This window comes from Sporomusa aerivorans (assembly GCF_041428895.1).
Lineage (GTDB): Bacteria > Bacillota > Negativicutes > Sporomusales > Sporomusaceae > Sporomusa > Sporomusa aerivorans.
In genome coordinates this window covers 2,526,587-2,641,929 of sequence record NZ_CP156926.1, presented here as the reverse complement: position 1 = coordinate 2,641,929, position 115,343 = coordinate 2,526,587, and the positions used below count along the sequence as shown (strand labels likewise).

Annotated in this window: 116 protein-coding genes and 2 riboswitches (2 of these 118 running past the window's edge); of the genes, 42 read left to right on the top strand and 74 right to left on the bottom strand. The window is 48.7% G+C overall.

Annotation, left to right across the window (positions count from 1 at the left end; genetic code table 11):
- Nucleotides 1–486: the 3' portion of a LysR substrate-binding domain-containing protein gene (locus SATMO3_RS12390; RefSeq protein ID WP_371381095.1), read on the top strand. Its footprint begins 444 nt before the window's first position; 486 of the gene's 930 nt are visible here — the last part of the coding sequence; its start codon lies beyond the left edge, outside the window; its stop codon occupies nt 484–486.
- Nucleotides 487–673: 187 nt separating this feature from the next.
- Here the strand turns inward: SATMO3_RS12390 and SATMO3_RS12385 are convergent, their stop codons facing one another.
- The 15 genes from SATMO3_RS12385 to SATMO3_RS12315 form a co-directional block, all read right to left on the bottom strand.
- Nucleotides 674–1,981, bottom strand: a complete 1,308-nt coding sequence (locus SATMO3_RS12385) for an MFS transporter (RefSeq protein WP_371381094.1) — start codon at nt 1,979–1,981, stop codon at nt 674–676.
- Nucleotides 1,982–2,079: 98 nt separating this feature from the next.
- A complete protein-coding gene (locus SATMO3_RS12380) occupies nt 2,080–3,543 on the bottom strand; it encodes an S-layer homology domain-containing protein (RefSeq protein ID WP_371381092.1) in 1,464 nt (487 codons plus the stop codon).
- A gap of 36 nt (nt 3,544–3,579) precedes the next feature.
- Nucleotides 3,580–4,863 (bottom strand): MFS transporter, encoded by a 1,284-nt coding sequence (locus SATMO3_RS12375; RefSeq protein ID WP_371381091.1) that lies wholly within the window; start codon nt 4,861–4,863, stop codon nt 3,580–3,582.
- 175 nt (nt 4,864–5,038) lie between these two features.
- Nucleotides 5,039–5,329, bottom strand: coding sequence for a ferredoxin family protein (locus SATMO3_RS12370; RefSeq protein WP_371381090.1), 291 nt, complete (start codon nt 5,327–5,329; stop codon nt 5,039–5,041).
- Nucleotides 5,326–6,609: an FAD-dependent oxidoreductase gene (locus SATMO3_RS12365; RefSeq protein ID WP_371381089.1), complete on the bottom strand. Its 1,284-nt coding sequence runs from the start codon at nt 6,607–6,609 to the stop codon at nt 5,326–5,328. Before SATMO3_RS12365 ends, SATMO3_RS12370 begins: the two co-directional genes overlap by 4 nt.
- 29 nt (nt 6,610–6,638) lie before the next feature.
- Nucleotides 6,639–7,571: an electron transfer flavoprotein subunit alpha/FixB family protein gene (locus SATMO3_RS12360; RefSeq protein WP_371381088.1), complete on the bottom strand. Its 933-nt coding sequence runs from the start codon at nt 7,569–7,571 to the stop codon at nt 6,639–6,641.
- A 20-nt stretch (nt 7,572–7,591) separates the two neighbouring features.
- A complete protein-coding gene (locus tag SATMO3_RS12355) occupies nt 7,592–8,368 on the bottom strand; it encodes an electron transfer flavoprotein beta subunit/FixA family protein (protein ID WP_371381087.1) in 777 nt (258 codons plus the stop codon).
- A 69-nt stretch (nt 8,369–8,437) separates the two neighbouring features.
- Complete coding sequence (locus SATMO3_RS12350) at nt 8,438–9,577, bottom strand: acyl-CoA dehydrogenase family protein (protein ID WP_371381086.1); 1,140 nt, start codon at nt 9,575–9,577, stop codon at nt 8,438–8,440.
- A 62-nt stretch (nt 9,578–9,639) separates the two neighbouring features.
- A complete protein-coding gene (locus SATMO3_RS12345) occupies nt 9,640–10,782 on the bottom strand; it encodes an acyl-CoA dehydrogenase family protein (protein ID WP_371381085.1) in 1,143 nt (380 codons plus the stop codon).
- Nucleotides 10,783–10,787: 5 nt separating this feature from the next.
- Nucleotides 10,788–12,362, bottom strand: coding sequence for an acyl CoA:acetate/3-ketoacid CoA transferase (locus SATMO3_RS12340; protein ID WP_371381084.1), 1,575 nt, complete (start codon nt 12,360–12,362; stop codon nt 10,788–10,790).
- 269 nt (nt 12,363–12,631) lie between these two features.
- Nucleotides 12,632–14,011 (bottom strand): sigma-54 interaction domain-containing protein, encoded by a 1,380-nt coding sequence (locus SATMO3_RS12335; protein WP_371381083.1) that lies wholly within the window; start codon nt 14,009–14,011, stop codon nt 12,632–12,634.
- Between the two features lie 187 nt (nt 14,012–14,198).
- Nucleotides 14,199–15,332 (bottom strand): uroporphyrinogen decarboxylase family protein, encoded by a 1,134-nt coding sequence (locus tag SATMO3_RS12330; RefSeq protein ID WP_371381082.1) that lies wholly within the window; start codon nt 15,330–15,332, stop codon nt 14,199–14,201.
- 31 nt (nt 15,333–15,363) lie between these two features.
- Nucleotides 15,364–16,176, bottom strand: coding sequence for a methyl-accepting chemotaxis protein (locus tag SATMO3_RS12325; protein ID WP_371381081.1), 813 nt, complete (start codon nt 16,174–16,176; stop codon nt 15,364–15,366).
- A gap of 388 nt (nt 16,177–16,564) precedes the next feature.
- Nucleotides 16,565–17,671, bottom strand: coding sequence for a uroporphyrinogen decarboxylase family protein (locus SATMO3_RS12320; protein ID WP_371381080.1), 1,107 nt, complete (start codon nt 17,669–17,671; stop codon nt 16,565–16,567).
- Between the two features lie 146 nt (nt 17,672–17,817).
- Nucleotides 17,818–18,066, bottom strand: coding sequence for a hypothetical protein (locus tag SATMO3_RS12315; protein ID WP_371381079.1), 249 nt, complete (start codon nt 18,064–18,066; stop codon nt 17,818–17,820).
- 273 nt (nt 18,067–18,339) lie between these two features.
- Between SATMO3_RS12315 and SATMO3_RS12310 the strand changes: the two genes are divergently transcribed.
- Nucleotides 18,340–19,296, top strand: a complete 957-nt coding sequence (locus tag SATMO3_RS12310; RefSeq protein ID WP_371381078.1) for a LysR family transcriptional regulator — start codon at nt 18,340–18,342, stop codon at nt 19,294–19,296.
- Nucleotides 19,297–19,400: 104 nt separating this feature from the next.
- Here SATMO3_RS12310 and SATMO3_RS12305 read toward each other — a convergent pair whose 3' ends face one another.
- The 8 genes from SATMO3_RS12305 to SATMO3_RS12270 all read right to left on the bottom strand — a co-directional run bounded on the left by SATMO3_RS12305 (nt 19,401) and on the right by SATMO3_RS12270 (nt 26,587).
- A complete protein-coding gene (locus SATMO3_RS12305; protein ID WP_371381077.1) occupies nt 19,401–20,111 on the bottom strand; it encodes a DUF1638 domain-containing protein in 711 nt (236 codons plus the stop codon).
- Nucleotides 20,112–20,127: 16 nt separating this feature from the next.
- Nucleotides 20,128–20,784, bottom strand: coding sequence for a B12-binding domain-containing protein (locus SATMO3_RS12300; RefSeq protein WP_371381076.1), 657 nt, complete (start codon nt 20,782–20,784; stop codon nt 20,128–20,130).
- Between the two features lie 4 nt (nt 20,785–20,788).
- Entirely contained in the window at nt 20,789–21,517 is a 729-nt protein-coding gene (locus SATMO3_RS12295; protein ID WP_371381075.1) for a GntR family transcriptional regulator, read from the bottom strand.
- Nucleotides 21,518–21,759: 242 nt separating this feature from the next.
- The gene (locus SATMO3_RS12290) at nt 21,760–22,455 is read right to left on the bottom strand and encodes a response regulator transcription factor (protein WP_371381074.1); all 696 of its coding nucleotides are present in this window, start codon (nt 22,453–22,455) and stop codon (nt 21,760–21,762) included.
- On the bottom strand, nt 22,442–24,325 hold the full coding sequence (locus SATMO3_RS12285; RefSeq protein ID WP_371381073.1) for a sensor histidine kinase: 1,884 nt from the start codon (nt 24,323–24,325) through the stop codon (nt 22,442–22,444). The genes SATMO3_RS12290 and SATMO3_RS12285 overlap by 14 nt, the downstream gene beginning before the upstream one ends.
- A 148-nt stretch (nt 24,326–24,473) precedes the next feature.
- Complete coding sequence (locus SATMO3_RS12280; protein WP_371381072.1) at nt 24,474–25,184, bottom strand: DUF1638 domain-containing protein; 711 nt, start codon at nt 25,182–25,184, stop codon at nt 24,474–24,476.
- A 13-nt stretch (nt 25,185–25,197) separates the two neighbouring features.
- Complete coding sequence (locus SATMO3_RS12275; protein WP_371381071.1) at nt 25,198–25,854, bottom strand: B12-binding domain-containing protein; 657 nt, start codon at nt 25,852–25,854, stop codon at nt 25,198–25,200.
- Between the two features lie 4 nt (nt 25,855–25,858).
- The gene (locus SATMO3_RS12270) at nt 25,859–26,587 is read right to left on the bottom strand and encodes a GntR family transcriptional regulator (protein WP_371381070.1); all 729 of its coding nucleotides are present in this window, start codon (nt 26,585–26,587) and stop codon (nt 25,859–25,861) included.
- A gap of 336 nt (nt 26,588–26,923) precedes the next feature.
- Here SATMO3_RS12270 and atpB point away from each other — a divergent pair, with 336 nt between their 5' ends.
- From atpB to SATMO3_RS12225, 9 genes are all read left to right on the top strand, one after another.
- A complete protein-coding gene (gene atpB / locus SATMO3_RS12265) occupies nt 26,924–27,601 on the top strand; it encodes a F0F1 ATP synthase subunit A (protein ID WP_371381069.1) in 678 nt (225 codons plus the stop codon).
- An 81-nt stretch (nt 27,602–27,682) separates the two neighbouring features.
- On the top strand, nt 27,683–27,934 hold the full coding sequence (gene atpE, locus SATMO3_RS12260) for a F0F1 ATP synthase subunit C (protein WP_371381709.1): 252 nt from the start codon (nt 27,683–27,685) through the stop codon (nt 27,932–27,934).
- 93 nt (nt 27,935–28,027) lie between these two features.
- Nucleotides 28,028–28,531 carry a F0F1 ATP synthase subunit B gene (gene atpF, locus SATMO3_RS12255; RefSeq protein WP_371381068.1) on the top strand — a complete coding sequence of 168 codons (504 nt, stop codon included), beginning with the start codon at nt 28,028–28,030 and terminating at the stop codon, nt 28,529–28,531.
- On the top strand, nt 28,525–29,079 hold the full coding sequence (gene atpH / locus SATMO3_RS12250) for an ATP synthase F1 subunit delta (protein ID WP_371372245.1): 555 nt from the start codon (nt 28,525–28,527) through the stop codon (nt 29,077–29,079). The genes atpF and atpH overlap by 7 nt, the downstream gene beginning before the upstream one ends.
- Nucleotides 29,080–29,282: 203 nt before the next feature.
- Nucleotides 29,283–30,806 carry a F0F1 ATP synthase subunit alpha gene (gene atpA / locus SATMO3_RS12245; protein ID WP_371372243.1) on the top strand — a complete coding sequence of 508 codons (1,524 nt, stop codon included), beginning with the start codon at nt 29,283–29,285 and terminating at the stop codon, nt 30,804–30,806.
- Between the two features lie 6 nt (nt 30,807–30,812).
- Entirely contained in the window at nt 30,813–31,664 is an 852-nt protein-coding gene (gene atpG, locus SATMO3_RS12240; RefSeq protein ID WP_371372241.1) for an ATP synthase F1 subunit gamma, read from the top strand.
- A 32-nt stretch (nt 31,665–31,696) separates the two neighbouring features.
- The gene (gene atpD / locus SATMO3_RS12235) at nt 31,697–33,106 is read left to right on the top strand and encodes a F0F1 ATP synthase subunit beta (protein ID WP_371372239.1); all 1,410 of its coding nucleotides are present in this window, start codon (nt 31,697–31,699) and stop codon (nt 33,104–33,106) included.
- Nucleotides 33,107–33,109: 3 nt separating this feature from the next.
- On the top strand, nt 33,110–33,538 hold the full coding sequence (locus tag SATMO3_RS12230; RefSeq protein WP_371381067.1) for a F0F1 ATP synthase subunit epsilon: 429 nt from the start codon (nt 33,110–33,112) through the stop codon (nt 33,536–33,538).
- 145 nt (nt 33,539–33,683) lie between these two features.
- Complete coding sequence (locus SATMO3_RS12225) at nt 33,684–33,935, top strand: hypothetical protein (protein WP_371381066.1); 252 nt, start codon at nt 33,684–33,686, stop codon at nt 33,933–33,935.
- Between the two features lie 82 nt (nt 33,936–34,017).
- Here the strand turns inward: SATMO3_RS12225 and hisIE are convergent, their stop codons facing one another.
- The 8 genes from hisIE to hisG are packed head-to-tail and all read right to left on the bottom strand — an operon-like array spanning nt 34,018 to nt 40,445.
- Nucleotides 34,018–34,671, bottom strand: coding sequence for a bifunctional phosphoribosyl-AMP cyclohydrolase/phosphoribosyl-ATP diphosphatase HisIE (gene hisIE, locus SATMO3_RS12220; RefSeq protein ID WP_371381065.1), 654 nt, complete (start codon nt 34,669–34,671; stop codon nt 34,018–34,020).
- A complete protein-coding gene (gene hisF / locus SATMO3_RS12215) occupies nt 34,668–35,426 on the bottom strand; it encodes an imidazole glycerol phosphate synthase subunit HisF (protein ID WP_371381064.1) in 759 nt (252 codons plus the stop codon). The genes hisIE and hisF overlap by 4 nt, the downstream gene beginning before the upstream one ends.
- The gene (gene hisA, locus SATMO3_RS12210; RefSeq protein WP_371381063.1) at nt 35,426–36,163 is read right to left on the bottom strand and encodes a 1-(5-phosphoribosyl)-5-[(5-phosphoribosylamino)methylideneamino]imidazole-4-carboxamide isomerase; all 738 of its coding nucleotides are present in this window, start codon (nt 36,161–36,163) and stop codon (nt 35,426–35,428) included. The genes hisF and hisA overlap by 1 nt, the downstream gene beginning before the upstream one ends.
- 5 nt (nt 36,164–36,168) lie before the next feature.
- Nucleotides 36,169–36,789, bottom strand: coding sequence for an imidazole glycerol phosphate synthase subunit HisH (hisH, locus tag SATMO3_RS12205; protein ID WP_371381708.1), 621 nt, complete (start codon nt 36,787–36,789; stop codon nt 36,169–36,171).
- Between the two features lie 24 nt (nt 36,790–36,813).
- Nucleotides 36,814–37,401 (bottom strand): imidazoleglycerol-phosphate dehydratase HisB, encoded by a 588-nt coding sequence (gene hisB / locus SATMO3_RS12200; protein ID WP_371381062.1) that lies wholly within the window; start codon nt 37,399–37,401, stop codon nt 36,814–36,816.
- Nucleotides 37,398–38,441, bottom strand: coding sequence for a histidinol-phosphate transaminase (gene hisC / locus SATMO3_RS12195; RefSeq protein WP_371381061.1), 1,044 nt, complete (start codon nt 38,439–38,441; stop codon nt 37,398–37,400). The genes hisB and hisC overlap by 4 nt, the downstream gene beginning before the upstream one ends.
- A 1-nt stretch (nt 38,442) precedes the next feature.
- Nucleotides 38,443–39,783 carry a histidinol dehydrogenase gene (gene hisD, locus SATMO3_RS12190; RefSeq protein ID WP_371381060.1) on the bottom strand — a complete coding sequence of 447 codons (1,341 nt, stop codon included), beginning with the start codon at nt 39,781–39,783 and terminating at the stop codon, nt 38,443–38,445.
- Nucleotides 39,780–40,445 carry an ATP phosphoribosyltransferase gene (gene hisG, locus SATMO3_RS12185; protein ID WP_371381059.1) on the bottom strand — a complete coding sequence of 222 codons (666 nt, stop codon included), beginning with the start codon at nt 40,443–40,445 and terminating at the stop codon, nt 39,780–39,782. Before hisG ends, hisD begins: the two co-directional genes overlap by 4 nt.
- Before the next feature lie 192 nt (nt 40,446–40,637).
- Here hisG and SATMO3_RS12180 point away from each other — a divergent pair, with 192 nt between their 5' ends.
- Nucleotides 40,638–41,594 carry a D-2-hydroxyacid dehydrogenase gene (locus SATMO3_RS12180; RefSeq protein WP_371381058.1) on the top strand — a complete coding sequence of 319 codons (957 nt, stop codon included), beginning with the start codon at nt 40,638–40,640 and terminating at the stop codon, nt 41,592–41,594.
- A gap of 50 nt (nt 41,595–41,644) precedes the next feature.
- Here the strand turns inward: SATMO3_RS12180 and SATMO3_RS12175 are convergent, their stop codons facing one another.
- Genes SATMO3_RS12175 through SATMO3_RS12165 form a run of 3 tightly spaced genes read right to left on the bottom strand, consistent with a single transcriptional unit; the run spans nt 41,645 to nt 43,666 of the window.
- The gene (locus tag SATMO3_RS12175; RefSeq protein ID WP_371381057.1) at nt 41,645–42,172 is read right to left on the bottom strand and encodes an HDIG domain-containing metalloprotein; all 528 of its coding nucleotides are present in this window, start codon (nt 42,170–42,172) and stop codon (nt 41,645–41,647) included.
- The gene (gene hisZ, locus SATMO3_RS12170) at nt 42,165–43,346 is read right to left on the bottom strand and encodes an ATP phosphoribosyltransferase regulatory subunit (RefSeq protein ID WP_371381056.1); all 1,182 of its coding nucleotides are present in this window, start codon (nt 43,344–43,346) and stop codon (nt 42,165–42,167) included. Before hisZ ends, SATMO3_RS12175 begins: the two co-directional genes overlap by 8 nt.
- On the bottom strand, nt 43,346–43,666 hold the full coding sequence (locus SATMO3_RS12165; protein ID WP_371381055.1) for a YerC/YecD family TrpR-related protein: 321 nt from the start codon (nt 43,664–43,666) through the stop codon (nt 43,346–43,348). The genes hisZ and SATMO3_RS12165 overlap by 1 nt, the downstream gene beginning before the upstream one ends.
- A gap of 209 nt (nt 43,667–43,875) precedes the next feature.
- A riboswitch (SAM riboswitch) is annotated at nt 43,876–43,981 on the top strand.
- Between the two features lie 132 nt (nt 43,982–44,113).
- Here SATMO3_RS12165 and SATMO3_RS12160 point away from each other — a divergent pair.
- A complete protein-coding gene (locus tag SATMO3_RS12160; protein ID WP_371381054.1) occupies nt 44,114–44,935 on the top strand; it encodes a MetQ/NlpA family ABC transporter substrate-binding protein in 822 nt (273 codons plus the stop codon).
- Between the two features lie 137 nt (nt 44,936–45,072).
- Here SATMO3_RS12160 and SATMO3_RS12155 read toward each other — a convergent pair whose 3' ends face one another.
- The 9 genes from SATMO3_RS12155 to SATMO3_RS12115 all read right to left on the bottom strand — a co-directional run bounded on the left by SATMO3_RS12155 (nt 45,073) and on the right by SATMO3_RS12115 (nt 55,704).
- Entirely contained in the window at nt 45,073–45,669 is a 597-nt protein-coding gene (locus SATMO3_RS12155; protein ID WP_371381053.1) for a TetR/AcrR family transcriptional regulator, read from the bottom strand.
- Between the two features lie 15 nt (nt 45,670–45,684).
- The gene (locus SATMO3_RS12150; protein WP_371381052.1) at nt 45,685–46,203 is read right to left on the bottom strand and encodes a DUF456 domain-containing protein; all 519 of its coding nucleotides are present in this window, start codon (nt 46,201–46,203) and stop codon (nt 45,685–45,687) included.
- Nucleotides 46,204–46,226: 23 nt separating this feature from the next.
- Nucleotides 46,227–47,498: a phosphoribosylamine--glycine ligase gene (gene purD / locus SATMO3_RS12145; protein ID WP_371381051.1), complete on the bottom strand. Its 1,272-nt coding sequence runs from the start codon at nt 47,496–47,498 to the stop codon at nt 46,227–46,229.
- 128 nt (nt 47,499–47,626) lie between these two features.
- Nucleotides 47,627–48,379 (bottom strand): YdcF family protein, encoded by a 753-nt coding sequence (locus tag SATMO3_RS12140; protein WP_371381050.1) that lies wholly within the window; start codon nt 48,377–48,379, stop codon nt 47,627–47,629.
- Nucleotides 48,380–48,485: 106 nt separating this feature from the next.
- A complete protein-coding gene (locus SATMO3_RS12135) occupies nt 48,486–50,207 on the bottom strand; it encodes a glutamine--tRNA ligase/YqeY domain fusion protein (RefSeq protein WP_371381049.1) in 1,722 nt (573 codons plus the stop codon).
- A 317-nt stretch (nt 50,208–50,524) separates the two neighbouring features.
- On the bottom strand, nt 50,525–52,492 hold the full coding sequence (locus SATMO3_RS12130; protein ID WP_371381048.1) for a methyl-accepting chemotaxis protein: 1,968 nt from the start codon (nt 52,490–52,492) through the stop codon (nt 50,525–50,527).
- A gap of 565 nt (nt 52,493–53,057) precedes the next feature.
- Entirely contained in the window at nt 53,058–54,539 is a 1,482-nt protein-coding gene (locus SATMO3_RS12125; protein ID WP_371381047.1) for a flotillin family protein, read from the bottom strand.
- Nucleotides 54,536–55,081, bottom strand: coding sequence for an NfeD family protein (locus tag SATMO3_RS12120; RefSeq protein WP_371381046.1), 546 nt, complete (start codon nt 55,079–55,081; stop codon nt 54,536–54,538). Before SATMO3_RS12120 ends, SATMO3_RS12125 begins: the two co-directional genes overlap by 4 nt.
- 260 nt (nt 55,082–55,341) lie before the next feature.
- A complete protein-coding gene (locus SATMO3_RS12115; protein ID WP_371381045.1) occupies nt 55,342–55,704 on the bottom strand; it encodes a winged helix-turn-helix transcriptional regulator in 363 nt (120 codons plus the stop codon).
- A 122-nt stretch (nt 55,705–55,826) separates the two neighbouring features.
- Between SATMO3_RS12115 and SATMO3_RS12110 the strand changes: the two genes are divergently transcribed.
- From SATMO3_RS12110 to SATMO3_RS12050, 13 genes are all read left to right on the top strand, one after another.
- The gene (locus SATMO3_RS12110; RefSeq protein WP_371381044.1) at nt 55,827–56,222 is read left to right on the top strand and encodes a pyridoxamine 5'-phosphate oxidase family protein; all 396 of its coding nucleotides are present in this window, start codon (nt 55,827–55,829) and stop codon (nt 56,220–56,222) included.
- A 186-nt stretch (nt 56,223–56,408) separates the two neighbouring features.
- Nucleotides 56,409–56,894, top strand: coding sequence for a YbaK/EbsC family protein (locus SATMO3_RS12105; protein ID WP_371381043.1), 486 nt, complete (start codon nt 56,409–56,411; stop codon nt 56,892–56,894).
- Between the two features lie 224 nt (nt 56,895–57,118).
- Complete coding sequence (locus SATMO3_RS12100) at nt 57,119–57,676, top strand: TetR/AcrR family transcriptional regulator (RefSeq protein WP_371381042.1); 558 nt, start codon at nt 57,119–57,121, stop codon at nt 57,674–57,676.
- 315 nt (nt 57,677–57,991) lie between these two features.
- Entirely contained in the window at nt 57,992–59,014 is a 1,023-nt protein-coding gene (locus SATMO3_RS12095) for an HlyD family secretion protein (protein ID WP_371381041.1), read from the top strand.
- Nucleotide 59,015: 1 nt separating this feature from the next.
- Nucleotides 59,016–60,179, top strand: coding sequence for an ABC transporter permease (locus SATMO3_RS12090; RefSeq protein ID WP_371381040.1), 1,164 nt, complete (start codon nt 59,016–59,018; stop codon nt 60,177–60,179).
- Nucleotides 60,176–61,294 carry an ABC transporter permease gene (locus SATMO3_RS12085; protein WP_371381039.1) on the top strand — a complete coding sequence of 373 codons (1,119 nt, stop codon included), beginning with the start codon at nt 60,176–60,178 and terminating at the stop codon, nt 61,292–61,294. The genes SATMO3_RS12090 and SATMO3_RS12085 overlap by 4 nt, the downstream gene beginning before the upstream one ends.
- Nucleotides 61,295–61,593: 299 nt before the next feature.
- Entirely contained in the window at nt 61,594–62,247 is a 654-nt protein-coding gene (locus tag SATMO3_RS12080) for a hypothetical protein (RefSeq protein ID WP_371381038.1), read from the top strand.
- Nucleotides 62,248–62,254: 7 nt separating this feature from the next.
- The gene (locus tag SATMO3_RS12075) at nt 62,255–62,455 is read left to right on the top strand and encodes a 4Fe-4S binding protein (RefSeq protein WP_371381037.1); all 201 of its coding nucleotides are present in this window, start codon (nt 62,255–62,257) and stop codon (nt 62,453–62,455) included.
- A 235-nt stretch (nt 62,456–62,690) separates the two neighbouring features.
- Entirely contained in the window at nt 62,691–63,872 is a 1,182-nt protein-coding gene (locus tag SATMO3_RS12070) for a sensor histidine kinase (RefSeq protein ID WP_371381036.1), read from the top strand.
- Nucleotides 63,850–64,539, top strand: coding sequence for a response regulator transcription factor (locus tag SATMO3_RS12065; protein WP_371381035.1), 690 nt, complete (start codon nt 63,850–63,852; stop codon nt 64,537–64,539). The genes SATMO3_RS12070 and SATMO3_RS12065 overlap by 23 nt, the downstream gene beginning before the upstream one ends.
- A 150-nt stretch (nt 64,540–64,689) precedes the next feature.
- Complete coding sequence (locus SATMO3_RS12060; protein ID WP_371381034.1) at nt 64,690–65,313, top strand: TetR/AcrR family transcriptional regulator; 624 nt, start codon at nt 64,690–64,692, stop codon at nt 65,311–65,313.
- 44 nt (nt 65,314–65,357) lie between these two features.
- Nucleotides 65,358–66,413, top strand: coding sequence for an HlyD family secretion protein (locus tag SATMO3_RS12055; RefSeq protein ID WP_371381033.1), 1,056 nt, complete (start codon nt 65,358–65,360; stop codon nt 66,411–66,413).
- Nucleotides 66,410–67,975, top strand: coding sequence for a DHA2 family efflux MFS transporter permease subunit (locus tag SATMO3_RS12050; RefSeq protein ID WP_371381032.1), 1,566 nt, complete (start codon nt 66,410–66,412; stop codon nt 67,973–67,975). Before SATMO3_RS12055 ends, SATMO3_RS12050 begins: the two co-directional genes overlap by 4 nt.
- A gap of 15 nt (nt 67,976–67,990) precedes the next feature.
- Here the strand turns inward: SATMO3_RS12050 and SATMO3_RS12045 are convergent, their stop codons facing one another.
- From SATMO3_RS12045 to SATMO3_RS12035, 3 genes are all read right to left on the bottom strand, one after another.
- The gene (locus tag SATMO3_RS12045; RefSeq protein ID WP_371381031.1) at nt 67,991–68,842 is read right to left on the bottom strand and encodes a DMT family transporter; all 852 of its coding nucleotides are present in this window, start codon (nt 68,840–68,842) and stop codon (nt 67,991–67,993) included.
- Nucleotides 68,843–69,044: 202 nt separating this feature from the next.
- A complete protein-coding gene (locus SATMO3_RS12040) occupies nt 69,045–70,283 on the bottom strand; it encodes an HAD-IIA family hydrolase (protein ID WP_371381030.1) in 1,239 nt (412 codons plus the stop codon).
- A gap of 289 nt (nt 70,284–70,572) precedes the next feature.
- Nucleotides 70,573–71,973 (bottom strand): PLP-dependent aminotransferase family protein, encoded by a 1,401-nt coding sequence (locus SATMO3_RS12035; protein ID WP_371381029.1) that lies wholly within the window; start codon nt 71,971–71,973, stop codon nt 70,573–70,575.
- Between the two features lie 194 nt (nt 71,974–72,167).
- On the opposite strand from SATMO3_RS12035, the gene SATMO3_RS12030 reads away from it, so the two are divergent.
- Nucleotides 72,168–72,548: an FMN-binding protein gene (locus SATMO3_RS12030; protein WP_371381028.1), complete on the top strand. Its 381-nt coding sequence runs from the start codon at nt 72,168–72,170 to the stop codon at nt 72,546–72,548.
- Nucleotides 72,549–72,622: 74 nt separating this feature from the next.
- Here SATMO3_RS12030 and SATMO3_RS12025 read toward each other — a convergent pair whose 3' ends face one another.
- The 4 genes from SATMO3_RS12025 to SATMO3_RS12010 all read right to left on the bottom strand — a co-directional run bounded on the left by SATMO3_RS12025 (nt 72,623) and on the right by SATMO3_RS12010 (nt 75,163).
- Nucleotides 72,623–72,910, bottom strand: a complete 288-nt coding sequence (locus SATMO3_RS12025) for a Dabb family protein (RefSeq protein ID WP_371381027.1) — start codon at nt 72,908–72,910, stop codon at nt 72,623–72,625.
- 31 nt (nt 72,911–72,941) lie between these two features.
- Nucleotides 72,942–73,286, bottom strand: coding sequence for a nuclear transport factor 2 family protein (locus SATMO3_RS12020; RefSeq protein ID WP_371381026.1), 345 nt, complete (start codon nt 73,284–73,286; stop codon nt 72,942–72,944).
- 66 nt (nt 73,287–73,352) lie between these two features.
- Nucleotides 73,353–74,183, bottom strand: coding sequence for a nitroreductase family protein (locus tag SATMO3_RS12015; protein WP_371381025.1), 831 nt, complete (start codon nt 74,181–74,183; stop codon nt 73,353–73,355).
- A 68-nt stretch (nt 74,184–74,251) separates the two neighbouring features.
- Nucleotides 74,252–75,163 carry a helix-turn-helix transcriptional regulator gene (locus SATMO3_RS12010; protein ID WP_371381024.1) on the bottom strand — a complete coding sequence of 304 codons (912 nt, stop codon included), beginning with the start codon at nt 75,161–75,163 and terminating at the stop codon, nt 74,252–74,254.
- Between the two features lie 178 nt (nt 75,164–75,341).
- Here SATMO3_RS12010 and SATMO3_RS12005 point away from each other — a divergent pair, with 178 nt between their 5' ends.
- Together SATMO3_RS12005 and SATMO3_RS12000 are read left to right on the top strand one after the other, a co-directional pair.
- On the top strand, nt 75,342–76,070 hold the full coding sequence (locus SATMO3_RS12005) for an AraC family transcriptional regulator (protein ID WP_371381023.1): 729 nt from the start codon (nt 75,342–75,344) through the stop codon (nt 76,068–76,070).
- A 98-nt stretch (nt 76,071–76,168) separates the two neighbouring features.
- Entirely contained in the window at nt 76,169–77,344 is a 1,176-nt protein-coding gene (locus tag SATMO3_RS12000; protein ID WP_371381022.1) for an MFS transporter, read from the top strand.
- Nucleotides 77,345–77,433: 89 nt separating this feature from the next.
- Here the strand turns inward: SATMO3_RS12000 and SATMO3_RS11995 are convergent, their stop codons facing one another.
- The 5 genes from SATMO3_RS11995 to SATMO3_RS11975 form a co-directional block, all read right to left on the bottom strand.
- Complete coding sequence (locus SATMO3_RS11995) at nt 77,434–77,868, bottom strand: TonB family protein (RefSeq protein ID WP_371381021.1); 435 nt, start codon at nt 77,866–77,868, stop codon at nt 77,434–77,436.
- 63 nt (nt 77,869–77,931) lie between these two features.
- Nucleotides 77,932–78,612, bottom strand: a complete 681-nt coding sequence (locus SATMO3_RS11990; RefSeq protein ID WP_371381020.1) for a TonB family protein — start codon at nt 78,610–78,612, stop codon at nt 77,932–77,934.
- 5 nt (nt 78,613–78,617) lie between these two features.
- Nucleotides 78,618–79,028: an ExbD/TolR family protein gene (locus SATMO3_RS11985; protein WP_371381019.1), complete on the bottom strand. Its 411-nt coding sequence runs from the start codon at nt 79,026–79,028 to the stop codon at nt 78,618–78,620.
- On the bottom strand, nt 79,015–79,659 hold the full coding sequence (locus SATMO3_RS11980; RefSeq protein WP_371381018.1) for a MotA/TolQ/ExbB proton channel family protein: 645 nt from the start codon (nt 79,657–79,659) through the stop codon (nt 79,015–79,017). The genes SATMO3_RS11985 and SATMO3_RS11980 overlap by 14 nt, the downstream gene beginning before the upstream one ends.
- 440 nt (nt 79,660–80,099) lie before the next feature.
- On the bottom strand, nt 80,100–81,023 hold the full coding sequence (locus tag SATMO3_RS11975) for an AraC family transcriptional regulator N-terminal domain-containing protein (RefSeq protein WP_371381017.1): 924 nt from the start codon (nt 81,021–81,023) through the stop codon (nt 80,100–80,102).
- Between the two features lie 173 nt (nt 81,024–81,196).
- Here SATMO3_RS11975 and SATMO3_RS11970 point away from each other — a divergent pair, with 173 nt between their 5' ends.
- Nucleotides 81,197–82,372, top strand: a complete 1,176-nt coding sequence (locus SATMO3_RS11970; RefSeq protein ID WP_371381707.1) for an aldo/keto reductase — start codon at nt 81,197–81,199, stop codon at nt 82,370–82,372.
- Nucleotides 82,373–82,465: 93 nt separating this feature from the next.
- Here SATMO3_RS11970 and SATMO3_RS11965 read toward each other — a convergent pair whose 3' ends face one another.
- Nucleotides 82,466–83,482 (bottom strand): epoxyqueuosine reductase, encoded by a 1,017-nt coding sequence (locus SATMO3_RS11965; RefSeq protein WP_371381016.1) that lies wholly within the window; start codon nt 83,480–83,482, stop codon nt 82,466–82,468.
- 505 nt (nt 83,483–83,987) lie between these two features.
- On the opposite strand from SATMO3_RS11965, the gene SATMO3_RS11960 reads away from it, so the two are divergent.
- Nucleotides 83,988–85,334 (top strand): lipase family protein, encoded by a 1,347-nt coding sequence (locus SATMO3_RS11960; protein WP_371381015.1) that lies wholly within the window; start codon nt 83,988–83,990, stop codon nt 85,332–85,334.
- A gap of 148 nt (nt 85,335–85,482) precedes the next feature.
- Here the strand turns inward: SATMO3_RS11960 and SATMO3_RS11955 are convergent, their stop codons facing one another.
- Nucleotides 85,483–86,358, bottom strand: a complete 876-nt coding sequence (locus SATMO3_RS11955) for a LysR family transcriptional regulator (RefSeq protein ID WP_371381014.1) — start codon at nt 86,356–86,358, stop codon at nt 85,483–85,485.
- 160 nt (nt 86,359–86,518) lie between these two features.
- Here SATMO3_RS11955 and SATMO3_RS11950 point away from each other — a divergent pair, with 160 nt between their 5' ends.
- Nucleotides 86,519–87,403, top strand: coding sequence for a DMT family transporter (locus tag SATMO3_RS11950; protein ID WP_371381013.1), 885 nt, complete (start codon nt 86,519–86,521; stop codon nt 87,401–87,403).
- 148 nt (nt 87,404–87,551) lie between these two features.
- Here SATMO3_RS11950 and SATMO3_RS11945 read toward each other — a convergent pair whose 3' ends face one another.
- Together SATMO3_RS11945 and SATMO3_RS11940 are read right to left on the bottom strand one after the other, a co-directional pair.
- A complete protein-coding gene (locus tag SATMO3_RS11945) occupies nt 87,552–88,193 on the bottom strand; it encodes a lactate utilization protein (RefSeq protein ID WP_371381012.1) in 642 nt (213 codons plus the stop codon).
- Nucleotides 88,183–89,097, bottom strand: a complete 915-nt coding sequence (locus tag SATMO3_RS11940) for a LysR family transcriptional regulator (protein ID WP_371381011.1) — start codon at nt 89,095–89,097, stop codon at nt 88,183–88,185. The genes SATMO3_RS11945 and SATMO3_RS11940 overlap by 11 nt, the downstream gene beginning before the upstream one ends.
- Nucleotides 89,098–89,219: 122 nt before the next feature.
- Between SATMO3_RS11940 and SATMO3_RS11935 the strand changes: the two genes are divergently transcribed.
- The gene (locus SATMO3_RS11935; RefSeq protein WP_371381010.1) at nt 89,220–89,672 is read left to right on the top strand and encodes a DMT family transporter; all 453 of its coding nucleotides are present in this window, start codon (nt 89,220–89,222) and stop codon (nt 89,670–89,672) included.
- 611 nt (nt 89,673–90,283) lie between these two features.
- Here the strand turns inward: SATMO3_RS11935 and SATMO3_RS11930 are convergent.
- A complete protein-coding gene (locus SATMO3_RS11930) occupies nt 90,284–91,009 on the bottom strand; it encodes a cyclopropane-fatty-acyl-phospholipid synthase family protein (RefSeq protein ID WP_371381009.1) in 726 nt (241 codons plus the stop codon).
- Nucleotides 91,010–91,548: 539 nt separating this feature from the next.
- Between SATMO3_RS11930 and SATMO3_RS11925 the strand changes: the two genes are divergently transcribed.
- Nucleotides 91,549–92,979 carry a nitrilase-related carbon-nitrogen hydrolase gene (locus tag SATMO3_RS11925; protein WP_371381008.1) on the top strand — a complete coding sequence of 477 codons (1,431 nt, stop codon included), beginning with the start codon at nt 91,549–91,551 and terminating at the stop codon, nt 92,977–92,979.
- Between the two features lie 85 nt (nt 92,980–93,064).
- Here the strand turns inward: SATMO3_RS11925 and SATMO3_RS11920 are convergent, their stop codons facing one another.
- The 3 genes from SATMO3_RS11920 to SATMO3_RS11910 all read right to left on the bottom strand — a co-directional run bounded on the left by SATMO3_RS11920 (nt 93,065) and on the right by SATMO3_RS11910 (nt 95,307).
- Complete coding sequence (locus tag SATMO3_RS11920) at nt 93,065–93,382, bottom strand: hypothetical protein (protein WP_371381007.1); 318 nt, start codon at nt 93,380–93,382, stop codon at nt 93,065–93,067.
- Nucleotides 93,383–94,044: 662 nt separating this feature from the next.
- On the bottom strand, nt 94,045–94,092 hold the full coding sequence (locus SATMO3_RS11915) for a hypothetical protein (protein WP_246589005.1): 48 nt from the start codon (nt 94,090–94,092) through the stop codon (nt 94,045–94,047).
- A 345-nt stretch (nt 94,093–94,437) separates the two neighbouring features.
- Nucleotides 94,438–95,307, bottom strand: coding sequence for a LysR family transcriptional regulator (locus SATMO3_RS11910; protein WP_371381006.1), 870 nt, complete (start codon nt 95,305–95,307; stop codon nt 94,438–94,440).
- 127 nt (nt 95,308–95,434) lie between these two features.
- Between SATMO3_RS11910 and proB the strand changes: the two genes are divergently transcribed.
- On the top strand, nt 95,435–96,259 hold the full coding sequence (gene proB, locus SATMO3_RS11905; protein ID WP_371381005.1) for a glutamate 5-kinase: 825 nt from the start codon (nt 95,435–95,437) through the stop codon (nt 96,257–96,259).
- Nucleotides 96,256–96,945 carry a B3/4 domain-containing protein gene (locus tag SATMO3_RS11900; protein ID WP_371381004.1) on the top strand — a complete coding sequence of 230 codons (690 nt, stop codon included), beginning with the start codon at nt 96,256–96,258 and terminating at the stop codon, nt 96,943–96,945. The genes proB and SATMO3_RS11900 overlap by 4 nt, the downstream gene beginning before the upstream one ends.
- A 172-nt stretch (nt 96,946–97,117) precedes the next feature.
- Here SATMO3_RS11900 and SATMO3_RS11895 read toward each other — a convergent pair whose 3' ends face one another.
- The 4 genes from SATMO3_RS11895 to SATMO3_RS11880 all read right to left on the bottom strand — a co-directional run bounded on the left by SATMO3_RS11895 (nt 97,118) and on the right by SATMO3_RS11880 (nt 99,434).
- Nucleotides 97,118–97,591 (bottom strand): HAD family hydrolase, encoded by a 474-nt coding sequence (locus SATMO3_RS11895; protein ID WP_371381003.1) that lies wholly within the window; start codon nt 97,589–97,591, stop codon nt 97,118–97,120.
- 36 nt (nt 97,592–97,627) lie between these two features.
- Nucleotides 97,628–98,002, bottom strand: a complete 375-nt coding sequence (gene crcB, locus SATMO3_RS11890; RefSeq protein WP_371381002.1) for a fluoride efflux transporter CrcB — start codon at nt 98,000–98,002, stop codon at nt 97,628–97,630.
- Between the two features lie 37 nt (nt 98,003–98,039).
- Entirely contained in the window at nt 98,040–98,387 is a 348-nt protein-coding gene (locus tag SATMO3_RS11885) for a DUF190 domain-containing protein (RefSeq protein WP_371381001.1), read from the bottom strand.
- Nucleotides 98,388–98,546: 159 nt separating this feature from the next.
- Nucleotides 98,547–98,610: riboswitch (Fluoride riboswitch) on the bottom strand.
- Nucleotides 98,611–98,705: 95 nt separating this feature from the next.
- On the bottom strand, nt 98,706–99,434 hold the full coding sequence (locus tag SATMO3_RS11880) for a carboxymuconolactone decarboxylase family protein (RefSeq protein WP_371381000.1): 729 nt from the start codon (nt 99,432–99,434) through the stop codon (nt 98,706–98,708).
- Nucleotides 99,435–99,690: 256 nt separating this feature from the next.
- On the opposite strand from SATMO3_RS11880, the gene SATMO3_RS11875 reads away from it, so the two are divergent.
- On the top strand, nt 99,691–100,821 hold the full coding sequence (locus tag SATMO3_RS11875; protein ID WP_371380999.1) for an aldo/keto reductase: 1,131 nt from the start codon (nt 99,691–99,693) through the stop codon (nt 100,819–100,821).
- Between the two features lie 24 nt (nt 100,822–100,845).
- Here the strand turns inward: SATMO3_RS11875 and SATMO3_RS11870 are convergent, their stop codons facing one another.
- From SATMO3_RS11870 to SATMO3_RS11860, 3 genes are all read right to left on the bottom strand, one after another.
- Nucleotides 100,846–101,493 carry a DUF4405 domain-containing protein gene (locus SATMO3_RS11870; protein WP_371380998.1) on the bottom strand — a complete coding sequence of 216 codons (648 nt, stop codon included), beginning with the start codon at nt 101,491–101,493 and terminating at the stop codon, nt 100,846–100,848.
- Nucleotides 101,494–101,674: 181 nt separating this feature from the next.
- Nucleotides 101,675–102,091 carry a cupin domain-containing protein gene (locus SATMO3_RS11865; protein WP_371380997.1) on the bottom strand — a complete coding sequence of 139 codons (417 nt, stop codon included), beginning with the start codon at nt 102,089–102,091 and terminating at the stop codon, nt 101,675–101,677.
- A 57-nt stretch (nt 102,092–102,148) separates the two neighbouring features.
- Nucleotides 102,149–102,625: a flavodoxin gene (locus SATMO3_RS11860; protein WP_371380996.1), complete on the bottom strand. Its 477-nt coding sequence runs from the start codon at nt 102,623–102,625 to the stop codon at nt 102,149–102,151.
- A 399-nt stretch (nt 102,626–103,024) separates the two neighbouring features.
- Here SATMO3_RS11860 and SATMO3_RS11855 point away from each other — a divergent pair, with 399 nt between their 5' ends.
- Both SATMO3_RS11855 and SATMO3_RS11850 read left to right on the top strand, forming a co-directional pair.
- Nucleotides 103,025–104,212 carry an aldo/keto reductase gene (locus SATMO3_RS11855; protein WP_371380995.1) on the top strand — a complete coding sequence of 396 codons (1,188 nt, stop codon included), beginning with the start codon at nt 103,025–103,027 and terminating at the stop codon, nt 104,210–104,212.
- 24 nt (nt 104,213–104,236) lie between these two features.
- Nucleotides 104,237–104,863: a flavodoxin gene (locus SATMO3_RS11850; RefSeq protein ID WP_371380994.1), complete on the top strand. Its 627-nt coding sequence runs from the start codon at nt 104,237–104,239 to the stop codon at nt 104,861–104,863.
- A gap of 277 nt (nt 104,864–105,140) precedes the next feature.
- Here SATMO3_RS11850 and nifJ read toward each other — a convergent pair whose 3' ends face one another.
- Nucleotides 105,141–108,683 (bottom strand): pyruvate:ferredoxin (flavodoxin) oxidoreductase, encoded by a 3,543-nt coding sequence (gene nifJ, locus SATMO3_RS11845; protein ID WP_371380993.1) that lies wholly within the window; start codon nt 108,681–108,683, stop codon nt 105,141–105,143.
- Nucleotides 108,684–109,204: 521 nt separating this feature from the next.
- Here nifJ and SATMO3_RS11840 point away from each other — a divergent pair.
- Nucleotides 109,205–109,954, top strand: a complete 750-nt coding sequence (locus SATMO3_RS11840) for an SDR family NAD(P)-dependent oxidoreductase (RefSeq protein WP_371380992.1) — start codon at nt 109,205–109,207, stop codon at nt 109,952–109,954.
- A gap of 230 nt (nt 109,955–110,184) precedes the next feature.
- Here SATMO3_RS11840 and mutY read toward each other — a convergent pair whose 3' ends face one another.
- Nucleotides 110,185–111,237, bottom strand: coding sequence for an A/G-specific adenine glycosylase (gene mutY / locus SATMO3_RS11835; RefSeq protein ID WP_371380991.1), 1,053 nt, complete (start codon nt 111,235–111,237; stop codon nt 110,185–110,187).
- Nucleotides 111,238–111,323: 86 nt separating this feature from the next.
- On the opposite strand from mutY, the gene SATMO3_RS11830 reads away from it, so the two are divergent.
- Complete coding sequence (locus SATMO3_RS11830; protein WP_371380990.1) at nt 111,324–112,220, top strand: RluA family pseudouridine synthase; 897 nt, start codon at nt 111,324–111,326, stop codon at nt 112,218–112,220.
- A 196-nt stretch (nt 112,221–112,416) separates the two neighbouring features.
- A complete protein-coding gene (locus SATMO3_RS11825) occupies nt 112,417–113,055 on the top strand; it encodes a YigZ family protein (RefSeq protein ID WP_371380989.1) in 639 nt (212 codons plus the stop codon).
- Nucleotides 113,056–113,101: 46 nt separating this feature from the next.
- Here the strand turns inward: SATMO3_RS11825 and uraA are convergent, their stop codons facing one another.
- Both uraA and bioA read right to left on the bottom strand, forming a co-directional pair.
- Nucleotides 113,102–114,412 (bottom strand): uracil permease, encoded by a 1,311-nt coding sequence (gene uraA, locus SATMO3_RS11820; protein ID WP_371380988.1) that lies wholly within the window; start codon nt 114,410–114,412, stop codon nt 113,102–113,104.
- Nucleotides 114,413–114,589: 177 nt separating this feature from the next.
- Nucleotides 114,590–115,343, bottom strand: partial view of an adenosylmethionine--8-amino-7-oxononanoate transaminase gene (gene bioA / locus SATMO3_RS11815; RefSeq protein WP_371380987.1) — the 3' portion only. Its footprint extends 629 nt past the window's final position; 754 of the gene's 1,383 nt are visible here — the last part of the coding sequence; its start codon lies beyond the right edge, outside the window; the stop codon is at nt 114,590–114,592.

Genomic DNA, 115,343 nt, shown 5'->3' with positions numbered 1-115,343 from the left:
TTAGGCAATGAGCTGACATCAGAATTTGAAGTACGTGAGGTGCGCCGGGCGCGCTTATGTTTTTTGTTGCCCCGCAAACATCCCTATGCCAATAGATACTCGCTTGATCTTGCCGAGCTTAAGCAGGAAGATTTTATTCTGGTATCGCCCACGACTTTTCCCATTGGCCGGGAGTGGTTTATACACCAATGCAGCCTCAGAGGCTTCACGCCCAACATTGTCAGCCAGCCCGCCCGCATCGAAACTCTCTTTTGGCAAGTCACCGCCGGCCTGGGTATTTCTTTCTGGAGTTTTGACCCGGTATTCTGTCAAATGCTGCGGCACAGCATTTCCCTGGTTGCCATGAATGGCCCCAATGCCTACGGCAATATCGGCATTGTCTGGAAAAGCAGCAATCCCAACCCGGTTATCCCCCTGTTTGTAAAAGAGTTTAACGGCGTAAAAACCAACATGAAAACTCAATTGAAAAAATTACAGACAGTCTGAAACCGGAGTTGCCTTATCCAGGCGAAACTTATACTTGCTGGCAGGATAAAACAAAAAAGAACTATCAGGTTAGTGATAGTTCTTCTTGCGATCGATACATTTCTTTTATGACCTGACCGGGCAGCAGCGTGGCTTGCCCAATACTAAAAGCCTCATGCTCTTTCCAGGTTCCGGGTACTGAAGGGTATCAGATTTTACGGAACCAAAGCATTATCATAGCGCCTGCCCCAATCAGGCAAAAGGCTACCAGGCACATGAGGCCGCCATGGTAACTGCCGGTAATGTTGATAAAGTAACCGACAACGACCGGCGTAACCGCCCCGCCGGCACTGCCTAAGCCGCTTTCCAGACCGCTGCCGGTTGCCAGCGCCTTCTCCGGCACAACTTTCTGGATCATGGCCCAATGGCCGGGCAGCCCTACTACCAGGGCAGCAACGGCTACTATAAGCCAGAGGGCAGCCTCGACTTGTCCGCTGGCCTGAGCGGAAAAATAAATGCCTGCCGCTCCCCCAAGCATGTGGATAATGCCAAATGTTGCTTTTCGTTCCACTTTATCTGTCAGATAGCCAAACACGATGAGGGCTATGACGGATACGGCATAAGGGGCATTGGCCCAAAAGCCCATGCTCTTCCAGGTAAAGCCCACAGCATCTTTTAAATAGGACGGAATCCAGGTCATAAGCCCCCACCAGGCCGATGAACTGCAGATATAAAATATGACACACAGCCAATAATCAAAATTCGCCAGGAAACTTTTGCAATTTTCCCAGGTAGAGGCATTATCAGCGACTGAGTCTCTGCTTTGCGCCAGCCTCTCGGCCTTGAGACCGTTATCAATATGTTCGAGCTCCAGGCGGTTGATTCGTTTGTTTTCGCGGGGATAATCGGCGGTAAAGAACCAGATTAATACAAGCGGGATGAGGCCAATAGCCGCCAGTACGAAAAAGCTTGTCCGCCAGCCCCAGTTGCCTACAATCCAGACAAAAAAAGGCATGGCCAGAGCTGGTCCGGCGGCCAGGCCCAGCAGCCAGGTTGAATTGGCCCGGGCCCGTTCCTGCGGCGGAAACCAGTTTTTCACAAACTTCATTTGCATCGGCCAGTGCATACCTTCTCCCAGACCCAGGATACACCTGGCGACAATCATGCCGGCGAAACCGGACACCAATCCGCCGTAAATGCAGGACAGCCCCCAAAATACGATGGCCAGCGCCATGACTTTACGTGGTCCCCACCAGTCCCCCAATGGACTGAGAAAGGCGTTAGTAATGGCATAAGCAGCCAGAAACAAAGACATCAGGGAACCCATGGCCACGGCGTCGCCCTTTATACCCATTTCAGTTAAAAAAGCATCATCGGCAACCAAAACAGATACATTAACCCGGTCCAGGTATGCTACCAGTAAAGTAATTAATAAAACGATTAGCAAAATGAAACGCTGTTTGGTCGGAGCCTCACTCGCTGCTATTGCCTGCGTCACCAGTCGGTCATTATTCAAGTTGTTACCTCCTCATCCTGAATAAGTAAAAGGACGACCCCGAGCAAGTCGGGGTCCCTGACATGAACAGAATTCTGATCACCTTTACTAGTACAAGATTAATAGAAGAATTCAAACTTCATCATGTATGTTTTATCCAGTTTGTCATTGGTCAAGGAGGTTAAGCTTCTATCCTTAATTTTGTAGTCCTGATATTCAAGAGACAACACTACGTTTTTGGCGACAACATTCTGATACGCCAGGAACCAGGCTTTCACATTGTCAGTGCTGTGCGTAAACACATTGTAAGACTCGCCGGGTCTGGCTACAGATGTAGTATCAAAACCACCGGCACCGGAGGGAATGGCCCCCGCATCCACACTGCGGTAAGATACCATCCAGGCATCGGTACCCACTTTGTTTGGGTTTACTAGGCCGACTGCCTGATACATGGCCGCAGGTCCCTGGCTGTTGCTCAACTGAACGGCCCAGCCTTTGGGATTGTCAGGCAAGTTAGCCGCTCCGTCCAGTTTGCTGCCCACATAGTCACCAAGCAAGGTGTATTTACCCATTTTATAGACTACAGAACTTGTCCATCCTTGCGAACTGGAGAAGGAACCAATATTGGTGTTTAGCGTGCCTAAACCGCCTGTCGTGCTGGTTCCGGGAACATCAGCCCAGTAGTAGCCGCCATAAAGGGAAAGGTTTTTAGACAGTTTATAACCTAATTGACCGGTGGTAAACTGATAAGCTTCATTATCGGTATAAGCTCCCGCCGAACCGGCTGTCGGATTCCACTTATTGGTTTTAATATTGCCTGTCCAGCCCTTAAAGCTAAGCTTGTCCCAGCTGTCAGTAAGTAATATGCCGTCCACATTCATCGGCTTGCCGATTAAACCGGTGGTAATAAAGTCCAGAGCGCTGCGGCCGACGCGGATGGAATCAAACCCCAACGTATTCTTGGCAGTAACCGTCATTTGATCAAGAGCAATTTCCGAGCCGGAACTGTACTCGGCATTGCCGAATTTGTTGCCGCCGGTAGTGGCAAGACGCCCAAAGAAAGACATATTATCGTTGATATTGCCCCAGAATTTGATCCGCTGCCTAAATTCAAACGTATCCGACCCAGACAGCTTGTTGCCAATCTTAGGATCATTGCCCACCACCCGGAAACGGGTCTCGCCGCCAATCCAGGTGTTGGTCTTGGCTTCCACCTTTGCCACCCGCGCCCCCAGACGATTGAGTTCGGCAGCAAACTCAGCCGACAATTTATCAATCAGTTGTTTATTGGCTTCATCGGCACTGTCAAACTTATCCACGGCTTTAGCCACAAGAATGGCAAATTCATAGCGGCTCATGGTCTTATCGCCCCGGAAGGTCTTGTCGCCATAACCGTCAACAAAACCGGCTTTCGCCAACTGATCCACTGCACCATAGGCCCAGTGACCAGCCGGCACATCACTAAAGGATGCCGAGGCGGCATAAACAGGATTTTCAAACGCCGGGGTTCCCGCCATGGTTATCGACATCAGCGCGAGGGGTACAATTGTCAGCCATTTTTTCATTGCCTTCATTTTTCTCATGAAAATCTCTCCTCTTTATATCATAGCATTGCAAAATTAAACGTTAACTGACGGGCCGGCGGCGTTGCTTTTTTGCGGCATGGCGGCAAAGAACAGGGCAATTATGCCGATAATGCAGATAACTACGTTAAGATAAAAGGCCGGGGTATAGCTTTTAAACATATCAAACAGCTTGCCGCCGACCAGTCCGGCCGGTGAGCAAAAAAGCGCCGACAAGAGCAGCATCATGCCGTTGACTTTAGGGAAGGCCACAGGGCCAAAATAGTTGCCAACCATGGTATTTAGGCAGACAAACGTCCAGCCGAAACCGGCGCCATACAAAATGGCGGCTGCAAACGCCACCATTAAGGCCGTTTGCGTTACATTAATTGCCAGGAATGAACCGATAAAGTAGCAGCAGATCCCCATCATGAAGGCAAACCGGGCCGGCATTCTGTCCATAAGCCAGCCGCCGATCAAACGTCCAAAGATACCTCCCATGGTAAACAGTCCCATGGCCCAGGCTGCATCAGCCGGATTAATGCCTGCCCCGCGCAAGTGCAAAATCCAGTGAGCGGTAAAGAAGAAAAATGGAAACTGGCAGGCAAACGATCCAATAACAATCATTTTAAACGCAGTAGTGCGATAGGCTTCGCCGGGTGTCCAGCTAAACTTGGTGGCCAGTGGATTGGCGGCCCCGTTTTGCCCGGCATTCGCTTCTTCCGAGATGCCATCCGGCACCTGTCCAAGATCTTCGGGTTTTTCTTTAACAAAAATATAGGCAACAACGGCGGCCACAACCGCGATACCGGCCACGATGAGCCAGGCCTGACGCCAATCACCACCGTTAGCAGCCAGTATTTTGTTCATCAGCGGCGCTCCCAGAAAACCGGCGAACCCGGATGCTGTCAGCGACACGGCCATCGCCCGGCCCCGATAGCGTTTAAACCACCGGGTCACAGCCGTGGACAATGCCACAATGGTGCCAAAACCAATCCCCGAACCGATAATGACGCCGAAACCAACCAGATAGTGCCAGGGCTGGGAGGCAAAAAAGGCCATCCACATACTGCCGGCAAGAATAAGAGCCGAGCCAATGCCGAAGGTGGCTCTGATACCCCATTTCATTATGGTAGCGGCGACAACTATCGAGGGTACGCCCACAAAAAAGTTCAATAAGGTGAAACCCATGCCGTAAACGCTGCGTTCCATAGTGATTTCTTTCATCATATACGTGTTAATTACTGCCCCGCCATAAAGCGGGAAGCCCATATTTAACAGATACAGAAACCATAAAGCGCCTACCAATTTCCAGCCATAAAATTTTTGCTCATTTCCCACTGGTTTGACCTCCTGTCGAAAATTTATAAACCACGCCGGGTATATTGCCGTACAGGCAATTCAGTTTGTCACCCCCCTCGCCATTCAGAATAATCATACTTTTTTACCTGCGCCTGACCTGCGGTTATTCCTTAGTACGGTTCGCTCCCGGTCTGCAGGAAAGTATAATCAGAAATCAGCCGCAGCGAAAAGCAACACCGAATGTGCCCCGGGGATAGGTCCATTTGACAATGCCTTTATTCTGGCAAGCCACCCGGCAGGTGCCGCACTCCAGACAGCCGGCATAGTCAAAGTTGATCTCCCCGTCTTTTAGGGTATACAGCACGGCTGGGCAAACTATCAGACAGGGTTTATCCTGGCACTTGGCGCAGATTGTTTTGTCCAGTACGATATGCGGCTCTTCTTCGTCAACGGCAAATTTATTGAGCCCTAAGAGTTCTTCCGGTGATAATTTCTGAATCGTCATATGGCTTTAAACCCCTTCCAGCCGTCTGCCAGTAACTGTCCAAAGGTAACATGCTTTTTCAGGACTTTCAGCATGGCTTTATCCATTTTTTCCGGCAGTTTACCGTCCACGGCAAACAGAACCTTCAGCATATCATTAGCCATGGCCGGATACACGGAAACCATCCGCCGGTTGCTCATAAGCTCATGGAAATTGGCATACAACTTCATTGTTGACGTCAGTTGCAGCGCCGCCAACTCCTGAACATAGGCCGGGCCTACATTGCTTACGTTTTCATTTTTTAAGATAGCCTGCGCTGCCGCTACGGCGCTGACAATGGCCAAATCAATACCGCGGATGATGGCGCCGGTATTTACCACCAGGCCGGCCGCATCACCCACAACCACCAGCCCATCCCGGTACAGTTTGGACGGCATGCCGTGATACCCCGCTTCCGGTACAAGGTGAGCGCCGTACTCTATGGTAGTGCCGTCTTTTATGAGCGGGTAAATGGCCGGGTGCATTTTCAAATCCTGCAGAATTTGGTGAATTTGTTTGCCATTCTGGGCCAGGTCGGGCGGATTTAAGACAACCCCCAGCGAAACACTGTTTTTGTTCGTGTATAAAAAGCCACCGCCCAGAACGCCGTCCGCACAGCCAACCAAAACCCGGGCCGCACCTTCGTCGCCGGTTAGATTGAAACGGTCTTCGATCACTTTTTCCGGCAGTTCAATGACCTCTTTAGCGCCTACGCCCACACTCCGGGCTTCGATATCTTTTCTAAGACCGGCTTTTTGGGCAATAAACGAGTTCACGCCGTCAGCGGCAATGACTACCGTGGCGTAGATTTCATCGTCGCCAGCCTTAATGCCGACAATTTTCCCGTCTTCCTCGATGAGTTCATCAACGAGAATGCCTGGCGCCACCATCGCCCCCTGAGCTTCGGCCTGGGCGGCAAACCACTCGTCAAACGGCGCCCGCAAAACCGAATAGGACTGAGGTACGCCTTCGCCAAACTCATAATCGACATAGTCCATTGTTACGGCGCTATTGGCGCCTAGCATCATAATCTGCTCTCTAACTACCTTTCGTTCCAGCGGCGCTTCCCGGTACAGTCCTGGTTCAACCAGTTCCAGCGCATAGGTGTACAGGCGGCCGCCGGTAACGTTCTTACTGCCGGCGTCCCCTCCCCGTTCCACCAGTACAACACTCTTGCCATGCTTGGCTAAAACATAGGCGCAGGCGGCGCCGGCAGGACCGGCACCGATAATTACGGCATCAAATTTTTCGTCAGCTGACATGCTATCCCCCCTACTATAACAATGACCATTTACTTCTTCTGCAAGGCGGCTGTCAGTAAAGGAGCCACTTCGTACAAATCTCCTACTATCCCATAGTCGGCTGCTTCAAAAATGGGTGCTTTCTCATTGGTATCTATGGCAACAATAATTTTGGCGTCACGGATACCGACAACATGCTGCACCTGCCCGGAAATACCCATGCCTATATAGAGTTCGGGCTTGACTTTCTGACCGGAAATACCGATATAGCGGTCATTGGGCAACCAGTGATAATCTTCCGAAATTCCCCGGGTGCAGCCAATTTCAGCCCCGGCGGCGGCGGCCAGTTGTTCTGCCAGGCCTAAATCCTCCTGTTTGGCAAGACCCCGTCCTACGCAGACAACGCGGCTGGCAGCCGAGATATCGGCTCCCTGCCGGACGATGGGACAAACATTCTGGATGGTTACGCCGGCAACCTCGTTATTTACCGGCAGCGTGACTGTCTGCCCCTGACCGCCGCAGCTTTCGGCCTCGGCAAACGTACGCGGCGGAATGGTAACCATGGCCGGCAGCGCCACCATTTCGGCGCGTACCGCAAGGCCGCCATAGATTAAACGCGTTGTTTCAATAGCGCCGCTCACATAGCTGACCGTTAGCGCGTCGGTCACCAGGCCGGCTTTGAGGCCGGCTGCAACTTTAGCGGCCAAATCCTTGCCGCGCAGCGTGGCGCCGATTAAAAATACGCTGGCTTGTTCTTCTTTTAGCAGGGTTTCTATGGCCGCGCTGTAGCTCTCCGGCCACGGGTTGGTTCCTTTTAGCACAACTACTTTATCTGCACCTGCCAGTATCAAACCGGGCGCGTCGCTTTCCTCAAGGGTCAGTACGTTAACAGGCTGCTGCATGCTTTGTTTTAAAGTAAGGCCGGCGGTCAACAGTTGTCTGGCGACGGCGCTGTCTTCTGAGTAAATCCAAATTCCTGGCATGTTATTTTAACCCCTTTCCTTTAGCACAGGCCTTCTTGAGCAAGGCTGGCAACTAGTTTGGCGACATTATCGGCCTGGTTTGCCTCTTTGAAGATTACTTTTTTCCGGTCCATTACGTAGCCTTTCAGGTTTACGCAACGTACTTTGGGTGCGAGTTCTTCGGCGGCAAGCTCCAGGTCAGCAAGTTTTATTTCTTCTGACGGTTTTTTGGCCGCCGCCATAACTTGTTTGAGGCCTGGTATCCGCGGTTTGTTGATTTCGGGCAATACGCTGATTACTGCCGGTCCGGTTATGGCTACTTCTTCGGTGCAGTCACCCAGTTTGCGCGTAGCTGTTACTTTACCGTCGGCAACGCTAAGCTGCTGCACAAAGGTGATGGCAGGAATGCCAAGGAGCGCCGCCAGGCGCGGGGCTGTCTGCTGGCTATAGGCGTCGGAGCTGCCTTCGCCGCACAGTATCAAATCATATTGGCTTATCTTTCTGATGGCGGCTGCCAGGATATTGGCCGTTACAAAAGCGTCTGCCTGGTCGGCTGCGGCATCCCCAAGCCAATATACTTTTTCCAAACCTCTGGACAGGGCGTCTTTCAGGGATTGCTTGGCTGCCACTGAGCCAAAAGTAAGGGCTTCAACGCTGACGCCATGCTTTTCCGCTAACAGAACTCCTTCTTCAATTGCATTTTTGTCATAGTCGCTGATTTTATATTTAGCCCGGCTGGTGTCGAGGGACAAATCGCCCGCGATTTTGATGTCTTGTTCGTCTAATACCCACTTGTAGCAGACAAGAAGCTTTTGCATGGTTTACCCCTTTCTTCATGGAGGAGAGGAGCGGCTCCTCTCCTTTTCGTTCCTAGTTTTTTTTGTAAATTAAGCCAGTAGATTACCGGCGATGACTTTTTCCGGAAAATCGAGAGAACTGTTTTTCAGGCAGGCGCCTTTCACATCGCGGTACAGGCGCGAGGCTACCATTTCCTGGCTGTAACCGTAACCGCCCTCAATCTGAATTACGTCAATCAGCGCGCTTTGCCCGATGCGGCCGGCAAACAGTTTAATTATGGCTGCCTCATTGGCAAAGGGTTCGCCGTTGTCTAAAAGACTGGCGGCATCATATACTGCCAACCGGAGCATATGAATGTTAGCAGCCATTTCCGCCAGCATGGTCTGAATAGCGGGAAAGCTGGCAATAGGACGGCGGAACTGGATTCTCTGCTTGCCGTATTTAACGGCGTCTTCCATAGCAGCCTGGGCAATACCGACGACCATCGCCCCTTCGGCAATACTGGCGGCGGCTTGCGCCTCGGCGGCAATAGCCAGCCCTGCGCCTTCCGCTCCTAGCAGATTGGCAGCCGGCACAATTACGTTGTTAAACTCCAGTTCTGCCGACTGGCAGCCTCTGAGTCCCATTTTGCCGATAGTCCGCACGGTTGACAAACCGCTTGCGCCACTGTCAACAATAAAGGCGCTGATGCCTTGCGCCCCGGCTTCGGGGTTGGTCTGGGCAAAAACTATATACAGGCCGGCTGCGCCGCCGTTGGCAACATAACATTTCCTGCCGTTCAGAACATAGCTGCCGCCTTCTTTTTGGGCTGTCACTTTATGCATGCCTGCCCCGGGAGCTGCCCCCGGTTCGGTAAAGGCAAATGCTCCTACCTTTTCTCCCTGGCACAAAGCCGGCAGGAAAGCTTGTTTTTGAGCTGCAGAACCGTAACGGTAGATGCTGTAGGCTGCCAGCGAGGCGTGGCTGATCAGGATAGATGCAACCGCCCCGCTCACCCGTGATATTTCTTCAATAATCAGCGCGTAGCTGAGATAACCCGCTTCAGCGCCGCCAAATTCACCGGGCAAAAATATTCCGAGAAAGTCCTGTTCGACCATTTTTGCAACAATAGCTGCCGGATGTACCCCGGTATGATCGATTTCGCCCGCCGCCGGCGCAACATACTCGGCGGTAAACTCCCGGGCATTTTGCTGAATTAGTTGTTGTTCTTCCGTTAATGCATAACTCATGCGTAACCCTCCCTTTTCTGTACTGCTTACCTTAGCACCATGCTTTTAGGCGACTCATGGCACTATGAGTTAAGCAGTATTCCGGATATTACAATCCGCTGAACCTGATTGGTGCCTTCGTAGATCTGGGTGACTTTAGCGTCCCGCATGAGCTTTTCCACGATCGAGTCGTGAGAATAGCCATATTGCCCCATGAGTTCCACGGCATCGGCCGTCACCCGCATGGCGGCATCTGTGGCAAACGTTTTCGCCATAGCCGCTTCCTTGGTATAAGGCACACCGGCATCCTTTAGCCGGAGGGCGTTACGCACCAGTTGTCTTGCAGCTTCCACTTGCGTGGCCATGTCGGCCAGTTTAAAGGCTACCGCCTGATGGCTGCCGATGGGTTTGCCATTGACGTCGAGATATTCTTTGGCGAATTTTACGGCTTCATCTAAAGCGCGACGGGCAATACCTACGGCCAGTGACGCAACAATAGGCCGGGCCATATCCAGCGTTTTCATGGCCAGCTTCATGCCTTCGCCCTCTTTGCCCAGCAGATGGGTTTTCGGAATCCGTACATTCTTCAAAATCAGTTCCACGGTGTTTGAACTGCGAATGCCCATTTTGTGCTCCTCGGCGCCCACAATGACGCCTTCGCGTTCTTTCTCCACAATGAAGGCGCTTAATCCCTTAACACCTTTACTGGGGTCAGTGGAGGCGAATACCACCATAATCGTGGCATAGCCGCAGGTGGTAGCGAAGCATTTGGTGCCGTTTAGCACCCACTCTTCGCCATCAAGCTTGGCCGTGGTTGCGCAAGCGCCGGCATCTGAGCCGGCTCCCGGCTCGGTCAGGGCAAAGCCGCCCATACCGCCGCTTACGATCCGCCCGTAATACAGGCGTTTTTGCTCTTCGGTGCCGGCAACGGCCAGCGGATAGGAACTTAGGCCATTACCTCCCAGCGTCGTGGTAAAGGCGGCGCAACCGTAGCCCCATTCTTCGGCCACCAGCGACTGAGTTACCGAGTCATAACCAGGTCCGCCGTACTCTTTGGGTATGGCTAGGCAATTAAGACCGGCCTTTTTAGCTTCAGCCAGAATAAACTCATGAAACTCGCCTTTTTCGTCCCACTCGCGGTCCACGGGAATAATATGCTGAGCCGTAAAATCCCGGGCCAACTGCTGCAGTTTTTGTTGCTCCGGGGTAAGCGACATGTCAACCATATTCATCAACCTTTCATTTTGGCTTCAATTATCTCTTTAAGCTGGCCCCACTTAGGCTGGAAAATTCCACTCGGCATGGTTGTTAAATCAGGTGAGATAACAGGTTTAAAGTCCATCAATGCCAGCACGTCTTTCTCCAGATCAATACCGGGAGCAATCTCCGTCAGAGTTACTTGTCCATTTTCCAGAACAAATACCGCCCGTTCGGTCACATATACTACCGGCTGTTTGACTTTAGCCGCATATTTGCCGCTAAAGGTAATCTGCTCGACACTGTCAATGAACTTTTTATTTTTGCCTTCCTTGCCAATAACCAGCTTGCCGTCCTGGCCGGTAACCTCCAGCCCGCCGGCTGTAAAGGATCCGCAATAAACCACTTTTTTCGAGTTTTGCGTTATGTTGATGAAACCGCCGCAGCCCATTGGCCGGCCTTTAAATTTGCTGACATTGACGTTGCCGTCTTTGTCTGTTTGCGCCAGTCCCAGAAAAGCTGCGTCAATGCCGCCGCCGTCATAGTAGTCAAACTGGGAATGATGCTCGACAACAGCTTCCGCATTATAGGCCTGGCCGAAATGCGGCAGACTGGCCGGCACGCCGCCGATACCGCCGGCCTCTGTCGTCAGGGTTAAAAGGCCGGTAACGTTTTCTTCGGCGGCAATTGCGGCAACATCGCTGGGGATTCCCACTCCCAGATTGACTATGGTATTAGGAGCCAGCTCCATAGCCGCACGGCGGGCGATAATTTTGCGTTCATCCAGCGCCAGCTCAGGAATACTGGTAAGCGGCACTTTAAGATCGCCGGCAAAGGCCGGGTTAAAATAGACGCCTTCCGTTTGCCAGCAGCTTTCCTTGCTGGCGGCAATAACAATATGATCAACGAGAATGCCCGGAACCTTTACCTGTTTGGGATGCAGCGAACCGGCTTTGGCCAGATACTCGGCCTGCACAATGACAATACCGCCGGAATTTTTGGCGGCCTGCGCCAGCGGCAGCGCTTCCATCAGCACACCTTCATTCTCCATGGTCATGTTGCCATTTTCGTCGACCGTCGTCCCCCTGATCAGCGCCACATCAATGGGGAAAGTTTTGTAAAACAGCCACTCTTCACCTTCAAACTCCACTACTTTGACAATATCCGCGGTAGTGGCCGAGTTCATTTTGGCGCCATCGACCCGCGGGTCGACAAAAGTCCCCAGGCCCACTTTGGTTATAAGGCCGGGACGTTTGGCTGCGATTTCGCGATATAATTGAACAATTACACCTTGCGGCAGGCAATACGCTTCCATTTTGTTTTCTGCAAGCAGCTTGGACATCCCGGCTGATGAACCGATGTGGGCGCCAATCCAGCGCTTGACCAAGCCCTCTTTCCCCAAACGGGTCGTACCGCGCTCCTTCCAGTCACCAATGGCTGACGCGTGGGTCAGGGTAATGTTTTGGGGATGACCGGTTTCCACAAACCGCTTTTCTATGGCCTGGGCAATTTCTTCCGCCCAGGCGGCAAGACCAAAACCGGTCGCCGCCACTGAAGCGCCATCCTGGATTAAGGCAGCCGCCTGCTCGGCGGTTAACATTTTCGACATACCAAAGACTCCCTTCTAATGTCAAAATTCAGAATCGCCAATACTATGAAGCAAGTTTTGTGCCAACCGGGAAATTTCTCATAAACCCTAACAAAATCAGCTATGATTATTGTTTAAAGTACAGATATAAGTTTTGAAAAGTACCTATTATGCGACAGTTATTAAAATTCAGAAAATATATGTACCATTTCAGGTACATATAGCTATAAATATATTGGAGCCGAAATGAATAAACCCGAATGTACCGCCGAGAGTACATTCGGGTTTATTTATACCGTATCATCTTCTTCAAATGACTTTAACTTACGATAAAGCACCGTGCGGTATATTCCCAGCTTGTCTGCCGCTTCGCCAATCCTACCGCCGCAGTCATGCAGGACCTGATAAATATATTGCTTTTCCACAAACTTGACAACATCCCGCAGCTTGCCTGCCTGCCCCAGTGACCGCAGGCAATCGTACGGCTGCATAGTTCCCGTCAGACGCTGATCCATATCCAGGTAGTCGGAGGAAAAGTTTTGCAGGCTGTTAATCGCTAACCGTTCGACGGCATTTCTTAGCTCACGTACATTACCCGGCCAGTTATGCTTCTGAAAAGTCGCCAGCGTGTGAGGGCTCATTTGCATGTTCAGGTCATATTTCTTGCGGAAAAATTCAAAAAATTTCAAAGCCAAAGCGATGATATCTTCCGGACGTTCACGCAAAGGCGGGATCTGCACCGGAATGACATTAAGACGATAGAATAAATCGGTACGGAATGTACCCTCCTGGGCCATCTTCTGTAAATCCTTATGAGTCGCGGCAATCAGTCTAAAATCCAGTTTGCGGTCCACATAACTGCCCAGCCGTCTCACTTCGCAGGTTTCCAGAACCCGGAGAAGCTTGGACTGCAGCGCTAAGGGCAATTCGGCAATTTCGTCCAGAAACAGCGTACCGCCGTGGGCAGCTTCAAATAAACCAATTTTCCCTTCGGCACTGGCGCCGGTAAAAGCCCCTTTCTCATAGCCAAATAGTTCGGATTCCACCAGATGCTCCGGCAGAGTGGCGCAATTGATGGCGATGAAAGCATTGCCGGACCGTTTGCTATGGCGATGCAAATATTTAGCCAGAATTTCCTTGCCTGTACCGGACTCGCCATATAGCACCACCGTACTGTCGGTCCGGGCAATGGCGTGAGCTTCCAACAGGAGTTTCTTCATGGCTTTGCTTTCCGCCACAATGGTCTCTTTGTCCAGAACGTAATTGCGCAAGTACTCCATTTCCCGCTTGCAGCGGCTGATAAACTCCTGCTCATTCGCGCCTTTATGCGTTTTCTCAGACTCTGAGGTCCGGCCGGTAGTCAGCACCAGAATAACATTGCCGTCATCATCCATAATGGGAGTACTGGTGGATAACTGCCTGAAGCCAAGTTTGGTGACCAGTTCCCCTTTTACCACGCGTTTTTTGTCAGCCGCTTCCACGGCATAGGATTTGCTGTAATAACCTTTGTCTACAAGATCATGGACATTGGAATTTAACAGCTCATCTAAAGACATGCCAATAGTTATGGCTGTTGTTGAATTGGACAGCAGCACATGGCCGTGTCGGTCAGTAACAAAGATCGGATCCGGCAAATTATCAAATATTTGCCCGAGTTTCTGTTTTGCCAATTGATTATCTCGCCTCGTCTTCTTGGAAACACGTGGCACAGAATCACTCCTTTGTTGCTTGTACTTTGCAATATTCGACATATTACGGTAAATTCCCGCTAGTATATCTGTTATACTGCCGCATATCTTAAAACAAGGCAAAACAGTCTCACCTATAGTGAAACTGTTTGCAACGTATCTACCGTAATTAATTATAGCGACCGTATTTATCCACAGCAGCAAAGAATGCATCCACATTCGCCCGTTTGGCGTTCATCGGCAAATTGCAGCCTGACGAGTAGATTAGCCCTTCCCCATTGCGGAATGTCGTTATTAGCTTTTTGGCATATTCGTCAAGCTCGCCAGGGGAAGCTACCGTAAACAGGGCCGGACTGACATCCCCTTTGATTGCGCAATGGCCTTTTAAGATTTCATGGGCTTTAAAAATATCGGTTGCACTATCCAGTTCCAATATAAATTTGGCTTTAGGCAAATCGAGAAAATATTCTAAGTTTTTGGTCCAGTCGGCGTCAAAATGCAAAACAGGGACAATATTCTTTTCGACCAGGCGTTCCACCATGACTTTGAGCTGCGGCCAGACAAACCGCTCGAAGTTCTTCTTGTTAATAAACTGTCCGGCGCCGCGCACACCACCGACAAATACCCTGTTGATACCGGTGGCCTTGACGGCCATCTCCGAGCCGGCAATAACGGCGTCGTTGATCAGCCAGAGCAACTCTTCCACCTGATCGGCGATCTGGTACATATCTTTATAAAAACGCTCCATGGAACGCACGATCGACAGCGCGTCAAACGGAACTGTGCCCATAATAGCCCCCCAGGTCAAACTTTGGCCGCGGGCCAGGCTGCGGTTAATTTCATCCTGACGGAGCAGGGCCATTTCTTTTTGTCCGGCCAGCACATCTTCCCGGCTGACCTGATGGGCCCGTTCCAGAAAAACCATCCGGAATTCAGCCCAGCCTTTTTCCTTGAGAAGCGGATAATCTTCCCGGGTCATAGTCTCAAACTCATGGATTTGGTATTGGGCGTTGTTTTCCAGGTCTTTGCCTGGCATTTTGAATCGTCCCGGACCGCATTTTGTGGCAACCGGGCCGATACGCCCGTGCAGCATGTAGGCATTACTGTCCCATACGGGATAGTCTTCCCAAACCTTATGAATAGCCGCCTGGGCTTTATCCCAGTCCCACAGGAATTCTTTGTTGGTCAGCCCAACGTGCTGACCGGCATACTGTTCAATAATGGGCGCACAGACCACCCTGTCCACCGGTTGAAGGTTAATTGCCGCTACGAGTCTTTCTTCCGCAGTCATTACATCTGCCATTACTTCATTCCCCCTATGAATATGTTTTCTTTTATACTAAATCTGCAACTTTCTGTATATCAGCCGCAGTTGCGGCTAGCTGCTGAATGGATGCCGAAATCTCACCGGTGGCTGTTGCCTGCGTGTCACCTAAAGAGGCTGCTGCAACAAGAACATCTACAACATTGGCAGTATCTTGCTGGATGGTCTTAAGAATAACTTCAATCTCTTTGACCGATTTCCCACTGTTTACCGCCATTTTACGGATTTCTTCCGCCACAACGGCAAAGCCACGGCCATGTTCGCCTGCTCTGGCCGCCTCAATGGCGGCATTAAGCCCCAACAAATTGGAATTTGCCGCAATATCACTGACAAAATTCAGTATATTTGCCGTTTTATTAATATCCCCTAACACTTTTTCGCCATCTTGCCGAACCTGGTTGAGATTATCAGAGAGCTTAGTAGCTGAAACGGTAAGATTCTCGGCTGTTACATTCAATTGTTGAGAAGTTGCGGCAATCGTAAGCGCAGCAGTGTTCAAGACTGCGTGTGTCTGCATGCTGACAGCAACGCCGATAATGCCTACGAACTGCAGGTTCTCATCAAATACAGGTCTGACAATGGCTTTGCAGGGTATGCCGTACACCGCTTTGGGTATTGCAGCAACTACTTTTTTTTCGGTTCTAATACATTCCATTATCGCTCCGCCTTGGGCAATCTCGCCAATTTTAACATCGGCATGAAAGGTGTCTGCCGGGAAATAATGAAGAATTCGTCCCTCCTTATCACAGACCATGGCCGAACAGTCAAATACATTCAAGTCCCGAATAATATCGGCAATACGGATTAAATCCTCTGTTGTCATTTCCACCGCCCCTTGTGAATTCATAGTAACCGGGATAACAGCAAGCCTGTAGCAAAATCACGCTCCGCCGCTCACTAATCTCTTTATATCGCTGGTTGCAGATTTATAAATACATATAAAAGCACTAACTGTTTATAGATGCAAATTTTATGCCAATAGTACAACCCTTACCCAATATTAGTGAAAACATGCTGTTATTCCTGATTCCAGCAACTGTGTGATTTTAGCTATAGTCGCAAAATTGCTACTATCGCACTATCCCTGCAATGAATATGTACCATTTGGGGTACATAAAAAAACTCTGACCGGTTTTTTGACATTGAGACACAAAAAAGTCCTGAACCCCATTCTAAGGATTCAGGACTTCGTTATGTTATTTTCGCCTGTTCTATTGGCCGGTGGCGGCCGCAATCATGGCTTTGACATTTTCAATCTTGGCGTTCGGCGGTATGGAGCAGCCGGAAGAGAGAATGAAACCCGGCCCCATGTCTTTCACCAGTTTGGCCGAATAGCTGTAGACTTCATCCGGGGTGGCCAGCGCCAGCTTGGCGGCCGGAACGTCCCCCTTGATGCACATCATGTCACCGATAACTTCTTTAACTTTGTAAATATCTGTAGCGCTGTCGGTTTCAAAAATACATTTGCCTTTCGGCAGCGACCGGAAAAATTCCAGATCGCGTTCCCAATTGGAGTCAATGTGAATATCGGCAAACGCCCCTTCTTCCAGGATTACGTCCACTGTTTCCTTCAAGTATTTCCAAATAAAACGCTGCCAGAGCTTCGGCGAGAAAAACTCACTGGCTCCGCGGGCCGGTGACATAAACACAATGGAAGCTTTGGTCGCCCGGATTTGCTGCCGCAAGGTTTCCAGGCACTCTTGCTGGATAACGTCCAGTACAGCCTCGACCTTGTCGGGGATCTTATACAAATCCCGCATAAATTTCGGCATGGAACGGCCGCCTCCGAGCAGTTCCGGGACCGCGGTGGCGATAATGGGCGAATATATCATATACCCGGCATCTTCGAAGTTTTTCACAAATTGCGGTGTTTGCGCCAGTTCCTCCAGCATCTGGGCAAGCGGGTAATGCAGTCTGTTGACCAGATAATCCTGCATAAACGGCGCCCAGCCCTTATTAAGGATAGTATCATAGTCTTCCACCGTCATAACTTCCCTTTCGTCAAGCTGCCACAGGGAATTGTCGGGCAGCTCCTTGCCGGGAAGCTTGACATAGGTCATAAAGATCAGCGGAAACAGCGGCCCTGCTGCATAGGGCGCATTCATACCGTCAATATCGCCGAAAGCTTTCGCGGAATTTAGTATCGTTTGGTTCTGGATAGCAAGGCTTGAGCAAAAGTCGGACAGCTTTACCCCCATGTGATTGGCGCAGAAAGCATCGGCCATTAATATTACCGGCGTTCTGTCCGGTTTTTCCAGGGCAACGGCTTTATGAACCCGCGTCTTGCGTTCTAATAATAGTTCTTGTGGTGTTTTCATGTTCCCACTCCTTCATAACACTTATTATCTAAATAAAATTTAAATTCTTATAACTGCGTAGTACATACCTTTAGGCGAACTGCCGTCATTTGCCGTTTAGCCTGACCAGCCGTGTTGAAGCCATATTCCCTCTGCAAATTCATATTTTAGATTCCTAAATATTCAAATCCCACTGCTCTTAAATCATAATATTCTCTATGTTTATCAGCTGTATACGCAAACAACATGCTTGTATCCTTGTCTAATCTAAATTGCGTATCAGCAAGCAACCAGGTAAGAGGCAACTCACTGCCGGGCAGACGCACTCTGGAAAGCCATATAGTACTAAGGAGACGCGGATCAAAATAAGGAAACTGTACCCCATCCACACCCAAATCCAGAGCCGAGTCAATCATTGCTTTGCTGGCTGCTTTTATATGATCACAGTGTATATGTTTACATGTTAGCTCACTCTGGCCGCGGCGTCAAATTCTCAGAATTCTTAAAACCATTCCCAGAAATCATAGCAAGCAATATGTACTCCTTCCCATGCGGGGTTTTCAAACTTAGTCGGATAAGTATACCCAGTGCTCGATATTATTCAAAATAATCAGTTGCCCCGCTACCCTTTTGTCAACAATTATATTATGATTATAGATGTATAGACATATTTAGACGGAGGACTTGCCATGGATATTCGCAATCTGCACTCCTTTATAACGGTTGCCCAATGCCTGAGCTTTACTGAGGCGGCTAAACGGATCTACATTGGCCAGTCGGCGCTAAGCAAACAAATTGCCGATCTCGAATCCGAGTTGGGCGTTGAACTGTTTATCCGTCATCATCGTTCACTGGAGCTAACACCGGCCGGAAAAACCTTATTGCGCGAGGGCAATGGACTGATCGCCAGAATGGCCGATATTATTGAAAAAACCCGTCAGGCCCAGCGCGGCATCCGTGGCAGCCTGAAACTTGGCTGTTTTGGTTTTGAAAATGCCTTTCTCCCGTATTCGCTCAAACGCTTCCGCTCGCTATATCCGCAAATCAGCGTTGATATCCAGGTGTTAACCCTTAAAATGATTGAAGAGTCTATTGAATCCGGCGAAGTGGATATGGGGTTCACGATCATAATGGGCCGGGAACTGAAAGCCGGCCGGTTCGCCCAGCGTCTAATTCAAAAAACGCCTATGTACTTTTTATTGCCCAGCGACCATCTTTACGCGGGAGTTGCTTCCCTTGATATCTCGGCCCTGGCCACCGACCCCTTCATTGTTCTGTCCGATACGGAAACACCTGACGGTTTTAGCTGGTTTATGAATCTTTGTGCCAGCAGAACCTTTACACCCAATATCGCCAGCAAGACAACTCGTATGGAGAGCGTTTACTGGTATGTCGAGGCAGGGATGGGCATTTCTTTCATGCCTAAAGATCCGTCGCTGGCACGCCATGTTCCGGCCGGGATTTCCTTAGTCGGCATGCAGGGGGAGGAAGCCTGCTGTAATATCGTGGCTACCTGGAAGAAGGACCGCCAGAACCCTGCTGTATCGCTTTTTCTCAAAGTACTTGAAACGGTCAATATGCAATCCGGCCAGGATGAAAAGGTCAATCCGGGAGTATTTCCCCGGGCAGCCTGTTCCAAGCCATAGAATAAGCCACCCGCCGGGGTGGCTTATTCATTGTCTATGAAGATGTTTCTCAGCTAATTGCAGTGATCGCCGGCGCAGCATATAGTTGACGTTAGCCGCAAGAGTCAGCAACTAATCAATCTTACAGGTGTACTCTGATTCATTGCCGCCTGAATATTGTTAGCGCAGATATCCTGTAGCGTGACTTCCTTTCCCGGTTCCAGCACCAGGAATTCCTCATCCCACTGTTCTTGTAATAATTTACATAACAAGCGCAATGACCCCTTCGTCACCTCATGGCACATATGCAGCATTTCAGCAAAACGCCGGGTTTGCGGCAGTACGCTTTCTACAGCATAGGCGCCTGTATCAATCAGCATAAACCGTTTGTAATGCCCCCGGATAATCTTCATGATCTTTAGAGCCCGCTCCGGCCCATAACGCTCAACGCAGCGCTCATATTCACGCAAGAGGTTATTTTCATTATCCAGCCAGCCTTGGGTAAGAAAATAGGTTCCCTTTTCTTTCAAAATATTTCTTCTTGCTTCGCAGGAACCTAAGAGCAGCGGAATACAGTCGTCAACCTTGGGTATTACCAGCCTGGCCTTCTCTGACCTTATCCCCAGCAAGCTGTTGCCACAGTAGCCGAATGCCAGCAGTATGGTGGAAATATTATCCATGCAATTGATGTTTTCCTGAATGCTTTTATGCAATAGTTCCGGCGTGTTATGCAGACCGGATTCAATATAAATAACCGGATATTCCACACCCGTCTCTTTAATTGCCAGCCTAAGCTCGTCCCTGAGAGTTTGGCAGGCTATTATCGCCGTCCCCATCTTCTAGCCACATCCTTTATAATGACTGGGCAATACGATTGTCAGTTGCAAGAATAGAACGACATAGTTCCGCGACCTTTGTACAGTCTGTGGCCCAATAATCGGCGCCTGTGTACTTTCTGACACTTTCATTGACCAGGCCGCCAATAATTACAGTAGTCCGTTCGCGCAAGCCGGCCTCTTCCAAGAGCATAATTGTGTTTTTCATAGAATCAAAAGCTTCGGTAATCAATCCGGTCAAACAAACAATCCGGCTATTATGCAAATTGACGGCATCAACAAAGTTTTGTGCAGGTACGTTAACCCCCAAATCGCAAATGTCAAAGCCGTTATAACGCATAATACCGGTTGTAATATTTTTGCCAATGTCGTGAATGTCCTCTTCTACCGTGCCAAAAATTACGGTTGGATAAAAAGCTTTCGTCCTGACATCCCGGTCTTGATTCACCAGCGCCAATACATCTTTAAAAATCTCGGAAGCCATAATCAGATCGGACAGAAAGTATTCTCCCCGGCTGTACAACTCGCCAACCCGGTCTGTGCCCGCCCTTATTTCTTCCAGTAAGACATAGGGACTAATTCCCATACGCAGTCCTTGTTTGACCAGATTCAACACCATGGTATCGTCCAACCTGGCCATAGCTCCAACCAGCATCTTCTGCAGTTTCAACATACTATCACAACCTTCCTAGTAATGGATATGAGGTTGCCTTTAGTTCATAACGGTCTTTGTGGCAAACCATAGTTGCCACGCCCAGCAATTTATCATCTTTAGAATAGATAACCTGTTTGATTACGAGCGCGGGCAATCCTTCCCCGGCATCGAGCAGTTTTGCCTGCGCGGCAGACAGGGCCGCCACAGAAATCAGCATATCATTGCGAACCGGCACACTTTCCTGATGTTTCGCAACTACTTCCGGAAAATCGGCATATTCCAATTGGGTTTCCAATAGTGGCTTGCCTTTTTGATAGCGCAAGAACTTTTCCTCTATAGCCACCGGCAAATTCCCCTTAAGCATTAAGCGCTTTATTGCAATTACACTGGCTTCGCCGGTAAATCCCAGCTTGTTGGCGAAATCCGTATTATTACGTATTAAGTTAACATCTAAGAGCTTATAGTGTACCTGTTCCCTGGGAACTCCGACATGTTTAAGGTCAATAACCAACTGGTTTAAACGGGGCCGGGTGACAAAACTCCCTTTGCCCTTGATTGTCTCGATCAAACCAGCCTCTGCCAGGAGGGCTATACCTTGGCGCACCGTCATACGGCTTATAGAATATTGTTCACCAAGCTGCACCTCTGTCGGAATCAGGTCGCCGTCTTTTAACTCACCTGATTCTATTTGTTTTTTTATATCTTCAGCCAAACGGTAATAGACAGGAATCAGGGTCTCACGGTTTCGCATAAAAAACTCCTTTGCAGTTCAAACACAGATGCTATATATATGTATATATATATTTTATATTATGACTAATAATTGTGTCAATTGTTTAGTCGCAATTATCTAAAACATTGAAAAATTAATATCACGCTCTGCCGGCATAAGACTCAGCCTAAAACAAGTAAGAAGACCTGACGGTCATTGAGTCGTCAGGTCTTCTTACTGCTTACCTATTTAAATATAAAAGTTCCGGCATGGCGCCCTGCTTATTCAGTGGCGATCATATAGCCCACACCGGGATATGTTACAATTATTTTCCCCTCAAACTCGGCATTCTTAATTTTCTGCCGGATACGGGCTATTGCTACCCGTAAATAGTCCACATCGTCACGATATTCACTCCCCCAGATATCGCTCAGAAGCTGTTCGTGTGTCATCACCTTACCGGCATTCACCATTAACAGGGAAAACAATTTGTATTCCGTTTCGGTCAGCTTCATCTCCCTGTTTCCAAGCCAGATTCGCCGCTGCGCCAGATTAACGGTAACCTCGCCGTTTCTGATTTCGCTTGTTACGTGATTATTGGCTTCCCGGTTGGCGGACCGCCGCAAAACAGCCTGGACTCTGGCAAAAAGTTCATCCAATGCAAACGGTTTTGTAAGGTAATCATCGGCTCCCATATTGAGGCCGCGCACTTTATCGGTTGAATCGCCGCGCGCCGTCAGAATAATGACAGGCACATTGGAAAATGTTCGCAGCCTTTTTAAGACTTCCAACCCATCCAGCTCAGGCATCATAATATCCAATAAGATCAGCTCCGGGTCCAAAACATCGAAATTAGCCAGGGCATCTGTACCGTTCTGAAATATATAGGCCTCATATCCTAATGACTTAAGATTGGCTGAAATAAATCGCAATATTTTAGGCTCATCATCTATAATGAATACTTTACATTTTCTCATAGCCATCACCAGCGCTAATATATTTAGGTATTGAAACAATAAAGGTACTGCCCGCACCTTGACTGCTTCTGACTTTGATCCTGCCGCCATGAGCTTCGACAATGCCCTTACAAATTGCCAGCCCTAATCCGGTCCCGCCTGTCCGCCGGTTCCTACCGGCATCAACACAGTAAAACCGGTCAAAGACTTTAGTCAAATGCTGTTCACTTATCCCAATGCCGTTATCGGTGACACTGATATGTATATATTTTTCATCACAGCCGGCGTTAACTTTAATCTCAGGAACATTATCGTTATAGCGAATGGCATTTATAAGCAGATTGGACAAAACTTGCCCCAGACGAACCCTGTCCCCGTACATAAACGGAAAATTTTCAGCCACTGCGGACTCTATTCTTGCATTACAGGCGAAATGCTTCGGCAATTTTCTGATGGCGCTATCAATAATAGCATACGGACGTACCGGTTCTCTTTCTAGACGTATGGCTTTTGCCTCAATTCGCGAAATGTCGAGCCAGTCATTAACCAGTTCCTGAATGTGGTTAATGTCCTCGTGAATCCCGGTCAGCATCTCCTGTTTAAATTCTTCATCCCAGTCGGCCTCCCGGCGCAGCAGTGTTTCCACACTGCCCTTAATGCTGGTAATGGGGGTTTTGAATTCATGGGAGATCATAGAAATCAGATCACTCTTTAGTTTGTCAACTTCCTGCTCCCTGGTGATATCCCGCCAGACAAACCCCTTGCCGATAGTATACTGTTCATCGCCGGTGACAGGAAAGGCGGAAAGCATCATATACCGATGGTTCTCTCCATGATTAAATTTAAACTTATAGACGCCGTATTCCTGCCTGGCTTGCTGAATAGTTTTCCGGTCGGACTCGGCCAAGCTTCCTGATAAAACATCAAAAATATACGCCGCCGGCAACCCGCGCAGCCCGCCACAGGGAATGCCGAGCAGCTTGGCCATACGCCCATTGGCGTAGGCTACTTCCTGCTTGTTGTCAACTAAGGTGATTGCATCATTCATACTCTCCAGTACGGCTTTTAGCACAGCAAGATTTTGCTGCAGAGTCTGCGACAGCATTTCTTTCTGAATGATAATCCCGGCGGATTGGGACAAAGTTTGCAAAAAATTCCGGTCGGCTTCATTTAACGGCGAATTGGCTACTACCAGGTGTCCAAACGTTGTATTGCCGGAACGAATAGGCTGAATATAATATCGTTGTGCATTTTTATGATTTCCCTGCGCAGTCGCCGCTTCCTGATCAGTTACTCCGCTCACTTCTTCCTCATAAGGCCCCAGTAGAGAAAATACCGGTTTGGTTAGGTACAAATTCACCTTTACCCCTGACAGCTCCAAAAACTGCTTGAGGCATTCCCCGATTATACTTGAGCCTCCCGGGTAAGGTGTCGACGGGGTAATTAGTTGATTTAATATGGCCAGTTCCTGGTTAGTCCGTTGCAGGCTGCTTGTTCGCTCTTCTACCCGCTGTTCGAGTTCTGCATTTAGCCTAAGTAAAGCTTGTTGACTGTCCTTGGTCTGCTTAGCCAGTATAAAAAAATTTTCAGCCATGTCGGTAAATTCCCGTGGCGCAAAGCGGGGAAAACTCACCGCCGCAATCTCCTTGCCTGCGCTCATTACATTCTGGACGTACTCTACAAGCATTCTGATAGTGATATTGATTCGTTTGGCTGGAAAATACCCCAGCAGCAGGGTAAAGACCAAAGTAATAAGCAGGTTGAAGGCTATTGATTCCCAGGAGTGCCTATAGGGTTGAAGGATCTGCAAAATGCTGAGAAAAATTACCGGAATCATGGGGATAACTGCAAAAGCAATCCATAAATGGGCCTTAATCGATAGATTTTTCATGTTATTCCTCCCCTTTGGCTACAGCATTAAGGCAGCTCAGGACATCACAGAAATCTTTGGCTTACGAAAAAAGGGAATCTACTTACTGGCAATGTAATAAAAAACCAGGCCTGCCGCGCACGGCTCCTGGTTCTTATTTAAAAGTATATCAATAACCCAATGATCTATGGGGGGGAAGCTGACTTACTTCGGACGGCAAACCGCTACTGCAGATATCCTGCAAGGTAGCCTCCTGACCTGGCTCTAACACCAGGAATTCTTCATCCCACTGTCCCAGCAACAGTTTATTGAATAAACGCAGCGATCCCTTTACTACTTCATGACATAGATGCAAGGTTTCTGCAAAACGCTGCGTCTCCGGCAATACATTTTCCAACGCATAGGCGCCTGTGTCAATAAGGATAAAACGTTTATAATGCCCCAGCATAACCTTCATGATTCTTAAGGCCCTGTCACGGCCATAACGTTCAACACAACGCTCATACTCGCGTAATAAATTGCTTTCATTGTCCAGCCAGCCTTTGGTGAGAAAATAGGTTCCCATCTCTTTCGATAGGTTATTACGGGTTTTACACGAACCCAAAAGCAACGGAATACAATCATCCACTTTCGGGAGCACGAGCCTCGCTTTAGCTGACTTGATACCCAATATGCTATTGCCGCAGTAGCCGAATACCAATAAAATGGTTTCAACATTATCGATGCGGTTAATTTTTTCCTGGATTCTTTTATGTAATAATTCTGGTGTATTATGCAATCCTGATTCAACATAAATTACCGGATATTTTTTGCCTGTTTCCTTTAATGCCAATGTAAGCTCCTGCTGAATTGTCTGGCATGCTAATATTGCCGTACCCATCCAACCACTTCCTTCACGACGATTGAACAACTCTCCTATTCGCAACAAGTATCTTCCGGCATATTTCAACTACTTTGGTACAGTCTGTGGCCCAATAGTCAGCTCCGGTGTACTCCTTGACACTCTCACCGACCAAGCCGCCAATAATTACGGTAAGCCGTGAACGCAAGCCGGCATCTTCCAGCATTGCAATTGTTTTTTTCATGGATTCATAGGCCCCGGTAATAAGTCCTGTTAAACAAACGACAGGACTATTATGCTGTTTTACGGCTTCAACAAATTTGTGTCCGGGCACGTTAACCCCCAGGTCACAGACACCAAAACCATTATAGCGCAGAATGCCTGTGGTAATATTTTTACCAATGTCATGAATGTCATTTTCCACCGTTCCAAAAACAACCGTGGGATATGAAATTTTAGCGATAACTCCTTGGTGGTTTGTTACCAGCGCCAATACATCTTTAAAAATCTCAGACGCCATAATCAGATCGGATAAGAAATACTCACCTTTGCTGTACAATTCACCAACCCGGTCAATGCCTGCCCGGATTTCCTCCAATAAAACATAAGGGCTGATTCCCATCTGGAGGCCTTGCCTGACCAAATTCATGACCATAGTATCGTCGAGTTTGCTCATAGCCCCTACCAGCATTTTCTGGGTTTTCAACATACTTTCACAGCCTTCCGGATAATGGATAAGAAGTTGCCTTTAATTCAAACCTGTCCTTATGACAAATCATAGTGGCCACTCCCAACAGTTTATCATCCTCCGAATAGATAAGCTGCTTAATGCCAAGGGCAGGCTGTGACCCTTCCGCTGCTAGTAAATTAGCCTGTTCAGCTGACAATGCTGCCACGAAAATCCGCATATCGTTGCGAACCGGCACACTTTCCTGATGTTTGGCAACCACTTCGGGGAAATCGGCATACTCCAGCTGGGTTTCCAGCAATGGTTTTCCCTTCTGGTAGCGCAAAAACTTCTCTTCGATTGCCACAGGCAAATTACCTTTAAACATCAGGCGTTTTATGGTTATTACATTTGCTTCACCGGTAAAACCCAGTTTTTCAGCAAATTCCCCGTTATTTCGGATTAAATTTACCCCCAAAAGCGTGTACCGTATTTGCTCTTTGCTTGTTGCGTTATGGTTTAGATCAATAACCAGCTGATTTAGTCGGGGCCGGGTAACAAAGCTGCCTTTGCCTCTGACAGTTTCAATTAAACCGGCTTCGGCTAAAAGGGCAAGTCCCTGCCGAACTGTCATACGGCTAATGGCGTATTGCTCGCAAAGTTGCGCCTCAGTCGGAATCAGATCGCCGTCTTTTAATACACCTGATTCGATTATTTTTTTTATATCTTCCGCTAAGCGGTAGTAAACAGGGATTAGGTTCTCGCGATTTCTCATCTTGGTCATCCTTCAAAATAATAATGATTCATGATTCATGAGTGTTATAGCGTACTTCAAAAGCCGAAGTATATATATCTATAATTATTTATATGATACCGAAAACTACTAGTTTTGTCAATTTTCTTACGGTTTTCGCTGGAGAATTAAGCAAATTTCTCTATATTTACTTTTATTTCTGAATTATATAACATTTCTCTATTTTATTGACATTTTTTTACGTATTTGGTTAAAATACGATTATATATATATCTACATATATATATAACTATTCTATTTTGTCGATTTTAGCAAAATTTTTGCGAAAAAATCGACAATTTTAAAGGAGGTGAGAACATGGAACATGGTGGAGGACATGAAATTGGCAGTCACAAATTAGCGCATTTCGCCGGAATGACCTTTAATATGGACACCCTTGAGATGACCTGGCTCAGTATGGCAATTGTCATCATCCTGGCCTTCTTGGCTACCAGGAGACTGCAGCTAGTACCCACTGGCTGGCAAAACTTTCTGGAAATGCTGGTTACCGCCTTATTGGATCAGATTGACAGCACAATGGGACCTAAAGGAAGAAAACTAGCGCCACTAATTATAACTTTGTTTTTATTTTTGGTGGTATCCAACGAAATGGGACTAATCCCCGGGCTAACTTCGCCCACAAACGATATCAACACCACATTGGGCCTGGCTTTGATGGTACTTGTCCTGGTACATGTATTGGGTATGATCAATAATGGACCGGTCAGGTACTTCAAACATTTTTTTGAGCCTTACAAGGTGTTTGTGATTATCAATGTAATAGAAGAATTGGCAAAGCCAATTACTCTGTCGTTTCGTTTATTCGGCAATATTTTGGCCGGCGAAGTATTACTGCTCATTCTGGGAATGCTGGTACCTTACATTATCCCGACTGCCTGGCTGGCGTTCAGCGTATTCGTTGGCATTGTACAAGCTTTTATATTCACAATGCTTTCAATGTCGTATCTGTCCAACTCGCTTGGCAAAGACCATTAGTATCGGCTAAAGTTACACTTACTTTTATTACTTTTACATCTGCTAGAATATCTGAAATAAGGGAGAGAAAAATTTATGACTATGGAACAGGCACTTATCACCGGCGGTTCTATCCTTGGCGCCGCTTTTGCGGTCGGCCTGGCCTCTATTGGCGCAGGCATCGGCGATGGTGTGGTAACAGGCAAGTTTGTTGAAGGTATTTCCAAAAAGCCTGAATCCAAAAGCGCGATGATGATAAATATGCTCATCTCGGTCGGCTTAATTGAGTCAGTGCCTATTATTGCGGTTGTAATTGCTCTGGTATTCGTTTTCGCTAATCCTTTCATTAAATAAAGTCAGTATGATTGTAATTGAGCGTGTAAGGGCCATTTGCAGGAATCCCGTCCTGCCAGTGACCTTTACCCGCCAATAGTAGGAGGTACTCCTGTGGTTGACTTAAACGGTACCCTATTGGCCCAAATAATTAACTTTCTTATCCTAACCGGAATTTTGGCGCTATTGGCTTATAAGCCTTTATTGCGAATTCTGGAAGGCCGTCAAAAGTTCATAGCCGAGCGGCTGGAGACGTCTGAGCGTGATAAAATGCAAGCCGAACAGCTTAAGAAGGAATACGAACAGCAGCTCGCCGCTGCTCATACAGAAGCTCAGAGACTAGTTGCCGAAACTATAAATTTTGCTGAACAGGCTAAAGAGCAAATCCTGGCAGAGACCCGTGCCGCCAATGCCAAACTGTTACAAACGGCGCTTGCTGAAATTGCCGCCGAACGAGCCGGCGCAATGGCTCGACTGAAAGATGAAGTAGTCAACCTTTCTTTGCTTACGGCCACAAAAATAATTGATCGTAAACTGGACGCGGCAGTTAACGCTGAGCTTGTAAATGAAACGATTACCAAACCGGCTGAACCAAAGTCAGGTAATCTGCCATGCTAACAAGCCAGTTAGCGCTCAAGTACGCCCAGGCCATTTATGAAATTGCCACTGAAAAAGCAATGCTGGATAAAGTGGAACAAGAGCTCAAGCTAGTGGAAGACACCATAGCCGGGCATGAAGAACTGGCCACTCTGATTTATCATCCGCTAGTGCCGGCCGAGGCGAAAAAAGAAACCATCAGCCAGATATTTGCCGAAGAACTGGATGTCTTTGTTCGCAATTTTATATTGCTTTTAATTGACAAAAGACGTGAGCCGGCGTTGCCGGCTATTATCCGCGAGTACATACGTCTGGCCAATGAGGCCAGAAACATTGCCGAAGCCGAAATATTTACCGCCAAGGAGCTTAGTCAGGAACAACTGACGGCGCTGGCGGCAAAACTAAGCGAAGTTACCGGCAAAAATATCGTGCTCAAAGCAACAATTGACCAAGAACTGCTTGGCGGCGTTGTTGTCAAAATCGGCGATAAATTGATTGATGGCAGTGTGGCCCGCCAGCTAAAAGCGCTTAAGGCGGCCCTGTTAAATAACCAGGCCACTGCTGTGTAGTCTCAGTTTTATACGTAATAAGACGGCTCAGGCTCTGAGCGTCTTGCTGTAGACTTTATCCTGTAGCGAACCTGTTCTAAGACTCCCGCTCTGGAAGCGGGCATAAGAACGGCTAAGCTCCTGGATAAGGGCGACTAACCTTCAGGTGGTTAAATCCCCACCTGAAACTAAGTCTACTTTATGATTGGGGTGACATACAAGGTATGAAAATGAGGCCAGAAGAAATAACGGCCATCATCAAACAACAGATAGAGCATTATCAGGTCGACCTAAGCGTCGATGATGTTGGCACAGTAATCGAAGTAGGCGACGGCATCGCCCGGATCCACGGCCTGGAAAAGGCCATGGCCGGGGAGCTGTTGGAATTTCCACACGAAGTATACGGCATGGTCTTAAACCTGGAAGAAGACAATGTCGGCGCCGTACTCTTGGGCGGCGAAATCGAAATTAAAGAAGGCGACACCGTACGGCGGACAGGCCGCATCATGCAGGTTCCCGTCGGCGAAGCCATAGTCGGCCGTGTCGTTAACGCCATCGGCCAGCCCATCGACGGCAAAGGGCCCATAGCTACCAGCGAATTCCGGCCGGTAGAATACCGTGCTCCCGGCATAGCCGACCGCCAGTCGGTAAAAGAACCGCTGCAAACCGGCATCAAAGCCATTGACTCCATGGTCCCCATCGGCCGTGGCCAGCGCGAACTCATCATCGGCGACCGCGGCACCGGTAAAACCGCCATCGCCGTCGACACCATCATCAACCAAAAAGGCCAGGGCGTCACCTGCATCTACGTCGCTATCGGCCAAAAAGCCTCCACCGTGGCCCGGGTCGTAAAAACCCTCGAAGAAGCCGGCGCCATGGAATACACCATCGTCGTAGCCGCCACCGCCTCCGACAGCGCGCCGCTCCAGTACCTGGCTCCCTACGCCGGCGTAACCATGGGCGAATACTTCATGTATAAAGGCGGCGCCGTCCTCTGCGTCTATGACGACCTCTCCAAACACGCCGTGGCCTATCGCGCCATGTCCCTTCTATTACGCCGTCCTCCCGGCCGCGAAGCCTATCCGGGCGACGTATTCTATTTACACTCCCGCCTCTTAGAGCGGGCCGCCAAACTCTCGGCCGAACTCGGCGGCGGTTCCATTACCGCCCTGCCCGTCATCGAAACCCTGGCCGGCGACGTATCGGCTTACATCCCGACCAACGTCATCTCCATCACCGACGGCCAGATCTTCTTAGAAAGCGAACTCTTCTACTCCGGCATCCGTCCGGCCATCAACGCCGGCCTCTCGGTATCCCGCGTCGGCGGCTCGGCCCAGATCAAAGCCATGAAACAGGTAGCCGGCCGGCTGCGTCTTGATCTCGCGCAATACCGCGAACTGGCCGCATTCGCCCAATTCGGCTCCGACCTCGACAAAGCCACCAAAGCCCAGCTTGACCGTGGCCAGCGCATGATGGAAATCTTAAAACAGCCGCAATACGTCCCCATGTCTGTCGAAGAGCAAGTCATGGTTATCTACGCCGGCATCAACGGCTACTTAGACGACGTCGCCATCGAAGACGTCACCAAATTCGAGCAGGACCTCTTAAAATTCATGCGCGGCAACTACGCCGAAGTAGCCAAAACCATCCGCGAAAAGAAAACCATCGATGCCGAAACCGAGGCGGCTCTCAAAAAAGCCATCAAAGAATTTAAAGACACTTTTGTCAAAGTAGAAGCAGCGAGGTGATAACACATGGCTAGCGCCAGAGACATCCGCCGCCGCATCAAAAGTGTAAAAAACATACAGCAAATCACCAAAGCCATGAAAATGGTAGCCGCCGCCCGCTTAAGACGGGCCCAGGAACGCGCCATTGCCAGCCGTCCCTACACCGACAAAATCCGGGAAGTACTCGCCAGCGTAGCGCCTAATGCCAAAGAAGCCTCCCATCCGCTTTTAGAAGTGAGGGAAGTCAGGCAAACCGGCTACCTCGTCCTGAGCGCCGACAAAGGCCTCGCCGGCGCCTACTCCTCCAACCTGATAAAAGAAGTCCTGCCGCACGTGCGCGGCAACAACAGCGCCCGTTTAATCACCGTCGGCCGCAAGGCGCGGGACTACTTCAAACGGCGTGGCTACACAATCGACCACGAATTTTTCGGTTTCTCCGAAAAACCCTCGTACCAGGATGCCGTAGACCTCGCCAAACTCCTGGCCGAAAAATTTGCCAGCGGCGAATACGACGAAATTTATCTCACCTACACCCACTTCTATTCCCCCATCAACCAGAATCCGACCACCGTCAAACTGTTGCCGGTAGCCGGGATCGGGGATGGGGAAGAAACGCCTCAGACCGAATACATCTTCGAGCCGTCAGCCGGTGAAGTCCTCGGACTCTTGCTGCCCAGATACCTGGAGACCGTCATCTACGGAGCCCTCCTGCAATCGGCGGCCAGCGAACTCGGCGCCCGCATGACAGCCATGGGCTCCGCCACCGACAACGCGCAAGAACTCATATCCAAACTGACCTTAAACTACAACAAAGTGCGCCAGGCCTCCATCACCAGTGAAATCTCCGAAATCGTCGGCGGCGCTGAAGCACTCAAGTAAAAGGTCTCAAGAAGTTAAGGAGGGGAAACCCCGTGAATATCGGTAGAATCATACAGGTAATCGGTCCTGTTATTGACGTAGAGTTTCCCCCGGAAAAACTGCCTGCCATCTATAACGCCGTAACCGTAGACGAAACCGTCGGCGAAGTCCGTGTAAAACTGACCGCCGAAGTCATGCAGCACCTGGGAGACAACACCGTCCGCTGCGTGGCCATGTCCTCCACCGACGGCCTAACCCGTGGCATGAAAGCAGTCGATACCGGGGCACCCATTAAAATTCCAGTAGGCAAAGGCACCTTGGGGCGCGTCTTTAACGTCCTCGGCGAAGCCGTCGACAACAACCCGGACGCCGTCAGCGCTGAAGAATACTGGCCAATCCACCGGCCGGCACCGGCCTTTGAAGACCAGGCCACCACAACCCAGATCTTAGAAACCGGCATCAAAGTCGTCGACCTCATCGCCCCCTATGCCTTGGGCGGCAAAATCGGTCTCTTCGGCGGCGCCGGCGTAGGCAAAACCGTCCTCATCATGGAACTCATAAGAAACATAGCCACCGAGCATGGCGGCTATTCCGTCTTCGCCGGCGTAGGCGAGCGGACCCGTGAAGGCAACGACCTCTGGAACGAAATGATCGAGTCCGGCGTAATCGACAAAACCGCCCTCGTCTACGGCCAGATGAACGAGCCGCCCGGAGCGCGTATGCGCGTCGGCCTCACCGGCCTCACCATGGCCGAATACTTCCGTGACGTCGGCGGCCAGGACGTACTCCTCTTCGTCGACAACATCTTCCGGTTCATTCAGGCCGGTTCCGAAGTATCCGCCCTTTTAGGCCGCATGCCGTCGGCCGTAGGCTACCAGCCTACCCTGAGCACCGACGTCGGCGCCCTGCAGGAGCGCATCACCTCCACCAAAAAAGGCTCCATCACCTCGGTACAGGCCGTATACGTGCCGGCCGACGACCTCACCGACCCGGCGCCGGCGGCCACCTTTGCGCATCTTGACGCCACCACCGTACTGTCCCGGCAGATCGCCGAGCTCGGTATTTATCCGGCCGTGGACCCCTTGGACTCCACCTCGCGGATCATGGACCCCCACGTCCTGGGCGAAGACCACTACCAGGTCGCCCGCGGCGTACAGGAAGTACTGCAGCGGTATAAAGAACTGCAAGACATCATCGCCATCTTGGGTATGGAAGAGTTGTCCGATGAAGACAAGCTCACCGTATCGCGGGCGCGTAAAATCCAAAGATTCTTAAGCCAGCCGTTCTTCGTAGCCGAAGCCTTTACCGGCACCCCCGGCAAATACGTATCCTTAAAAGAAACCATCCGCGGCTTTAAAGAAATCTTAAACGGCAAGCACGACGACCTGCCGGAAACGGCATTCTACATGGTCGGCACCATCGACGAAGCAGTGGAAAAGGCTCAGAAGATGAAGGGGGAATAATATATGGCCAATACAATTCGGCTGGATATTGTTACTCCTGATCGGATGGTCTATTCCGCAGACGTCAATATGGTCATAGCCAGAGCCACCGACGGGGACCTGGGTATCCTGCCCGGTCACGCGCCGCTGATTGCCGGGCTCGATATTTGGCCCCTCAGGATCTTAAAAGACGAAGGCGAGGAAATGCTATCGCTCTGCGGCGGTTTTATCGAAGTCCGCCCGCAGAAGGTAACTATTCTGGCAAGCTGCGCCGAACTGCCGGCGGAAATTGACACCGATCGAGCCGAGGCAGCTAAGGAGCGGGCGGAAATACGCCTCAAAGACGGCGGGGATATAGATTTCCACCGGGCTGAAATTGCCCTCAAACGAGCAGTACTCCGCCTCAAAGTTGCTCAGGCTGTTAATAAAACAGCGAATATAAAAAATCCGTAGCTAGCTACGGATTTTTTCTTTGCGGCAGTAAATCTAATAATTTATTTTTTAATTTTCTGATTAATTAGACATCAAATGGCAGGATTTTAAAATTTTCTGACGAATATACTATAGCAGGAAAATATAAAAAAGAGAGGTGTATAGGATGGCTCTCGTTCTAATGCCTATTCTCTTCCTTTCGGCAACTTACAACTTCGGTTTCAGTGCCCTTAGTATTTTCCTTATCGGTACATTATTTGTAATCATAACGGCTATATCCTCTGTCGCTGTATTCGGATCTCTCGGGTATTTATGGTCCAGCTACGGAATATTTGTTACTTTGGCGGTTGTTCTCGGCTTTGGCTTCCTGCTGATGCTAAACCCTGACTATCGCAAACGTCTGGAAGAAAATTTGTAAATTCTGCTCCCGACAACTTGCCTGTGACCGGAAATAAACCAAAACGCTATCTCCCGCTTGGAGATAGCGTCTTTTCTTATATTCATTTTCGGCGTTTTTTTAACTCCTCAAACAGTTCGCTGGGCGCAATTTCATGATTGGCTAAGAGTACCAGGCAGTGATACCAAAGATCAGCCATTTCGTACAAAATCTCGGCTTTATCATTATTTTTAGAAGCGATAATGGTTTCGGCCGCTTCCTCACCGACTTTTTTCAGGATTTTATCCTGTCCTTTTTCAAACAGGTAATTGGTATAGGAACCCTCTTTAGGATTATGCTTACGGTCATTTATGACATGGTATAGTTCATACAGCACACCGGCCAGCGGCTCTTTATACACTTTTTCCGGGTCAACCAGTTTTTCAGCCTGTCCGGAAGCGCTATCCAGCCGTCGGCTAAAGCAGGAAAACGTCCCTTCATGGCAGGCGGCGCCGGTTTGATTTACTTTAATTAACAGGGTATCGGCATCACAGTCATAATACATTTCTTTGACTGTCTGGACATGACCGGATGTCTCCCCTTTCTGCCAAAGCGTCCGGCGGCTGCGGCTATAGAACCAGGTTACGCCGGCCTCCAGCGTTTTTCTGAGTGACTCGGCATTCATATAGGCCAGCATAAGCACCGTCCCTGTGGCTTCATCCTGGACGATGGCCGGCACTAAACCATTACTGTCATATTTTATAGCTTGAATATTCATTGTCTCACCTCAACACCACGGGATTTAAGATAATCTTTTACCTGACCAACGGTGAACTGCCCATAATGAAACACGGAGGCTGCCAGTACGGCATCCGCCTTACCGCGCGTTAAAACTTCATAAAAATGTTCCATTTCACCGGCGCCGCCTGAGGCAATCACCGGTACATTAACCGCTTCCGACACCGCCCGGGTAAGCGGGATATCATAGCCGTCCTTGGTGCCGTCTCTATCCATGCTTGTGAGCAGAATTTCCCCGGCGCCCATGTTAGTGGCCTTTACGACCCATTCGAACACATCGATACCTGTCGGGGTACGGCCGCCGTTGATATACACTTCCCATTTATCAGGCCCTGACTGGCGGGCATCTACCGCCAGCACAATACACTGGCTGCCAAAACGCTTGGCCCCTTCGGCCACCAGTTCCGGATTCTTTACAGCCGCCGTATTTAAGGAGACTTTGTCGGCTCCCGCCTTGAGCATGGTCCTGATATCCTCCACAGTACGGATGCCGCCGCCGACGGTAAAGGGAATAAATACTTCGGACGCCACCCGTTCCACCACATCCACCATAGTGCTGCGGTTGTCTGAGGAAGCGGTAATATCTAAGAAAACAAGTTCATCGGCCAGTTTTGTATCATAGACCTTAGCCAGTTCGACCGGATCGCCGGCGTCGCGCAGCTCGACGAAATTAGTCCCTTTAACCACCCGTCCGTCTTTAACGTCCAGGCAGGGAACAATTCTCTTGGTATACATTAAGCGGCTCCCTCCTTTGCCAGGCGGATAGCTGCAGCCAGCTCCACGGCTCCGGTATAGATGGCTTTACCAACAATAACGCCTTCAATACCGCCGGCTTCGTTGGCAGCCTTTAGCGCCGTAATGTCTTCCAGACTTTTTACGCCGCCGGATGCAATCACCGGAATACCGGCCGCTTTTGCCAGGGAAGCGGTTGCGGCGACATTCACGCCTTTAAGCGTACCATCCCGGGAAATATCGGTGTAAATAATACGGGCAACGCCAGCGTCCGCCATCTTGCGGGCCAATTCTTCGGCCCCTACTCCGCCGGCTGCTTCCCAGCCGTCTACGGCCGCCTGACCATCACGGGCATCAATGCCTACCACAATCCGGCTGTCAAACTGCCGGCAGGCTTCCCGCACCAGCTCCGGGCTGCGCACAGCGACAGAGCCCAGTATTACCCGGCTGACACCGGCTGCCAGTACTTGCGCTATGTTATCAAGTGTCCGGATACCGCCGCCTAATTGCACGGGAATATTTACAGCTTTGACGATAGCGCCGACCACTTCCAGGTTGACTGACTTACCGGCCAGCGCCCCATCCAAATCAACAACATGCAGATATTCAGCCCCGGCCGATGCCCATTTATGCGCCATTTCAACCGGATTATCGGCAAAGACTGTCTCTTTATCAAAACGGCCTTCGGTCAGACGAACACAGCGCCCGCCTCTTATGTCGATCGCCGGAAAGATAATCATAAACCTCAACTCCTTAGAAAATTAGCCAAAATTGCCAAGCCTGTCGCACTGGACTTCTCCGGATGAAACTGCACTGCCTGGACATTGCCGCTGCCGACCGCTGCGGTCACATCGCCGCCGTAATTGGTTACGGCAGTAATAATCCTGCTGTCGTCCGGTACGGCGTGATAGCTGTGCACAAAATAAACATATGGCGCCGGCACCAAGCCGGTGAACAGCGGACTGGCGGTTTTAAGTTCAAGGCTGTTCCAGCCCATTTGCGGAATTTTTAATCCCGGGGCAACAATCTTGCGCACCATCCCGCTGAGAATGCCAAGACCCGTCACTCCCGGGTCTTCCTCACTACCGTCAAACAATAGCTGCAGGCCCAGACATATTCCCATAAAAGGCGTACCCCGGCCGGCCACTTCTTTGATGATATCAATAAGTCCATAACTGTTCAGATTGGCCATGCAATCGCCAAACGCCCCCACGCCAGGCAGTACGACTTTAGCTGCACTGCCAATTACGACCGGATCACTGGTGACTATGATTTCATATTTATTGCTGTTTTCTGTATTCAGTTTGGCCAGGGCTTTGGAGACACTGTGCAGATTGCCCATCCCATAATCGATGATTGCTAAGATTTCAAGCGCCATCACTAAGCCTCCTTATAAAATTCCTTTTGTCGACATGACGCCCTGAATGCGGTCATCCTGGCGCGTAGCTTCATCAAGCGCCCGCCCCAAGGCCTTAAAGATGGCTTCAATAATATGGTGAGTATTTTTACCTGCCAACAGCCGGACATGCAGCGTCAGCCCGGCATGCACCGACAAGGCCCGTAAAAACTCCTCGGTCAGCTCGCTGTCAAACTGTCCGACCCGTTCAGCCGGCAGCACTGCATCAAACACCAGGTACGGGCGACCGCTAATATCCAAAGACACCATCGCCAACGCTTCATCCATTGGCACAAATGCGGTGCCGTAGCGCTTAATACCGGCTTTATCGCCCAGGGCTTTGGCCAGAGCCTGCCCCAGGACAATACCGGTATCCTCTACCGTGTGATGCCCGTCGACCTCCAGATCGCCGTTAGCCTCGACTGTCAGGTCAAACAGGCCGTGTTTGCCAAACAATATCAGTATATGATCGAAGAAGCCAAGACCGGTCTGTACCTGCGCCCGGCCTGCGCCGTCAATATTCAGCACAGCTTTTATGGCTGTCTCTCCGGTTAACCTTTCTACACTGGCAGTGCGGCTCATGAATTGACAGCCTCCAGTACAGCGTCGTTTTCGGCCGGAGTACCGATACCAAGCCGGATACAATTAATGAGTCCGGGCGACTTGCTGAAGTCACGTACGCCGATTCCCCTGGCGCTCAGGCGGGCAACCAGGCCAGCCGCATCATTACTCTTAACCAGCAGGAAATTGGTTTGCGAAGGATAGACGGTCATGCCGGGAAGTCCGCTGAGCGCTGCTGTCATCCGGTCCCGCTCACGGCTGTTTTCGGCGATACTGCCGGCAAACTCCCGCCGCATTCCAAATACGGTTTCCGCGGTTGCCAGGGTTAAGGCATTTACACTATAGGGTAGCAAAACTTTACCGATAGTTTGGGTGACTTCTTCATTAGCCAAAAGATATCCCACCCGGGCCGCAGCCAGGCCATAGGCTTTGGAAAATGTACGGGCAACCGCCACATGCGGGTGTTTTTGCAGCAAATGTACCGAGGTCTGGCCGTAAAATTCGTGATAGGCCTCATCAATAACGACCAGGCTGCCGGTATTGGCGACAATATACTCCACTTGTTCCGGCGGCATAATCATGCCTGTCGGATTGTTGGGATTGCAGAGCAAAATGACGCTGGCGGCTGCCTGTTTCGCTGCTGCCAGCAGTTTATCGGCATCCAGGGTGTAATCCCTATTGAGTTCCACCGGAACAGGCTGGCTGTCGGCCAGTTTGGCATAAATGCCGTACATGGAAAAGGACGGGCTCGGGTAGACAATACTGCGTCCGGCCCCGCCGAATGCGTAGCATAACGCCTCCAAAACCTCACTGGAGCCGTTGCCGATCAGTACATTAGCGGCTTTCAGGCCAAAGTCAGCCCCGATAGTTGTTTTTAAGGACTGGGCGCTAATCTCGGGGTAACGGTTAAAGGGAAGGCTAGCCAGCCGCTCTGCTACCTTGGCTTTGACAGCCGGCGGCAGATCGAGCGGTCTTTCATTGGCGTCGAGACGAACAGGCCAATTGATTTCCTCAACGGAATATGGTTTTAACGTTTCCAGCCCGGAGCGGGGCGTTAACATATTAATTCCCCCTTAGTCTGACAGCATTGGCGTGAGCATCCAGCCCTTCCGCCTCTGCCAGTTTGATGATCTCTTTACTGACCGCAGCCAGCGCAGTTTGGGTATAAGCAATGATGCTGGTTTTTTTCATAAAGGTTTCCACGTTTAGAACAGAATAGAAACGGGCTGTGCCGCCGGTAGGCAATACGTGGTTAGGCCCGGCGAAATAGTCTCCCAGCGGTTCTGGTGAGTAAGGTCCCATAAATATGGCGCCGGCATGGCGAACATAAGGCAGCAGTTTGAAAGGTTCGGCCGTCAACAGTTCTAAATGCTCCGGCGCCGAAAGATTGGCGAGTTCCACAGCCTCCAGAATAGTGGGAGTAATAATGATCAGCCCGTTATCTTCAATAGCTTGCGCGGCGATATCCTTGCGCGGCAGTTCAGCCAGTTGGGCTGACACTTCTGTGGCTACTTTACCGGCCAATTCAGCGCTGTTGGTAATCAGGATGCTGGAGGCCAGCACGTCATGTTCGGCCTGACTTAGCATATCGGCAGCCACATAGCGCGGCTCGGCCGTACTGTCGGCAACAATAAGAATCTCGCTGGGGCCGGCCAGCATATCAATATCGGCATGACCGTACACTGCCTTTTTAGCCAGGGTAACAAAGATATTCCCCGGACCGGTTATCTTGTCCACTTTGGGAATGGTTTCGGTTCCGAAAGCCAGTGCGGCTACGGCCTGGGCGCCACCCACCTTGAATATCCTTGTAACACCGGCCAATCTGGCAGCCGCCAGCACATAGGGATTAACCCGTCCTGCCCTGTCGGGCGGAACCACCATAATGATTTCTTGTACCCCAGCCACAGCAGCCGGTACTGCGTTCATAATAACCGACGAAGGATACGCAGCCGTACCGCCGGGCACGTAAATGCCCACCCGGTCCAGCGGCGTGCATTTCTGTCCTAAAATTGCGCCATGCTCGCGTTCAGTAAACCAGGATTTCGGCAGTTGTTCGGCATGAAATCGTCTGACATTTGCCGCCGCTGCCTCAAGCGCCGCCAATACCTCTTGGTCAATTCCTTCCACGGCGCTGTCAATTTCCGCCTGCGTAACTTCCATCGTATCGGCAGTAAAGTCCGCCCCGTCAATAGATTTTGTATATCCCAGCACAGCCTTGTCGCCCTCTTTACGGACATCCTCGACAATACGTTCGACCACCTGCTGGGCGGATAGTTCTTCGCCAAACAAGTCTTTTACTTTTGCGCGCGCGCCGGTGCCCAGCACAACTTTGTCAAAAGCCGGTTTTACCAGTATTTCAGCGATCTCTTCCTTCATTAAGAAATTACTGTAAATTGTCTTCATGCGTTTCCCTCACTCTCCACCAAGGTCTTTAGTCCTTCAACCATCGTATTGATGCGTTCAAACTTCATTTTAAAGCTTACCCGGTTAGCGATAAACCTGGCTGTCGCCGGGTGAATCTGGGCCACTTCCACCAGATTATTTTCTTTAAGAGTACGTCCGGTTTCCACCAGGTCAACAATAATCTCCGCCAAACCGACCATAGGAGCCAGTTCAATCGATCCATTGAGCTTAATAATTTCCATTTGTATACCAATGCTATGGAAAAAGCTTTCCGCAACCCGGGGATATTTTGTAGCCACCCGCATATGGGCATAATCGCTCAGCTTATCCTGTTTAAGCGCCTGCGGCACTGCTACCATCATCCGGCAAAAACCAAATTTTAAATCTAAAAGCTCATAGACATCTTTGTTTTCTTCCAGCAGAACGTCTTTTCCGATAATACCGATATCGGCAGCTCCATATTCAACATAAGTCGGTAAATCAGCCGTCTTGGTTATAATAAACCGGATCTTCGCCGCTTCGTTGGTAATAACCAGTTTCCGTGAGTTTTCACTAAGCCCTTCGGCAGTATAACCAAGTTTAGCCAGCATATTTGCGGAAAGATCGAACAACTTTCCCTTGGGCAGTGCTATTGTGAGATAATCCATATCATTTGAGGTCATGTCATGCCTCCATATTCTTTAGTTAATTAAAGTGTTAATATATTAGTATATTAACACTTTGCAAAAAAACCGTCAATACACTATTACCATTTTTTATTGCCTGTTAATGCAAACTTTGGACAGCAAGTAGGAAAACCCACTGTATATGTAGAAGTAATTGGCAGGATAATAACTTTAAGGAGGAGGTTTACAATGGCTGCACTCAATCTTGTTGTGCTCAACCAGCTTGCTGACCGCCAGAAAGAGGTCATTACGGCGGTTGATCCTAACGTTAATATAATTGTAACCGACGAAAAATCGGCCCTCGAACACATGCCCAGCTGCCATGTTTTAGTAACCTGGGGCTGGTCTGAAACCCGGCATTTATATCAGGCTGCACCTCACCTGGAATGGATTCATGCCTTAAGCGCCGGGGTTGAAAAACTGTTATTTCCTGAAATCCAGGCGGCAGACACTATTTTAACCAATTCCAAAGGCATTCACGGGATTCCGGTCTCAGAACACGTATTAGCCATGATGCTGGCCTTCAGCCGGGGTCTTACCATCAGCCTCCGCCAGCAGGCCTGCGGCCAGTGGAAACGTATGCCGACCGGAGAATTGCATGGCCATACCATTGCCATTGTCGGCCTGGGCTCCATTGGCCGGGAAATTGCTAAAAAAGCCAAAGCCTTAGGGATGACGGTTCTTGCCAGCAAGCAAGAAGCTACCACTGAATTGTTTGTTGACACATTGTATCCGTCCGATGACGACAGCCTGCTCGAAATGCTGTCACATGCCGACTATATTGTTATTGCCCTGCCGCTAACGGAAGAAACGGAAAACAAGATCAGCCTGGCTCATTTTACCGCCATGAAACGTTCAGCTTATTTTTTCAATATTGCCCGGGGCGCAATTGTCAACGAAATTGACCTGATTACAGCGCTGTCAACAAACCTGATTCAGGGCGCCGGTCTGGATGTATTCGCTCACGAGCCGTTGCCTGAAGACAGTCCCCTCTGGTCGATGCCCAATGTCATCATTACCCCCCATGTAGCCGCGTTATCACCGGCTTATCTGGACAGGGCCATTAAACTGTTCGCCGATAATCTTACCCGGTTTATCCAGGGACGGAATATGCTGAATATCGTTGACAAAGTAAAGGGCTATTAAGAATGTTGTGAACTATATATAAAAAGGTGAGGCTGCTAAGAACAGCCTCTTTAATTTAAGCTATCGGCAGTTCTTAAGAGCCTCAGTTCCGGCGGCTCCCCGTCTGCCGGGGCTTCATGATGTCTGGCCACAATGCCGGTTATTTCTGCGGCAACGCCGGCTGCTGAGAGCATTGCCGCTCCGCGGGCGGCATGGTGGTAATAAGTGTGAACGGCGTGCCGGAGATTGGCTATCTTGCCGCCTCGGCCGCTGCGTCCCCATTTTCGCACCCAATCCGGGGCAAATTTGTCCAATATTACTGTGATTATTTTGTCAGCCGTACTGACATCGCCTTTTACCTTGCCCACATCATGCAGCAATGCACACTTAAGTAATAAATCCTGATTGATCCCCCGTTCTTGCGCTGCAAGCTCCAGGGCAGTATAGGCCACGTTGAGAGCATGTCTTTGGTCCGGCAGGTTCATTTGCCAGAAAAGTGCTGCTTCGCCGGGAAGCAAATGCTGTCCGATAAATTGTCTGTCTGCTTCGGTTATCCGGGCCGTAAGCGCGGAAATCACCTGTTTAACCCGTTTACTCAATATAAATCAGCTCTTCATAACCTTGCTCACGGGCAGTTGTCTCAGCGGCCTGTTTCGCTGCCGCGGCTATTGCCAATTCCGCCCGCCGTCCTGCCTTCCGGTACTTGCCGGCAGCTTCAATTGCCTCAGAAAGTTTTCCTTCGGCCCAGGCAATATATAGATCCCGGCCGCGCACACTGACGCCGATCCCCTGCCGCTCCAGCGCCAACAGCACCCGCTCAATGCCCAGCGCGAACCCGGTTGCCGGGTTGGGATCCCCCAGGGAAGCAAGCATATTATCATAGCGTCCGCCGCCGCACAGCGGGAAGCCCAAACCGGGCGTATAGCCCTCAAATACCATGCCGGTGTAATAATCAAAATCGCGAATAATGCCAAGATCAAAATTAACGTAGCTGTCAACGCCGTAGCAGGCCAGCAGCCGCCGGATGTCGGCCAGATTGTCAAGTGCCGTCCGGCTAAGGTCATTGCTCACCAGTTGGTACGCCTTATTGAGCATATCTTCCCGGCCATGTAAGAGGGGAATTTGTTTTAGCAGCTCCTGCGCAGCCGGACTAAGGCCGCTTTGCGACAGAAGTTCGCCAAGGCCAACCAAATCCCGGGAAACCATGGAATATTTGATCTGCTGCTGATACTCCGGGCTTAATCCGCTTTCAGCCATAATCCCGTTGACAAAATCAACCTGCCCTAAGCTAATCTGAAAATTAGTCAGTCCTGCTTCCAGCATGGCCTCCACAGCCAGCGCCACCACTTCAGCATCCGCAACTGGTCCAGGCGCTCCTAAAAATTCAACTCCGGCCTGGTAAAATTCACACTGTCTGCCGGCCTGCGCCTGCTCATGCCTAAATACATTGGTAAGATAAAACAATCTAAGCGGCAGCGGCGTTTCCTTGAGCCTGGTAACCGCCACCCGGGCAATGGGAGTTGTTAAGTCCGGTCTAAGGGCAAGAATGCGGTTATTCTTATCAAAAAATTTAAAGACATTCTCTTGAATACTACTCCCTGTCCCTAATGTCAGAGTTTCCATATATTCAAAAGTCGGTGTAACTACCTCTTCATAACCCCATTGGGAAAAGAGTTCAGCAAGCGCCCCTTCCACGAGACGCTTCTGTTTGGCTTCCCGGGGCAATAAATCTCGTGTGCCATAAGGAATTTGCGGCACATAGTTCTTTTTCATTATTCTACTCCCTTCTTGTCTTCCTCGTCTGCGTCCAGCCGGGCCAGTACTGTCTTATAGCCGTCTGCTCCATAATAGAGGCAGCGCTTTACTCTGCTGATGGTTGCCGTACTGGCGCCGGTTGCCGCCACAATATCATCATAAATGACGCCTGCCTTTAGCAGGCGCGCCACTTCCAGCCGCTGAGCCATTGCTTTTAGTTCGCCAATGGTGCAGACATCCTCAAAAAACTGATAGCATTCTTCTTCATTTTGCAACTCCAAAATAGCCTGAAACAGCTGATCGGAAAGTTTGTCTTTTAACTTGGGATTTACCGGCATGGTACTACGCCTCCCTGTATTTCTTGCTTACTGTATATTTATTCGCTGCTTTACCAGATTTTCCTTCTTTATCTCTTTTTAACTTTATTTAATTAAAACATTTACATACTATACCCATTTTTTTGTTTTTACTACCGGGATTTACTTATAAAAATTCTATTGACAGCGTACATAACACCATGATAATATAATTTTTGTAAATTAAATACTGTTCATCAAGAGTTGGCTGAGGGAATGGCCCGATGACGCCGCGGCAACCATCGCATATGCGAACGGTGCCAATTCCAACAGGATTACTATCCTGGCAGATGAAGAACCGGGCAAATTAGCCTCTTCGCTCTGCCGAAGAGGCTTTTATTTTTTCCCTGAAAGGAGGATATTCTGACAACTTCTCCATCTGCTGCACACAATTCATTTACCTATTTATTTACCAGGAGGAATATTATTATGAAAAAAATCACCGTATTATTACTGACTGCATTACTGGCTCTGGCCACAGTGATTGCCGGTTGCGGCAGTAAAGAAACTCCGGCTCCCGCCGGTCAGGAAAAAAAGACGGTAAAAGTAGGAGCAACCGCCGTTCCTCATGCCGAAATCCTCAATGCTGTTAAACCCATTCTGGAAAAAGAAGGCGTCAATCTTGTTATTGTTGAAATGAGCGACTATGTCCGTCCTAATATTGCCGTTGCCGAAAAAGAACTTGACGCCAACTTCTTTCAGCACATTCCTTACCTGACAAAGTTCAGCGCCGAGCGCAAACTTGACCTGACCTACACTGCCGCCGTACATATTGAGCCTATGGGTATTTACTCCAAAAAAATCAAGAATCTTAACGATGTGCAAAACGGCGCTCAAATCGCCATCCCCAATGACCCGACAAATGGCGGCCGCGCTTTGGCGCTCTTAGCCAAGGCAGGCATTATTAAACTTAAAGAAGGCGTTGGCATTAACGCTACCGTAAAAGATATCGCCGATAATCCCAAAAATGTGAAAATCAGTGAACTTGAAGCTCCCCAATTACCACGCGCGCTCGATGATGTTGCCCTGGCTGTGATCAACACCAATTATGCCCTGGAAGCCAAGCTCGTACCCACCAAAGACGCTCTGTTTATCGAACAGAATGACTCCCCGTACGTTAATATCCTGACAGTTAGAAAAGGTGACGAAAATCGCCCGGAAATTCAAAAGCTGACGAAGGCTCTTACTTCACCGGAAGTGAAGAAGTTCATTACAGAAAAATACCTGGGCGCAGTAGTACCTGCATTCTAATATTAAAAACGGCTTGAACCTTAATAAGGTTCAAGCCGTTTTCCTTCCATCCGGTTAAAAAGTATATCTTTCCTCCCGGTTGAGGGCAAGATCGGCTTACGTTTGGTGAAGGCTCGGCGTAAGCCGTATTTTCTTCATTAATCCTGCCGGGCAACAACACCATAGAGAAAGATATCGGCAATACCGTTCGCCGATGTCTCTATAGATTCACCCTTCTCACCGATAAACCCTTGAAAAACCATCATAACAATCACACTAAACAAACCGTGAGCCGCTTTATGCACGTCACAAATACGGAGAACCCCCTGATCGATGCCCTCCTGCAGGATCTGTTCCAGTATGCTAGTCGTATGCTGAAACCGGGCCCGGTACTTTTCACGCTGCGCTTCAGTAAAATTTGACGGCTCCTCATGCCCCAAACCACGCATTTCGTGCATTAAAACCCGCCACAAATCTGCATTTTCCACATAAAATTCCAAAAATACTTTAATGGCTTTCTTGATTTTACCGAGCGGCGGTTCAACGAGTCCGGCTATATTAATAAGCTCAGCTTCAAAACGCGCGCTGCGTTCTTTGATCAGCGTGTAAAAGAGCTGCTCTTTATTGACAAAGTAATTATATACCGTGCCCTTGCCGGTATCAGCCAAAGCAATAATTTCATCAACCGTGGCGCGATGATAGCCTTTGCGGGAAAAAACAGTATATGCGGCATCAAGTATTTGCTGGCGTTTCATATATATCCTCCTGTTCTACCCTTGCCATGTTAGTTTGGAAATAATAAAAACTACCATGCCAATGGCGACAGCCAGTTTAAAAATCAGTCCCAGAGTCTGGCCAATGACAATGCTTTTAGCTACACGCCCCGCTTTTTCCCGGTTACCGGTAGCTACATACTCGGTCAGGTAACCGGCAGCGAATGATCCGCCAATTGCCCCGCCAATCGAGCCAAGCCCGGGCATAATGCCTGTGCCGATAATGCCGCCGGCAATACCGCCTACGAAAGCGGCCACAATGGCACTGCTGGAGGCCTTTTCTTTTTTCGCGCCCAGTGAGCCGGCTACGAATTCAGCCAGTTCGCCTATAAGCAGCGCGCCGAAAAGCCAAAGCAGCACGGCAGTGCTCATATGCGCAAAGTTTTCCAGATAGCCGTAACCGACTGCCGTAACAAGGATCAGCCAGTTGCCTGGCAGGCCGATGGCTGTCATACCGATACCTAAAACAGCAATAATAATGACCAGAAGATTAATGGCTGTTAAACCTGCATCCACATTAGGACTCCTTCTTGATAATCTTACTCCCGGTTAAAGGCCCGGCGGGCGATATCTTTGCGGTACTGCAGACCGGCAAACTCAATTTCGGGTACGGCCCGGTATACCTTGTCTACGGCGGCGCGAATATCCGCAGCTATCGCCGTAACGCCAAGCACCCGGCCGCCATTGGTAACAACCTGGCCATCCCGGGCTCCGGTACCGGCGTGAAAAACCATAGCTCCGCGGGCTTCAGCAGCATCAAGACCGGTAACAATATCGCCTTTATGATAACTGCCCGGATAACCGCCGGCAGCTAAAACGACACAAACAGCCGCTTCGTTTTTCCAATTGATACTCACGTCAGCCAACTTCTCATCAACACATGCTTCCATAATATCCACCAGGTCACCCTCGAGCAGCGGCAATACAACCTGCGTCTCCGGGTCGCCAAAACGGGCGTTAAATTCTATAACTTTCGGCCCTTGCGCCGTAATCATCAGCCCTGCATACAGACAGCCTTTATATATGATACCTTCCTGACGCAGGCCGTCAATAACCGGCTGCAGCACTTCCCGCGTTACGCGTTCCCGTACAGCCTCAGTCACAACCGGCGCCGGCGCATAAGTTCCCATGCCACCGGTATTAGGCCCCTGATCGTTGTCAAAAATCCGTTTATGATCCTGAGCCGCCACCATCGGCGCCACGGAATAACCATCGGTAAAGGCTAAGAGCGAGGCTTCCTCACCTTCAAGATATTCCTCAATAACTACTAAATTACCTGCATTGCCAAAGGCTTTATCCCGCATCATCATATCTATGGCGCCGACAGCCTCATCAACCGTCATGGCAACGACCACACCTTTGCCGGCCGCCAGTCCGTCGGCTTTAACCACAATAGGCGCTCCCTGCTCTCTGATGTAGGCTATGGCCTTGTCCGCCTCGGTAAAAGCTGCCGAAGCGGCCGTCGGGATATTATATTTATGCATAATTTTCTTGGCAAATGCCTTGGAGCCTTCCAGGGCGGCAGCTTTGCGGGCTGGCCCAAAAACTCTGAGGTTTAAGGCGGCAAAATGATCACCAAGACCATTGGTGAGCGGCAGTTCCGGTCCCACAACGGTTAAACCTATATTATGCTGTAAGGCAAACTGGCCTAAAGCTTCATTATCGTTAACATCAATATTGACACACTCAGCCAATGCGGCAATTCCCGGATTACCCGGCGCGCAATATATTTTCTCTACGCGGGGACTCTGCGCCAGTTTCCAGGCTAAAGCATGTTCACGCCCGCCGCCGCCAATAAGTAAAATTTTCAAAATATCACTGCTCCTTGTCCGGATGTATGGGCAGGGGTGCAAGTAACGCGCCAAAGCTCCACCGCTGGCGCTTAGCCTGCACTTTTACTAACATCCTGCCTGTAAAACATATTGACTGCTGTAGAATTCTAAAACCAGCGTATTGCCATAAGACCAAGATATTCTTTTACCGCCAATTGCGTATTATAAAAGGCGTCTGCTCTGGGCCACAGCATATTCCACTCAAATAAAAAACGGATGTTGGTCTGATAGTCTGTAGGATAAGGTATTACGTTAACGTGAAATTTGGCAAACTGCTGCACAGACCGTTCCATATGAAAAGCGGATGTCACCAGTATTGGCCTGAGAAACCCGCGTTCAGTCAAAATTTGCTGGGTAAATCTGGCATTATCGGCAGTATTGAGGCTTTGCCCCTCAACAATAATCTTGGCGTCATCAACGCCAAGTCCCAGCAGGATATGCCGGCCTATTTCCGCTTCTTTGCCGGAATTGGCAAATACCTGCCCGCCGGATATGATAACCGGAGCGCCGGTCAGGCGCTGCAACTGGGCTGCTGTCAGCAAACGGTTGGCGGCAAACCCCGTTAAATGTCCAAGCCCGTGAACATTGGGGGTATCAGCGGTCGCCCCGCCCCCCAGCATGACGATAACGTCGCCGTTCACCGCTGGCGGCGGTGAATAGCGGCTCTCCAGGGAGCGGATCAACGCATCACCGACAAGCGGTGTGGAGATAAGATAGAGGAGTATTGTAATAACAATCAGCATTCCAGCTCCCTGCCGCCTCCGCCGGTATAACCACACAGCCAAGAGCGCCAGAGTGGCGATAAACAACCCCGGTGGCAATAAAAAGGTAATGTACAAAAACTTTATTAAGACTAGCACTCCATATTACCCCGTTTCTGTCTGTAACGAGTCAAAGCCACCGAAACTTCAGTGCCAGAAAGACTTTTGCCGGCACGCCGGCCTGGCAAAAGTCTTTCTGCACGCCTTATTTCTTCTCAATCTTAGCCCAGGAATCCTTTAGTGACACAATACGGTTGAATACTGGCATATCTGCTCCGGAATCCCGGTCAACAACGAAATATCCGTTCCTCAGGAACTGAAAACGGCTGCCGGGCCGGGAATTTTTAATACTAGGCTCGACCATGCAGTTTTTCAGCACTTCAATGGAATTGACATTTAAAGTATCCACAAAATCCTTAACTTCCTTTTCTTCATCTTCCTGGTCCTGATTATTCAAGAGCAAATAATCATATAAGCGAACCTCAGCCGGCGCCGCATGCGCAGCCGATACCCAGTGCAGAACACCTTTTACCTTGCGGCTGACCGTACCGCTGCCGCTCTTGGTATCAGGGTCGTACGTACAGTGCACTTCCAGGATTTCACCGGTTTCCTCACTTTTCACCACATGCTCGCATTTAACCAGGTAAGCGTTTTTGAGCCGCACTTCCGCTCCCGGTGTCAGACGAAAATATTTCTTCGGCGGGTTTTCCATGAAATCATCCTGCTCAATATACAGTTCCCGGGAGAATGGAATGGTTCTTGAGCCCATATCCGGGTTTTCCGGATTGTTTTCAGTCACAAGCTCTTCCACTTGTCCTGCCGGATAGTTATCAATAATCAGTTTTAGCGGTTTGAGCACGGCCATAACCCTTGGAGCGTTAGTATTAAGGTCTTCACGAATACAATGCTCCAGCAAGGCAACATCTACCGTACTGTTGCTCTTAGCCACACCAATCCGGTCACAAAAATCCCGGATTGACTCCGGCGTATAACCACGCCGTCTTAAACCGGAAATGGTCGGCATCCGCGGGTCATCCCAACCGCTCACATAGCCTTCCTCCACCAGACGGCGCAAATAGCGTTTACTCATAATGGTATTGGTTAGGTTCAGGCGGGCAAATTCAATTTGCTGGCACTGATAAATTCCCAGGTTGGCCAGCGTCCAGTCGTAGAGCGGACGATGGTCTTCGAATTCCAGGGTGCAAATTGAGTGCGTTACGCCTTCAAGCGAGTCGGAAATCGGATGGGCATAATCGTACATAGGGTATATACACCAATTATCTCCGGTCCGATGATGGCGGGTGCGGACGATGCGGTACAGAACCGGATCGCGCATATTCAGGTTAGGCGAAGACATATCAATTTTAGCGCGCAATACCCGGGCTCCTTCGGCAAATTCACCGGCGCGCATTTTTTCAAAAAGTTCCAGATTTTCCTCGACAGACCGGTTCCGGTACGGACTCTCCTTACCTGGCTCGGTGAGCGTGCCGCGATATTGCCGGGTTTCTTCAGCCGAAAGATCACAGACAAAAGCTTTGCCTTTTTTAATAAGCTCAACTGTCAATTCATATATTTTTTCAAAATAGTCGGAGGCGTAGAATTTGCGATCCTCCCAGTCAAAGCCGAGCCATTTAACGTCTTCCTGAATGGAGTCGACATATTCGACATCTTCCTTTGTAGGGTTTGTATCGTCAAAGCGAAGATTGCATTTACCGCCATATTTAAGTGCCAGGCCAAAGTTCAGGCATATCGACTTGGCATGACCAATGTGCAGATAACCATTAGGTTCCGGCGGAAAACGGGTATGCACCCGGTTACCGTACTTTCCGGTTTTAAGGTCCTCATTAATAATGGTTTCAATAAAATTAGCAGGCATAGCAGGATTAGAGTCAGGCTCTTTATCAATATGTTCAACTTCGTTATTCATGGAAATCCCCCTTAAGTATGTCCACTCTTCTCTATATCATTACATTATACAACATTATTGGGCGGTCCAAAAGCGACTAAACTCCACAAATGATAATTTTTTACATATTTATTGATATTTTTCTGTCTAAAGACCGAACTATATATTTAATATTTAAATTATGCAGCATTTTTAGCAATAATATCCAGCATTTTTAAACCTGCGGCAAGCTTTAACAAGTCCTAAGCCTAAGATTACATTCCCATTCTAAGTGAATACCCTTTCGTAAAACAACAAAAATCCCCAACTAGTCAGTCGGGGATTCTATCATTACGTTATTATGTTCTAAATTTCAGAACGGCCTGCTGCAGCTCTGAAGCCATTTGCGCCAGGCTGGCCGAAGCGGCGGCAATCTCCTGGACACTGGCGTTTTGCTCCTGGCTGACCGCCGCTACTTGTTCGGCGCCGGCCGCATTAAGGCGGGCGGCATCGGCAATACCATGCACAGTAGTTTCCACCTGTGTGCTGCGCTGCTGCTGTTCGTCTGCCAAAGTCACAATCCGCATCACTTCGTCATGTACATTTTTTACCGCCGTATAAATTTCTTTAAATGCAGCGCCTGAGTTTTCGACAAGCTGTACACCTGCCGCCACATCCTGGCCGCCCTTATCAATGGCACTTACGGTTTCCACCGTCTCGACCTGAATGTCCTCAATAATGCCGGCAATTTCCCGGGCCGCTGTTTCGGACTGTTCGGCCAGTTTCCTGACCTCGTCGGCGACAACGGCGAAGCCGCGTCCCTGCTCACCGGCCCGCGCAGCTTCAATAGCCGCATTAAGAGCAAGCAGGTTGGTTTGACCGGCAATACCGGTAATGACATCAACGATTTGACCAATCTGACGGGATTTATCACCCAGCGCGTGAATCTTTACCGTCGCCTGACTTACATTATGCTGAATTTCGTTCATCTTGGCCACAGCCATGCCGATCTGTGCGGAGCCGGCTTCAGCAGCCTTTTCGCTTTGCTCGGAGGCAGCGGCTACTGAATGAGCCGCCTTACCGGTATTAGCGATAGCCTGCACCATAGCCTTGATTATTTGAGCGGAATCATCCGCCATGCTCACTTGCTTATTTGCGCCTTCAGCCACACTCTGAATGGTAAGAGCTACTTCTTCGGCCGCTTTTCCCACTTCGCCGGCTGATGCGGCTAATTCCTCAGAAGAAGCAGCGACCGTTTCGGCAGTTGTCGACGTCTTGGCAACAAGGCTGCGAAGCGCTGTTATCATGGAGTTGAATGCGTCCGTAAGTTTTTCAATCTCGGCTACACCATGAACTTCAATCCGGTGGGCCAAGTCGCCGCCAGCCACCTGTTCAGCAGCAAGCACCAGCTTTTCCAGAGGACGGGCAATGCTGCGGGCTACATAAAAGGCACTTATTAAGGCGATAAGAACTGATAATAAAGTGATTATCCCAGTTGCTACCGCGGAATGGACGATTGTCGCCATGACCTCTTTTATTGGCTCATGGACGATAACGCCCCATTTATTTCGCGCAATAGGAGCGTAGGCAGTAAGCGTCTTGTCTCCCCTTGTTGAGATGGCTTCCTCCGAACCGGTCTGGCCGTCAATTACTTTCGCTACGTAAGAATAGTCGGCAAATGACTCTTTCTTAAGCACACGCTCCTTATCAGGATGAGCGATAACATTTCCCTTTTGATCAACAATGTCTACATAGCCGGTTTGACCAATCTTTACCTCATCGACAATACCCCAGATAGCCTTCAGGCTAACGTCGGCGGCTATAACACCGACAATTTGCCCTAAACTGTTTTTAATCGGGACGCCGATGGTAACGCAGGGCGCATTAGTAAACGAGGAAATATATACATCTGTAAAGAAAGTATTTCCCTTAACAGCTTCTTTAAAATAAGGCCTGTCGGCACGGTTGGCCAGATTACCGGAGGTTCTGGCAATTTGCATGCCTGTGGAATCCATAACAAAAATCAGTTCAAAAATTGCGTTCTTTTGCTGGGCAGCCAATATCATTTCCCTGATAGCCGCAGGTTCCATGGTTTTGGCAGTTGGTGAAGCCGCCAGCGTCTCAGTCATCATGCGGGCATCGTCTATCATCCGGGAAATTTCATTGCCAATCTGCTCTGCCGTATTATGATTGGCTAAAATAGTCGCTTCCTTTAACGACTGCGCATTTATGTAGCCTCCGACAATCCCACTGACACAGGCTGGCAAAAACGCGAACAACACCAATAGGACGATCAGTCTAACTTTTAAGCTGTTACCGACAATCAAATCCTAAACCTCCTCAAGTTTTTAACATAAACATTATAATTATAACCTTCGTAATTATTTTCATCAATTGCCGTTTTTTGCATTCCATATAAACTTCCTGTAGGGTTCTGTAGTTTTCCGTAGTTTCTGTCAGGAGCAAAAATAAAAGCTCTACAGATACACTGTAAAAGCTTATTTTTCCTACCGTTAATATGTCTATTTCTACTGTTCCTAAAGCTCAGGAAAGGTCCCCCCGTAATCGGGCCAACTCAGCCTGACTCTCCATATAATACCAACGCACGGATTTTCCCACAATACATTGAATAGCATGAAGTTTTCCATCCATAGCCATTTTTCTCATTTTCTCCAGTGAAAATCCGTTGGCGGAATAATAATTTGCCGAACTAAAGCCTCTACGTTTTAACCAATTTCGATATTGATTCGTTTCGCCAACATCTAGCTGAACCCGCCAAATCGCCATAGTTATCACAGGCCTTTCTTTCCCTTTTGGCCTAATTGTATACCAATCGATAAAGTTCTGTGTTATCGGCATGTAAAGTTGCGGTAAAATATTCAACTCCCTATACTAATTATTTTCGTTGTTATTTTCCGAACCGGGCGCAGGTTGTTTAAGCAGGCCTCTAATAATTTGCTCAAGGTCAACCCCTGAGACATTTTTCAACATTTCAGGTGCGGTTGCCATCAATGAGGTCACATATTTACTAACCCGAACAGCCCCATCACCATCACCGGCATCAACAACTGTAATTTTATCTATAGCCTTAAGCGGCTCGGCTATCTTGCCAGCCAGGTCGGGCAGCATCTTAATAATGATGTCCAGGACTGCCGCTTCACCAAACTTCTCGAATGCTCCTGCTAATTTTTCTTTTGCTTCCGCCTCCGCTAGACCCTTTAATCTAACAACATCGGCTTCAGCAGTACCTTTGGCCCGCTCGGCATCGGCAATGGCCAGACCCGCCAGACGCTGCTGCTCGGCATTGGCTTTGGCTTCAGCCTCAATACGATATTGGAGAGCGTCAGCTTCCCGCATCTGCCGTGCCTTGGCAGCTTCCGCCGCCTGTTCAACCGAATAACGGTCGGCATCGGCCTTTTTCTTCACATCGGCGTCAAATTGCTTTTCTCTGCGCAGGATTTCTTTCTCCTGCACATCAATTTCCCGCTCCTTGCGGACAATCTCAATTTTCATCTGCTCCTGTGTTACCATCTGTTCGGATTTGGCTTTTTGTATATTATAAGCCTGATCCGCTTCGGCTTTGGCCGTATCCTGCTCTCGCTTAAAGGAAGCAATTTTAAGTTCTTTCTCTTTGGTAGCCTCGGCAACGTTGGTATCACGCAACAACTCAGCTTTTTGCCCTTCTTCTTCCGCCTGGGCCTTTCTAATCCGGGAATCTCTTACAGCCTCGGCTTCGGCTATCTCTGCATCCCTTTTTACTGCCGCAATCCGGGGCTTGCCAAGTGCTTCAAGATACCCCTGCTTATCCCTGACATCCTTGATAGTAAAAGACACAATTTGGAGGCCCATTTTTTTTAAGTCTCTGGCAGCCACACCCTGAACCTCCTGGGCAAATTTATCCCGGTTACGATACACTTCTTCTACTGTCATTGTGCCCAGGATAGCCCGCAAATGTCCTTCCAGTACTTCCTGAGCCTCGCCTTTAACAGCGTCTGTGGGTTTACCGATAAACTGCTCAGCAGCGGTTGCTACATCTTCGATCGAACTGCCGACTTTAATAATTGCCACTCCGTCTGCCATTACCGGCACCCCTTGCTCGGTATAAACCTCAGGTGTAGAAACATCCAGTTTATGAGAAAGCAGCGATAAAGTAGCCGCTTGCTGAAAAATTGGCAGGATGAATGCACCGCCACCACGTACAATTTTAATTTTCCGCCCGGAATCGTCAGTAAGAACATCGCCCCCCAGCAAAAATGAGCCGGTAACAATCATGGCTTGGTCTGGCCCTACCGTCTTATAGCGCGCCCAAAAGGCCAAACCGCAAACAATCAAAACACTCACTACCAGTACAGGGATAGTTAAGGCTGCTGTCATTCTGCTCTTCCTCCACTCTGTTTATTATTACGATATACATATAAAACTCCTTCGCGGATTTCTGCCACTACAATTTTTGTACCGGCAGGAAGCTCTATCTTGCTATAACTTGCTGCAGTCTGATTGGTATTGCCTGCACCCACTCTAATCAATACTTCACCAAAACCTCCCGCAGGTATCAGTACTATTACTTCTCCCGTTTTCCCGATAAGGTCTGTTATAAAAAAGCCGGACGAATTTTCACAATGCCTCATCGGCTTAACGTATACAAAATAGACCAGAACAGATAACAGAGCAGCTATACATACAGAAAATATAACTACCGCCGGGTCCGTAAGTTCAGTATACCTCGCCAGCAACAATCCGCTGCCGCCAAAGCCGGTTATTCCTCCGACAATAACCATAGGTTGCAACCACGCCAAATGCTCGAGGGAAAACTCAGTAGAAAGGCTCACTGCATTATGTAAAACATCGCCAAATAATAAGGTTCCCGCTGCAAAGATCACGCCAAAAAGGAAACAACCCCAATATATTTCCAGCATATAACCTTTCCTTTCCGTATAATTCAATAACGGTGCTTGCAAGCCGGGCTAAACCTCTTGATATATGAATTCTTCCATACAAGCAACAATCCTCCCCATAACGGTATAATAATTCCAAAAAACGGTATGATAATTGCCAATGATATGATTTCCAGTATGTAACCGCTACTGACAATAATGCAAATAGCGCCCATGCCAACTGCCAACAGTCATGGGCGCTCACTAAAAGGACCGGATTAGTGTCTAATTTCCAACCACGCTTACCCTTGGTTTGCGGAATGAGTTACCTTCGCCTGCATCTGGGCAGCGCCCCAGCGGGACAATTGCTCAAGGGCCGGCAGCAAGCTTTTGCCTGCTGCGGTTAAAGAGTACTCTACACGCGGCGGCACCTCCATGTACTGAACCCGGATGATCAGGCCGTTCCCCTCAAGATCCTTAAGCGATTCCGTCAACATCATATTGGTTATGCCGCCGATCTTCTTTTTTATTTCATTATACCTAAGCACAGTATTCTGACTAAGCACACACAGAATAGGCAACTGCCATTTGCCGCTAATAAGATTCAACGCATACGTGATGGGACAGTTATTAAATTCTTCTATAAAGCTTTGCTCTCTCTCCATAACTAATTCTCCAATACTCATAAAAAACTGACTAAGACAGAAAAAACTGCATACTTGCTTCTTTATGTCCTTATTGTATAATCTTACCATAAACAAAAATAAAGTAAAAGGAGTGCTGCTTAATGGACGAAGTGCTAACTTTTTTGAAAGACAACCCGGTGTTTTACCTGGCGACGGTGGAAGGGGATATCCCCAAAGTACGGCCCTTCGGCTTTGTTATGAACTTTGAAGGCAAATTGTACTTTGGCACCAGCAATCAGAAGCCTGTCTTCCGGCAACTCAAAGCCAATCCCAATTTTGAGATATCCACGACTTCGAAAACGAATGAATGGATACGGTTAAAGGGCAAGGCCGTGTTCAACTCCACCCGGCAAACCAAACAAGCGGCCCTTGATACCATGCCGATGCTGAAAAACATGTACAGTGTGGACGATTCTATCTTCGAATTGTTCTATATCGAAGACGGGGAAGCAACTTTCAATGATATGAAGGGTACCTCCCGCACAGTCAAACTGTAAAGATTCCGATTAAAATTCCGTCAGACACCCCTGCCATTCAGGCAGGGGTTTTGTTTGCCATTTTTTATAAATTGAGATACTATATGGATTAATAGCAATTTTGTCACCCAAAATTACTTTTGAACCCGAAATGGTCGTCTTTATGCGGCTTGTTTTTATAATTTACTTGTAAAGGAGACATGCCCTATGTCATTAGAAAAAGTTAAATCATATTTCGCCGCTCTGGGCAGAGAACAGGATGTACAGGAATTTAACGTTTCCAGCGCCACGGTGGAACTGGCGGCTCAAGCGCTGAGTGTAGAGCCGGCCCGTATCGCTAAGACGCTTTCCTTTCAGAGTAATACTGACGGTAGCTGCATCCTGGTAGTAGCAGCCGGTGACGCCAAAGTGGATAACGGTAAATTCAAACGGCACTTTGGCTTGAAGCCCAAGATGCTCACCCCGGATGAGGTCACTCAGTTAACCGGCCACGCCATCGGCGGCGTGTGCCCTTTTGCCAACCCGGGCGGAGTTACAACCTGCCTGGATATTTCACTTAAGCGTTTTGTTACTGTCTTCCCCGCCTGCGGCAGCAGCAATTCCGCTATTGAGCTCAATTGTAACGAGCTTTATCAATATGCCCGCGCTAACGAGTGGATCGATGTATGTAAAAGCTGGCAGCCGGAAGAATAATGTACAAATAAACCATAACTAAAAGGAGCATGAACCAGCCTGGTACATGCTCCTTTTAACGCCTATTTTTATTAATATAAACCCGGCAATGCCGCCGTGCAAAAATATTGTATGAGTAAAGCCAAATTTATCATTGACATTTGCAAATAAAGGGAATATTATATGCTTGTAACTACAGTACCGATATAGTATTAGTTGGTACTCAGTTTAATGAGGTGATATTTTTGCGTAACCGGATTATCATGGCCGCTGTCGAAGAAGTCAACCTGCGCGGCTTTAAATTTACCATGAGTGACCTTACCAAACGGCTTAGCATCAGCAAATCATCGCTGTATGAACATTTTTCTTCCAAAGATGAACTTATTGCCACGGTTCTGGATATGGTTCTCGACGATTTCCGGCAGCAGGAAGAAAAAATCTATAATTCCGCTTTGCCGGTTTTTGAAAAACTCAAAGCGGCTCTTACCGTCACGCCGCAAACGTTTGAACCGTTTCACAGCCGTATATATGATGACTTGCGCCTGACTTACCCAAAAGAATGGGAAAAAGTCATCCGCTTCCGGCAAGAACGAATGGACCGTGTGGTTAACCTGCTCCGTCAGGGAATGGCGGCAGGCACTATCCGGCCTGTAAACCTGAGTGTTGTGCAGCAAATGGTCGTTAGTACCATGAATGACCTAAGCGGTTACCGGTTTCTCGCCGACAATAACATGACCTATCCGGATGCCGTGGCCGCGATGTTAGACGTAATTGTCCACGGGTTAACAACTGAAAAAACATGAACATAGCATAGTTACTTTTATAACTTCTATTATTTAAAACGCGCATAACGCGCGTTTTAAAATAACCCGTCAGTACCAATGATACATTTTTAGTATTATATGGTACAAAAGTTTTCTGTTTTAACAGCTGCTATGTTCAAAAATCAAAAGGGCATTCCGTGTTTCCACTATTAATTTGCCGCTACAGGCTTACCGCGAACTAGCCACTGAACTTACCTGCTGTTTGATTATAAAGCAACTAATCTTCAGTTGGGGCTTTCCTCCATCTGAAGATTAGAGCCAAAGGGTAACTTAATAACAAGGAGAGATTTGCACATGATCACATTAAAACCTGCGAACACTTGCATGCGCCGGCTAACCTACGGAGCCTTACTGATTTTTTCTGCCGCACTGCTTGCCGGTTGCGGCGGCCAGCAGTCTGCCCCGGAAGCGTGGGGCCGTGTAGAGGCCAAAGAGGTCGATATTAATTCCAAAATACCGGGCCGGGTTATCAGCCTGCTGGTGAAAGAAGGCGACCAGGTAACCAAGGGCCAGGTGCTGGCCCGCATCGATAACCGGGAGATTGTCGCTCAAGCCAACCAGGCCAGGGCCAATATTAAAGCCGTGGAGGCGCAAACAGATCAGGCCGCTACCGTCACCAGCCTGCAGGACCAGACGGCAAAAGCTTCCGTCCACACCGCCCAGGCCCAATTAGAAAAAGCAAAATCTGACTTAGCCCTGGCCGAGAACGATTACAACCGGTTTAGCGAACTGGTGGCCTCCGGCGCCGTTTCCCAACAATTATTTGACAGCTATCGCACCAAATACCAGGTTGCCCAGGCTGCTTACAGCCAGGCGCAGGCCAGTGTAGTCGCCGCCCAGGCCGGACTTTTGCAAACCGATGTGAATACTGCCAATGAAGACGCCATGCGCAGCAAACTGGCGCAGGCGCAGGCTACCCTGCAGCAAGTGGAAGTTTCCCTGGATGAAACGGAAATACGCGCTCCCTTTGACGGCATTATTACAGCCAAGTATGTGGAAGAAGGAGCGATGGTTTCCCAGGGCATGCCGCTCTTGGCCCTGCAGGATCCTGTAGACAACTGGCTCAACCTCAAAGTCAGAGAAACCGATCTGTCCCGCTATACTCTTAAGCAGCCGGTAAAAATTCAAGGCCGGGACAGCAACCTGATTTTAGACGGAACCATCGTTGATATCAGTAAAAAAGCAGAGTTCGCCACCTACCGGGCCACCAACGAACGCGGCGATAACGACATCATTACCTTTAATGTTAAAATCCAGATCAACTCGGACAAAGTCCGTCCCGGTATGCGTTTTAAGCTGATAGATGGTGGTCAGTAAAATGAAACTTACAGAAATTACGCTGCTGGAACTCAAAGCGCTGTTTGGTCGTAAACGGCCCGCAGCGCTGCTGCTTTTTGGCATTCCAATACTTTACAGCCTGCTCTTTGGCTATGTTTATCGCAGCAATGTCATCAAAAATATTCCCACCGTCATCTACGACCAGGATCAGACGGCGACCAGCCGGGCGCTGACCCAGGCCTATATGGATTCAGAACGGTACCAGGTGGTAGACCAGGTAATGACCCAGGAAGCCATGGAGCAGTCCCTGCGGGAGAACCGGGCGCAGGTCGCCATCTCCATCCCGCCCCGGTTTGCGCAAAATATCAAACTGGGATTGGCTTCCGAAATTTTGATTGTGACCAACTCTGTCAACAACATGTATGCCAATACCGTAATCTCATCCAGTCAGGAAATCATCCAAACGTTTTCGGCGGCTACCGGGCAAAAGCTGTTGGAAGGTATTAACCAAATGCCGGCTTCGGCTTTGCGCTCAGTTGCTCCTGTTAAGCTAGGCGTCCGGATTATCAATAATCCTACTACGTCCTATACTAATTTTATGCTGGCCGGACTTATGGCGAACGGCGTGCAGATCGCCATTCTGCTAGTGGCCGGTCCCCTCCTTGTCAGAGAATACGGACGGCTTTCCCGCTGGCAGACAACTTCGTCAACAGCCCTCGTCACCGGCAAGCTGTTGGCCTGCTGGATAAGCGCGCTGGGCGCCTTTCTTGCATCTTTAGGTATTATCGCGGTATTTTTCGGCGTACCTGTCCGCGGCAATCCCGCCAGCCTTATTCTGTTAGGCAGCGCCTTCACCTTTCTGGTCGTTAACATCAGCCTCTTCTTTTCCGCCATTGCCAAGAATGAAGTCAGCGCGCTGCAGACACCGCTTCTGTATCTCATGCCCGGACTTTTGTTCAGTGGCCTCAGCTGGCCTCAATTTGCCATGAATGATTTCGCCCGTTTTTTCTCCGCGCTCATGCCGCTCACGTATCTGGCCGATACGCTGCGCGATCTCACGCTGGCAGGCTATTCGCCAGCCTTACTGAAAAATATAGCAATCATGTTTGCCGGCGGCCTTGGCTTCTACCTAAGCACCATTTTCGTTTTTGCCCAACGCCGGAACAAACTCGCTAATCCCCCCGCTAAGGAGGTCCTTGTATGAACTGGTGGCATATCGCTAAACGGGAATTCCGGGACATGTTCATAACCGACAAGCGGCGTGCCCTGTTTCTGTTTGGCGCCTCGCTGGCTTATCTCTTTTTGTTCGCTTTGCTGTATGGCGCACATACGATAAACGCCGTCCCTTTGGTTATCTACGACGAAGACCAAACACAGTTCAGCCGTTCGCTCCTGCAGGGCTTCGAGGATTCCGAGCGGTTCCAGATTATCGGTTATGTTACCTCTGAGGTCGATATGGAACAAATCCTGCGCGAGAAAGAAGCCGCAGCCGCCATCCACATTCCCAAAAAGTTCGCGCAGGACGCCAAATCCGGCCGCTCGGCCACTGTGCTTTTAATAGCCGATGGAGCTAATATTCTCATTACTAATACAGTAACTAACGCTTCGCAGGAAATCGTGGCAACGTTTGCCAAAGAAACCGCTGCCGGCCTGACGGAAATAAACAGCGGCCAACTGCCCTCCCTGGCGCTAAACAAAGTAAGCCCGGTCGATTTTAGGCTACGGGTGCTCAATAATCCAACCCAAAGCTATCTGACCTTTTTTGTGCTGGGCTTGGCTATGGCCGCTTTTCAACAGGGCGTTTTCCTGGCGGTCGGCGCAAGTATCCAAAGCGAGTATCAACGCCCGGACGAACTGAAAAATGCTTCCCCCCTCACCAGGATGACCGGCAAGCTGCTTCCCTATTGGCTTGCAGCCACAGTGGCCTTCCTGGTTACAATAAGTGTCGCTGTTCATTTTTTCGCCATTCCCGGCAAAGCATCAATAATTAGCCTGGTCTTGCTGGCATCAGCCTTTATCCTGGCGGCTACCGGTTTTAGCGCCTTCGTTGCCGCTGTCTGCAACAACGAATTGACCTTTACCGGAATATCGATCGCTTATACCGTTCCGGCCTTTGTACTTTCCGGTTACACCTGGCCGCAGGCAGCCATGGATACCGTTTTGTCCTACGCCTTCCCGCTGACTTACTTTGCCGATACCGTCCGGGAATTAATGCTGGCCGGTTATTCCCCCGCGCTTTACCTCAACTGCTTCGTTTTATTGTTCATGGGAATAGCCTTCACCGGTTTAGCCACAGTATGTTTCAGCAAGCGATTATAAAGAAAACACGGCTTGCGCCGAGCCTTGGCGAAAGTGGAAGCCGATGTTGCCCTTATCCAGGCGAAAGTTATACTTTCTATCAGGAAAATAAATTATGGCCGCCACCTTGCCGTAAGCAAAGGTGGCGGCTTTTTACCCTCAAAAACAGACCGGAGCAATTTAACGTCTGACGCTATACAGCTCAGAGTTTTGCTTTTAAAAAACTTTAAGACTTTTTTATAAAATTTTTATAAATGCTTTAAAGCCGGTTTAAATTCTCTTTTTATAATAACCTCATAACAACCAAGGAGGTTATTTCCATGAACAAAATTAAAGTGTTGTACGACGTAGTAAAAACTATGAAAGCCAAGGAAGTTCTGGCCGGAGTGCTTAAGGCCGAAGCAGAAAAAGATCAGACCACCATCTTTTCCATTCAAAATGAATTCGAAAAAACCATGTTAACAAAACAGACTAAAGTGAAAATGACTGCCGAATGGGATTGTGACAGCAGGCCGGCTCATCAGCATGAACGCCCTGAGGGTTTTACCACGCCTTTTTTTGCCGACAGGAAACATCATGAATTTTCCCGGATCAATCATCAGCAGTTTCTTCACAACGACCTCAAAGGCAAACTTTCCAAACTCGCTTTTGCCCTGAGTCTGTTGGATTCCTTACAGGTGGAAGAACATGCAGATAAGAGCATTACTCTCTCACTTGAAACCAACGATCTTCCCGATGATATCAAGCTGCTCTGGCAAGAAAGGCTCTCGCAGCGAGGCATGCACCACCATGGCCGTCATAGTTTTCTGAAGGAGTTTTGCTCCGCAGACGGACTTGGCGCCAAGCTGGTCGTATCCATCAACCAGCATTACGAAATCGAGAAAATCGTACTCACGGCTGCCGGTACCCAGACAGATACCCAGGCTATGCAACATGCGCTGACGGCCAACGCGGAACTCTCCTTTATCTCATAGCAAACACATGAATCTCAAGCAATATTACGTAAATGCCGACCGTTGCACGCACTGCTGCCGTTGTCTGGCCGTCTGCCCACTGGGAGCAATCGAACAAACGGCAACCGGTGTAATGCAAATTCATAAGCGGAAATGCAAGCGCTGCGGCGCCTGCAAAAGATTTTGCAAGTACCAGGCCATAGCCTGCCGGGTGCGATTACAATTTTGATACAAACTTTCGTAGTATATATAACGCATTAAAGTTTTGCAGCCGGGTGGTGTGTTGGCAAAAAGCAAAAGTCAATCGCCAGCAGTGGAGTGTTGTCAATACACTGTCCACCTGCGTCTGCAAATTTATTTACTGCAGAATATATAGATCAGGGCGTGCAGAATCCTTTGCGCCCTGATTTGCTATACAATATAATAGACAATAGCGGATCTTACATACTTGAAAGGAGATACGGATGTTTAAGCCAGAAGACCGGCAGGATTCCTATAAACCAGCCAACCGGAGATTGCAGGCGAAAATTCGCCGGCTGCATGGTGATTATCACCGCGGCCAGTTCCTGCGACACTACCGGTATTTCCGTTATCTTCGCCCTTTAGGCCTGTTGTTTAATCTAACTATCCTCTACCTTTTGTTTCGTTTGACAGACAACAGGGATATCGTCCTTTTTTTCACCGGACTCATTGTGGTAAAGGAACTCCTCCATTTTTTCTTCCTGCTGCGGTTAGAAAAGAAACTCTTCCGGCCGATGATAAGCTTAAAGAAAGGACTGGATGAAGTCACTAACGGCAACTATAGTGTGAAAGTGGAAAATAATATTCCTAACGATCTTGCAGTAGTCATCGATTCTTTCAATGAAATGACCGAAAAATTATATGAAAATGAAAAACTCAAAGCCGAATATGAAGAAAATCGCAAAGCGCTGATTACCAACATCTCACATGACTTAAAGACGCCAATAACGGCTATCCAGGGTTATGTGGAAGCTTTATGCGACGATTCGGTAAGTTTAGCAGACACCAGAAACAAGTACCTGCAAACCATACACCACAATGTGATTTACGTAAATAACCTGATTGACGACCTTTTTTTATTTGCAAAATTGGATATGCAAAAACTGGATTTTCAGTACAGAGTGACGCCCATCCGGACGTTTATGGATGATTTGATGGAAGAATACAAATTTGATTTTACCGAGCGAAATATTGAATTTTGCTATAATACCCAAATACAGCCCGGCGTTCTGGTTAACCTCGACGGAAAGCGCTTTCACCAGGCCATTAATAATATTATAAATAACGCCATCCAGCATGGCCCGGCGGCAGGGTTGTCCATCCAGGTATCCCTTTACCGTCAGGATGAATTGGTCTGTATTGATATTCATGATAACGGGACTGGCATCCCGGAGGAAAAGCTTGCTTTCGTCTTTGACCGGTTTTACCGCATTCATACGGAGCGTCCGAAAGAAATGTCAGGAACCGGACTGGGACTGTCTATCGCCAAAGAATTGATAGAGGCGCATCAGGGCAGGATCACTGTTGCCAGCTCCATCAACACAGGAACCTGCTTTACTATCCGCTTGCCGGTCTGGCAGGACGAACAAGAGGAGAATTGCCATGGAACGAATTCTGATTATTGAAGACGATATGGATATTGCCGAACTGGAGCGCGATTATTTGCAACTGAACGGATTCAAAACGGAGATTATTCAGGATGGGCTGACAGGAATGAAAAAGGCGGCTTCGGGAGCCTATGACGCCGTGGTAGTTGACTTAATGCTGCCCAATAAGGACGGCTTTGAAATCATCAAAGAGATCAGAAAAAATCTGGAAATCCCGGTAATTGTCGTGTCTGCCAAAATGGAAGACATTGATAAAATCAGAGGACTTAATGTCGGGGCGGATGACTATTTAACCAAACCATTCAGTCCGGCCGAACTGGTGGCGCGAATAAAGGCCCATCTCAAAAGGTACCAGCGCCTTAAAGGTCTGACACCGGCGCAGGAAGTACTGCAGTATAAAGGCCTGGAAATCAATATAGCCTCTCACAAAGTTCAAGTAAACGGCAATGAGATTCCATTGACAACCAAGGAATATGAGTTGTTGTTTTTTCTGGCGGCAAACCCAAACATCGTATTTAGCAAGGAACATCTTTTTGATGCTATCTGGGGCGATGATTGCTTCGGCGATGTGGCCACCGTAGCCGTCCATATCCAAAAAATACGCAAAAAAATTGAAAAGAACCCTGCCAGTCCTGAATTTATTGAAACATTGTGGGGCACAGGCTATCGCTTTAATTCCCTGTAGTATATTAAAAAAAGCTGTGCCAGCTGTGACCCATTAGCGCCTGTAGGGAATTCTTTACAAAGTGTCACGAGCATGATACAATTGTTTCAAACAATCGTTTGTTTTAATTTTCTGGAAATATTTTCTGTCGCAAAGAAAAGAGGTTACCTTATGGAAAACGATACCCGGTCAAAATTGCTGGAAATAGCAACACCGTTGTTTGCTACTAAGGGATTTACGGCTGTATCCATTCGTGAACTGACCGATGCCGCCCAAATTAACGTATCGGCCATTTCTTATCATTTCAACGGCAAGGAGGGCCTTTACCAGGCCGTATTGGCGGAGCAGCTCGCACCAATTTTGCAAGCCCTGCAGGCAGCCAAAAGCAACGCCGCCCTTTCTCCTATTGAACGTCTCACCTTCTATGCCAACCAGATTGCCCGTATTCACGCCCAGCGGCCCTTTCTAGCCCGGTTCATGATTAGCGAAGTAACCAATCCTACAAACTATGGCGGTCCCATTATCGAGGCTCACCTGTCGCAGGTATATGAGTTCATGAAGGACACCCTGCAGGAAGGCATTACCCAAGGGAATTTCCGGGCCGACCTGAATCTCAACTATGCCGCGATTTCACTGGCGGGAATTTTGAACTTTTATTTTATTACCAAACCCCTTATCCAGAAGTTTATTCCTTTAAAACCAGAAGCCAATACCGAATATGTTGACCATGCCTTTCACGTTTATCTCCATGGCATTATGAATCATAGCCCATCCAAAAAATTATCGCAGCCGTAAATACAACCGGTTAACCTACGTGTATGTAAGAGAGGATGAATTACATGAAACTAAATCCGAAACTCATGAAAGTCATACTGGCCATTTTGATAGCAGCCGTTGGCGCCGGCGTTTATTATTATTCTCAGCGCGGCGATGTATCGACCGATAATGCCACCATCGACGGCCGCACAGTTGTTATCAGCCCCAAAGTGCAAGGTTATGTAAAAGCCTTACATATTAAAGATAACCAAACGGTAAAAGCCGGGGATGTATTACTGGAAATTGATCCGACCGATTATATCATTCGCCGTGACCGGGCTAAGGCCGCCCTGGCGGCGGCCACAGCCGCCGCCAACGCTTCCCAGAGCAACCTGGCAACCACCACGGTATCCGCCCCCTCCAGTCTTGCCGCCGCTGAAGCACAAGTGGCTTCCTCCCGGGCGATCTGGGAAAAGTCCCTGGCCGACAGGCAACGAATGGAGAGTCTATACAGCGCCGGCGCCTGCTCCCTTCAGCAGTTGGATCAGGCCATAGCAACCGAAAAATCGGAACGTTCAACTTTAGACAAACTGCAGGCTGAACTCCGGTCCGCCAATACGGCTCCCAGTGTCATCGCCGCGGCCAAAGGCACGAGCGAGCAGCTTAATGCGCAAGTCCAGCAGGCCGAAGTAGATCTCGCCCAGGCGGAAAACGATCTCGCCAATACCAGAATCATTGCCCCTATTGACGGCCGCATTACCAAACGCAGTGTGGAAACAGGCAGTTATGTCCAGGCAGGCCAGCAGCTGACCTCGCTGGTCGGAACGGAATTATGGGTTGTCGCCAACTTCAAGGAGACCCAACTGGAACATATGCGTCCCGGCCAGCCTGTCGATATCCGCATAGATGCCTTTCCCAGCGTGAAGCTGCAGGGTAAGGTGGAGAGCCTGCAATCAGGCACCGGATCGCACTTCACGCTCTTCCCCCCCGAGAATGCTACCGGCAATTTTGTAAAGATTGTCCAGCGTGTCCCGGTAAAAATAGTATTTGACAGCGCACCGGACGAAACGCTTCACCTGGGACCGGGCATGTCGGTCATACCGACGGTTCATACAGACAACAAAGGGTTAGCCCTATGAGCGACGCTGCTCCCACTGTTGCAAACCCGCTCCTGGTGTCCACCGTTGTCAGCCTTGCCGCTTTTATGGAAGTGCTGGATACGACGATCGCCAACGTCGCCCTGTCCCACATTGCCGGCTCACTCGGGGCAAGTTCGGAGGAAAGCACGTGGGTTATCACCTCCTATCTCGTAGCCAACGGCATTGTTCTACCGCTGTCCGGCTGGCTGTCCGCGCTGATGGGCCGCAAGAGATTCTTTATTTTTTGTATCTTGGGTTTTACCCTCACTTCCTTTATCTGCGGTATCTCAAATTCGCTGGGCATGCTGATTGTAGCCCGGTTATTGCAAGGCCTGGCAGGCGGCGGCCTCCAGCCAATGCAGCAGGCCATTATCAAGGATAGCTTCCCTCCGGAAAAACTGGGTATGGCCTTTGCCATCACCGGTATAACGACAGTATTAGCTCCGATACTGGGGCCGCTTTTGGGCGGTTATATCACCGACAGTTACAGCTGGCGCTGGATTTTTTTCATTAATGTCCCGGTAGGACTGCTGGCAGCCTTTCTGGTCAAACTGATGGTCCAGGACCCGCCCAGCGCCCAAAAGCAAAATATCGGCTCTGTCGACTACATCGGGCTTGGCTTGGTCGCTATAGGGCTTGGCGCGCTGCAAATCGTCCTGGACAAAGGCCAGCAGGAAGACTGGTTTGACAGTTCTTTTATCGTGTTCTTTGCCGCTATCGCCGCCATTGGCCTTATCCTGGCAGTCTTTTGGCTGCTTGAGCAAAAGAATCCGATAGTCAAACTGCGCCTTTTTGCTATTCCCAGCTTCGGGATGCCCTGCATTATGATTTTTTTTGTCGGCTTTGCCCTGTATTCCAGCGCTACCATCTTACCAATGCTAGTCCAGGCCAATTTCGGCTATGACGCCACCCTCTCCGGCCTGGTGCTCTCGCCCGGCGGGATTGTCACCCTCTTCATGATGCCGGTCGCCGGCAGACTGGTAACTGTAATTCAGTCCAAGTATCTAATCTCTTTCGGCATGCTGGTAACAGCCCTCGGTATGTGGGCAGCCGGGCTTGTAACGCCGGAAACTGATTACTATACCTTTGTGCTGGTACGCATTTTGCAGGTTATTGGCCTCCCCTTCCTCTTCGTGCCGGCAAGTACCCTGGCCTTCTCCAAGATTTCACCGGAAAACAGTAATGATGCCTCAGCCATTGTTTCTCTAATGCGCAATTTGGGAGGCAGTATCGGTATTGCCTTGGTAACTAATCAACTCATCCACAGCCAGCAAGCAGAACAAGCCAATCTGGTACAGCATTTGACTGCGGCCGATCCTGGCTACAGCAGCACGCTGGCGGCTTACACACAGATCTTTATAAATATGGGCGTACCGGCATCCCAGGCAGCCACAGACGCTATGGGAAAAATATATCAGGAGCTCCTCCATCAGGCCAGTATCCTGGCCTACCGGGACGCATACAACTTTGTCGCCCTTGTCTGTGTCGTTTTGGGCATTATAGCTCTCTTTATGCCTGGTAATCCTCTGAAAAAAAAGAACGCGCCGGCGGCGGCGCATTAAATAGTTGAATAAGACTCATTTGGATCTAACAGTCGAGTACAAAACAGCACCTAAAATAATACAGCCGCCTGCCAGTTCTCTTAAGGACGGTATTTCGTGCAGTAAAACCGCAGCAGAAATAATCCCGTATACAGGCTCGGCAGAGGAAATTATCCCGGCAGTCTGCGTCCTGATATTTTTTAGCCCGTTGATGAATAAAGAATGGGCAACCCCTGTGAAGACAATGCCCAATATAACTAAGAGCGCAATATCGGCTGGCTGTACCAGCGGTTTATACCAAAACAGAAATGGCAGCAATAAAACTGCCGCTATGAATTGCTCATAAAATGCAATAACCGTACCGGAATATTTGCCGGCATATTTTCTGTTCATCATCGACAGCAGCGCATAGGAGAAACCTGATATTCCCCCCCACAGTGCGCCCTGGGTCAGCTGATTGCCCATTTCAAATTCAGGGACTACCAGCACCACACCCAAGAAGGTAATCAGGGCGACAGCAATATCGGCTGTCACAATTTTTTCCTTGAAGAAAAAGGGTTCCAGAAAGGTTACAAACACCGGGAAGGTAGAGAAGGTTAACAAACCGATAGCCACAGTGGATATTTGGATGGATAGGAAAAAAGTACTCCAGTGAATTGCCAGCAAAAAACCGATAACCGCCATATAACCATAGTCTGCAGGCCGTTCTAACCGAATTTCCTTTTTACGATACCGCAGCAGGAGATACAAAAAAATACTGGCAAAGACAACTCTGCCAAACACTATCATCATGGGCGGCAAGACTATGAGTTTGCCAAATAACCCGGATAAGCCGAACAATAAAACTGAGATATGGATTTCTAACAAACTTTTATGCTTGGCGTTCATAGTTACGTTATCTCCTTAGTTTAACAAATTACAGACATGCGTTAAATAAAATATTCCCTACTTTCCGCAGGCAACTGACAAATTCCTTTTTTTGCGTAAAAAAGACCAGGCTTGTGCCGTCGTCCTTATGTCCATAGAATTTAATCATAAATTCCGGTAGACCAAAGAAACACGGCTTACGCCGAACCTGGACGAAACTGCCCTATCTGATTTGGGCCAAGTCCGCTTTGCCAAGGGCATCATTCAGCCATTGGGGGTGCATTGGCAAAAGTTTTGTTGGCAATGCGTCAATATCAAAAAAAGCTACCCTGCTGACCTCGCTGTTGTCTGCCCGCAGCCGGCCTCCGCTTATGCTGCAGAGGAAACACAAAGTAATAAAATGAGTGCGTTTACCTGACGGGTAGCTAAAAACCTGCGTGGCAGGTTCTGAATAGACTCCTACCAATTTTTCAACGGCTGCACACAATCCGGTTTCCTCATGTATTTCCCTGACAATGGCCTGAGTAACCGTTTCAGCCATTTCCACGTGACCTGACGGCAAACCCCAGAGCCCGTTATCAACACGTTTAACTAAAAGAACTTTGCCATGCTCGTTAAAAATCACCGCGGTGACTCCCGGCTCGATCGTATCCGGCCAGGGAAAACCCGGATAGCGCCACTCCCTGTATTCACTGTGGAATTGAAACAAGTCCACGAGATTATTAAGCCTGGCGTTGGGGATTCGATAATCGGCCGGCACCGGATAACTATGCGGTTCCCGCTCTACCAGGACAGCGTCAAGACCGTTTCGGTGCGCTCCCGCAATATCGATGGCCGGGCTGTCGCCAATCATCACCATCCGTGTATGGTTGCCCGCCTTGTGCAACGCCAGTTGAAACATGGTTGAATACGGTTTGCCGATAATAACGGGACGCTGGCCGCTGGCCGCCTGTATAACTTGCACAATAGAACCCGTAGCCAGGCACCGCCCTTTATTGCCGGGAAATGAGATATCGGAATTGGTGGCAATAAACTGAGCACCGTTTTCAATTTGTCTGACGGCCTGCTGAATTTCGCCCAAGGCAGTATGTTCGCAGTAGCCAACAACAACGGCCTGGCACTCCCCCTGCTTCACTACCTGAATACCCTTGCCGGCGATTTCCGCCTGCAAACTCCTGGTGCCAATCACCTGCACTTGCCTAATGTCATGCTGGCTGAGATAACAGGCGGTAGCCCAACCGGCTGTTATGAATTCTTCCCTGTGAGCGCTTACGCCCAGCCGCAATAATTTCTCACAAAATTCCTGACGCAAGTACCGCGGATCATTAGTGAGAAAGTAGATTTGTTTGCCCATTTTTCTTAACTCCGCAATGGCTTCTTTGCTGCCGGGCAGCAGCTCATCGCCGATATACATAACCCCATCCAGGTCAATTAAAAACACATCGTATTTTTCAGCAAGCACATAATCACTCCTTAAATAAAATAAAGAAAACACGGCTTGCGACGAGTCTTTGGCGAAAGCGGAAGCCGATGTTGCCCTTATCCAGGCGAAAGTTATACTTTCTATCAGGATAAAAAAGCCCGAGGAGATATCCCGGCGCACACGAAGTACGCCAAGCTATCCCCCTCGGGCTTTTTATGCCAATAGGTGCCCCTGCTCTTGGAGAGCAGGGCTGTAGCGCTCGGTCGCCGGCCCTGCACATGCAGGCGGAACCCTAGCTACCTATTCCCAGCTTATTGCTATAATTATATCATGCTTCATAACAACATTGATACAAAAGCTTTACTCCTTGCTCAATTTTATCCGGACTCATACCGCCAAAGCCAAGCATAATCCGTGAATTCCGCCCCGCATCCACCAGGCACGTGTCGGCGAACGGAAAGACTCTGATATCCTTTGCTTGCGCCCGTAAAATCAGTTCCTTTTCCTCAATATCATGCGCAGACAACTCCAGCACCACATGAAGTCCGGCCCCTTGACCAATGATGCTGGCCCTGGAACCAAAATGACGCTCAATAGCGCCAAGCAGCAAATCATGCTTTTTCTTGTAAATCGTCCGCAGTTTGCGCAGATGCCGTTCCCAGTAGCCGTCTTTTATAAATCTCGCGAGAATTTTTTGCTCTAATAATGAAACTGTCCCGGGAAAACCGCCAAACAACCCGTGATACCGCGCTAGTAATGGGTATGGCAGCACCAGGTAGCTTATGCGCAACGCCGGCGAAAGCACTTTGGAAAAAGTGCCTGCGTATATTATGTCTGCCGCCGGGTGCAATCCCTGCAAGGCCGGGATTGGTTTACCGTGATACCTGAGTTCGCTGTCATAATCATCTTCAATGATTACCCCGTTAACAGTTTCAGCCCATTGAATGAGTCTGAGCCTACTTTCCACCGGCATGACATAGCCTAACGGAAACTGGTGGGATGGAGTAACATACACGACCGTACTTGAAGTGGTCTGTAAATACTCCACGTCAAGTCCATTCACATTTACCGGAACAGGAGTTATGCTAAACGAATGATTTTGAAAAACCGATCGGGGAATCCAGTAGCCAGGCTCTTCAACCGCCAGCTGGGAGTGCTCTGCCCGCAGTATTTGCGCAACAATGGCCAGGCTGTCATGCAGACCACTGCATATAACAATTTGGTCCTGTTCGCAAATGACACCGCGCGACCGCTCCAGATAGCGCTGGATCTCACCACGCAGTTCCCGTTCTCCCTGCTGCTCGCTATAGCGGGTAAGCGCGCCGGCATTGTCCCGCAAACAATCAGCAAACAGTTTACGCCAAATGGCTGTAGGAAAACTATCCGGCAACAGGCTGGCCGGGTGAAAATCAAAGGTATACTGTTTTTCCTCCGCAAACATATGCCGTAAGGAGTTAACCCGCGTTTGAGAGGAACGAATGATAAATTCCTGATCCAATGCGGCTATAAAATAACCGCTGCGGGCTTTGCTGTAGATAAAGCCTTCTGTGCATAACTGCTCATAAGCATACTCCACCGTGTTGCGGCTTATAGCTAACTCACCAGCCAGATCCCTAACCGACGGCAGTCTGCTGTGCGGTGGCAGTTTCCCTGTCACAATCTGATCTTTAATCTGATTATAGAGTTTAACATTAAGCGGCTGGCGCTTATTGCTGTCCAAAATAAACACAATTTCACCTAACTATATTTTTTATCGCCATTATATAAAGAGCACGAGCCTGCGTCAAGATTTACGCATAAATTGACCCCTGTTTTTTTTCAAAAACTGTCCCTGTATACGGGGTCAAATTTGCTTTATACTATGATCTATAGGACAAAACGGCTCAGCATGCCGTAGTTCTCATTACCAGCAGAAAGGATGATATGATGCTCAACGAAAAACTACTCGCCATACTCTCTCACCCCAACGACGGAGCGATCTCTATGGTAACTACCGGTGACAGCGGCGCTCATTTAGTGAATACCTGGAATAACTATATAGAAGTTACCGCTGATGACAAACTCCTGATTCCTGCGTCCGGCTATAACAAAACCGAAAAAAATCTAACCAAGCACAATGCGATTACACTTTCCATCGCCAGCCGGGAAATCGAAGGTTATCGGGGAAAAGGAACTGGCTTTATTGTCGAAGGCACCACACGGTTTATAAAGTCGGGCCCTGACTTTGACCGTGTGAAAGAAAGATTCAGCTGGATACGGGCAGTCCTGGAAGTAACAGTGACCTCTGCCAAACAAATGCTGTAAACTAATTTGCGAAGGGATAGCCTCAAGGTTGTGGCTATCCCTTCATTCTTGCAACTACTAAGCAACTGGCTAACTCAGGATTCATAACAAACAGATGCGCTTGCTGCCAGTGCGCCTAAAATATATTGACCTACTTCGACATGGACCGGATGCACCAGATACGCCTCAAAATCCGCCAGCGAGTCATATTGGGCAATCATTATGATATCAAAGGCGGCTACCCCCTGGCGTATATTCACTTTCACCTCAAGACCACGCAGAAACTCAATTTTTCCGCGCATACTTAAAAGCGCCGACCTCACCTGTTCAACATTTTCACTGCTTCTGTCCTTTAACTTGAGAAGTAGATTGTTTGTAATCATTTCTTCACTCCTTTATAGGTAACAGCAAAACCTAGGCATTATCGCCGGTAAAGCCAATCGCTAACCGGCTAATTTTGCCGTCTTGGATAACGAAATGAAAGTCAAGTGAAACCGGACTGCCCTCAAAATCACCGGCCACCTGCGCGGTAAGAACAGTTTCGTTATTAAACTTAGCCAAACTCAGAACGGTAAGCGTATCCTGATATTTAGCATTGCTGGTTTCGATCCATTCTTTGATGGCAGCGGGACCAACCATTTCCCGTCCTTCGTCATGGACAACGGCATCTGCTGCGAAACAAGCGGCAAAAGCATTGCTGTCATAAGCATTTTTGGCCTCCACAAATGCGGCAATCAGCGGCGGTAATTCATCAGTCATACTATCTTCCCCTTTATAATTGTTTATGCAGTGTAGATTATTTGCTGTTGTTACCGTACTGATCAGCTACTGCCAGGTAACCTGCAAAGAATCTCTGTCGACCAGCCGCTTGTAGGTAAATTGCGGATAACCGACCATCATGCCACTGGTAATCTGCATATTTTGCGGTAAATTCAGCAACTTTAACAGCGGCTCGTAACCGGCAGCGGCGCAATACTCAAACAGGCCTGCCCAGCATGTTCCCAATCCCATTGACGTTGCAAGCAACTGCGCATAGGCAAACGCAATATAGGTATTATCCCGGCCAACGGCGAAAGCGTTTTTGTCGCTTAGTGCCACTATCAGGCAGGGGGCCGACCTTAAGACAACATCTTCCCCTGTCTGGCGATAGATTTCCACCATCATAGTCAGATGAGGGGCATATTTGGCGGTCGCCAGCATAGGGTTGCCGCCTAATTCCGCTTCTGTCCAGTCAATGACGGCGGCCGCAATCTGCTTTAAGGTATCAGGCTGATCCACGACATGGTAGACGATCCCTTGCGAATTACAGGCAGTAGGCGCCATCCGGGCGATATCCAGCAGCTTTATTAGCTTCTCCCGTTGGACGTTTTTTTGCTCGTAATTACGGATCGAGCGGCGCGCCCGCAAAAACCGTGCTGCTGCCGTCTCGTCAATAGCAGGCATTGCCGGCGAAGCCTGCTGCCGGGCCAGTGGTGTATTCTCATTGTCCAAAGCCCCTGTTGGACATACAGCCACACATTGTCCACAGCTTACACAGAGATCCCGGATAATCCGGGGGCCGTTATCCCCCATACCCAGGACACCCGGGCACACAGTGGCGCAAACACCACAGCGCGTACATTTTTCTTGATCAACTTGAATAAAGTTCTGATTCATTTGACTTATCACCTCGTTTTTTCTTCATTGTACACAAGGTAATAAGACAATAGTATGTCATATTTGAATTAAATTTCGTAAATATTTAAAGCTTGCTGTAAGCGACTTGCTATAAGCTGGCGGACATGTTCCGGCTCCTGTACCTCAACAAAACTGCCAAGCGAAAGAATATAGCCATACAACCACTCGCCCTCCGGCAGTACCGCATCTAAAGTAAAACTGCCGTCGGCATTATGGCTGATAAGCGAGTCGGCAAAATAATCATAAAGCCGGTTTAAGACCTTGGCCTGAAAACGAAGCTTCAACGAAACCAGCGGCTGTTTTTCAGCCTTGCTTTCTGCCGGTTCCGGCTGTGGCGATACTTGGGGCGTAAATGTTTCTGTCAGGGTCTTTAAATTCTTCATCCGTGAAATCCGGAAGGTTCTTTGCGCCTGGCGCTGCCGGCAGTGAGCTACCAAATACCAGGCATTGTCTTTAAAAAGCAGTTTCGCCGGTTCTGCCAAGCGGTTGCTTTTGTGGCCTTCGCCGTCAACGTAATCAAAGCATAGAACCTGCCGCTGCAGCATAGCCCGTTTTATGTCGTTAAATTTGTTTTTGTCATTCGGTGCACTGCCCCACGGCGAAAAGTCGACTTCCACCCAGTCATGGTCAGGTGCATGCTTGAATATGGCCCCCATTTTTTCCAATATCATATCCAATTCAGGATATTGCGTGGCCTGCAGCGTTTTAATGGCCAACAGCAGGTTCTCGCTTTCCTGCTCGGAGATCAGCGTCCTCTCAATTGCATAGCTTTCCAGGAGGTGTATGCCCCCGCCATTGCCTTTGTTCGTATACACCGGCACGCCGGTGGAGGAAAGCACATCAATATCCCGGTAAATTGTTCTGGTAGAAACGCCAAAACGGTCGGCCAGTTCTTTGGCTGTAACCGATCCCTTGTTAAGTAATATGATTGTTATTTCAAACAGCCTGTTCATTTTCATTTTTTATCACCGCTATTATTATACCGCAAATAAGACATATTTTGTCCTATTTGCGGTATAAAGTCTTGCGTATCTCTTATCTGACAAAAGAGTTGCCATCAATTGGTAAGGCACTATATAATATACTCAATTTAAATGATTCGTAACAAACCCTAATTCCGCTAGCGGGGTGATGCTAATGCAGCAGATCAATGCTACTTTTGCTGAAAAAATGCATTTTATTGCTATTGAGCATAGCCATGTTCATTCGTTTGGACATTTAATCCTGCCTTTGCAAGGGACACTAAACCTGAAATCAGGGCCGCGCTCGCTAATTGTTGACTATCAGCATGTCCTGTTCCTGCCGCCGGAATGTGATCACAGCTATTATTCCAATGACCGGAATGAGTTTTTAGTATTTTATATTCCTTACAACCTGCTTTCACATCATAGTGATAGTGATGTACAATACCTGGATTTTGATGACCGCTGGCGGGCATTGCGGTTCCTTATGCTTAGTGAGTGCCAGGAGAGCATCACGAATACTGCCGCACTTAATCAACTGCTGCATTATTCTTTTCAACTAATCCGGCAAAACCAGAAGCCTGTGTCTATTCGCTATCTGCAAGACAACTACCATACTAATATTTCTCTACAGACATTGGCCGCCCTGGAACATTATCACGTTAACTATTATAGTCAATGGTTTCAAAAGAAGATGGGGGTTAGCGTACAAACCTATCTGCAAAAACTACGACTGCAGGAAGCCAAACGCTTACTCCGGGAAACAACCTATAGTATGCTGACAATTGCCCAACAGATCGGTTATGAGCATCAGTCTTCCTTAAACAGACTGTTCAAGCAGTATGAAGGTGTGTCCCCGCTCATCTATCGCCAGGATTCTAAGAACAGGAAAAATTCATCATAAATACGGATAAAACCGCCTCCTTTACCAGGGCTATAATGAAGTAAGGCTAACAACCTTACTTTTTTTGTTTCCCAATTAAATTAAAGGAGAAAAATCCAATGTTTAAACATACCCAGTTATTGGCCGTAAGCGCTGCCGTCTTTTTGCTGATGTTTGGAGATGGAATGGTACTTGCCCTATTGCCAAATACCGTTATTTCCCTTACTAATTCCAGTCAATCTGTCTGGTACCTGGCATCCACCTATGCTTTAGCCCAGGTACTGTCGCAACTGCCGGTCGGGATGCTTGCCGACCGCTGGTCTGCTAAGCCGTTTTTACTGCTGGGGTATCTGTTAAGCTTCGTCGCCGGTTTATTATTCTACTATATAAATAATGATGTCAGCCTGGTATTCTGGGGCAGGGTATTACAGGGAATTGGCGAGGCGCCACTACTAAGTCTGGCGCCGGCGCTGTTATCAGTCCGCTATCCTGCCAATAAAGGGCAGGCAATTGGTATATATAATGCTGCCATCTATCTTGGGCTTACTATTGGACCTTTTTTCCAGGTTATGCTGCTAAAAGGCTGGTCGGATCAGCAGATTTTCCTGCTTTATGCTGTATTGTGCCTTATTGGTGCCATCATCATCGGTTTTAGCATAAAAATCCAGCCTGGTATTCATCGCCCCAATGTAGAGACGATGAATGTAAGCGCTGGCTTAGCTTTAATAAAATGCCCCCAGGTTTTAGCTGTCCTCTGGGGTATCACGTTATATGGCGCCGGCTTTGGTCTGTTTATGACGATTATTCCAGTTTATTTGCTGACTGCAAAAGGGTATAATCAGACCGGTATTAATATATTTTTTTCACTGTTCTATGTTGCTATCAGCCTGGCCCAGATTATCACCGGCTGGCTGTCAGACAGGATAGGACGTCAAATGTTTATGTTGACCGGAATGTTAACTGCCGCTGCCGGAACTTCTGTAACCGTCTATGTTAATCAGCCTGCGCTCACCCTGATTTTGTGTTTGGCCAGTTTTGGCTTGGGAGCATACTACCTTGCCTCCATGGCTTTTTTAAACGAGAAAGTTCCGGCAGGTTTTAAAGGGGCTATTTCCGGGGTTTATTATCTGTTCTGGGGAGTAGGTATGTTTTGGGGACCGATGCTTTTAAGCCGGTACAGCCAGTACAACGGCTACCATTCCGCCTTCCAGCTGTTTGCCCTGCTGCTGATGGTACAGATCATGTTATTGCTGGCTGCCAGTCATTGCCGGCGTGTTTATAATACTTCAAACTGAGGCTTGCCACATGGTTTCTTAAATCAAAAGGACCATGTCCAAATCTCACGATTCAAACACGGTCCTTTATGCACTAAACAAACACTTCTTTATTGACCGGCCTTGGTTTGCTCTGTTTCGCCGGTTACTTCTTCCTCGGGAACGTATTTTTCCACATTAACATTAAGCGGTAAAATAATTGAGCAGGCTACAGCCTGGTTATCACCGGTATAAGCCGGTGTGAACACCGATTTCTGCAGTGCTTCGACTACAGCCTGATCAAAAGCCGCGTCCCCGGAACTTAAAACTACTTTTACATCACCCTCGATGATCCCGTCTGCCGCTACCGTTGCCTTGACCTTCACCAGTTTTGTCTGTTCCGAGTATTTTTCCCTCAGTTCCGGCGAAAGGGAAATCGGCGCCAAAGTACTAATTCCGGGAGGAGTTACAGGAACATTACTACTGGCCATAACCGGAATAGTTAGACCGATAAGTAACAGCAGTAATACGGCGGCAATTGCCTGCTTTCTTAAGCAATACTTCATGTCAACACCCTTTCTTTTCTCAACGCACCGGCATGCTCATTGGACTAGTAGCCTGAACGCCGGTTACCCGTTCAGGCGAAATGATACCGGAATTGTTGTGATACATACCACCGACCGGCCGGTATCGCGGTTGCGGGCCGGTACAAACCGCCATTGCTGAACAGCCGCTATGGCGGCCTCATCCAAAGAATCATTGCCTGATGTCTTAGACAGCGTTACTCTTCCCGGGTTTCCATCCTCCAGAACCTGCACCTTTAACATTACAGTTCCGTTTATCCCGGCCTGCCGGGCCGATTGGGGATACACAGGCTCCACCCTGCTTAATACTCCGGGCGGAGCAATGCCGCCGCTGGCGCTGCCTGAAGAAACGCTGCCGCTACTGGGGGCCGCCGGCGCCGCTGTTACTGGCTGGGCATCGCCACCGCCAATTGCGGCTTCAGGCGGCAGCGAAGCTACCGGCGCAGGCGTAACTGCAGCCGGACGCTGGGCAGCCTGCGGTTGCGGCAACGCCTGAGAAGTAACTGCCTGCTGCGGTATATTTTGCTGCATATCAGGCAACGGTGTCGGTGTATTCTGCGCCGCCGCGACCTGGGGCACGTTCTGGAAATCCAGTTCGATATATTGTTCCTCGCTGACTTTCTCGGGAAATAAACCGGCAAAGAGATGCCCGGAGCCGGCAAGCAACAAGCAATGAACAAGAGCAGATACCGTTGCTGCCCGCCGCCAGCTCATTTTAGCCGCCATACCAACTACCTCGCTTTCACATCGGCCGCGACCGCTACCCGGCGGGCACCGGCCATTTTCATTTCATCCAGTACACTAATAACATGGCCATACTCAACTTGTTTGTCGGCCCTTAAGACAAATACTTTATCAGGTTGAGCGGCAATCTCCATGCCTACCCGCTTTTGTAAGAGGGCCAGGGGAATTTCCTCCTGGTCAAACATGATCCGTCCCTCCTGCGTGACGGTAACATTGATATTGCGCTGGGTATCCTGCTGTACGGCAGCCGCCTGCGGCAGATTTACCGGCATGGTATGCTGCTCCACCATGTACAAGGTGCTCATCATGAAGAAAACCAGTAAGAAAAACATAATATCGATCAAGGGAATAACCATAAGCTGGGGCTGTTCCTCCACCCGCAAGCTACGCAATCTCATGATTTTTCCTCCGCTCCGGCCATTTCCGCAAAGAAGCAATAACAATGGCGCCGGCTTGCTCCATATCGGTGACTATATGATCCAGGCGATGAGTAAAGATAATATTGGCGACGAACGCCAGCACGGCAACACTCAGGCCGGCAGCCGTCGCTACCAGGGCCTCGCCGACGCCGCCGGTGATGGCCATTGGCTGGCCGGACTGGATATTAAGCACACTGAAAGACTGGATCATGCCGATGACAGTACCCAGCAAACCAAGCAATGGGGCCAGTGTCACAATGCCGCTCAGGTAGTTAAGATAGGACCGTAACCGTGCTGCCGTAAGAACAGCTGCACTCTCCATGGCGCTATGTACGTCATCCCCTTGCTGGTAAGCCTGCAGCCCCTGCAAGGATACCTGAGAAACAGCCGCCGGCGTTTGCTCGCAGAATTGTATTGCCTCACCCAGCTTACGCTCAGCCAGTAGCTGCTTAAGCTTCTCCATAAATTTCAGTCCATCGGTGGACAATCCCCGGTAATACCAGTAACGCTCTACGCTAATGGTCACGACCGCCAGTGAACAAATAGCCAGAAAATACATTACCGGGCCGCCCTTGTGAAACAGTGCAAAGCTTTGACTCAAAAATTCCATTGTGACATCTTCTCCCCTTATTTTTGCCGGACGCGATTTTTCCCGTTGCCGGCATTAAAGTATAATTTACACGCAAGTAAATTGTGCAAACAAACATAATGATAATCATTATAAGTATATAGATTATCATTCTCATTTAAGATTATAGCTTATACTGCTAAATAATGCAAATAGTGCTAAGAAAAATTTATTCTTCATTTTTTTAATTTACCCGCATCTAAGTAGTATGCTGCCTAAACATCTAAAAAGGATATCGCAATAAAAAACCATCACCACGCCAGTAAGGCTGCAGTGATGGTTTTTATTGCCGGTACGACATACCGGTAGTTATATTTTGAAAAGGACTGACGTGCTAGCACGTCAGTCCTTTTCAAAATATAACTACCCGGAAGCTGTTAACCCCTCCGGGTTAGTATTTACGCAGTTTTTTAACAAAAGTATTAGACTGTTTGGGTAGCGAGGAACTGTTTCAGATCGCTGATAGGCGGCAACCCATACATACGGGCGTATTCCCGGCTAAACTGCGACGGGCTCTCATATCCTACCTGGAACCCGGCATTTGCGGCGTTTGTTGCGCCGGAAAGCAACAGGCGGCGGGCTTCCTGCAGCCGCAGTTGTTTTTGATATTGCAAAGGACTCATTGCCGTAACCTTTTTAAAGTGGTGATGCAGCGACGAAGTGCTCATGTTGACTGCTGACGCTAAATGGTCAATATGCAGGGGCTTGGCGAAGTCCTGCTTGATCAGCCGGATGACTTCGGCGATTTGGTAGCCTTGACTGCTGACAATGGCAATTTGTTTTACCGTATCACCATGTTCGTCCTGGAGAATTTTATAGAGAATTTCCCGGATAATTAACGGAGCAAGTACCGGAATATCCTGCGGCGTTTCCAACAGCCGCACAAGCCTTATGGCAGCATCCAGCAGACCGGCATTCGAATTGCTTACAACCAAACCGCGCCGTGAATCCACCCTTTTCCGCCATGCCGGGTCTGACTCTTTAAGAATGTCAAAAATCTGCTCAGGTTGTAAATCCAACAGCAGGCATAAATGCGGACACTCCGGCGATGCTTGCACTACTTGGCCCGAAATTGGCAGATCTACCGAAATGGCAAGATATTGAGAAGGGCCATAATGATAACGCTCCCCGCACAAAAGAACGAGTTTTCTCCCCTGAGCGACAATACACAACCGCGGTGTATGGATAGAATGAATGGGTCGCGACGCCTGGGAAGCGCGGCTTAAACGCAGTGCGGGAATAGCGGTGGTGTGCAGGCCATCATGAACCGTAAAACGCTCGATAAGCTGCGCCAATTCCTGCTGTTGCCGCATCACTAAAGAATTATTCTCTGCTTTTTTAATCATAATAGTACTTCCTGCATCAAAAAGTGTAATACATACATTTTAGTACTACTTGGAGGATTAGGCAATGATTTTCCAGAAATGGATTACCCCTAATGATTGCATTTGATGCATAATAATTTTGTAAATACACAGTAATGTTATTGGCAGTAAACTACGCGAACAGGAGAGTGTTTATATTGCTGTACAGAAACTACGGTAAAACAAATGAACAGGTTTCGGTTTTGGGCTTTGGCTGTATGCGGCTTCCCATTATCGGAGGAGAACCAACCAACATTGATGAAAACGAAGCTATCAAAATGATCCGTCATGCGATTGACGCCGGCGTCAACTACGTGGATACTGCCTATCCTTATCACGGTACCGGCATGGATAAAGGCGGCGCAAGCGAGCCTCTGGTTGCCAAGGCGCTTAAAGACGGCTACCGTGAGCGGGTAAAAATAGCGACCAAACTGCCCAGCTGGCTGATAAAAACACGCGCAGACATGGATAAGTATTTGAATGAACAATTAGCGCGGCTTGAGACAGATACCATTGATTTTTACTTGGTGCATACCATTGGTTCCCATACCTGGCCGGTGCTCAAGGAGGCTGGTATCACCGAGTTTTTGGATCAGGCAATTAAGGATGGCAGAATTAAGCATGCCGGCTTCTCTTTCCACGAAAGAGTCGGGTTATTTAAGGAAATCGTTGATTACTATGATTGGTCATTCTGCCAGATCCAGTATAATTATCTGGACGAAAATTATCAGGCCGGCCGGGAAGGTTTGGAATATGCGGCCGGAAAAGGCTTGGGCATTGCCATTATGGAACCGCTGCGCGGGGGCAAACTGGCGCAGAACCTGCCGGCGGAAGCTTTGAACTTTTTTAATCAGGCCGAAATTAAAAGAACACCGGCAGAATGGTCCCTACGCTGGGTCTGGGATCATCCTGAAGTAGCGGTCGTTTTAAGCGGTATGACAACAATGGAGCAGGTTGTAGAAAATATTAAGGTGGCTGAGGAAGCTGAGGCACGGTCGCTGACAGCCAAAGAATTGCGGATTATCGAACAAGTTAAAACCATCTTCAAGGAGAAGATCAAAGTAAACTGTACTGCCTGCGGGTATTGCATGCCTTGTCCTGCGGGAGTAAATATTCCGGGATGCTTTAGTATTTTCAACGACTATTCTCTGCTGGGCGGCGATGCCGAAGCAAAAAAACGCTGTGGTTTTTTGTATGGTTTCCGCCTGGGAACGGCAGCCCAAGCCGCCAACTGCGTGGACTGCGGCGCATGCGAAAGCCATTGCCCGCAGGGGATCGAAATCCGCACTGCATTAAAAAGCGTAGATGCTTTGTTGGGGCAAAACCCATAAATTTTAAAAGCCAGTTCACTCAATACAAAAGGGTTATAGTTAAAAACTATAACCCTTTCTCTACTTGACTTAAATGAAATAATGGAAGCAGTCTTAGTTTACTTTGCTTAATGCCCATTGCGCCATTTGCTTTACGTGCTCATGCGGATCTGCGAGGGCCTGCGCAAAGTATTTCGCATATTTTTCCGGATTCTCATTAACCATGGCCCGGATTACATTACAGCGCCACTGCCAGAAGTTCTCCTTAGCAATATACCAGAACCTTGGCTGCAATTGAGTGCGGTAGGTTTCCTCACCCATGGAAAATAGCGTATCGAGAGTAAGCATATCTTCCAGGGGAACAGGTTCGGGAAATGCCGCTTTACCCTGCCAGGTATTAACCGGACAGGCATTCTGGCACTCATCACAGCCATATATATAGGTACCCATACTTTCCCTTACGTCTTCAGCCGGCAGTGATTCTGCCGCATTAAAAGTCAGGTAGGCAATACACCGGGTTGCATCCATGGTCAAAGGAGCGGATAAAGCCCCGGTCGGACATGCCTTTACACATTTATTACAGTCGGCCGGACAAGTATAGCGGGCATTTTCGACAGGCTTTTCATACTCCAATTGTTTGTCAATCAGCCAGGTGTCAATCCAGTTCCAGGATCCCTGCCGGGTATATAAAAAATTATTATTGCGAAACTTTCCCAAACCGGCTTTCGCTGCGGCCCAGCGGGCGGGCAGCATCACTTGTGCGGTCTGGAACCCGCTCGCCTGCAAGAATTCTCCAAATTGGGCATGACCGGCATATTCGCTGGAGTGACTGACTCTGCCGTCAAACAGGAAAACTTTGGCCACAAGCTGTTCTAAGTTAGCGGGAACCTCATATTTGTCATAGCGCCTGAGACAAACAACAATCGACTGCGCCCAGGAAAAATTGTCCTGCGGATTAGCCAATACCCTCCCTTTAAGATTTTCGTAAAACGAAGCCGCATGGGGAAAAAGCGCGCTGCGCTCCTCCACTCCTGCCAGAAATTCTGTGAAGGAAGCAGCCTCAATAATCCCACAGGCTTCATAGCCCATGTCAATCGCCTTCGCTTTAATAGCATCTTCCAGTTTCCCCAATCTCCTCACCTCATATACCGGCCTTATCCCGCCGGCAAAATAAGTACTAGCCACTGCACTTTCACAAGGGAACTTTATTTTTTTACATCATACCACATCAAACCCAATTGCCAAAACGGATAATATCGATGATATAATTCGATAAAACCGATAATGAAGCTAGCGGCCTGTCAGCTTCTCATGCTGATATACGCCCCATTCCTAATCATTGTGAAAGCTAAAGCTTAGCCCTTTCCTGCCAAAATTTAGCTTTCACAATGCAAAGGATTTCGCGGTCGGTTGACGAAAATATACAAAAGCTGCTTAATAAAGTTAAAAGCCACCGCTGACACAGCAGGTGAAACCAGCCTGCTCAGAGAAGTATTTATGTTACAGCCAAACTGCTGACTGGTCAGGGTATGCCTGTTGCTGACTACACAGTCAGCGGTCTGACTCCTCCGTTGGCAGTCAAAGCAAAAAACAAACACAACGCTGGCAGAACCAGTAAATACGGGGGTGATATTTTGTGAAACGCTTGTTGCTGCTAATACTGATCACAGGCCAACTGCTATCCATTCCGGTCACGGGTTACACCGGGCCGAAAGAGGATTATGAAGAAGCCTATAAAATATACCTTGCCGCCGGCGCCAGCGCAGCGGCCTATAACGGCCGGATTGGCGAGCTAGCCAACCGTTACCTGGCACAGGAAGGCTGGCAAATTGATCATTATGTGCAAGACCAGGGACAAACCGGCGCCCGTTACCTGATTGCCCAAAAGCCAGGGGTATCTTATTACCTGGTAGCCATTGTCGGCACGGAAAATAGGCGTGACGTCAAAATCGACCTCAAAGTCGATAAAGTATATTTTTCCGGCGAAAATCCCAGTGAGTTTATCGCTAATGCCAACAAAAAAAACATACCGGATACCGAGCCGAAAGTTCATAAAGGGTTTAATGAATTTGTCCAGGCCGGTCCCTCCGCCCGCCTGCGCAATCCCCGGTACGACAGTCTTGCTCTGCCTGTTTTGCTCCAAACTGACCAAACCTGCAAACTATACCTGACCGGCCATAGTCTCGGGGGCGCAGCAGCCACACTGGCCGGCGCAAGACTTCTGAGCGCAGGCGTCAGCCCGGAACAGCTGGAAGTCATCACCTTCGGCGCTCCTGCTGTTGGCAATGCCGCTTTTGCCGCTAAGTTCAATTCGGTCCTCCCACTGACGCGGATTGTCAATTCCGGCGATGCGGTAACCGGCGTCCTGCAAACTCTGGTCGGCGGCTACCAGCAGTTCGGTAAATCAATCAAATGGGATACTCCTGATACCCTGGGTGATCCTCATCAATTGACCAGCTATCTGGACGCTGCGCTAAAAAATTACTACGAGAAACGCCACCTGGCAGTTGCGGCCGGGATGCAATTGCCGCCCCCGCCGGCTACGATAACAGCACATCGTACGCCCATCTTGCTGCTCCCGCTGCAAAATAACCTCCCGTCGGCTTTGCAGGCAGACTTCTGGTACATGAATGAAGCGTTGCTTGATGAATACAGACACACGTTCCCAAACTATGTCCTGGCTGAAAATCAGACAGTTTCGGATGACTGGCGGCAAACAGCGGCTGCCTCCGGCTGCCGCTGGGCTATTGTCTCGGAAGTCAGTGCCTCCCGCGTAAAAGAGAAAAGGGATATTTACTATATAACCATCACCCAGACAGTATATGACACAAAAACCGGCGCAGTCGCCGACATTGCCTCCTTTTCCAGTTCAAACGACACCCTCACTCCGTTGGAAGCGTTCATTCACGCTTTTAAAGACATGAACGGGCACACAAGCAACCGCTTTACCGATCTTGCTGCCAGTACAAAACTTAATAAATAAAACTCTCTTAATCTTGACAAAAAACGGGCAGAGAAAGCTATTTCTCTACCCGTTTTTACTTTATCCTGATAGCAAGTCTAACTTTCGCCGGGCTAAGGCAGCAGCGGCTTTTGCTTTCGCCACAGGCCCGGCGCAAGCCGTGTTTTCTTTATGTCAATTGACCTTCCCGATGGTGCAGATAGTCTAAGAATCGTTTGACAGCCGGCGAGGCATAACGAGTATCTTTCAGGACGATGCCTAGTTTTCGGAACGCAGGTGTAGCTAACTCCCGCTTGACAACTTTATACGGCGTCCGGTGCAGTACCAGTTCCGGTAATATACTAATTCCCAAACCACATTCAACCATGGAGATGATAGCATAATCATCCCTGGCCGTAAACCGTACATTGGGCCGGATGCCATTTTCCGCAAAAATTTTTGTTATCTCATTTTCCGGGCCTTCTTCCAGCAATATAAAGGGTTCGTCGGCTAACTTGGTAATGGGGAAATAGTCGCAGTCCGCTAACGGGTGCTGCTCCGGCAGTATTACCAGCAGGCGGTCCTGCTCCAGGAAGATGCTTTCCAGGTCTGCCTTGGCGGGCAGACGAAGAAAACCACAGTCGGCCCGCCCTTCCAGAATCCAATTTTCAATTTCGGTATAATCGCCGTGTAACAGTTCAAAATCAATGTTCGGATACTCACTATGGAAAGTTTTTATCATTTTGGGCAGCCAGTGCACAGATACACTGGTAAAGGTGCCTATGCGAATGACACCGGCTTCCAGGCCGTGCAGTTCTCCTACCTGATTCAACAGCTCCCGGTTGGCATTGCAGACCTTTCGTATAAGCGGCAAGAGCTGCAACCCGTCAGAAGTAACAGATACTCCTGACCGGTCACGTGTCAAGAGAGTAACACTCCACTCGGTTTCCAGTGCATTCAGCATATGGCTTACTGCCGATTGCGTATAGCCAAGTTCCTGCGCCGCTTTCGTAAGACTCCTACACTCCACGGTTTTCAAAAAGGCTTCGTATTTTTGAATGTTCATCAGACTTAGTCTCCATTACAAAATATCATGTTTTTCATTAAAAAGATGCGTTTTTATAATCTTTGCCTTTATAGTATACTAAATTCCAACAAAGCACAAGCATAGCAAGTGTCGTGCACAAATTCGGGACAAGGGTTGCGGAATACGAGGAGACTACACTATGACACAGAAAAAAGCCGATTTACTCATCGCTACCATCTCTATGGCCTGGGGAACCTCCTATCTTTTGATGAAACTTGGCCTAAACGGAATCGAACCTTTTACTTTAATCGCTCTCAGGTTCGGCATTGCTTTTGTTATAACATTCCTCATATTTCCTAAGCGCATAATTAAAGCCGACTCCAAAACAATCGGCTGTAGCGCACTGGTTGGCCTGATTCTATTTGGTGTTTTTACGGCTCTAATGTATGGATTAACAACAACAACAGCTTCAGCCGCCGGTTTTCTAACAAGCACCACCGTCGTGTTTGTCCCGCTTCTGCAGTCCTTAATTACGCGCCGGCTGCCCACCCTCCCAATCCTTACGGGAATTTTGACAATCATTACCGGAATAGGATTGTTGACAATCCAGGCTACGTTTATAATCGAAAGCGGTTCAATTCTATGTTTGCTTGGCGCATTTCTCTATGCGGTACATATTCTTGTCACCAACTCTTTTGCGCATAAAACAGATACTTTGCAGCTTGGAATCCTCCAGTTAGGCTTTGCTGCTTTATATGGCTTACTTTTTTCATTTGTATTTGAAACGCCGGTTTTGCCAGCTACTACTACCGAATGGGTTGCCGTACTGGGGCTGGCGATTGTGTGCAGCGCGTTTGGCTTCGTTGTGCAACCGGTCGCCCAGCAATTCACGACACCGGAACGAACAGGTATCCTTTTTTCTTTGGAACCGGTTTTTGCGGCATTGTTCGGTTTTATCTTCCTGCAGGAGATTTTAGAGCCGCAAGGTTATATCGGCGCTGCTCTTGTTTTGTGCGGGGTGCTTATAGCCGGCATGAAGAAACAAGAAGACTTTAACCGTTACAGCAGCGATGAATGCGGTTAACGGCTCGGGCTATACACACTAATGGCATTGCTGGCTCTGCTTCGATTATGCCGTCCTGATAATGAGGGCGGCATTTTTTATATTCAGCGCCTTGCAAAGCCAGCATCCGAAATGTCGGATAGATCAACTTTCGCGGAGAGCGGCATTGCTAATAACCGTAGCTTCCCTCAATAAGGATTACTTTGATCCGCTTCGGATCAAACTGCCGCTTAATCACCACAAAATCATTACAGATCCGCTCTTCACTCCGGCAGTCTACACAGTAACCAAGCGAAGTACAGGGTGTCTTCTTGTTTAATCTTTTGGCGTCCAGCGGAGCCGCATAATTTCTTACCCTGACCTCGGCCTCCTGCAGGCCTTTCACAATTTTATTGACCCCGGCGACGATTATCACCTGTTTGGGTCCATAGAGCATTGCGGCAACCCTGCTGCCGTTTCCGTCGATGTTGTACAGTTCACCCGACTCAGTTAAGGCATTGGTACTGCACAAAAATGTATCCGCGCTAAATGTCTGCCTATAGATCCGATCCTTTTCCAAGCGGGTAATTCCGGGTTTGTACTTATCGAGAAACTGATATTTCCCGCTGCGCAATTCTTCGATAACCCCTGTTTCAACAAGCGTCATCGAATCCCCCACCGCCACAATAGAATTTTCAGGTATCAGTTCATTGATTTTATTTATAAGCTGTATCGTATTCTCCACATAAAGCCCCTGCATATTATGCTTTTCTAAGCTCGCAATCACCCGTTCCACTCTTTTCTCAGTATACCATTTTGTATTAGCGTCCATTTACTTGAGTCTCCTTTGCACCAGTTGTCAGGAGGGAAACAAATTTCCTGGCAGCTGTAGATAATGGAACATCCCGCAATACTACCAAACCAATTGACCGTTTCGGTATTGGCTCTTTGACTTTGATCTCATACAGCTCCCCGTTTTGCAGCTCCTCGCTGATAAAATCCTTTATTACACAGGAAACCCCTAAGCCGGTTTTGGCAAAATGAATCAATAAATCAATGGTTCCTAATTCAAATTCAGGTTGCAATACCAGACCGTTGGCGCTCCAATACTTTTCCAAAAAAGTCCGTGAATTGCCCCCCTTTTCCAATACCATAATTGGATATTTCGTTAAGTCTGTTAAGCTGATCTCAGCCTCGCTCAAATGCCTGAATTTGCGGCCGGCGACAAAGCAATCCTGGATCTTTTGGGTTTCCGTGATCTCGACAGCAGCGTCCCGCTCAATCGGTAAATTTATGATGCCCAGATCAATCTTGCCGGATTTGAGAAAGTCAAGGATCTCAAAGGTAGTCTGATTGGTTACATGTATTTGTATTTGCGGATGGCATTCATTAAATTGGCCAAGGTATGGCAGCAGATAATATTTACTCAGGGTATCGCCGGCGCCAATGCGGATTTGTCCGGTCAGTAAATGCAGCATCTCTTGAAATTTATGTTCAGCTGTCTGTATCAGCTGGTACCCCTGCTCGATATAGCGGAAAAATATCTCCCCCTCGGCAGTTAGCGAAACGCCCTTGGAAGTCCGGAAAAATAATTGCCCGCCAAGCTTTTGCTCTAATAGTTTAATTGACTGGCTAACGGCTGGCTGAGAGGTAAATAACTCTTTTGCCGCTTTGGAAATACTGCCGGTTTTAGCTGTCACGTAAAAAATACGATACAGTTCCAGATTAATATGCATATAACCTCACCTTATACCTACCTATATTAAATATCAATTTTGATTATATGGGTAAAATCATTATAATAAAAGTGCAGTTTATTCGCAAGTACGCTTAACTATCAAGAAAATGAGGTGTGGCCATGAACTTTACTTATTATCTGCTGTCATTCCTCTCAGGAGCAGCGATCAGCACACAGGCAGCTATTAATGGGAAGCTATCCTTAAGTCTTGCCAGTCCGCTTTTGACATCCATTGTCAGCTTCGCCGTCGGTACACTCGGCTTATTTGCCGCCTACCTGCTCGCTGTAAAATCAGGACTGCAAAATTCACCTTCCCTTCAGCAGGTCTTAGCAACAACCTGGTGGATGTGGACCGGAGGCTTGCTGGGTGCTTTCTATATCTTTACAACCATTGTCGCCTCACCTAAGATCGGTTTTGCCAATTTATTCAGCCTGTTAGTTGCGGGACAAATACTTTTTGCCGTGATCGTTGACCATTTTGGTATTCTGGGAGCGGTGCATACCGTAAATGGAGCAAGAATACTAGGTGTAATTTTATTAACCTTGGGAGTATACGCCATTCAAACAAATTAATCCCCGTTATAGCCTCCGTTTTCCCAGAAAGGATGCCGTTTGTTTACGGCCTCCCAATACACGGCTAAAGGGAACATTCAGCTTGGGTAGTCGACAAGCGGAATGTGACAACAAAAGACGGACTATCGGCGTAAAGCTGATAGTCCGTCTTTTGCATTTTGAGGGGTAGGGTGAAACCGTGACGCGCAAAGTGTAGTGTGTTATACGCTCTGTCCGCTATTCCACATTCCATTGACAGCGCCTTTCGCCGTTCGGGTTTCTCGAGCCACCGCATAAAGCTACCAATTGCCGCCAGTCCAGCGAAGCCAATTTTGCCGTAAAATGGAGCAGCCGGCGGCGCAATGGTACGGCAAAAATCCAGCCAGTCAAAGGGGTTAAGAGTGGAGATTCTGCGCTAGCAAAATACTACTCGGCCCTTGACTGGCTGGATAGGCGTAGCGGCCTTATTCACGGACAAGGCTTCACTTTATCCTGTAACTAACCCGCACTAAGACTCCTGCTTCTATAAGCGGGAGATAAGTGCGGCTAAGTTCCTGGATAAGGGCGACTAAACTTCAGGTGGGGCTAAAACCCCATCTGAAGCTAAGTCTACTTTATTGGAACAAAGGTATTCAGAGTACTTTAGCAATCAACTGAATAAGATTAAAATACTTTCCGCCTTCAGCCTCCATCATTTTGATGTCCTCAGCGACAATGGGATGATAACCGGTCAGCCACTCTTTCCACGCCTGTCTGCAACAGGCCATTTCGCGACTGTCCACCATTTCAATGCCCTCTGCGTTCTTCCACAAATCTTTCCACCAATCAAGAGAGCGCAAGGTTCTTTCCATCTCGCTATTCCAAAACGGCTGCATTTCATCGGGAACATTACCCTCAAATTCGTAATTTAATCCAGGAATAGCCACGGCGATATAGCCGCCCTTTTTCACAAAAGGAATAAGCGACGGGAGCATTTCCGCCGTATCGCCGAAATAATGGTAAGCATCCACGGTGAACAACAAGTCAAAATATCCGTTTGCGAAAGGCAACCCTTTGGTCGCGTCTACGGAAATCGGCACGGCCTTATCAGCAATCCCGATAGATTGAAAACGCTCATAGTTTTCAGTTGGCGAAATCCAAAGGTCGGCGGCGAAAACGGACGCGCCATATTTTTTCGCCAACAAAAGCGTGGAAAGACCACACCCGCAGCCGAGGTCAAGTATTCGCATATTCTCATCAATGTTTAGATACGATGACAATTCCTCTGATAATCGCATGGCATTTGGCCCCATCATAGCGGCTTTCAAGAACTTAACATTTTCCTCATTGGACATAAACTGGTCTGTAAATGGATACATGGTATTCTTCCTTTCTAATTTTCGCCTTATAGAAAGAAAACAAAAAAGCGCAGTATGATACTGCGCTACAAATTACACCATTATAAATAATGGATGCCATTCAATCTGTAAGGCAGTTTTTTACAACACAAATAAAAGCAGAACAACTGCTCGTTTCATGCCCTTAACCTAAGCCCTTACAGAATTACCGACATCAAGACACTCCCTCTTTCTTCAACTTACTTATAGCATACACTATCAGTATGTCAATGTAAATACTTCTTTATTGGAGGCGTGCCTTAGCCGGACGCCTTTTTTTTGTTGTTTTAGGTGCTATCTTAGCGCGACAGCCCCTTTATTATTCTTCCCTTTCGTCCAGCAATCAGCCAGCTATGTATAACTGACAAGTTCAAAATTAATGATACTCTGTCCTTAGAAATACAGTTTGCGGCTACAGCCGGAAGACGTGTCAAAGGCTGCAGCGCCGCCCGCTTGTCAGGCAAAGGTTTTTCCGCGCACCTGGAGAATATCATAAGAGCATCATAAAAGGGGGCCTTGCCATGCCCGCATTACCGTCAAAAATCTTTCATTCCTCGTTTTTTGCCACTTGTTTGAGCGCCATACTATTCTATTTCTCCACAGGCTTTTACGATTACTGGCTGTTGACCTGGCTGGCGCCGCTGCCGGTATGCCTTTACTCTCTGCGTTCCCGGACCGTAGAGACAGTTCCGGCCGCATTTACAGCTTTCGTCCTCGGCGCCACAAACCAGTTCGGCTATCTGCCGCCGCTGCTATTTGCCGGCACAACTGCGCTGAATGCGGCTTCCTTTGCTTTGTCCATCTTACTCTTTCGCACAACAGCCCATTCCTCGGGTTGGTCTTTCGCGCCACTCGCCTTTGCCGCCTCCTGGACAGCGTACGAGTTTGTCCGTTCCTTACTTTCCTCGTTCGGCACTTTTGAAAGCCTGGCTTATACGCAGGCTTTTAATCTTCCGGTCATACAGTTGGCTTCCCTGACCGGCATCTGGGGCATCACATTTCTTTTAATGTTGATCCCCGCCAGTTTGGCCGTCGTTTGGCATAATCACCGCACCGGGAACCCTTGGCGACTGCCAGGCCTGCTCGCTGGCAGCCTCTTAGCTGCAGCGCTTCTTTTTGGATTCTGCCGCCTTTACCTGCCGGCGGACACTCCGGTTGTTACCATTGGCCTGGCCGCTGTGCCTGCCACCCGTGAAGAACTGCGCAGCCAGGACCTGGAGACCATAACCGCTTCCCTGCACCGCTACAGCCGCAGCGTGGACGCGCTGGCAGCCGCCGGAGCGCAGTTTGTGCTGCTGCCGGAAAAAATTGCGTTTTTGTCGCCAGCCGTCCGCGCAACAGGCTTATCCCTACTAAGTCAGGCAGCGAGCACAAACCAGGTTACACTGATTGCCGGCCTCAGCCTCCAGGAGGAGCAGCTCCGCAACGCCGTTCTGGTATTTGCCCCGGATGGCTCTTTGATCCAGTCTTACTTTAAGCAGCATTTGCTTTCTCCCTATGAAAGCCGCTATGCCCCAGGCAAGGACCTTGCGCTGCTGGCAACCGGCACAGCCGCCAGCACTGGAATTGCTATCTGCAAGGATATGGATTTTGTCCAGCCGGCCAGGGAATACAGCCGGCAGGGAGCCGGTCTCCTGCTGGTGCCGGCTCTGGATTTTCACACTGACGGTTGGCTGCATGCCCGCGTTGCCGTCCTGCGCGGCGTGGAAGGAAATGCCGCCGTAGTCCGCGCTGCGCAATGGGGTTTGCTCACGGTCAGCGACAGCCGCGGCCGCCTTTTGGGCACAGCAGTCGCCAATGATCATGCTGAAACCGGCCTTCTCACGAAAGTACCGCTAGGCGGCGGCTATTCTTTGTACAGCCAGTTCGGCGACTGGCTGGGCTGGCTATGCCTGCTTGGAACGGCCCTGGTTATCTTCCGGCTTGCCACTGTTGTTGTAAAACTGCTATGAAACTGACAAAAAAGGCTTTTCGATTGCAGAGAACTGTACGGCCAATGAGATTAACGGGACTATAAGCGGAAGAATACTAATAGCCTTAAATTTGCTTCTGCATAAAAGCGGTAAATTCCTGACGTATGCTTAAGCTGTCCCGAATACCTTCCCGGTAAACAATTTCAGCCGCCAGGCCGGATTCAATGGCAGTGGCGGCCTCATACTCCATAACCAGACGCAGCAATTCCGGCTGCTGCGCTTCCAGTTCGCAGGCAATTTTCATAAGCTGTGACAGTACAGAATCAGCCGCTTTCACTACTTTCCTGTATTTTGCATCAGTAACACCGGCTATAATAAGGATATTATCCACCCTGTCAAGGACGTACTGCTCAAACGCCTGGTTTAAAATACTGTTAAACACAACAATGCCCCCTATACTTAGGCTGCGGCATACCCGTTGGCGCTGCCGCCAGCTTTTTTTACAGGGGGAAATTAAAAAGCGCATGCGAGGTTTTTAACCCTACACATGCGCTTTGCTTCGTCGTTTGCTAAATCCCAAACCTAATAAACCGGTAAGAACCGGCTGTCAACAAAAAGGCAGTCCGTACACTAGGTACGCAAACAGTTGCCTTTCCGTTGATTGTATCAGGAACAGGCTAAGTCTCTTACTGCATGAAGTCGCACAGCCTGCTCTCATGCCAACATCCCACTACACCCGCGCCTTGCTTGTGTTCAAACAGGCGGCATTGTATAATAGAAATGTCGTCGTGGACAGCTTGGCTGCTACGTGTAGGTGCCTTTACACCTTGCGCGTGCCGCGGGAGTGCTCCAACACTTCCGGGTCACGGCGACTCTTTAATTTCCACCTATTTCTAATTATAGCTCTTTTCAAGTGAATTGCAAGTAAAGTGAGACAGGCAGACCGGATTTTTTCCTAGTCCGTTGCATAATTTACAATCTATGGGTATAATATAAGAAAAGGACTGACGTGCACTAACACGTCAGCCCTACAGGTTGTCTAACCGAACGGTTAGCCCGGACTAAAGTCTATAAGAAATAACCGTAATCCTTGGCAGGGGGCGGTTATTTCTTTTTTATGATTAAAACAACAAGCGTTGCAAATGCGATCATAAGATACATTGCCTCGAATGCTGTCATCATACCACCCCCTTTCTAAAAGGGTGTGGCTAACCGTTCCCTGACAACCTGTTACGATTATTATAGCATAATTTTCCAGGCAGAAAGAAAAAAAGTTACATATTCTGCTATTCCTGAGTATAGAAAAAGGACTGACGTGCGCTAACACGCCAGCCCGGCAGATTGTCTAACCTAACGGTTAGCCTCAGTAGAGCTATTAAGAACTAACCAATTCCTCTAGGATGGATTAGTTCTTAAATGTTTACCCCAACAAAACAGGGCCCAAATCCTTGAAACACAAAGATTTGGGCCCTGTTTTTAGTTGCTTTAGAATAATCCTTACTCTCTTAACATTCTCATTGCATAAGCAATAAATTTTCGTACTGCCGGTGAAGCTGCCTTTATAGACGAAACGGCGATTCCCAGCGTAATACTTTGCGGCGGGTCGAGCGGAAGCATGACGACGTTGTTTTGTCGTCCTTTGGTAATAAGCTCATTCATCACACTCATGCCTAATCCACATTCGATCATGGCGAGGGCCGCATAATTTTCCAGTGTTGAAAAACAAATCTGTGGAGTCAAGCCCGCTTTCTTCAAGAGATCAACAACATCGTCGTCTTTTCCCAACGCAGGCATGATGAATGCTTCCTCCTGGCATGCGGCAAGCGGGTATGCCGCCAGCTGCGCCAGCGGGTGTTCAGGCGGCAAAACAGCAAGCATGGGATCTGTTTTCAGAGGTATCCATTCGTAGGTCATCGGCTCCTGATAACTGAAAAAAGCAATATCTACTCGCCGTTCTGAAAGCCACCCATCTACTTCTTGGCGGATACCTTCCATCAAGTGGATTTTAATATGAGGATACTTCTCGCGAAACGCCTTGATAACCTTGGGCAGCCAATGAGTTGCAATGCTGGAATAAGCGCCGATCGTAACCGTACCGGTTTCAAGGCCGTTGATTTCTGCTGCGGTCTGTCTGAACTGTTCATTCCACCGTAACAGTTCCCGCAGAATGGGCAGCAGCTTTTGTCCATTTTCTGTTGGCGCGACCCCTCTGTGCCCGCGCACCAACAGCGGAAAGCCAATTTCGTCCTCCAGCGCATTCATCATATGCGCCACGCCGGAAGGCGTGTAGCCTGACAGCTCTGCCGCTTTTGAAAAGCTGCCGGTGTCGATCGCGCGAACAAAAACCTCGCACTTCTTCAAATCCATAGGCTCATCTCCCAGCTATGAGAATTCCTCATATCAAATGTAATAAATTATCGTTTTACTTTATACTAAGAACCATTGTATATTGAAACAGGCAGAATGACAAGGTACAGGTCTATGGAGGAATTGCATGAAAACAAAACGGATTGTTGTAAAGGCCGGCACATCGACGCTGACCAATGTGGACGGAAAAATTAATCTTCAGCGCATGGAGCAGTTGGTGCGCGTGCTGTCCGATATACAAAGCAAGGGGCATGAGGTCGTTCTTGTGACATCCGCCGCAATTACGGTCGGATATAGCAAAATGGGGCTTCCGGCGCGCCCAAAGGATTTGCCCGCCATTCAAGCGGCGGCAGCAGTCGGACAATGTGAGCTTGTCCATATGTATGACCGGCTTTTCAATGAGTATGGCAGGACCGCAGCTCAGATTTTACTTGATGCCACAGACCTTGATGATGCGGAGCGAAAGCAAAATCTCAGCAACACCTTTGAGGCATTGCTAACCCGCGGAATAATACCGATCGTCAACGAAAACGATTCTGTCAGCCACACAGAAATCCGTTCTAAAGAGAAACTGTTCGGCGACAACGATACCCTTGCCGCGCTTGTCGCTCTGCTCTGTAAGGCAAATTTGCTAATCAATTTGTCCGATGTAGACGGATTATATGCGGGTGATCCCAAAAAAGACTGCAATGCACACTTGATTAGCGAGGTCTCGGAAATCGATGAACATATCAGTGCGCTTGCAGGTGGAGCAGGCTCTGCCGGCGGCACCGGCGGCATGATTACCAAACTCCGGGCGGCGCGGCTTGTGACCGCCTATGGCATTGACATGGTGATCACACAGGGAAGCCGTCCAAAGACACTCTATGATATTCTCGAAGGTGCAGCTGTAGGAACCAGATTTATTGGAAAACAGCAGGCCATCTCAAGGTTAGAAAGGAGAGCACAATGAATTTCTTTATTTCAGATGAGTTACAACAGCTTTATCCGGACACCGCTCTCGGTATTCTGCATTATCGGGCGATTGTGCAAAAAAGCACACCGGCTCTATTGGAATTACTCGACAAGACAATAAGCGAGTTACAGGCACAGTGTACGCTGGATGCTATCGCACGCATTCCACAAATTGCAGCCACGAGAAATGCCTATAAAGCGCTCGGCAAATCACCGCACGAATACAGGAATGCGGCGGAAGCCATGCTGCGGCGCGCCGTGAAGGGCAATGGCCTGTATCACATCAACAACATAGTCGAGACCAACAATTTGGTTTCAATCTCTTCCGGCTATTCTATTGGTTCGTATGACGTGAGCTGTTTGTCCGGAAATATCACCCTGCACCGTGCACCGGACGGCACAAGTTATGAAGGCATTGGCAAAGGCGCTATTAATATCGAGCATCTACCAGCATTGTATGATGATATTGGCGCCTTCGGCAACCCGAGCAGTGACAGCCGGCGCGCCATGATACAGGCTGGTGACCGTGAAATCATCAACGTGCTTTATGCGTTTGATGGTGGAAACGGGCTGGAGGAGTGGATAACACGCTTCAAAAAGCTACTCCAAACATATTGTGATGTACAGTCCCTTGAAGGTTCTATATTCCGTGGCTTAGACCAAACAGTCTTGTTCGCAGAATGAGCAAAGCGCGAATGCATAATCAAAAAACGCAAGCCCGATGCACCTATGTTGGTGTATAGCTTGCGTTTTCTTATAAAAATAAAGCTTAAAATGGCTTGTTACTTTTGGGCAGCCGCCTAACCACCGCCCGAACAGCCTTTATCGTCAGCATAGTATATTTTTTCAACCATACTCAAGTCCTCAAGGTCGCAATCAGTCGCTTGGGCTGTAATAACAGCCGGATGGCATCCGCCGGCGACCGCACCACAATGTTGGCCGCCGCCAATACACCGGTGCTGACCCCTTCCGGGCCCAGCACGCAGATTTTCAGCCCGGCAATGAAAAACATAGGCTGGTCGTTGACGCCATTGCCGACGACTACGGTATGTTCGGCGCCCCGCTCCAGGACGAGCCGGGCTTTCTCCGTCCCGTCCTGGTCTGCCGCTAACAAAATCAGTTCCACCCCCGGCACGGCTGCCAGTTCCTGCCGCGCCAGACCAAAGGTATCCGCCGTTATCACCGCGACATGCGCCTTGGCCGCCAGTTCAGCCAGTAGTTGCCGCACCTCGCCAGTCATGCGCCCGTCCTCGGCCAGCGTCCCGTTATAGTCAAACACCACATGGCGGAATTCATATTGTCTGCCATTGGGCAACTGTACGGAAATCATTGTCTTCACGCTCCCTTATTCGATCATTATCAGCTGTTAAAATAATCTGGCAACCCCTATTCCCAGCCATGTAGCCGAGAAACCGACCAGGATATTGAGTCCTACATTATAAAAAGCGCGCAGCATATCCGCTTCTTGCAACAAATGGATGGTTTCATAGCTAAACGATGAGAAGGTGGTCATCCCGCCCACAAACCCCACGGTAATAAATAACCGCCAGTACGGGCTGAGGCTTAACCGCTCGGTAGCCATCGTCATGAAAGCGCCAATAATAAAACAACCAACAATATTTACAATCAACGTCCCGTAAGGAAATTCTGCGCCAAACCGCGCAGCGGCCCAGACAGATACCAAATACCGTGCCGTTGAGCCAATGGCTCCGCCGACTGCTACCAACATTACTTCCGGCAAATCTGTTCACCTCACTTACAGCAATTGTCTTCTATGTTTAACGTGTGGGCGGCTTGTGGCCGTATTTGATAACCTCCACATCGTCTATTGTGACCAGACCTTCTTCCAGCATTTCATCCAGAAACGGCAACAACTTGGCAATATATTCCTCGCTGTCGATGAGTTCTACCAAAATGGGCAAATCGCTGGATAAATCCACAATACCGGCCGTATGAATCCGGCTGTTGGCCCCATAGCCCACAATACCGCGAAACACCGATGCCCCCGCCATATCCAGCGCTTTGGCTTTTTCCACAATGGCATGATACAAAGACCGCCGTTTCCAGTGATCGCTTTCCCCGATGTAAATCCGTAATCGTTTGGCTTGACTTGCAATTTTGGGCACAAAAATTCCTCCTTCGAACTATATGAAATCAGCACTTTGCCGGGCCCGCCGGCCGGCGCAATAAACCAGCATGCCAGCACAACCAGTTGTAACCCGGGCGTGCCGGCTGCTTAGTGTGCTAAGCCAGCAACCGCCGGAAAAAAACAGACTCCTACCACCTGAGTGGTAGGAGTCATTACCGCTTTGCGCGGGGTTAAAGGCGAACTCCATCGCCGCTGTTTAATATAGTTTTATTATACCAGCCTGCCGGATTCAGCGTCAATAGAAACCTATCCGTAGCTAAACTGTTTCTCGGTAAGGCTTTACATATCCAAGCCTTTACTTTGCTCTGTTGCTTATAACCTTACTTAAGACTTCAGAGGCATTGTCGGCTTCTTGTTTGCCAACTCCGGCTGCGAGAACCGATAGCAAACTTTTCATCTGCGCCTCAGTCAGCCCGGTATTAAACCCGATATTAAAATGGGCCTGCAGCTGAGAGTTAACACCTGCCATGCTTGCCAGCGCGGCTATGGTTGCGATCTCCCTGCTCTGAAAATCCAGAATATCCCGGCCGAAGATGTCCCCGAACAGATGTCCTTTTAAAAACTCATCAATTGCGGGAGCAAATGTATAAATCGGCCCCCTGGCCGGTGTTCCTCCAGCCAGGCCAGTCTGAATTTCTGTTCCCAGTTCGATGTTGCTTTTATTAGCAGGCAAGGGACTTGCCTCCTTGCCAATCTCGTCCTGAATACCTTTCGCTTTCCGTTCTTCTAGAACGCTCATAAAGGTACTGATTCCGTTCAGGCTGCGCGGGAAACCACAATACGCGTACATCTGCACAAGGACTTCTTTGATTTCATTAACAGTTAGCCCATTATCCAACCCGTCATTCAGAGTAGTTTTCAGCCTTCCCAAATCGCCTTGGGCTGTGAAGGCAGCAATTGTGACGATACCCTGTTGTTTTGCGTTCAAGCCTTGATCATTCATGTTTCTTGCCTCCGATATAGGGGTTATACTAAACAATGAGATAAAAATCCCCACCAGAATTGCCGTGATTTTTGGGGCCATGACATTTCCACCTTTACTTTGAAATTTATTAATATTGTTAATTCACTCCTTTTATTTAGAATTCTCACCTCCATGGTTTCGCTGCGCTCTGCAGCAAGAATATACACTTTTACTTATGTGGCATTTTGTTTTTGTTATTGTACAGCCTGGAGTTAACACCAGGTCAAGGGAAAAATAAAAATTCTTTCGCTTGACTTAGAGTTAACTTCATCCTTTAAGATAAAAAAAGCTACTACATTAAGGATAGAGGTACTATATGGAATATCGAAAAATACCAAGAGGTAATGATAAGGTCAGCACAATTGGAATAGGCGGAACCCATCTGCACGAAATCGCTGCGGCAGAAATGCAGCGGTTGATTGACTACTCGCTTGCACAGGGTATCAATCTGATCGATATGGCATTTTCCTATCCCGAAGCGCTGGATAAGCTCGGCGCGGCCCTAAAAGGTCAGCGTGACAAAGTTTTGTACCAGATGCATCTGGGGCTTACTTTTCCCAAGGGCCAGTATTTGCGCACCCGCAAGCTTGCTGAAGTAAAAGAAGGCTTTGAAGCACAGCTTGCCAAACTGGGAACCGACTACGCCGATATTGGCTTTATTCACTATGTGGATGAAGCGCAAGATTTCGAGGAAGTGTTTTCTTCCGGCGTTTTCGATTATGCCCGGAAACTGAAAAAGGCTGGCACAATCCGTTACCTTGGCTTCGCTTCTCATAACGTGGATATTTGCAACCGCTTTATTGAAACAGGTGAAATCGATTTGTGCATGTTCAGTCTCAATGCGGCCTATGACCTCGACCCGGTGAGCAATGTTCCTTTTGAAGAACTGGATATGAGCGGTCAAAACCAACTGGCTGTTTCGCGTGAACGCTCCAAGTTCTATCAGGAATGTGAAAAACGCGGTATTGGTATCCAAGTGATGAAACCCTATGGCGGCGGCATATTGCTGGATCGGAGCACTTCGCCATTTGCAAGGGCCATGACAATCTGCCAGTGCCTGCAATATGCGCTTGACCGCCCGGCCGTGCTATCCTGTCTGCTGGGTGTACGTTCAAAAGCCGATATGGCGGATGCCATTGGTTTCTATTCCGCTGGCAAAGAAGAACGGGATTATTCGTTTATCGCCGGTTTGCAGCATAAGGATATGCGGGGAACCTGTGTCTATTGCAACCACTGTCTGCCCTGCCCTGTCAATATAGATATTGGCGCCGTTCATAAATACCTCGATCTATTTCTCGCTGGCGATCATTTAGCGAAAGAACATTACCTCTCGTTAAGCCAAAGGGCAAGAGACTGTGCAGAATGTGGATCGTGCGAAAAGAATTGCCCCTTCCAGGTAAATATCCGGGGAAAGATGCGTCAAGCGATTGAGGTATTAGAGGATTAATTTAGAAGAACCCCTGCGTTTTTCTCATCGCAGTAAATACAACAGATAATACGTTATGCCGGCATAGCAGCCTGAAATTGCAAGATAATCGATCAGAAACCCCCAAAGGGAAGGCGCTGCCCCCCACTCCATAAAGACATGCTGCAGGAGAAGCTTATCACCAATATGATGCGTAAAGGATGCATAAACGCCGTAAGCAATGACGGTAATGGCTACGATGCGGCCCGTAATGATCCAACCTAAGCTGGAACCATCGATATGCAGCCAGTTCTTTAGCTTTGCCCCGAGCATGTCCCAGTGCAGTCCCAGATGTATTGCCGCGAGGATAAAGCTCGCATAAGCCGCCCCTTGATGAAGATCATGCACGAGGAGCCCGTCGCTCCGTATACCTGGCGGTGCAAATACTGTCACCGAAATCAGCACGCCGGTAACGAACGACGTAAGCATGGCAGCTGTCAACAGTAGATTGGCGAGTGTCATGAGTACACTTCTGACGCTCTGCCTGCCCTTGAAGAACACCGTATACCAGCGTCGATTCAGCACATTATGAAAAATAAACAGCAAAGCGAGGACCAACCCGCCGCTTTCATGAAAGGCATTTCCCGTAAAGCGGTAATCCATGATCAACAGCAACAGCACAGTCATTGCTATATTCAATATATTTCTAATCAAATCTCATTCCTCATTTTATAAACCTATTGCAAACAAATACTTTATTTTTTCCAGGGCATAGAACTATCAGCTTGACTTCGCTCAAAATCAATAGTTTTTCGTTTTTTAAAGAATGGGGTGCTGCACTGACAACTTTGTCAGCACAGCACCCCGCCGTACTGTCATGGACAAATACAAAGGATTATTTTAACTGATTGTATTCATCATCGGCAACAGGTTCCAACCATTCTGCCGGACCGGCCTGGCTGTTGGTCTCAACGGAAAGATGTACGAACCAGCTGTCTCTCGCAGCACCGTGCCAATGTTTCACGTTTGCCGGAATCTTTACAATATCACCTGCCTTGAGTTCACGCGCCGGTGTTCCGTCTTCCTGATACCAGCCTCTGCCACCTGTTACTAAGAGAATCTGACCTCCCGGATGTTTATGCCAGTTATTGCGGCAGCCCGGCTCGAATGTTACGTTGCCAATCGGACAGTTGAATTCCTTGTCGCCCGGTACCAGCATTTGAAGATATGCCTGACCGGTAAAGTTTTTATTATATGGCGCCGGCATTTTGCCGCCTTTCGGAAAAATTACGCTATTGCTTAAATCGCTCATTTGAATGTCTCCTTCTTTATAATTTGTAGATCTTTTCCGTTTTCCTTTAAAATCAGCTTATTTTACACCAGTCTTTTTCAGCCAGGCTTCTACCTGTGAAGCCTTCGCCGTGTCATCATATACCGAAAGCACTGACAGCACCGCCGAATCCGGGCAGAGCTTTTTGACTATGGCTTCGATATGACCGGAGCCGCCTCCGCCGTGGGTGCAAAACGGAACAACGTTTTTTCCTGACAAATCATAGCTTTCCATGAAAGCGGCGACAGGCGGCGCAATTGTACTCCACCAGTTCGGCGAGCCCACCAAGACCGTATCATAAGCGGCGAGATCCTGGACCTTGGTTTTAAGTTCAGGCTTGAAGCCCGCCTGGATTTCTTTTTTCGCCTGCTCCACGACTGTGCTGTAGTCGTCAGGATAGGCCTTTTCCGGCACTAGCTCACAAAGCTTCCCACAAGTCTCCTCAGCAATCAGCTTCGCTAATTTACGTGTGTTCCCGGAATGGGAATAATATACAATCAAAATATTTTTGCTCATATAAAAAACTCCCTTCATTGATTTACAGTCCATCCTGACAGTAAAAACGCCGTTCATCTTTGCCGGTTTTTCGAGTCCGGTCGTGAGATTCCCTATTGGGACCAGTCCTGGGGAGATAGCTGGTTATTGTATTAAGAAATCCGTAAGATACGAACAGCTTTGAATTTGTTTACGCTCACAGGTTATCACTTTGAGCTAACTCAAAGTCAAGCTTTTTTCAACAAAATGACGTAGCCATATATATGGCTACGTCATTTTGCACTTTTTTTCCAAAAAGAGCTTGACCTCGAGTCGACTCCAAGTGATACGTTATAGGTATTATGAGAGAAATGGAGGTATAGTATCATCATAAAACGTCGTGATTTCATCAAAGCTATGGGGGCCGGAGCTGTAGGTCTCATGCTCGGCGGCTGCAATTTTAAATCGCCTTTGTCGACTGTTACCCCGGACAATCTATCCTCCGCCGGCAAAACCGCACCGGATTTCTCCGGTACGGTCGAATATCGCCCCCTGCGCGCCGGAGCAAAAATCAGCACCCTCGGCATCGGCGCCAGTGCTCTTAATGAGTCCTCTGCGGCTCAGATCGAAAGAATGATTGCTTATGCTTCAGAGCAGGGCATCAATTTAGTCGACACTGTCATGTCGCACTTTGGACCGGCAGAAGCTATGGGCCGTGCGCTAAAGGGACGGCGCGACAAGATAATGACGCAGATGCATATCGGTGTCACTTATCCGCGCCAAATCTATACGAGAACACGAGACTTAAACCAGGTACAGCAGGGCTTCGAGCAACAACTGAAAGCCTTTGACACGAATTACAGCGATATTGGCCTCATTCATTATGTTGACCAGCCCGATGATTTTGTGAGGGTGATGGCTGGCGGCATCCTGGATTACGCCCAAAAGCTCAAGCAGGACGGAGTCATCCGATACCTCGGCTTTTCTTCGCATTCTGTGGATATCTCCCGCCGTTTTCTCGAGACCGGTCTCATGGACATCTTCATGTTCAGCATCAACCCGGCCTATGACTTTGTTCCGGTTGATGGCCGGCTGAAGCTGTCCGAAGAGCGGCGACAGCTCTATCAGGAGGCCGAAAAGCGAGGTGCAGGCATCACCGTCATGAAGGTGTATGGCGGCGGCCGTTTGTTAAGTGACAGTTCCTCGCCCTTCGGGCGCGCCATGTCCGTGCCGCAGTGCATCCAGTACGCGCTGGACCGTCCGGCCGTTGTTTCCTGTCTGCCCGGCGTGCGCAATATGGAAGATCTCACCGGGGTGCTCGCCTATTATATTGCCTCGCCGGCGGAACGCGACTACGCCTTTATCGCCAGTGCACCACATCAGGATATGAACGGTGTCTGCATTTACTGCAACCACTGTCAGCCCTGTCCTTACGGCATCGATATCGCCGCCGTTAATAAATATTTTGACCTTGCCCAAGCCGGTGACAAACTTGCTAAAGACCACTATTTCAAATTGCGGCGGACAGCCAGAGACTGCACGTACTGCGGCGAATGTGTGCCGCGGTGCCCGTTCCACGTGGATATACTGAAACGCATGCGCGAAGCTAATGAATTCTTCGGTCGCTGAAAGTAAGCAAAAGGAGTACACTACATGAAAAAAATATTAACCTTACTATTGTCCGTGCTCATGCTTTTCTCGCTAACAGGCTGCGGGAACAGCACTGCTGCGCCTAACTCTTCACCGAAACAGACAGTTTCTTTCTCTGATGAGAAAAATACTTCAGCTGCGTCAAATGACAAGGGCTCAAATAAAAGCGGCAAAAAAATCCTCATAGCGTATTTTTCCCATACAGGAAATACCCGGAAAGCCGCTAATCAGATTCACGAACTCGTCGGCGGCGACCTCGTCGAAATCAAAACGGAAAAGCCTTATCCGACGAATTATAACGAATGCACCGATCTTGCCAAACAAGAAAAAGAGACAAATGCCAGACCGAAGCTAGCTACGAAGGTAACAGATATGAGCAGCTATGATGTTATTTTCGTAGGCTATCCGATTTGGTGGTACACCGCGCCGATGGCGATTCATACCTTCCTCGAAGCCTACGATCTTTCCGGTAAAACAGTAATTCCCTTCTGCACCAGCGGCGGCAGTGACGTTGCCGAAAGCATGGGCGCCATCAGGAGCCTCTGCCCGAATTCCACTGTATTGCAAGGGCTCACAGCCAACAATCTCAATGACATCAAACCTTGGCTCGCCAAGCTCGGAATGCTTTGATTCACTGTCCCTTCCGGGATAAAAGATTTCGTAAAAAGCAAAAGACCCTATATAGCAGGAGTTTTAATCCTGCTATATAGGGTCTTTGGTTTAAATCTTCATAGCCGCTTGTCTGCGCCTCGTTTTTCCGGGTATAAACGGAGCTGGCCGCCATATCGCTAACAGTTCCTGCCGCCAAGCCTGTAGTGACCTTTCAGCACCAACTTTTCGCCCATTCAGGCAAACTGCAAAAAGCACTATTTGCCTTACCGGCAAATAGTGCTTTTGCAATTTAGTATTATTCTTTGGCAGCGGCTGCTTCAGCCACAGCTTCATCATACATTTTTGCCAAACGCTTGTAAGAGTCACGTCTTTCAGCAGCGTCCTTGGCAGTTTTATCAAACAGGGCTTCCGCTTGATCCGGGAAGAGTTTCTTCAGTGAGGAATAGCGAACTTCGCCCATGAGGAACTCTTTGAAATCAGCGGAAGGCTCTTTGGAGTCAAGGCTGAACGGATTCTTGCCAAGCTCTTTGAGGGCCGGATTGTAGCGGTACATGGACCAGTAGCCGGCTTCCACAGCGCGTTTGCATTCCAGCTGGCTGTTGCCCATGCCTAATTTCAGGCCGTGGTTGATGCAAGGCGAGTAAGCGATAATGAGGGACGGTCCCGGGTATGCTTCCGCTTCCGCAATGGCTTTCAGAGTTTGGTTTTTATCAGAACCCATGCAGACCTGAGCTACATAAACATAACCATAGCTCATGGCCATCATGCCAAGGTCTTTTTTCTTGGTCTGTTTACCGCTGGCGGCAAATTGCGCTATAGCAGCAGTTGGTGTTGACTTGGAGGACTGACCGCCGGTATTGGAGTATACTTCCGTGTCGAAGACAAACACGTTAACATCTTCACCGGAAGCCAGGACATGGTCCAGACCGCCGTAACCAATATCGTAGGCCCATCCGTCGCCGCCGAAGATCCATTGCGAACGCTTCAGGAAGAAATCTTTATAGCTATAGATTTCATCAAACAGCGCATTGCCTTTGGCAGCTTCCAAAGCAGCGGCAAGCTTGTCCGCCCGTTCACGGGAACCGTTGCCAATATCTTTCTTAGCCAGCCATTCTTCGAGGGCAACTTTTACATCGCCGGTTGCGGTAGCCAGTGCTTCGGTAGCTTTAGCGGCCAGACGGTCGCGAATTTGTTTCACGCCGACTTGCATACCGTAACCAAACTCAGCGTTATCCTCGAACAGGGAGTTAGCCCAGGCAGGACCATGGCCGCATTTGTCAGTGCAGTACGGAGTTGCCGGAGCGGAAGCGCCCCAGATGGAGGAACAGCCGGTTGCATTGGCAATCATCATGCGGTCACCGAACAATTGGGTCACCAGCTTCGCATAGGCAGTTTCCAGACAGCCTGCGCATGCGCCGGAGAACTCAAGATACGGGGTTTCGAACTGGCTGCCTTTAACGGTTTCTTTATTTACCGGGTTCGGCTTCTTGGAAATGGTCATAGCATAATCCCAAAGTTCAGCCTGAGCCATTTGGGTACCGATTGGCTGCATAGTGATCGCTTTTTCCTTAGCCGGGCAAACTTGGACGCAGTTGCCGCAGCCTGTGCAGTCTAACGGCGATACGGCAATACGGAATTGCAGATCGGCAGCGCCGGTAGCTTTCTTGGCGGTAAAGCCGGCGGGAGCATTTTTCATTTCTTCTTCGTTAACAAGTACCGGCCTGATGGCGGCGTGCGGGCAAACGAAGGAGCATTGATTACATTGGATACATTTATCAATATTCCATTCCGGAACATCTACGGCAATACCGCGTTTTTCATAAGCCGCGGTACCCATTGGGAAGGTTCCGTCAGTGATACCCATTTCTTTTAAAACACTGACAGGCAGCTTGTCGCCTTCGGTACGGTTCATAGGAATAACTACTTTCTCAATGAACTCAGGCACTTTTTTGGCAGCTACAGCGGCGTCCTGTGCATTCTTCCAGGCGTCAGGAACATTCACTTTCACCATGGCGCCGATCCCCTGATCAATAGCGGCAAAGTTCATATTAACAACTTTTTCGCCTTTCAGGCCATATTCGTCAACAACGGAATCTTTGAGATATTTTACAGCATCTTCAATAGGAATGATGTCGGCCAGTTTAAAGAAGGCCGATTGCATAATCATATTGATGCGGCCGCCCAGACCGATTTCGCGGGCGATTTGTACGGCATTGATGGTGTAGAATTTAATGTTGTTGGTAGCAAGATACTGCTTAATGGCAGCCGGCAGGTTTCCTTCCAGTTCGCTATCGTCCCAAATGCAGTTGAGCAGGAAGGTACCGCCTGGTTTCAACCCGGCCAGAACATCGTATTTGGTAACATAGGACTGGTTGTGACAGGCAATAAAGTCAGCTTTGTTGATAAGATATGGAGATTTAATCGGCTTTTTACCGAAACGCAAATGGGAAACGGTTATGCCGCCCGACTTTTTCGAGTCATAGGCAAAATACCCTTGTGCGTACAGATCGGTTTTGTCGCCGATGATTTTGATAGCCATTTTATTGGCGCCGACTGTGCCGTCAGAACCCAGACCCCAGAATTTGCAGGCGCGAGTACCGGCTGGCGTAGTATCGATGTCAGTACCAATCGGCAAGGAAGTGTTGGTGACATCGTCAACAATACCAATTGTGAAGTTGTCCTTGGGCTCATCAGCCTTAAGGTTTTCAAATACCGAAAGAATTTGAGCCGGTACAACGTCTTTGGAGCCCAGACCGTAGCGGCCGCCAACAATAATCGGCTGCCAGGAGGTCCGGTAAAATGCGTTTTTAACATCAAGATACAACGGTTCACCAGCACTGCCTGGCTCTTTGGTCCGGTCAAGAACAGCAATCTTGGTAACAGTTTTCGGGATATATTTCATGAAATGTTTGATGGAGAAAGGACGATAGAGATGGACTGTTAAGAGACCTACTTTTTCACCGTTTGCATTCAAATAGTCGATAGTCTCTTCAATCGTTTCACAGGCGGAACCCATAGCAATAATCATACGGTCAGCATCCGGCGCACCGTAGTAGTCGAACAGGTGGTATTCCCGACCGGTGATTTCTTTAACTTTTTCCATGTACTTCTCAACAATTTCAGGCAACGCTTCGTAATACTCGTTGGAGACCTCGCGTCCCTGGAAATAAATATCCGGATTTTGCGCAGTTCCTCTGGTAACCGGATGGTTAGGATTGAGCGCCCGCTGACGGAAAGCTGCTAAAGCGTCTTGATTGACAAGTTTGCCTAAATCAGCATAGTCCCAGGTTTCAATCTTTTGAACTTCATGAGAATTCCGGAATCCATCGAAAAAGTTCAAGAACGGAACTCGGCCTTCAATAGCCGAAAGATGGGCTACAGCGGCCAGGTCCATAACCTGTTGCACGCTGCTTTCAGCAAGTAGGGCAAAACCGGTCTGACGGCAGGCCATTACGTCCTGGTGGTCACCAAAAATGTTAAGAGCAGAAGCGGCTACTGCACGGGCACTTACGTGGAGGACGCCTGGCAACAGTTCCCCGGCAATCTTGTACATATTGGGGATCATTAAAAGCAGACCTTGGGATGCGGTAAACGTGGTTGTTAGAGCACCGGCTTGCAGCGAACCATGAACAGCGCCGGCAGCGCCAGCTTCCGATTGCATTTCTACAACCCTTACTGTCTGTCCAAAAATGTTTTTACGCCCTTCTGCAGCCCAAGTGTCAACGTTTTCTGCCATGTTGGATGACGGTGTGATCGGGTAAATGGCTGCAACTTCAGTAAACGCGTACGCTACGTGAGCGGCTGCAGCATTGCCATCCATAGTTTTCATTTTTGCCATAGGAGGATCCCTTCCTTTGCTTAATATTAGAATTAGCAGCTATCGCCTTTTCAACAGACTAACACTGCTAATAAACCGCTGGACAAAAAAATAAGCAAGCACCTACACTTGAATTTGATAATTTTTATTAAATTGATCTGTGCATAATATTCTTTTAAAAAATCTAGAATCCTGCTTAAAAAACGAAATTTTTGTTTTAAAACGGTATTTTTTTTTGTTTTTCACTTCTTACAATTACAAACGTTCCTTGAAGTTTGAATTTATTTATGATATAATAAATTCTGATTATTCTAAATTGGTTTTTTAGGTATATTTTGTAACTTATTATAAAAATCGTGTCGAATTTTGCATTAATAGGGAAATGTAACAAACCGTGACTCGCTCCACGGTTTCTCTTTATTTTTGAGGTTGATTGTAACCGTCCTTCCAGAGGAGACATTATGATTGTACACTTCCAGCCGCTGGCGCGAGTCCTCCTTTCCTGATAAACTTGTAGGAAAAAGAAACGGAGGTATCTTACCATGACTAGTAAGGAGCCGCCTGTAGCCATTGTAACCGGTGCAGCTCTGGGGATCGGCAGGGCAATTGCCCATAGACTCGCGCGGCAAGGCGCCCGGATAATCGCAGTTGATAACAACGAGCCGGCCGGTCTTGCTACTGCCGGCGAACTGCACGCCGAAGGCTTGGAAGTGAAATTTGTTCAAGCCGATGTCGGGATCGTTGAAGATGTCAGGAAAATTGTCAGTTTTACGGCTGATACCTATAGGCGTCTGGACTGGATCGTAAACAACGCGGGCGTCTCCTGGTTCAAGGCAATTGAGGAGATTGAAGTTGCCGAATTTGACCGGATAATAAACATTAACCTGCGATCAGCATTTGTGTTAACTAAATTTGCCCTACCCCTGTTAAGAAACTCAGTTGAAGCCGCTATTGTCAATATTTCCTCCACACGCGCCTTTATGAGCGAACCAAATAACGAAGCCTACGCAACGGCCAAAGCAGGCTTGCTGGGCCTCACCCATGCCCTGGCCAACTCGCTGGGGCCAAAAGTGAGGATTAATGCCATCTGTCCCGGCTGGATCAATGTCAGTCAGCCGCCGGAAGCTTTTAAGCCGCGCGATCATGCCCAGCACCCGGCCGGGCGGGTTGGTCTGCCGGAGGATATTGCCGGTATGGCGGCCTTTCTCCTCTCACCCGCAGCCTCGTTTATTACCGGCCAGGCCTTTATTGTCGACGGCGGTATGACTAAGAAGATGATTTATGAAGAATAAAATAAAATTTGTGCATAAAAAATAATAAACGGGGCAGACTACCCCCTAAATAATTCCGGAGGTGACGGGTATGGGGGATAAGAAACCCGGACGCGGCCCTAAGAAAAGCGCTAAAACCAAGAAATCACAAAGAGATAGTTCGCTGGAAATCTCAGTAAAAAAATAAAGCAAACACCAAATACTCCCGGCCTTAGGACCGGGAGTAACATTTTAAAACACGGGGACAGGGGCTATGTTTCACGTACGGCCAGGGCCACTGCTACTTTGTGGTGCGGTCCGGCCCATGGAACTGTGCTGAGTTCGTCAGCACTAAGCCAAGCGGTCCGCTCCGGGAGTGCCTCGCCTGACAGCCATTGGCATTCATAAAACGCAATATCCCATTTACGGTGGCTGAATGTATGAATATAGTGGTATTGCCTGGTACCGACATTGACCTGTTGCCGGCATTCCTGCCATAGAGTCTCTTTTAGTTCAGAGGCAGCCGCCTGCTCATCAGTGAGTTCTACGGCGGGGAATTCCCACATACCGGCCAGCAGACCGGTCTCAGGCCGCTGCCGCACCAGATAATGTCCGTTATAGAGTATCAAACCGGCGGCCAGAACAACCAGCAGCGGCTGCTTCTTAGGAGCACGCACCGGCAAAGTATCCTGAATATCCAGTTCGTAGGCTTTACATAAATTGGTCAGCGGACATAGCTGACAACGCGGCCGCAAAGGAATACAGACTGCAGCGCCTAAATCCATCAGGGCCTGATTGAAGTCACCGGGGCATTGCCCGGGTATATGCCGCTGCACCAGACGCCTTACTTCCCGTTTGGTTGTCTGCCTGGCAATATCTTCCCTGAGACAAAACAACCTGCTGAAAATTCTCAGCACATTACCGTCAATTGCAGGAGCCGGCCGGTTATAAGCAATACTGGCAATAGCACCTGCCGTATATTCCCCTACTCCAGGCAAACTTTGGATAACGGCCTCGTCCGCCGGAACTTTCCCGTTATATACGGCGCACACCTCTTTTACACCTGTCAGCAGGTTGCGGGCCCGCGAATAATAGCCAAGCCCCTGCCAATAATGCAATACTTCCTGTTCCGACGCCTGCGCCAGTATTTCCGGCGTGGGAAACCGTTCCATCCATCGTTTGTAATATCCTTTTACGGCCTCTACCCGTGTTTGTTGCAGCATGATTTCCGACACCCAGATTTTATAAGCATCTGTATCTTTACGCCAGGGCAGGTCCCTGGCGTTTTTATAATACCAGTCCAGCAATTGGGCAGCTAATGTCATAGTTTCTTCCCTTCTAAAATTTTGCTTTGCTTTGTTATTTATATTATCATACAATTATACAACAATCAGCGAAAGAGGTCTTCTCCATGAAATCATTTCAAACCTATAAAATCTCCCCGGATCACGCCGGCATGACTGTCGAAACCTATCTGAGGCAAATCCTGCATTATTCCGGACGGAAAATACAAAAAGCAACCCGGCAAAAAGGCTTCTTTTTAAACAGCAAGCCAGCATTTCTGGCAAGAAAGCTGAAAGAAAACGACACGCTGCGCCTATTAGTGCTTGAGGATACCTCCTACGGTGTAACCCCTGAACCTGGTACGGTTGAAATTTTGTATGAAGATGAATATTTGCTGGTACTGAATAAGCCGCCCTATCAGCTTGTCCATCCCGCCGGCCAAACAGCCAGCGGGACTTTAGCGAACCACTTGGCGTATCATCTAGCCGGACAAGGTGTAATGACTACCGTTCGGGCCATACATAGACTTGACCGCGAGACATCCGGCTGTGTTATATTTGCCAAAGATGCCCGCAGCCAGTTTTTATTGGAAGAGCAGTTGAAGAGCAGGCTACTTACCCGTACTTACCAGGCTCTGGTTCAGGGACTTGTCAGTCCCCCAGCGGGAACGATTGAGGCCCCTATCGGGGCGCACCCGAGTTTGCCAAATCGCCGGACCGTCACTTCCGCAGGCGACCGGGCGGTTACTCACTACCGTACCATCTGCTGTTTTTCCGATGCCACCTTGTTGGAACTAACCCTGGAAACCGGACGCACCCATCAGATCCGGGTTCATCTTGCCCACCTGGGGTTCCCGATTACCGGTGACCGAATGTACGGTATCCGTTCACCATTGTTGCCAAGGCAGGCCTTACATGCCGTTTCTGTTAAATTCCACCACTTGGGCAACAATAAACCGGTTACCGTCAGCGCTCCCCTTCCCCCGGATATAACACGTCTGCTGAGTTCTCTTGAGAATTGCTAGCCTTTCCTAAAAAGTTATTTGTCAGCAGCGCCAAATAACCCCTTTCATTCTTGACTCGCAAGAACACCTGCCACTATATCATGCAGTATTTTATGCCGGCCAAAAGTTCAACTGCCGCAAAAAGCTTCATGTCCGGCCCGCTTTGCTTTTTAATTTGACTGGAAATAAAATCAGGTTCGAATTACGAGGTGTTGTCATGTTACCTGCCTATCTGACTCTAAAACAAGCCAGCGAAGTAAAAATAGAAATCAATAAATCTCTTTTTATTGCTTATGCCAGTCCTGCCGAAACAGAAACCGCGGCTGTTAGCTTCATTGAGGATATCAAAAAACGCCATCGCGAAGCCAACCACAATTGCTCGGCTTATGTAGCCGGCCAGCACGGCGAGCAGCAAAAAGCCGATGACGACGGTGAACCCGGCGGCACGGCCGGCAGACCGATACTGGAAGTTATCAACAAGTCGGGGGTCAAAAATACCGTAATTGTTGTAACCCGTTATTTCGGCGGCATCAAGCTGGGCGCCGGCGGCCTGATACGGGCCTATACCCAGGCAGCAGCCGCCGGACTGGAAGCCGCCACTGTCGTGGAGAAACAGCTTCATACCAGGCTGGCAATTGAAATAAACTATGCTTTGCTGGGAACGGTGGAAAACCAGTTGCGGCTCAATAATTATCCCATAGAATCGAAAGAATTCACCGATGTAGTCAAAATTACCGCTCTGGCCCGCAAAGGCAAGGAAGACAATCTTAGCCAGTTGATTGCAGATTGCACATCCGCCCAGGCCATCCTCCGGGAAACCGGCGAAATATATCTGGAGTCCATGCCGGAAATATAAACAAGCGCCCATCACGGGCGCTTGTTTATATTTATTTTACTTTGTATTAGACTTTCGCTTTGTGGGGAACCGGTTCATCAGCCGTGTCTACCTGCTCAGCCAGAATACCCATTTTATCAAACAGCGCAAAGGTCAGGCTAATCAGCACAGATACAATAGTACCCAGTGCCATGCCTTTCAGTTCAACGGCTCCGAGTTTGACAGCCGCTCCGCTTATGCCTAAAACAAGCACGGTAGATGTCAGAATAAGGTTTTTTGCTTGGGTATAATCCACTTTTTTCTCAACAAGCATACGAATACCGGCAGCAGCAATTACACCGAACAGCAGGATGCATACCCCGCCCATAACCGGTACCGGAATACTGCGAATAAGCGCAGCCAGCTTGCCAACGAAAGAGAGAGCTATGGCAAACGCGGCTGCCCCGCCGATAACCCAGACACTGTATACTTTGGTTATAGCCATAACACCGATATTTTCACCGTATGTGGTATTGGGGGTGGCGCCGACAAAGCCGGACAGGACATTGGAAAGGCCATCGGCGAACAGCGAACGGTGCAGACCAGGCTGCTTAATCAGGTCCCGCTCGACGATATTGCCTGTTACCACAAGGTGGCTGATATGCTCGGCCAGTACTACCAGCATGGCCGGCAGAATAATAATCATTGCACTTACATTGAACTCCGGAGTATAGAAGGTAGGAGCCTCAAACCAGGCGGCGTTGGCGATACTGTTCAAATCAACAATCCCCAGAATCAGCGACAGTACATAGCCGGCCACAACACCGATCAGAACGGGGATTACTGCGAAGAAGCCGCGGAATAAAACAGATCCCAGAATAGTTACTGCTAAAGTGAATACCGATACGATAACCGCTTTGTCAGCCGGGATGTTTAACTGCTGCATCATATCCCCGGTTAAACCGGCCATGCTGGCGGCAGCAGGAGCTAGCTCCAGGCCGATTGTGGCAACAATGGCCCCCATGGCTGCCGGCGGGAAAACCACATCAATCCATTTAACACCGACTTTTTTAACAATAAGCGACATAAGAATAAAGAAAAGACCGAAAAGGATAAATCCGCTTTGGGCGGCTGCATAGCCGTACTGGGACATGATCAGAAATACCGGCGAAATAAAGGCGAAACTGGAACCAAGATAGGCCGGAATCCGGCCTTTGCAGATGAACAAATACAGCAAAGTGCCGATACCGTTCATTAGGAGTGAGGTTGCCGGATTAATTTTAAACAGGAACGGCACCAATACCGTAGCGCCAAACATAGCAAATAAATGCTGCAGGCTCAGGGGAATGGTCTGGAGCAGAGGAAGCTTATCTTCAACCTGGATAATGTTTCTCGACATTAAAATTCCTCCTTTGATTACCCCGGTACACAATAGAAAAGCCTCTCGCGCAGGCGAGAGGCTACAAAGTCGCATAAACGGACTATCATTGCGTACCTTGCCGGCCTCTCTGGACCGTCTTAAAGGTTCATTTCTTTTAGTATAGTAAATAAAAACCACTTTGTCAATTCATTTAACTTACAAATCTGTCGGCTGGAGACTGTTGCTGGCTATGCTGTCCGCCTCCAGACTTTCCCTGACAGACCGTTCAATAATCGCCAGCATTTCAATAATCTCATCAACGGTACTGGCTAAAGGTGGCATAAAGATAATAACATCCCCTATCGGCCGAATGATAAGCCCGTATTGGCGGGCGGTAAGGCAGACGCGGCTGCCTGCCGCCTGCTCCCAGGGAAACGGTATCTTCCGGGCTTTATCCTGCATCAGTTCAATACCGATGATTAACCCACACTGACGAACATCGCCAACATAATCAAGGCGGGCTATTGTCTGTAACTTGTCAGCTGCAGCCTCTATCTTTGGCCCCAGCCCCTCAATTACTTTTTCGTCCCGGAATATCCTGAGGTTAGCCAGCGCCGCCGCGCAGGCGAGCGGATTGCCTGTATACGAATGGCCGTGGTAAAAGGTTTTTTTCTCGGCATACCCGCCTAAGAAGGCATTATATATTTCGTCGGTGGTCAGTGTTGCCGCCAAAGGCATATACCCGCCGGTAATACCTTTCGACAGTGTCATCATGTCAGGAGCTACCGCTTCCTGTTCACAGGCAAACATCTTTCCTGTCCGGCCAAAGCCGGTAGCCACCTCGTCGGCGATTAAAAGCACATTGTACTTTTGGGTTAGCTCCCTCACCTTCGCCAAATAGCCGGGCGGTGACATCAGCATACCTGCGGCAGCCTGCACCAGCGGTTCAATAATGAGGCCGGCAAGCTCG

Bases quoted from the DNA above. Each gene is read 5' to 3' on its own strand.
- atpE (WP_371381709.1), top strand. From the start codon at position 27,683: ATGGAACAGGCACTTATCACCGGCGGTTCTATCCTTGGCGCCGCTTTT.
- SATMO3_RS12355 (WP_371381087.1), bottom strand. From the start codon at position 8,368: ATGCAAAAGCTTCTTGTCTGCTACAAGTGGGTATTAGACGAACAAGAC.
- SATMO3_RS12110 (WP_371381044.1), top strand. From the start codon at position 55,827: ATGGACGAAGTGCTAACTTTTTTGAAAGACAACCCGGTGTTTTACCTG.
- SATMO3_RS12005 (WP_371381023.1), top strand. From the start codon at position 75,342: ATGCAGCAGATCAATGCTACTTTTGCTGAAAAAATGCATTTTATTGCT.
- hisG (WP_371381059.1), bottom strand. From the start codon at position 40,445: ATGACCTCAAATGATATGGATTATCTCACAATAGCACTGCCCAAGGGA.
- SATMO3_RS12050 (WP_371381032.1), top strand. From the start codon at position 66,410: ATGAGCGACGCTGCTCCCACTGTTGCAAACCCGCTCCTGGTGTCCACC.
- SATMO3_RS12365 (WP_371381089.1), bottom strand. From the start codon at position 6,609: ATGTCAGCTGACGAAAAATTTGATGCCGTAATTATCGGTGCCGGTCCT.
- SATMO3_RS11950 (WP_371381013.1), top strand. From the start codon at position 86,519: ATGACACAGAAAAAAGCCGATTTACTCATCGCTACCATCTCTATGGCC.
- SATMO3_RS12310 (WP_371381078.1), top strand. From the start codon at position 18,340: ATGGATATTCGCAATCTGCACTCCTTTATAACGGTTGCCCAATGCCTG.
- SATMO3_RS12225 (WP_371381066.1), top strand. From the start codon at position 33,684: ATGGCTCTCGTTCTAATGCCTATTCTCTTCCTTTCGGCAACTTACAAC.
- SATMO3_RS12025 (WP_371381027.1), bottom strand. From the start codon at position 72,910: ATGATTACAAACAATCTACTTCTCAAGTTAAAGGACAGAAGCAGTGAA.
- SATMO3_RS12230 (WP_371381067.1), top strand. From the start codon at position 33,110: ATGGCCAATACAATTCGGCTGGATATTGTTACTCCTGATCGGATGGTC.
- SATMO3_RS12135 (WP_371381049.1), bottom strand. From the start codon at position 50,207: ATGAATAACGAAGTTGAACATATTGATAAAGAGCCTGACTCTAATCCT.
- SATMO3_RS12060 (WP_371381034.1), top strand. From the start codon at position 64,690: ATGGAAAACGATACCCGGTCAAAATTGCTGGAAATAGCAACACCGTTG.
- SATMO3_RS12165 (WP_371381055.1), bottom strand. From the start codon at position 43,666: ATGCCGGTAAATCCCAAGTTAAAAGACAAACTTTCCGATCAGCTGTTT.
- hisIE (WP_371381065.1), bottom strand. From the start codon at position 34,671: ATGAATATTCAAGCTATAAAATATGACAGTAATGGTTTAGTGCCGGCC.
- hisB (WP_371381062.1), bottom strand. From the start codon at position 37,401: ATGAGCCGCACTGCCAGTGTAGAAAGGTTAACCGGAGAGACAGCCATA.
- atpH (WP_371372245.1), top strand. From the start codon at position 28,525: ATGCTAACAAGCCAGTTAGCGCTCAAGTACGCCCAGGCCATTTATGAA.
- SATMO3_RS12055 (WP_371381033.1), top strand. From the start codon at position 65,358: ATGAAACTAAATCCGAAACTCATGAAAGTCATACTGGCCATTTTGATA.
- SATMO3_RS12070 (WP_371381036.1), top strand. From the start codon at position 62,691: ATGTTTAAGCCAGAAGACCGGCAGGATTCCTATAAACCAGCCAACCGG.
- SATMO3_RS11975 (WP_371381017.1), bottom strand. From the start codon at position 81,023: ATGATTAAAAAAGCAGAGAATAATTCTTTAGTGATGCGGCAACAGCAG.
- SATMO3_RS12115 (WP_371381045.1), bottom strand. From the start codon at position 55,704: ATGGAGAGAGAGCAAAGCTTTATAGAAGAATTTAATAACTGTCCCATC.
- SATMO3_RS11940 (WP_371381011.1), bottom strand. From the start codon at position 89,097: ATGCATATTAATCTGGAACTGTATCGTATTTTTTACGTGACAGCTAAA.
- uraA (WP_371380988.1), bottom strand. From the start codon at position 114,412: ATGTCGAGAAACATTATCCAGGTTGAAGATAAGCTTCCTCTGCTCCAG.
- atpB (WP_371381069.1), top strand. From the start codon at position 26,924: ATGGAACATGGTGGAGGACATGAAATTGGCAGTCACAAATTAGCGCAT.
- hisZ (WP_371381056.1), bottom strand. From the start codon at position 43,346: ATGAAAAAGAACTATGTGCCGCAAATTCCTTATGGCACACGAGATTTA.
- SATMO3_RS12340 (WP_371381084.1), bottom strand. From the start codon at position 12,362: ATGTCGAAAATGTTAACCGCCGAGCAGGCGGCTGCCTTAATCCAGGAT.
- SATMO3_RS12125 (WP_371381047.1), bottom strand. From the start codon at position 54,539: ATGACAGCAGCCTTAACTATCCCTGTACTGGTAGTGAGTGTTTTGATT.
- SATMO3_RS11910 (WP_371381006.1), bottom strand. From the start codon at position 95,307: ATGGATTTGAAGAAGTGCGAGGTTTTTGTTCGCGCGATCGACACCGGC.
- SATMO3_RS12000 (WP_371381022.1), top strand. From the start codon at position 76,169: ATGTTTAAACATACCCAGTTATTGGCCGTAAGCGCTGCCGTCTTTTTG.
- hisA (WP_371381063.1), bottom strand. From the start codon at position 36,163: ATGATTATCTTTCCGGCGATCGACATAAGAGGCGGGCGCTGTGTTCGT.
- mutY (WP_371380991.1), bottom strand. From the start codon at position 111,237: ATGACATTAGCTGCCCAATTGCTGGACTGGTATTATAAAAACGCCAGG.
- SATMO3_RS11865 (WP_371380997.1), bottom strand. From the start codon at position 102,091: ATGAGCGATTTAAGCAATAGCGTAATTTTTCCGAAAGGCGGCAAAATG.
- SATMO3_RS12300 (WP_371381076.1), bottom strand. From the start codon at position 20,784: ATGTTGAAACTGCAGAAGATGCTGGTTGGAGCTATGGCCAGGTTGGAC.
- SATMO3_RS12370 (WP_371381090.1), bottom strand. From the start codon at position 5,329: ATGACGATTCAGAAATTATCACCGGAAGAACTCTTAGGGCTCAATAAA.
- SATMO3_RS11990 (WP_371381020.1), bottom strand. From the start codon at position 78,612: ATGGCGGCTAAAATGAGCTGGCGGCGGGCAGCAACGGTATCTGCTCTT.
- SATMO3_RS11935 (WP_371381010.1), top strand. From the start codon at position 89,220: ATGAACTTTACTTATTATCTGCTGTCATTCCTCTCAGGAGCAGCGATC.
- SATMO3_RS12155 (WP_371381053.1), bottom strand. From the start codon at position 45,669: ATGAAACGCCAGCAAATACTTGATGCCGCATATACTGTTTTTTCCCGC.
- SATMO3_RS12160 (WP_371381054.1), top strand. From the start codon at position 44,114: ATGAAAAAAATCACCGTATTATTACTGACTGCATTACTGGCTCTGGCC.
- SATMO3_RS11850 (WP_371380994.1), top strand. From the start codon at position 104,237: ATGAAAAAAATATTAACCTTACTATTGTCCGTGCTCATGCTTTTCTCG.
- SATMO3_RS12380 (WP_371381092.1), bottom strand. From the start codon at position 3,543: ATGAGAAAAATGAAGGCAATGAAAAAATGGCTGACAATTGTACCCCTC.
- SATMO3_RS12045 (WP_371381031.1), bottom strand. From the start codon at position 68,842: ATGAACGCCAAGCATAAAAGTTTGTTAGAAATCCATATCTCAGTTTTA.
- SATMO3_RS11945 (WP_371381012.1), bottom strand. From the start codon at position 88,193: ATGGACGCTAATACAAAATGGTATACTGAGAAAAGAGTGGAACGGGTG.
- SATMO3_RS12095 (WP_371381041.1), top strand. From the start codon at position 57,992: ATGATCACATTAAAACCTGCGAACACTTGCATGCGCCGGCTAACCTAC.
- hisD (WP_371381060.1), bottom strand. From the start codon at position 39,783: ATGAAGACAATTTACAGTAATTTCTTAATGAAGGAAGAGATCGCTGAA.
- SATMO3_RS12350 (WP_371381086.1), bottom strand. From the start codon at position 9,577: ATGAGTTATGCATTAACGGAAGAACAACAACTAATTCAGCAAAATGCC.
- SATMO3_RS11830 (WP_371380990.1), top strand. From the start codon at position 111,324: ATGAAATCATTTCAAACCTATAAAATCTCCCCGGATCACGCCGGCATG.
- SATMO3_RS11840 (WP_371380992.1), top strand. From the start codon at position 109,205: ATGACTAGTAAGGAGCCGCCTGTAGCCATTGTAACCGGTGCAGCTCTG.
- SATMO3_RS12120 (WP_371381046.1), bottom strand. From the start codon at position 55,081: ATGCTGGAAATATATTGGGGTTGTTTCCTTTTTGGCGTGATCTTTGCA.
- SATMO3_RS12080 (WP_371381038.1), top strand. From the start codon at position 61,594: ATGAACAAAATTAAAGTGTTGTACGACGTAGTAAAAACTATGAAAGCC.
- SATMO3_RS12345 (WP_371381085.1), bottom strand. From the start codon at position 10,782: ATGGTTGACATGTCGCTTACCCCGGAGCAACAAAAACTGCAGCAGTTG.
- SATMO3_RS11900 (WP_371381004.1), top strand. From the start codon at position 96,256: ATGAATTTCTTTATTTCAGATGAGTTACAACAGCTTTATCCGGACACC.
- SATMO3_RS12275 (WP_371381071.1), bottom strand. From the start codon at position 25,854: ATGTTGAAAACCCAGAAAATGCTGGTAGGGGCTATGAGCAAACTCGAC.
- SATMO3_RS12280 (WP_371381072.1), bottom strand. From the start codon at position 25,184: ATGGGTACGGCAATATTAGCATGCCAGACAATTCAGCAGGAGCTTACA.
- SATMO3_RS12180 (WP_371381058.1), top strand. From the start codon at position 40,638: ATGGCTGCACTCAATCTTGTTGTGCTCAACCAGCTTGCTGACCGCCAG.
- SATMO3_RS12320 (WP_371381080.1), bottom strand. From the start codon at position 17,671: ATGAAAACACCACAAGAACTATTATTAGAACGCAAGACGCGGGTTCAT.
- SATMO3_RS12015 (WP_371381025.1), bottom strand. From the start codon at position 74,183: ATGAATCAGAACTTTATTCAAGTTGATCAAGAAAAATGTACGCGCTGT.
- atpA (WP_371372243.1), top strand. From the start codon at position 29,283: ATGAAAATGAGGCCAGAAGAAATAACGGCCATCATCAAACAACAGATA.
- SATMO3_RS11985 (WP_371381019.1), bottom strand. From the start codon at position 79,028: ATGAGATTGCGTAGCTTGCGGGTGGAGGAACAGCCCCAGCTTATGGTT.
- SATMO3_RS12030 (WP_371381028.1), top strand. From the start codon at position 72,168: ATGATGCTCAACGAAAAACTACTCGCCATACTCTCTCACCCCAACGAC.
- SATMO3_RS11875 (WP_371380999.1), top strand. From the start codon at position 99,691: ATGGAATATCGAAAAATACCAAGAGGTAATGATAAGGTCAGCACAATT.
- SATMO3_RS12295 (WP_371381075.1), bottom strand. From the start codon at position 21,517: ATGCGAAACCGTGAGACCCTGATTCCTGTCTATTACCGTTTGGCTGAA.
- proB (WP_371381005.1), top strand. From the start codon at position 95,435: ATGAAAACAAAACGGATTGTTGTAAAGGCCGGCACATCGACGCTGACC.
- SATMO3_RS12105 (WP_371381043.1), top strand. From the start codon at position 56,409: ATGTCATTAGAAAAAGTTAAATCATATTTCGCCGCTCTGGGCAGAGAA.
- SATMO3_RS12305 (WP_371381077.1), bottom strand. From the start codon at position 20,111: ATGGGGACGGCGATAATAGCCTGCCAAACTCTCAGGGACGAGCTTAGG.
- SATMO3_RS11860 (WP_371380996.1), bottom strand. From the start codon at position 102,625: ATGAGCAAAAATATTTTGATTGTATATTATTCCCATTCCGGGAACACA.
- SATMO3_RS11855 (WP_371380995.1), top strand. From the start codon at position 103,025: ATGCTCGGCGGCTGCAATTTTAAATCGCCTTTGTCGACTGTTACCCCG.
- SATMO3_RS12010 (WP_371381024.1), bottom strand. From the start codon at position 75,163: ATGAAAATGAACAGGCTGTTTGAAATAACAATCATATTACTTAACAAG.
- SATMO3_RS12315 (WP_371381079.1), bottom strand. From the start codon at position 18,066: ATGATTGACTCGGCTCTGGATTTGGGTGTGGATGGGGTACAGTTTCCT.
- SATMO3_RS11895 (WP_371381003.1), bottom strand. From the start codon at position 97,591: ATGATTTCCGTACAGTTGCCCAATGGCAGACAATATGAATTCCGCCAT.
- SATMO3_RS12285 (WP_371381073.1), bottom strand. From the start codon at position 24,325: ATGAAAAATCTATCGATTAAGGCCCATTTATGGATTGCTTTTGCAGTT.
- SATMO3_RS11980 (WP_371381018.1), bottom strand. From the start codon at position 79,659: ATGGAATTTTTGAGTCAAAGCTTTGCACTGTTTCACAAGGGCGGCCCG.
- SATMO3_RS11825 (WP_371380989.1), top strand. From the start codon at position 112,417: ATGTTACCTGCCTATCTGACTCTAAAACAAGCCAGCGAAGTAAAAATA.
- SATMO3_RS12020 (WP_371381026.1), bottom strand. From the start codon at position 73,286: ATGACTGATGAATTACCGCCGCTGATTGCCGCATTTGTGGAGGCCAAA.
- SATMO3_RS12270 (WP_371381070.1), bottom strand. From the start codon at position 26,587: ATGAGAAATCGCGAGAACCTAATCCCTGTTTACTACCGCTTAGCGGAA.
- SATMO3_RS12090 (WP_371381040.1), top strand. From the start codon at position 59,016: ATGAAACTTACAGAAATTACGCTGCTGGAACTCAAAGCGCTGTTTGGT.
- atpG (WP_371372241.1), top strand. From the start codon at position 30,813: ATGGCTAGCGCCAGAGACATCCGCCGCCGCATCAAAAGTGTAAAAAAC.
- SATMO3_RS12085 (WP_371381039.1), top strand. From the start codon at position 60,176: ATGAACTGGTGGCATATCGCTAAACGGGAATTCCGGGACATGTTCATA.
- SATMO3_RS12325 (WP_371381081.1), bottom strand. From the start codon at position 16,176: ATGACAACAGAGGATTTAATCCGTATTGCCGATATTATTCGGGACTTG.
- SATMO3_RS12290 (WP_371381074.1), bottom strand. From the start codon at position 22,455: ATGAGAAAATGTAAAGTATTCATTATAGATGATGAGCCTAAAATATTG.
- SATMO3_RS11925 (WP_371381008.1), top strand. From the start codon at position 91,549: ATGCCCGCATTACCGTCAAAAATCTTTCATTCCTCGTTTTTTGCCACT.
- SATMO3_RS11880 (WP_371381000.1), bottom strand. From the start codon at position 99,434: ATGGCCCCAAAAATCACGGCAATTCTGGTGGGGATTTTTATCTCATTG.
- SATMO3_RS11955 (WP_371381014.1), bottom strand. From the start codon at position 86,358: ATGAACATTCAAAAATACGAAGCCTTTTTGAAAACCGTGGAGTGTAGG.
- SATMO3_RS12360 (WP_371381088.1), bottom strand. From the start codon at position 7,571: ATGCCAGGAATTTGGATTTACTCAGAAGACAGCGCCGTCGCCAGACAA.
- nifJ (WP_371380993.1), bottom strand. From the start codon at position 108,683: ATGGCAAAAATGAAAACTATGGATGGCAATGCTGCAGCCGCTCACGTA.
- SATMO3_RS12075 (WP_371381037.1), top strand. From the start codon at position 62,255: ATGAATCTCAAGCAATATTACGTAAATGCCGACCGTTGCACGCACTGC.
- hisF (WP_371381064.1), bottom strand. From the start codon at position 35,426: ATGTATACCAAGAGAATTGTTCCCTGCCTGGACGTTAAAGACGGACGG.
- SATMO3_RS12065 (WP_371381035.1), top strand. From the start codon at position 63,850: ATGGAACGAATTCTGATTATTGAAGACGATATGGATATTGCCGAACTG.
- hisC (WP_371381061.1), bottom strand. From the start codon at position 38,441: ATGTTAACGCCCCGCTCCGGGCTGGAAACGTTAAAACCATATTCCGTT.
- SATMO3_RS11995 (WP_371381021.1), bottom strand. From the start codon at position 77,868: ATGAAGTATTGCTTAAGAAAGCAGGCAATTGCCGCCGTATTACTGCTG.
- SATMO3_RS11930 (WP_371381009.1), bottom strand. From the start codon at position 91,009: ATGTATCCATTTACAGACCAGTTTATGTCCAATGAGGAAAATGTTAAG.
- SATMO3_RS12330 (WP_371381082.1), bottom strand. From the start codon at position 15,332: ATGGCAGATGTAATGACTGCGGAAGAAAGACTCGTAGCGGCAATTAAC.